This is a genomic window from Pantoea sp. NSTU24 (genome assembly GCF_050157905.1).
In the GTDB taxonomy this organism is placed as follows: Bacteria; Pseudomonadota; Gammaproteobacteria; order Enterobacterales; family Enterobacteriaceae; genus Pantoea.
The window spans coordinates 1,251,539-1,366,881 of sequence record NZ_JBKIWZ010000001.1 but is presented as its reverse complement, the minus strand read 5'-3'; the positions used below and the strand labels follow the sequence as shown (position 1 = coordinate 1,366,881).

Genomic DNA, 115,343 nt, shown 5'->3' with positions numbered 1-115,343 from the left:
GGACTGCTGTCGCATATCGGCCAGAAAGACAGCGATAAGCAGGAGTATACCGGCGCGCGCAACACCCGTTTCGCCATTTTTCCCGGTTCCGGGCTGTTTAAGAAGCCGCCGAAATGGACGATGGTTGCGGAGCTGGTGGAAACCAGCCGCCTGTGGGGCCGCACCGCAGGCCGGATCGAACCGGAGTGGATTGAGCCGCTGGCGCAGCATCTGATCAAACGCAGCTACAGCGAGCCGCACTGGGAGAAATCGCAGGGTGCGGTGATGGCTTCTGAAAAGGTCACGCTCTACGGGCTGCCGATTGTGGCCGCGCGCAAAGTGAACTTTGGCCGTATCGATCCGGTGCTGAGCCGTGAACTGTTTATCCGTCACGCGCTGGTGGAGGGCGACTGGCAGACCCGTCACGCCTTTTTCCGGGCCAATCAGAAGCTGCGCAGCGAAGTGGAGGATCTGGAGCACAAGTCCCGTCGTCGCGACATTCTGGTGGATGATGAAACGCTGTTTGCGTTTTACGATCAGCGCATTGGCAAAGAGGTGGTGTCAGCGAAACATTTCGACAGCTGGTGGAAACAGGCCAGCCGCGAAAATGCGGAGCTGCTGAACTTCGACAGGCAGATGCTGATGAAAGAGGGGGCGAACAGCGTCAGCCAGCTCGACTATCCCAATTTCTGGCATCAGGGCAACCTGAAACTGAAGCTGAGCTATCAGTTTGAGCCAGGTGCCGATGCGGATGGTGTGACGGTCCATATTCCGCTGCCGCTGCTGAATCAGGTAGAGGACGCCGGTTTTGAGTGGCAGATCCCCGGCATTCGCCGTGAGCTGATTATCGCGCTGATCAAGTCGCTACCCAAACCGCTGCGCCGCCATCTGGTGCCGGCACCAAACTATGCAGAGGCGTTCCTGGGCAGGGTCACGGCGATGGAGATGCCGCTGGCCGATGCGCTGGCGCGCGAGTTCCGCCGCATGACCGGCGTCACGCTGGACCGCGAAGACTGGCAGTGGGAACAGGTGCCCGATCATCTGAAAATGACCTTCAGGGTCGTGGATGAGCACAACCGCAAACTGCTGGAAGGCAAAGATCTCACCGCGCTTAAGGCACAGCTGAAAGGCAAAGTGCAGGAAACGCTGTCGAAAGTGGCCGATGATGGCCTGGAGCAGAGCGGACTGCATATCTGGAGCTTTGGCGAGCTGCCCCGCAGCTACGAGCAGAAGCGCGGCAGTTATCAGGTAAAAGCCTGGCCGGCGCTGGTTGATGAGAAAGAGAGCGTGGCGATCCGCCTGTTTGATAGCGAGCAGGAACAGCAGAAAATGATGTGGCGCGGTCAGCGTCGCCTGCTGCTGCTTAATGTGCCGTCGCCGGTGAAATATCTGCACGAAAAGTTGCCTAATAAAGCCAAGCTCGGCCTTTACTTCAACCCCTACGGCAAAGTCCTGGAGCTGATCGACGACTGCATCGCCTGTGGCATTGATAAGCTGATGGCGGATGCGGGCGGCCCGGCCTGGGAACAGGCCAGTTTTGAGCAGCTGCGTGACAAAGTGCGCGGTGAACTCAATGAAACCGTGGTCACCATCGCCAGTCAGGTTGAGCAGATCCTGACGGCCGTCTTCAACATCAACAAGCGTCTCAAAGGGCGGGTCGATATGACGATGGCGCTGGCGCTCTCCGACATCAAGGCGCAGATGAGCGGGCTGGTCTATCGCGGCTTTGTCACCGGAAACGGCTGGCAGCGGCTGGCAGATACGCTGCGTTATCTGCATGGGATTGAGCGCCGTCTGGAAAAACTGCCGGCCGACCCGCACAGCGATCGCGCACGTATGTTAAAAGTGCAGGCGGTGGAGCAGGCTTATCAGGCATGGCGGAATAAACTGCCGCCGCAGCGTCAGGATGATGAAGAGGTGCAGAATATCCGCTGGATGATTGAGGAGCTGCGCATCAGCTATTTTGCTCAGCAGCTGGGCACGCCATACCCCATTTCCGATAAACGGATTCTGCAGACGATGGAGCAGATCGCAAACTGAGGGGAGGCGGGGCGCGCGGTAAACGGCGCGCCCCGGACAAAAGGGTCTGGCCAGCTTACTGCGCCAGCGATTCCAGCTTATCTTTGAACGAAGTGACGGCTATCGCGCGGTTGTCCGCCAGATAGCGATCTTTTGCGGCCGGTGCCGAGCTCTGAACCGCAATTAACTGCCAGCCATTGTCGCTGTTCAGCAGCAGCGGAGAACCGCTGTCGCCCGGCAGCGTATCGCACTGATGCGAGAGCACGGCGCGCTGCGCCCAGCCGGTAATCAGGCAGTTACTGTGGGAGTAAAGCGTATCGAGATGATCGGCCGGATAGCCTGCCTGGGTCACTTTGCGGCCGGTCAGTTTCAGCGCGGCTGTGAGATCGCTGCGTGAACCGTCGAACAGAGGAATCGGTGTAATCGCGGATGGCGGATTCCGCAGGATCACAATGCCGTAATCATAAGGTGCCGCGCTGCTTGGCACGATCCAGCCTTCGCCATCCGCCTTTAACTTTGACGCCAGCGAGGGTTCAACCCGCGCGTCGATATCATGCAGCTCGTAGCGCCAGCCTTTATCACTGGCCATAAAGCGCAGCGCCACAGGCTTATCAAATTTTCCAGGCGGGGCGAGCAGGCAGTGTCCGGCTGTCAGCGCCAGATGGGGCGAGATGAGCGTCGCCGTGCAGAGGTTACCGCTTTCGGTTTCCAGCTGACCAATCGCATCCCAGGGTGCAGCGGTAATATCGGTAATAGCCTGACGATGGTCCTTGCCGAAGAACAGCATTTTAATCTCAGCAGGCGTCGGTGAGTCATCGTTATCATCGGCATGAACAGTAGTGGCAAAGCTGAAAAGTCCAACCATTAACAGGGTAGCCAGGCGCATAGAAATCTCAATGGCGAGAAAAGTAACGTTATTGTTATTCCGCAGATACGGTAACTATAGTCGGTGAGCGTTGAAAAAGGGAGTTTTATTGGTTAATCAGTACGCTACAGCGATCAAATAAAAAAGCTTGCTGCAATAATGCCACACAGAATCATAATCAGCAGAATAATTTCGAAGCGATAGCGACGCACCATTTTTTCCACCTCAGTAAAGAAACACCCGGCAGAACCGGGTGTTTTAATTATTATCGCGTGGCCGTGCGCTGAAGACGACCTTAGTTTTTAGCAGCTGATTTCACAACTTTTTTGTGGTGAACTTTTTTAGCGGCCTGAGCTTTCTGAGCTGGTTTTACCGCTTTTTTGTGGTGCATTTTTTTAGCAGCCTGCGCTTTCTGTGCGGCTACTTTTTTGTGGTGAACTTTTTTAGCAGCCTGGGCTTTCTGAGCGGCTGGCTGAGTGGCTTTCTTGTGGTGTACTTTTTTAGCGGCCTGAGCTTTCTGTGCAGCCGCTTTCTTGTGGTGAACTTTCTTAGCCGCCTGCGCTTTCTGAGCAGCATCTTTCTTCACCGCTTTTTTGTGGTGTTTCTTAGCCGCCTGGGCTTTCTGCGCAGCTTTATGGTGTTTCTTGTGCGCAGTTTTGTGAACGGTTTTAGCCGGTGCAGCCGCGGTAGTGGTCGTGGTTGTTGCGGCTGGCGCAGCAGCAGCTGGCGCAGCAGCAGCTGGCGCAGCTGTGGTGTCAGCAGCGAAAGCAACAGAAGACATACCCATAGCAGCGGCGACAACCAGTGCAAATAATTTTTTCATTGCAAATCCCTCGAAGACTATTTTTTCATGTGTAGCCCACTGCGGGGCCGGTGAAGAGACTATAGGGAAAGCAATGCGCGGTGTCCGTGGGTGTTTGGTATCGGCGTGTAACCGATTGTACAAAGGGGGAAGGGGCGGCCTGCTGGCCGCCCGGACACTCAGTTATGCAGGTAACGCTGCTCAAGATGCTGGCGGAAGAACGCCGGATTAAGCGCTTCGCCGGTGGCATTGACAAGCAGCTGATCGGTAGAGAAACGGCTGCCGTGCTGCCAGATATTCTGTTGCAGCCAGTCGAAGACCGGCTGCAGTTCACCGTGCTGAATCAGCTCACTGAGCTGAGGAATGGCCTGTTTTACCGCCCGGAACAGCTGTGCAGCGTACATCGCGCCCAGCGTGTAGGTCGGGAAGTAGCCAAAAGCGCCGTCGGTCCAGTGAATATCCTGCATGCAACCGTCGCGATAATTACCGCGGGTGTCCAGCCCCAGCGACTGCATCATCTTCTCATCCCAGAGCGCCGGAATATCTTCAACCTCAATGTCGCCCTCAATCAGCGCCTGCTCGATCTCATAGCGCAGAATGACATGGGCCGGGTAGCTCAGCTCATCGGCGTCAACCCGGATCAGGCCAGGCTCAACACGCTGGGTCAGGCGTACAAAGTTATCCGCCTGCAGGGCGGGCTGATCGCCAAAGGTGGCTGTCACCTGTGGCAGAATACGCTGCAGAAATTCACGGCTGCGGCCGAGTTGCATTTCCATAAACAGGCTCTGGGACTCATGGATCGCGGTGGACCGCGCCAGCGCAACCGGCTGACCGCGCCACTGCTGCGGCAGATTCTGCTCGTAGCGGGCGTGACCGGTTTCATGTATTACGCCCATCATGGCGCTGAGGAACTCCGCCTCGTTATAGCGGGTGGTGATGCGCACATCTTCCGGCACGCCTCCGCAGAAGGGGTGCGCACTGATATCCAGCCGGCCATGATTAAAGTCAAAGCCCAGCGTCTTCATGATGCTCAGACCGAGCTGGCGCTGGGCTGGCACGGCGAACGGCCCCTGCGGAACGCTCACAGGCTGCTGCGCCTGTTTTGTCACCACCTTTTGCAGCAGGTCGGGCAACCAGGTTTTCAGTTCGCCAAAGGTCGCATCCAGCCGGGCGCGGGTCATCCCCGGCTCGTAGAGATCCAGCAGCGCATCGTAACGCGAAGCGCCACTGGCGTCGGCACGCCGCTGCGCCTCTTCACGGCTCAGCCGCACGACCGCTTTGAGGTTAGTGGCGAAGCCCTGCCAGTCGTTGGCCGGACGCTGCGTGCGCCAGGCGTGTTCGCAGACCGATCCGGCGATCGACTTCGCTTCAACGAAGTCATCTGGCAGCAGGGTGGCCTGCTGATAAGCACGCTGCATCTCATGGAGGTTGGCGCGCTCGACGTCGTTCAGAGACTGCTGTTCAGCAGCTCGAATCCATTCTCCCACCTGCGGAGCGGTCAGGATCTGATGCTGCAGGACACTCATTTCGGCCAGCGCTTCGCCCCGCGCCTGACTGCCGCCCGGCGGCATGGTGGTCTGCATGTCACAACCGGCAATGGCGGTGACATGGCTGAAACGGGAGAGACGCTGAAAAGTTGCAGTAAGGTGCTGATACGCTGAGGTCACGCAGGACTCCTTGTGTTTTATCGCAGCGGAATATCCCGCAAGGTTAAATCAACCGGCCAGCAAAAGCGAACGCTGGCACCACCCAGCGGGCTGGATTCAATCATGACGCTGCCGCCCAGTGCCTGAGCGATAGAGTGCACGATCGCCAGACCGAGGCCGCAGCCACCAGTGGCCCGGTCACGGCTGGGATCGAGCCGGACAAAGGGTTCAAACACCCGCTCGCGCTCTTCAGGTGGAATGCCCGGCCCATCATCTTCGACCTGCAGACAGCCGGTCTGGCCGTCGAACCATAAACTGACGCGCAGCCGCTGCCGGGCATAGCGCAGGGCGTTGTTGACCAGGTTATCCAGCACCCGCTCCATCAGGCGGGTATCGGAGACGCCGATGTTTTCGCGCTGCGGCAGTTCGAGATCGAGCTGCATCGCCGGATTGATGGTGCGGAAGTCATCAAGCCGTTCACGTAGCCAGCTGGCCAAATCCTGCGATGTCAGATTAAGGTCGACGCGAGGACGATCAAGGCGCGCATAGGTCAGCAGCTCTTCGATCAGACTTTCCAGCTGGCCGATATCACGATTCAGCGCCACCCGTTCGCCCTCTGTCAAGTTGTCGCTCATCTCCAGCCGGTAACGCAGGCGGACCAGTGGGGTACGCAGTTCATGTGCGATGCCATCTATCAGCTGCTTCTTGCTGGCGACCAGGGTGTGAATATTCTCAGCCATCTGGTTAAACGCGATGCCGAGCCGGAACAGGCTGGAGGTACTGTCAAAATGGGTGCGGACATCCAGCTCGCCACGGCCAAAACGCTGCGCGGCTTTTTCCAGTCGCTGCATCTCCTGCCAGTGAGGCCGCAGCCAGATAAACACCGGCAGGGCCAGTGACATGCCGATAAAGAACAGCAGGGCAATGTCCAGCAGACGCATCTGATGCAGATAAAAGAGATAGGGAATCGGTCCGACCGATAAGACATAGTGGCTGCGGGGAATATGCTGCAGGAAGGTATACTGATCGTCGAGCGCCACAATCTCTCCGGCCCGCAACCGGCGCATATTGCCCTCATCAAGCTGGAATTTGCTCATCGGTTCGATGTGCAGGTCGAACGACAGACCGAGGTCGAGACTCTTGATGGTCTTGTTCCAGTCGCGCGGCGGAATCTCACGCAGTTCGCTGCGGATGAGATAGAGCGAGCTGGCCATCAGGTCATTCATCGACTGACGGCCCGCACGTTCCGCGGTGAATTTGTAAACCAGCCCCACCAGCAGCGCCATCACCAGAAAACAGACGAACAGCAGCAGATAGAACTGAATAAAGAGTTTTCTCATCGTGCGCGGGTATCCCAGGCCTGTGGAGCAAACAGATAACCTTTGTTACGGATAGTCTTGATGCGGAACGGTTCAGTGGCGCTATCGTGCAGTTTTTTACGCAGGCGCGAGATGGCGACGTCGATGCTGCGGTCGAGCCCGTCATAGCTGACACCCCGCAGGGTTTTCAGCAGCGCATCGCGGTTAAGTGTCTGTCCCGCATGGCTGGCGAGCACCCATAGCAGATCAAAATCTGCGGTCGACAGCGCAATCTGCTCATCAAACAGCGTGACCTGACGATTCAGGGCATCAATTGTCAGCGAGCCAAAGCGCAGCATCCGGTTGGCTGCCGGTGCGCTAAGCGTCTCCTCGGGCTGGGCCTGAGATGACTGACGCAGATGCAGGCGCAGACGGGCAAGCAGCACCGCAGGTGGGGTCGTTTTCAGGATGTAATCCTGCGCGCCCATCTCCAGTGCCAGGATATGGTTCATGTCACTGTCCAGCGAGGTGAGTAACACGATAGGGCCCTGCCAGTTTGCCCGCAGATCCCGACAGATGGTCATACCATCTTTACCCGGCAGCATGATATCCAGCATTACCAGATCGGGCTGCTGCTCAGCGATCACTGCTTCAGCACGATCTCCGCGGGTTTCAACAATCACTTCAATGTCGTGACGGCCCAGATAGGCGGCAATCAGCGAACCCACTTCGGGTTCATCTTCTACATAAACAATTTTGTTCATAGTTAACAAAGCAAAGACAGGGGTAGGCGAAAGCATATCTTTTCCTGGTCCTGAGCTCTACGTTATCGCACGAAATATCCGTAGCTTACTGGTATATAACCGGCAAAATGTGTAATCATTAGCGCGGCCTTTCCGTGCCAGATTTGGGATAGTGATGATTACCATGAGGAGCGTTAGTGTGTCTGATAAAGAGCTGGCATCAGCCATATACCCTGACCGCATCTGCTTCAATTACAGCGACTTTCTTTCCGCTTCCTGCAAAAAACGCTGGAGCTTCGTTGATGCTATTTATGGTGTGATGCCGATATTTGGCATGGTGACACGGAAATCGGCTCACCGCCTGCAGGGCAGTGACGACCCGTTAAAAGAATTAGCATTACAAATCATTTCTACTCAGGTCAGCGACGAAATCAACATCGCGCGCCTGATTACGCTGGCGGAACAACAGCGCATCAGCCGCTTCGATATTCAGCTGCCATACCCGCTTGCAGCGGAACAGCTGGATGCGATTCATCATGAATATGCGAAACCGCTGAATCTCACACAGCAGGATGACCTGCTGTGCGTCTCAATTCCTCTGCATTCACACTAAGTCGTCAGCTGCCACACAGCGGGCAGCGTTGCCGCAATCAGTAATCCCATCGCAATCCGCTCCAGCGTGGTCAGCGCAATCTCTGCGCGGCCACCACGACGGGCAAACAGAAACAGCAGCAGACCGGGCGTGTAAAGTACCACAGACATCATCAGGTGCAGCGGCCCCGACGCGTAGAGTAGCCAGATACCATACAGACTTGCGCCGATACCCGTTGCCAGCGCCAGTGGTCTGCGCTGCCCGTAGACGACCTTGATCAGGTATAAGCCCACCAGCAGATAAGGCACCAGGATCATTTCAGACGCGATGGTCAGCAGGTTGTTATAGTCGGCCCCGGTCAGCGCGATCAGAATCAGGCAGAACTGGATGCTGCCGTTGGTCAGCCACAGCGAGGCGGCCGGGGCGTTATGGCGGTTCTGGCGGGCAATGCTGCGCGGAAAGGCGCCCTGTTGCGCCGCAATCAGCGGCACTTCAGCAGCCATAATCGTCCAGCTCAGATAGGCACCGCACACCGAAACGATCAGGCCTGCCGCAATTACCGCATCGCCCCAGTTGCCCATCAGTCGGGTCATTAATCCGGCCATCGAAGGGTTGCGCATCCCGGCCAGCTCCGCGCGTGGCACAACGCCCAGCGACAGCAGCGTGACCAGCAGATAGACAAGCAGGGCGGCCAGTACGGCCAGCAGCGTGGCGCGGCCCACGTCCTTTTTCTGCCGTGCGCGGGCAGAAACGACTACCGCACCCTCGACCCCGATAAAGACCCAGAGAGTAATCAGCATGGTCTGCTTGATCTGCTCCCACAGCGGCTGTCCAAGCGTCACGCCGGAAAAATCAAAGCGGAAGCGATCATAGTTGAACGCCATCACCGCCAGTACGATAAACAGCAGCAGCGGTACCAGCTTGCCCAGCGTCGCCATCAGGTTGATGCTGGCCGCGGTCTGTACGCCGCGCAGCACCAGCCAGTGAACCAGCCACAGCAGCACCGAGGCGCCCAGCATGGCCTGCCAGGTATTACCGTCACCGAAGATTACCCTGTCTGGTGTGTCAGTGAAGAAGCTCAGGGCGGAGAAAACGATCACCAGATAGGAGACGTTGGCGATCACGGCGCAGAGCCAGTAACCCCAGGCGGAACAGAAACCCATCAGTTCGCCAAATCCGGCACGGGCATAGGTAAAAATCCCGCCGTCCAGATCGGGCTTCAGGCGGGTCAGCAGCAGCATCGCCAGCGACAGAAAAATAATGCCGACGCCGGTGATTAACCAGCCCAGCAGCAGCGCCGCCGGGCCTGCCACGGCAGCCATATTTTGCGGCAGGCTGAACACGCCCGCGCCCAGCATTGAGCTGAGCACCAGCGCCGTCAGCGCACCGAGACCTAATTTTTTCTCCAAAACAACCTTCCCGCTAGCATATATGGCTGGGTAAATCGGTTTTCGTCACTGGGTTATCGCAGCGCAGCCGCAATTGGCAGAAACAATGTCCGGTAAAACAGGCGGCAGATTTTACGGAGTGTGGCAGGGTATGGCAATGCGTGACTATGCAAATCAGCGCAGGAATTATGCAAACAGCAGGGCGGCCGACGCCGCCCTGAAGGGATTACTTAAACAGGTCCGCCGTCACGGTCAGGTTACCGCCACTCTGGTTCTGCCACTGACGGGTAACGTGGTAGAACTTCGCTCCTCTGTCGGCTGCACGCTTCGCCACTTCTTCCGACACTTCTGTCGGGGTGCCAAAGTGTCCGGTAAAGGTCACGGTATCAAATGGCTGCATCTGCGCAGCCGTAATCGCGTTAACTTCCTGCACGGATTTGCCGTTTGGCAGATTGACCGTGTAGCGCTTGCCAGTAGAACTTTGCGTTTCAAAGAAACGCCCCACTTTATTGCTTGGCGTTTCTGAGGACGCTACGCCCGGGATCTCGACGTTCGCGGCTGCTGCGCCACCGGCTGCCAGCGCAGCTTTACCCGCTTCGGAATTGGCAGGGATGGCGTTAGGGGTCTGCACCACGCGCGCTTTGGCATCGGCTTTGTAGACATAGGCTGTTACGTACTGATTGCCACCGCTGTTGGCATCAATCTGGCGAACGATAAAGAAAGAGGCTGCACCTTTCTGCTTTGCCGCTTTTGAGATCGCGTCGTTAACATCAGGCTGGCTGGCAAAGAAGCCGCTGACCGAAACGGTGTCAAAGGGTTCCAGTCGGTAGGCTTCCGCTTTTGGCAGTTCATTGACGCCATTAAAGCGACGATAAGTCTTGTCATCTGAGGCAGCCGGGGCATCGGCTTTATAGAGGTCGGCAGTGACACGCCAGTTACCGCTGTTACCGTTGCTGTCGTTAATCCCCTGAATGTAGAAAGAGGCAGCGCCCATCTGATCTGCACGCTTCGACACCGCATCAGCAGCGTCGCCAATTGCGTTGAAACGGCCGGTGATATTAATACGTTCGAATGGCTTCAACGCGGCCGCTTTTTCTGGCGTTAACTCCTGCGCAGCGAATGCATTCGCTGCCAGCAGGGACAACAGAGTGGACGCCAGAATAGTGTTCTTCAGCTTCATAAAAATAATCCTTCGCCTTACGCAAATATGAGTACGAAAACGTGCTGGACTCTTGATGTATAACAGATTAGCCGCTGATTATTGCATGTTATAAACGGACTGTCGCAGCGATTTTTTGTCTCACATCGCGTTATTCAATTGCCGGTTTTTCATTTGATTGTCATCTGAGTGCGCTACGGCCAGTTCTGCCGGGATTAACCGGTAAAACCGGTAACGGTTAGCAGCTTTTTATTTAATGCACTGTTAAATAAAGGTTTTTAATAACACCTTGTTCGCCCAAAGGTCATCATCGGTGGCAGGAAATCTGCCCACGACACGATTTTGCAGCGGGATAACGCCGGGTTTTAAGCGCAACACTGAATAATCAGGTGAATATTACGACGCGACCTGACGACGGTAGATCGCCTGTCACATTTTCAGTAGGTTATAAACACTTTGAAACAGAGGCGCTGTATCCGCCTGCCGGATCAGCCGTCCCGCTGCGCGGACGCGGTGCCGGTCCGGGCCATCATCCTTTAACCGATGAAAGGAAACACTATGTTAATTGGAATACCCAAGGAAAGGTTGCCAAACGAGTCGCGCGTGGCCGCCACGCCGAAGACCGTCGAACAACTGATCAGGCTGGGTTTCAGCGTCACGCTTGAGCATGACGCCGGTAAACGCGCCAGCTTTGATAATGAAAGCTATCTCGCTGCGGGTGCCACACTCAGAGACAGAGAGCAGGTCTGGCAGTCCGATATCGTGCTGAAGGTCAATGCGCCGGATGATGAAGAGATTGCACTGACCCGCGCGGGCAGCACGCTGGTAAGCTTTATCTGGCCTGCCCAGAATCCCGATCTGCTGGAGAAACTGGCTGCGCGTCAGGTCACGGTGATGGCGATGGATTCGGTGCCGCGCATCTCGCGGGCGCAGTCGCTGGATGCCCTGAGTTCAATGGCCAACATCGCCGGTTATCGCTGCATCGTTGAGGCGGCCCACGAGTTTGGCCGCTTCTTTACCGGCCAGATCACGGCAGCTGGCAAAGTGCCACCGGCAAAAGTGATGGTCATCGGAGCCGGTGTGGCTGGTCTGGCGGCGATTGGCGCGGCGGGCAGCCTGGGCGCGATTGTCCGGGCATTCGACACCCGTCCGGAGGTCAAAGAGCAGGTGCAGAGCATGGGCGCTGAATTCCTCGAACTCGATTTCGAAGAGGAGGCGGGTAGCGGTGATGGCTATGCCAGAGCCATGTCGGAGGCCTTTATCCGGGCCGAAATGGCGCTGTTTGCCAGCCAGGCGAAAGAGGTGGATATCATCGTCACCACGGCGCTGATCCCCGGTAAACCGGCACCGGAACTGATCACTGCGGAGATGGTGGCCAGCATGAAGCCGGGCAGTGTCATTGTCGATCTGGCCGCGCAGACCGGCGGCAACTGCGCGCTCACCGTCGCCGAACAGGTGACTGTGAGCCCGAACGGCGTGAAGATCATTGGTTACACCGATCTGCCCAGCCGTCTGCCGACCCAGTCTTCCCAGCTCTATGGGACCAACCTGGTCAACCTGCTTAAGCTGCTGTGCAAAGAGACGCCGGGCGAGATTCATATCGATTTCGACGATGTGGTCGTGCGCGGTGTGACAGTGGTTCGCGAAGGCGAAATCACCTGGCCGGCACCGCCGATTCAGGTTTCGGCCGCGCCTCAGGCCAACGCGGCAGCCGCGAAGCCCACTGCGCCGGTTGAAACGAAGCCCGTGTCGCCGTGGCGCAGCTATCTGCTGATAGCGCTGGCTATTGTGCTGTCTGGCTGGATGGCCAGCGTCGCACCCGTGGAATTCCTCTCGCACTTTACCGTGTTCGCACTTGCCTGCGTGGTGGGCTATTACGTGGTCTGGAACGTCAGTCATGCACTTCATACGCCGCTGATGTCGGTAACTAATGCTATCTCCGGCATCATCGTCATCGGGGCGGTTTTACAGATGGGCCACGGTGGCTGGGTCACCTTTATCGCCTTTATTGCCGTGCTGATTGCCAGCATCAATATCTTTGGTGGCTTTACCGTCACCCAGCGCATGCTGAAAATGTTTCGTAAGGGGTAAACCATGTCTGGCGGATTCGTCACTGCAGCCTATATCGCGGCTGCCATTCTTTTCATCTGTAGCCTTGCGGGTCTTTCGCGACATGAGACGGCAAAACGGGGCAATATTTTTGGTATCAGCGGCATGGCGATTGCGCTGGTCGTGACCATCTTCGGCCCGGACAGCGGCCATGTTGCCTGGATCCTGCTGGCGATGGTCATCGGCGGCGCAATCGGTATCCGTCTGGCAAAAAAAGTCGAAATGACGGAAATGCCGGAGCTGGTGGCCATTCTGCACAGCTTCGTCGGCCTGGCCGCCGTACTGGTAGGCATTAACAGCTATATTGAGCACGCCCCTGGTCTGCCCGCCGTGCTGGAAAATATCCACCTCAGCGAGGTCTTTATCGGGATCTTTATCGGTGCGGTGACGTTCACCGGCTCACTGGTCGCCTTTGGCAAGCTGTGCGGCAAGGTCTCCTCCCGGCCACTGGCGCTACCCCATCGTCATAAGCTGAATCTGCTGGCGCTGGTGGTGTCGCTCCTGCTGCTGCTCTGGTTTGTGAATACCGGCAGCCCCGCTGCGCAGGTCTTTGCGCTGCTGCTGATGACGGTGATTGCGCTGGCGTTTGGCTGGCATCTGGTCGCGTCGATTGGCGGTGCTGATATGCCGGTCGTGGTCTCGATGCTGAACTCCTACTCGGGCTGGGCGGCCGCAGCGGCCGGTTTTATGCTAAGCAACGATCTGCTGATTGTGACCGGTGCGCTGGTCGGCTCATCCGGTGCCATCCTCTCCTATATCATGTGTAAAGCGATGAACCGTTCGTTTATCAGCGTGATCGCCGGTGGCTTTGGAACCGAGGTAAGCAGCGGCGATGATGCGCAGGAAGCGGGGGAGTATCGCGAGATTACCGCTGAAGAAACCGCAGAAATGCTCAGGACGTCCGGCTCAGTGATCATCACGCCCGGATACGGCATGGCGGTGGCGCAGGCGCAGTATCCGGTGGCGGAGATCACCGCCCGCCTGCGGGCGCTGGGCATCAATGTGCGTTTCGGTATTCATCCCGTCGCGGGACGTCTGCCGGGCCACATGAATGTATTGCTGGCCGAGGCGAAAGTGCCGTATGACGTGGTGCTGGAGATGGATGAGATCAACGATGACTTCAGCAGCACCGACACCGTGCTGGTCATCGGCGCGAACGACACCGTTAACCCCGCCGCGCAGGACGATCCGCGCAGCCCGATAGCCGGTATGCCGGTGCTGGAAGTGTGGAAAGCGCAGAATGTCGTGGTGTTTAAACGCTCGATGAATACCGGGTATGCCGGGGTACAAAACCCGCTCTTCTTTAATGAGAACAGTCAGATGCTGTTTGGCGATGCCAAAGCCAGCGTGGAAGCGATTCTTAAAGCGCTGTAATAAAAACGGGCGGCCGATGAGCCGCCCGTTTTCTTATAAAGAGGCGTTAATCTTCCTCATCCTCTTCCTCATCCAGGTCAATTGGCGATTTAAAGTCGTCAGGCTTCAACGCCAGCAAATCGCAGCGCAGATGGTCAATCACCTGCTCTGCGGTATTACCAAGGAACGCCGCTGAGAGGCCAGTGCGTCCGATCGTGCCCAGCACGACCACACCTGCACCCAGATGCGCCGCCAGATCGGGGATTACTTCTTCCGGCAGGCCTTTCGCGACGTGGGTGAACTCTTCACTGATTGAGAACTTCTGGCGCAGCGCCTTCATCGCGACCAGATGCTGGCCACGGATGGCGTCGTTGTAAACGCTGGGATCAAAATCGGGCAGTTCAATCGCGATATTGATAGGCGTCACCGGATAGGCGCCTACCAGATGCACCTCGGTCTGATTCACCCTTTCCGCCAGTTTCATCGTTTCCCGGATCAGCTTCTGATTCAGGCCATCGTGATGCGGCTCTTCGCTGGCCAGATTAACGGCAACAATCGCCTTACCGCCTTCCGGCCACGGCTGGTCTTTCACCATCCAGACCGGGCATGGACATTTACGCAGCAGATGCCAGTCGGTCGGGGTAAAAATCACCGATTCCAGACGGTCGTGCTGGTGCGCCATTTTAAGCACCAGATCATGCTGATGGGCGAGGACTTCCTGAATGATGGCTTCATAAGGACGGTTATGCCAGATGACTTTAATGTCGATGTCGACACCGGCATCAAGATAGGCGTGCGCCTGCTCGCGGATCCATTCCGTGCGCTGGCTAATCACACCCTGACGCATTGAGGCGCGTTCATCCGGTGAAAGCAGGGTGGTCATCTCATACGAGAAATCATAAATCGGCAGGAACGCTTTGATTTTTCCGCCAATCCGCTGATTAAGATAGACCGCACGCCGCAGCGCGGGCTGATCGTCTTGCTGGGGATCGATAGCGACCAGAATATTTTGGTACTGAGACATGAGGCATTCTCCTTAAACCCGAGCGTTGGAATAAAGATAGCCTATGTTTCACAGTGGAAGAAGTGAAAAAGTTACTGCCGGATCAACAAAATAAGATTTATTGATCCGGCGGCGGATCAGGCGGCCCGGTGGCTCTGGCCGGCTAACTCTTCCAGCAGCGCGTGGTTTTCAATCGTAATATATTTGCCTTTAACCGCCAGCATGCCGGACTTCTGGAAACGGCCCAGCAGACGGCTGATCGTTTCGACCGTCAGGCCCAGATAATTACCAATGTCTCCGCGTGTCATGGTGAGGCGGAACTCGCGCTGCGAGAAGCCACGCTGACCAAAACGGCGGGAAAGATTCCAGATAAACGCAGCAAGCCGTTCTTCGGCATTTTTCTTCGACAGCAGCAGGATCATATCCTGGTCGCCTTTAATCTCGCCGCTCATCAGGCGCATCATCTGCTGACGCAGAGCCGGCATCCTGCCCGACAGGTCATCCAGAGTCTCAAACGGAATTTCGCAAACCATGGCCGTCTCAAGCGCCTGCGCAAAGCTGGGATGACTGGCCCCCATGATGGCGTCAAAACCCACTAAATCACCCGCCAGGTGAAAACCGGTAATCTGCTCATCTCCCTGTTCGGTGATTGTGTAGCTTTTGATGGTGCCGGAGCGAATCGCATAAAGAGACTTCAGTTCATCCCCGGCCTTGAAGAGCGTTTGCCCTTTCTGAATCGGTTTTTTACGCTCAATGATGTTGTCGAGCTGATCCAGCTCGTGTTCATTTAGCGTGAAGGGGATACAAAGCTGACTGATGCTGCAATCCTGGCAGTGAATGGCACAACCGCCTGACTGAATACGACGAATGCTGCGTTTTTCAGGGATCATAATGGTTTGCTCGACGATTATTGACTGAGGTCAATTTTAACATTTTTTGCGCGCAAGGGAACTCATCCGAGCAGTTTTACACCCACAAAGATCAGGGACGTTATTGCAACTACTAAAGGCTGATGTGGCAGGCTTTGCAGCACGCCCGTCGTGAAACTGTCACGAAAACTTTCCGATTATGTGATCTGTTCCACGCGCCTGGCGCACGATTTCTGAACAGAAAGACAGAGTGGTCTGGTCAAGGCAGATTTTGCTACGCTAATGCGATAAGCCTGATTTTCTGTTTCCTCAATATTAACCAGGTGTGAGAAAACCATGAACCTTGATGATAACGATCTCTTTCGGGATGCCATGGGGGATGTCACGCCGTTAAAAGACACGACGACCACCTTATGGCTCAAGTCACCCTCAACCAAAGCCCCGCGCCATCCGCCCGGTGAGTCAGAACAGGAAAACTTTCTGACCCGGGGCTATCTGGACATCGTGCCGCTCAATACCCCGCTGGAGTACAAGGCCGATGGCATTCAGCAGGGCATTCTGGATAAGCTGCGCAGAGGCGAATATGCGCTGGATGCGAGCCTGAACCTGCTGCGCCAGCCCGTGGAAACCTGCCGTCAGGCGCTGTTCAGTTTTATGATGCAGGCGCATAAACAGGGGCTGAGGAATCTGCTGATCATCCACGGCAAAGGCCGCGATGATGAGTCGCACGCTAACATCGTGCGCAGCTATCTGGCGCGCTGGTTACCGCAGTTTGAGGACGTTCAGACGTTCTGCGTCGCCCAGACTCAGCACGGCGGCGGCGGCGCGCTTTATGTGGGTTTACGTAAAACGGATAAAGCGCGGCTTGAAAACCGCGAGCGGCATGCAAAACGCAGCCGCTAGCTGTGAAACTTGCGGATGGTGGACATTAACACCTCGGCGCTCAGGCTCAGCTCTGCGCCGGTACGGGTAATAATGCCGACCGGTTCACCCGGGCCGGAAGAGTTAATGGGCAGGGCACAGACGGCATTGTGGCTGAGATCTTCTTTAATCGCGCCGGAAGGGACAAACCAGATATAGTCGTAGCGGAGCGCGAGCTGACGTGCCAGTGAGGTCGATGACGTTTCGATGCAGTGGGGAGGCAGGGAGCAACCCTGTTCATCCAGCATCTGCTGCGCGATACGGCGCGGCGCGGTGCCCTCGGGGGAAATCACCACTGGCCACTGCATGGCGCGGGAGAGGGTGACGTTGTCACTTAGTAGCGGGTGCTCCGGCCTGACGACCAGTTTCAGGGATTCCAGAAACAGCAGTTCATAGGTCAGCCCGGTCATCATGTCGCTGTCCGCCATCCGGCCAATGCCGATGTCAAACTCGCCCGCCCGCAGGCCCGCCAGCAACACGTTGTTATGCAGCGTTGCCACCTGAATAGTGGTATTGGGCTGCAGCTGATGAAACCGGTCAAGGATGGGCGGCAGCATGCCCATCGCTGCCGTGGTCAGGGCGCCCAGCCGGATAATGACCGGAGCATCACCTGGCTGTTCATTGAAACTCTGTCCGGCATGATTCAGGGCATCCAGGACCCGGACAGCATGAGTCAGAAACTGCTCACCCATGGTGGTAAGCTGCGCGCCCAGCCGGCCGCGCTCAAACAGCCGTGCCCCCGTCAGCTCCTCCAGTTCGTTCAGTGTCTTAGAGAGCGCGGGCTGACTCAGGTTTAGCGTCTCTGCCGCCCGGCCAAGGGTACCCTGCTGCGCGACGGCAACAAAGGTATGTAGATGGCGCAAGCGAATGCGCTGATTGAAAAGGATATTTTTTTCCATAGCCTCAACTTAATGAGAATCACTGTCTTCAGGCAATAGTGTAAAATGAATTTTGTTAACTTTGCTGCAAAATTATTTTAACAAACGTAGTGAAAAAAGGTCCTTTTAACGTTAACCCGCTGAAAAAAAACTGTTCGTTTTAAAAATGCCTGAACGAAAGCACTGCTGCGCAATGAAATATCAATGGCTTAGCGAGCCCGGATAGCATCATTCTCTCCTTTTGCAAAAAAACTGACCGCTTAAGGTTAACGATGGGCTATCATTAGCGCCGTTTTTTTTACTTAAACTGATGTCGGATTCGTTACTCCCGGGGAGTGTTCATTGACCAGCGTCGAGGCGGTAGATGTCCGCCAGCTTATCAATCAGCAGGGGCTCAGCCGCTGGCAAAAACGACTTATCGCACTCTGTTTTATCGTGGTGGCACTCGATGGTATGGATATTGCGATTATGGGCTTCATTGCTCCCACCCTGAAAGCGGCGTGGGGCGTGACTAACCATCAGCTCGGGCTGGTGATCAGCGCGGCGTTGATCGGGCTGGCGCTGGGAGCGATGGTGGCAGGGCCGCTGGCCGACCGCTATGGCCGCCGCCTGATGATCCTGTTGAGCGTCCTGTTTTTTGGTCTCTGGACCCTGGCTACCGCACTGTCGCAGAACATTGAGCAGATGATGCTGTTCCGTTTTCTGACCGGACTGGGACTGGGTGCTGCAATGCCTAACGTTGGCACGCTGGTGGCGGAGTATGCGCCTGAACGCCGACGTGCCTTTATCATCACGGTGGTGTTCTGCGGATTTACCTTCGGCGCCGCCAGCGGGGGCTTTGCCGCCTCCTGGCTGCTGCCGCGCTATGACTGGCACTCGGTGCTGCTGCTCGGCGGCATCCTGCCGCTGCTGGTGTTGCCGCTGCTGCTCCGGGGTCTGCCGGAGTCGGTGCGGTTTCTTATCAGCCGTGGCGCCTCTGCCGCCCGTATTCACGCCATCCTCGACCGGATGATGCCGGGCAAAACGCCCCCTGACTGCGCGTTTCACGCCCCGGAAGCAACCTTACCGGTGACCGGCGCGGTGGGCACCGTGCTATCACGTCGCTACCTGTTTGGCAGCATCATGCTCTGGGGCGGCTACTTTATGGGCCTGTTCCTGGTCTATCTGATTGGCAGCTGGCTACCCTCACTGGTCAACACGCTGGGGATGTCAGTCACCGAGGCCGCCTTTATCACCGCGATGTATCAGGCTGGTGGCACGTTAGGCTCCCTGTTTGCGGGCTGGCTGATGGACCGGTTTAACGCTAACCTGGCGCTGGCCGTGATCTATGGCTGCGGCGGGGTGTTTATCGTGGCGCTCGGCTTTTCACCAGCGGAAGCCGGCATAATGAGCGCCATCGCCTTCTGCAGCGGGTTCTGCTTCAACGGAGCAAATACCGGCATGAACGCCTTATCTGCCAGCTACTATCCGACACATGCCCGTGCCACCGGCTCAAGCTGGATGCATGGTGTAGGACGCATTGGCGCCATCCTCAGTGCCTTCGTCGGCGCTGAGATGCTCACACTCGGCTGGTCGTTCAGCGTTATCTTTCTGCTGCTGGCGATACCGGCTGTGATCACCAGCCTGATGCTGCTGTTAAAAAATCGCTTCGGCTTTAAGCCGATCACAGATTCGTGATTTTTTCCGCTGCTGCCAGCGCGTTGCATTACAGTAGCAGCAACGCTCACGGTGTCAGGTGGATAAGATGGACAAGTTTCTCTGTGCGGATGCGATCCGCACCCGTTTTCTCAGGCGATGTCCGCGATGTATCAGCAGGAGGTGCCGCAGTACGGCACGCTGATGCAGCTGGTGGCAACAGTTAACGATCGTACGCTGGAAGCCAACAGCGCACTGAAAGATCGTCTCACGGCGGCGGATGAAATTGACCGGCTCAGCATTGAGCGTCACGGTGCCATTCGCGTGGGCACGGCGGCGGAATTAGCCACGCTGCGGCAGCTGTTTGCGGTGATGGGCATGTACCCGGTTGGCTATTACGATCTTTCGCAGGCAGGCGTGCCGGTTCACTCTACCGCATTCCGGCCGATCGACGATGCGGCGCTGCGGCGCAATCCCTTCCGCGTGTTTACCTCACTGCTGCGTCCTGAACTGATCGACGACGAGACGCTGCGTGAACAGGCGGCTGAAATCCTTGCGGCTCGTGACATCTTTACTCCCCGCTGCCGGGCGCTGCTGGACCTTCATGCGCAGCAGGGCGGCCTGACCGAAGCGCAGGCCGGCGAGTTTGTTACCGAAGCGCTGGAAACCTTCCGCTGGCATTCACACAGTAGCGTCGACAGTCAGACTTATCAGGCGCTGAACCAGCAGCACCGGCTGATTGCCGATGTGGTCTGCTTCCCGGGCTGCCACATCAACCATCTGACGCCACGCACGCTGGACATTGACCGCGTCCAGCAGCTGATGCCGTCACGCGGTATCGATCCCAAAACCCTGATTGAGGGCCCGCCACGTCGCAAAGTTCCCATTCTGCTGCGACAGACCAGCTTCAAGGCGCTGGAGGAGCCTATTGTCTTCCGCGATGGTCATCAGGGCACCCACACGGCACGTTTCGGTGAGATAGAGCAGCGTGGCGTGGCGCTGACACCTCAGGGGCGGGCCCTCTACGATCGTCTGCTCAGTGAGGCGGGCAGCGGTCAGGATAACCAGCAGCATCAGCAGCATCTGGCCGACATTTTCCGTGATTTCCCTGACGATGAGACCCTGCTACGGCAGCAGGGGCTGGCCTGGTTCCGCTATCGCCTGAGCGAAAAGGGGATGGCGACGCCGCCTGCGCAGGGTGAATCGCTGGAGACGCTGATTGCGACGGGGCGCATAGTGGCCGAGCCGCAGACTTACGAAGATTTTCTGCCCGTCAGCGCGGCGGGCATTTTTCAGTCCAACCTGGGCGACCGGGCCCGGATCCGTTCTGCGGGGCAGGCGAGCCGCCAGACGTTTGAGGCGGCGCTGGGGTGTGCCGTGCTGGATGAGATGACGTTGTATGAAGAGCGCCAGCAGCGCTCACTGGCGCAGTGCGGGCTAGCCTCTGCCTGAACGGCCTGCCGGGCAATGACGCTGTTGCCCGGCATCGTTCCCCTGGCCGGCTGGCCCTGAAGCCGGAAAAAACGGGACAACGCTGCTGACTGCCGTATGCAGGCAGACCTGTTAACCGCGCACGCAGATTTCTCTGCGTAAGTATTCTGAATAGTTAAAAAGATAACGTTGCAGCGGCGGCAACCCGCACCGCTCAGACGGCCAGCGGGGCGCATCCGTACGCTTTCTGCAAACGGCCCGGCCTGGAAATGATAAACCGTGCTTAACACATCGCCTTAACGCATGCACCTGACCGGCTGGCGATCGTGTTCATGCCTGACCCTTACGCTTCGGTATATTCTGCAAATCCCCTCTGCGCATGGACAACGCGGGCGGGCCTGCAAATAATGGAGGAACGTCTGAACAGGGAAACGGGAATGAAAAACGAAACAGGTCTGAGGATCATGACGGCTGAAGGTGAGTTACGTGGATGCATGGACGATGACCTTTTCGTATTCAGAGGCATACCTTATGCAGCGCCCCCGGAGGGTGCCTTGCGCTGGCGTCCGCCACAGCCGGTCACGCCCTGGCAGGGTGTGCGCGATGCCACCGCGTTCAGCGCCTCCGGCTGGCAGAATCGGGCTTACTGTCAGGCCGTTGGCGGAGGCGATCCCGGAGCATTAAGCGAAGATGCACTCTACCTGAATGTCTGGACGCCCGATATCGAGCCGTCCAGGCCGCTACCGGTAATCGTGTGGCTGCACGGCGGTGGTTTTACCCTCGGTGCCGGCGGACTGGCAGCCTACAGCGGCAAGCCGCTGGCGTCACAGGGCGCGGTTGTGGTGACGCTTAATTACCGGCTTGGCCACCTGGGGTTCTTCTCACATCCCGCGCTGGATGCAGAGTACCCCGCAGGCGGCACAGTGAACAATTTTGGTCTGCTGGATCAGATTGCCGCGCTGCAATGGGTTCAGCGCAATATTCCGGCTTTTGGCGGTGACCGCCGCAACGTCACGCTGTCTGGCGAATCGTCCGGCGCACGGAGTGTGTTGTCACTCTGCTGTTCTCCGCTGGCGGAGGGGCTGTTCCATAAAGGCATTGTGCAGAGTGCCTATAGCCTGCCAGACACGCCGCTGAAAAAAGCGCGTCAGCAGGGCGTGGCGGTGGCCCGACATCTTGGCCTGCCACCAGACGCCAGCGCGGCTGACCTGCGCGCGCTGCCTGCCGATGCTTTCTGGCCGCTGGAGGGGGCATTGTCGATCCCGCCGGTGCCCATCGCTGGCGATGCCGTGCTGCCCGAACCGATGCTGCGTACCTTTCTGACGGCAAAACAGCATCGTCTGCCGCTGATGGCGGGCAGTAACAGCGACGAGGCCAGCGTGCTGGACTATTTCGGCGTGGATGCCGCTGCCGTGCTGCAGCAGCTGCGCGACAAAAACCGTCTGATTTACCGGACGCTGAAGTGGATGTATGACATCCATGATGATCGGTTACTGGGCCGCGCCGTCGCGCGCGATATGGCGTTCAGCCTGATGCCGTGGCTGGTGATGCGGGCGCAGCACAACGCAGGTATGCCGGGCTGGCGCTACTGGTTTGATTACGTATCCGAGCAGGCCCGCGACCTTTATCCGCACGGTACCTGGCACGGCAATGAAGTGCCCTATACGCTGAATACGCTGGGCCAGATACCCGATCCTGACAACGGTCGACCTTTCAGCGAGGGCGATCACGCCTTTGCAAAACGGGTCAGCGAATACTGGTTTAATTTTGCCCGCGATGCGACGGAATATAAGCATCAGCTTGAAGGTGAAGTCATCTGGCCAGCCTGGCATCCCGGCGAGGACGTGACGATGTCACTGGGAGAGGGCGGGCAGAACCGCATTTCGCTCAGGAAAAACTTCATGCGCGCCCGGATGCGGCTGTTCCGCCTGCTGATGAGTCGGATGGTGAAACTCTGAGCTGAACCGGATGGTTAGCCTGCTAATCATGAAAATTCTCGAATGAAAATTTTTGCTTCAAAAAGCCTAAAACTATGAATAAAAGGACTTTTTAACCAGGATGAGGCTGCCGACCCTGTAAAATTTCAGGTAATAAAATAGTTACATTTTGACATGCCTTTGCCGATAAATCGTTATGCCCGACGATTACGGGTCAACATGCATAGGATTTTGGTATGGGAATGCTCAAAAATTTTACCATTCGCGCAGTGATGCTCTCTATTCTGGGACTGTTTTGTTTACTGTGGAGCGGCGTCGGGCTTTACAGCATCCACTCGCTAGGCGCGCTCAGCGAAGGCAACGATGTTGACCGCCATCTGGTTGAACAAATGACGGTGCTGAGCAAAGGCAACGATCAATATTTTCGCGTGATTACCCGGTTGTCCCGCGTGATGGAAAGCAAAGCCGCAGGCAAAGCGCTGACGGATGAGGCGTATGCGCCGGTGCAGCAGGCGCTGGACAGCATGACGCAGCAACTGGCGCGCTTTAAGCAGCTGGCACCCGGCCCGATGAATCCGGACGTGGTGGATGGGGTGATTCAGAGCTGGCAGAAACTGCTGGATGATGGTGTAACGCCGCAGCTGCAGCTGGCCCGCCAGGCGTCGGCCGACGCCTACCGTGAGCAGGCGAACAACGGCACGCCGCCGCTGAGCCGGGCTTTTGGCGTCAGCGCCGAGAAATTTAACCAGGCCGCAGCCGAAAAGCTGGACACCACCCGGGTGGAAGTGGATCGCCTGACCGCGATGACCAAAACCATTATCACCATCACGGTGATTATCGGCCTGCTGATCCTGCTGTTTACCGACCGTTATCTGGTGGCCATGCTGGTGCGTCCGCTTGACAGCATCCGTAATCATTTCGCCGTGATCGCTACGGGCGACCTCAGCCAGCCAGTCAATGAGTTCGGTCGTAACTGCGTCGGCAAACTGGTGCCGCTGCTGAGTGCGATGCAGGACAGCCTGCGGGAAGCGGTCAGCGCCATTCGCAGCGGCACCGAGAACATTTCGCGCGGTGCGGCGGAGATCTCGGCCGGTAACAATGACCTCTCATCACGCACCGAAGAGCAGGCTGCTGCGCTGGAGCAGACGGCGGCGAGCATGGAGCAGTTAACCGCCACGGTAAAATTTAACGCCGATAACGCCCGGCAGGCCAGCCTGCTGGCGGAAACCGCTACCACCACCGCCCAGCGCGGCGGTCAGCTGGTCAGCGAAGTCGTCAGCACGATGGATGGCATCTCCGGCAGCTCGAAGAAGATCGCCGAGATCACCAATGTCATCAACGGCATCGCGTTTCAGACCAACATCCTGGCGCTAAACGCCGCCGTCGAAGCGGCCCGTGCCGGTGAACAGGGGCGTGGTTTTGCGGTGGTTGCGTCCGAAGTACGTAATCTGGCGCAGCGCAGCGCCAATGCGGCCAAAGAGATTGCGACCCTGATCGAAGAGTCCGTTCAGCGCGTGGATAAAGGCGCCGAACTGGTCAGCACGACCGGCGGCACGATGAACAATATTCTGAAGTCGGTGCAGGATGTGGATGCAATCATGAAGCAGATCGCCTCCGCGTCAGAAGAGCAGAGCAAGGGGATCTCTCAGGTCGGCACGGCGGTGACCGAAATGGACAGCGTGACCCAGCAGAACGCCTCGCTGGTCGAAGAGGTTTCAGCTGCCGCGAGTGCCCTGGCACTGCAGACGGAAGCGTTGCAGGCGTCGGTGGCGAAGTTTCGTCTCTCAACCACCCCGCACAGCGCGCCAGTGGTCAGCGGTAAACCGGCCGGGCCGAAAGCGCCTGTGCTGAGTGCGGCTCAGGCTAAACCTGCCGATAACGGCGACTGGGTCACCTTCTGATCCCGGCATAGCCACGCCACCAGCTCTGCCAGGAACGGTGGCGCATCGTGGCCGGGCCGCTGCAGCAGACTGTAAACGGCCCCCGTCATCACCTCGCCAGCGAACGGCTTAATCAGCCTGCCGCTGGCAATATCACTCTCCACCAGATTGCTGTCCGCAATCGCCACGCCAAATCCCTGAATTGCTGCGCTGATCGCCAGGTCCATCGTGGAAAAATGCTGGTTCCGCTTCATTAACGGCATCACCTGCTGCTGCGCCTGCAGCCAGCACAGCCAGTCGCGCGTGTCTGCGGTCGGGTGCAGAAAGGTCAGCGCCTCCAGCGCGGCGGGTGAGGCGGGCAAGGGCAGATTCGCTGCCATCACCGGCGTCAGCGACTCCCGGAACAGGGTGATCCCTTCGGGATGCGGCTGGCCATAAACGATCGCCACATCAAAATTCTCCCGCTGCGAGGCATGATCCAGGGTCGTGGTCAGCGCCACATGCAGTTCCGGGCGCTGATGCTCCAGCGCAATCAGCCGGGGCACCAGCCAGCGCATCGCGCAGGTCGGCGCTTTCAGGCGGATGCTGCTCTGGGTGCGCCGGACCTTTTCGCTAGCCTGAACCATCCGTTCAAAGCCCTCTTGCAGGTCAGGCAGCAGGGCGGCGCCCTGCGGGGTCAGCCGTAGCCCGCGCGCATGGCGGTCAAACAGCGTTACCCCGAGCCACTGCTCCAGCGAGGTAATCTTGCGGCTCACTGCGCCCTGCGTGAGGCAGAGTTCGCGGGCGGCATGCGTCAGATTGAGATGCCGGGCGGTCACCAGAAACGCGTGGATGGCATTCAGCGGCAGCGATGTACGGGACACGATAGACCTCAGCTATGCATTTATGTCATAGCTATTATGACGACATTTCGCTTGCCGACTCAAGCCACACCTCGTTGAATAGCGGTTCAGCCCACCTGAGCGGTTTTTTTTGACGGAGAGTGTATGTCCCTGAAAACGCCTGTTGCGATCCACCCGAAACTGCCGGACGTCGGCACCACCATTTTCAGCGTCATCGGCCAGCTGTCGGCACAGCATCAGGCAATCAACCTGTCGCAGGGTGCGCCCAATTTTCCCTGCGATCCGGTGCTGGTCGACGCCGTCAGCCAGGCGATGGCGGCGGGGCACAACCAGTATGCCGCCATGATGGGGCTGCCTGCCTTACGCGAGGCACTTGCCCACAAAGTCCAGACGCTCTACGGGCAGCGCTATGACGCGGCCAGTGAAGTGCTGATCACCGGCAGCGCCAGCCAGGGGCTCTATATGGCGATTACCGCCCTGGTGCATCAGGGCGATGAGGTGATCTTCTTTGAACCGGCGTTTGACAGCTATGCGCCGATAGTGCGATTACAGGGCGGTAAGCCGATTGGCCTCAAGCTGCAGGTGCCTTCCTTTGCCATCGACTGGGATCAACTGCGGGCGGCGATCACGCCGCGCACCCGGATGATCATCATCAATACGCCGCATAACCCCAGCGCGCAGGTGTTGACGCCGGAAGACCTGAATCAGCTGGCCGCGCTGATCCGCAACACTGACATCGTGGTGCTCTCGGATGAGGTGTATGAGCATATTCTGTTTGATGGCCGTCCGCATTGCGGCATGGCGACGCATCCGGAGCTGGCCGCGCGCAGCGTGATCGTCTCCTCATTCGGCAAAACTTTTCACGTTACCGGCTGGCGGGTCGGCTACTGCCTGGCCCCGGCGGAACTGATGACCGAACTGGTCAAGGTACATCAGTTCATGATGTACGCCGCCGATACGCCGATGCAGGTGGGTTTTGCTCATTATCTGCAGAACCCGCAGAACTATCTGTCGCTTAGCGCCTTCTATCAGCAGAAGCGCGATCGGCTGACGGCGCTGATGCAGCATTCACCGTTCCGGCTGCTGCCAGTCGCCGGTTCGTTCTTTATGCTCGCCAGTTATGGACATTTCAGTGACGAACCGGACAGCGAAATGGTAAAACGTCTTATCGTCGATCACGGCGTGGCGACCATTCCGCTGTCGGCGTTTTATATGGATGGCACAGACAATAAACTGATTCGCCTCTCTTTTGCCAAAGACGAGGCGACACTTGAGGCGGGCGCGGCTGCGCTTAGTGCTTTTTCCCACTGAACCGGGCCACGGCGCGGGGCAGACCGGGAAACAGATAACCAGGACTTACCGGGGTAAACAGAGAATGAAGAAACTGAATGCGCTTTTTCTCGCACTGGGGATGATGAGCTCCATGCAGGCACTGGCACAGGATTTACGATACGGTGTGGAGTCGCAATATCCGCCGTTTGAGAGCCGCAACGCCAAAGGCGAGCTGGAAGGCTTTGATATCGAGCTGGGCAATGCCATCTGTAAGGCGGGCAACTTCTCCTGCCACTGGGTGGAAAGCAGTTTTGATGCGCTGATCCCGGCGCTGCAGGCGAAAAAGTTTGACGCGATCAACTCGGCGATGAACATCACTGAAGCGCGCGCAAAAAGCATCGCCTTTACGCAGCCGATCTACCGCATTCCGACCATGCTGGTGGCGAAAAACGGTGAAAATCTGGCGCCAATGGCAGAGAGCCTGCGCGGCAAAAACATCGGCGTGTTGCAGGGGTCGATTCAGGAAACCTATGCGAAGAAGCACTGGGAGAGCCAGGGCGTGACGGTCATCTCCTATCAGGATCAGAATCAGGTCTACAACGACATGGTCGCGGGCCGCCTCGACGGAACGCTGGTCATGTCCGCGGCCGGTCAGTCCGGCTTTCTGGACAAACCGCAGGGCAAAGGCTTTGGCTTTGCTGGCAAACCGGTTGAGGATGACGCAATTCTGGGTTCAGGCATCGGCTATGGCCTGCGCAAGGATGATGCGCAGCTGAAGCAGTCGCTGGATGTGGCCATCGCCAAAGTGCAGAGCGACGGCACCCTTAAAAAACTGGCGGAAAAATATTTCCCTGGTATCGACGTCAGCGCGAAGCCCTGATGCTCACCGGGCGCGTTCTGCGCCCGGTTTTCTCCTCAGCCCGCTGCCAGGTGGCAGAGCTTTTCTGCCACCTGGTAGGACTTCACGAACGATGTCAGCGGCAGAAACTCGAAACGTGAATGGAAATTGTGCGCGCCGGTAAAGAAGTTCGGCGTCAGCAGACCCTTTGCAGAGAGCGCGGCACCATCTGTGCCACCGCGCATCGGGATCACTTTGGGTTCAATCTCCAGCGCGGCAAAGGCGCTGAAGATCAGATCAATGGCCCGACGATCCTCACCCAGCGCATTGCTGATGTTGCTGTAAATATCGCTGATCGTGATGCTGACGTCGCCGGTGGGATAGCGCGCCGAAATAGTCTCTGCGGCCTGCCGGAGCTGCTGCTTGCGTGCCGCAAAACAGCTCAGGTCGAAATCGCGGATTGAGGCTTTAAGCGTGGCCTGACTGGCGTTGGCCTGAATCTCATTGAACCAGATATACCCCTCGCGACCCTCAGTGTGCTCCGGCGTCTCCTGCCGATCAAACAGGCTGATGTAGTCGTGAGCCATCAGCAGCGGATTGACCAGTACCCCTTTGCCCGACATCGGATGCGCTGGCACGCCGGTAAAGACGATTTCTGCGGCGGCTCCATTAAAGTTTTCATACACCACCTCGCCCAGTTCACAGCAGTCGATGGTCCAGGCAAAATCAACGTTAAAGCGCGTCTCCAGATCCAGCGCTTTCGCGCCGCGCAAGCCAATCTCCTCGTCCGGCACAAAAGCAACCACGATGTCGCCATGATCACCCTGCAGGTTCTCCATCAGCGTCATCACTACCGTGACGGCGGCTTTGTTGTCCGCGCCCAGTACGCTGGTCCCGTCGCTGAAGATCACCTGCTGGCCGACGTAGGACGCGATCTCCGGATGTTCATCACGGCGCAGCCAGATGTCCTGCTCTGCATTCAGACAGAGGTCTTCGCCCTGCCAGGTGAGGATCTGCGGATGGATGTCGGGCGACAGGCCGACATCGACGGTGTCGATATGGGTGATAAAGCCGATGCGCGGGGCGTCGGGACGGTTGCCGCGTTTCACCGCCGTCACCGTGGCGTATTCATCGATGATCACTTCATCCAGCCCCAGCGCACGCAATTCATCCGCCAGCAGGGCCGCCATCGTGTGCTGGCTCGGCGTACTCGGCAGTGAGGTCGATTTCGCATCGCTCTGACTGCTGACGGCGAGGTAACGGAAAAAGCGTGTGGTGAGTTGCGACTCAAGTTTGTCTGTCATCACTATTCCTTATTAGTCAGCCACACGCGGGGTTCGCTATGGTGCCGAATCGTGCTATCAATGAAGCATCTGAATGATTCATTTAGGTATTGTGATCACCGGAAGTCAATACAAAGCGAGGATAATAATGAAAATCAGGATAGCAACCTTAGCGCTTGTTACGGCTGGGATCGCGCTGGCAGGCAGCGTCAACGCTAAAACGCTGGTCTACTGTTCGGAGGGGTCGCCAGAGAACTTCAACCCTCAGCTTTATACCTCGGGAACCAGCGTCGACGCCAGCGCCGTGCCGGTGTTCAACCGTCTGGTCGACTTTACACCCGGCACGACTAATCTGGTGCCGGGTCTGGCGGAAAGCTGGGAGATCAGCCCGGATGGCACTGTCTACACTTTCCATCTGCGTAAAAACGTAAAGTTTCAGAGCAACAAACAGTTCCGCCCCAGCCGCGACTTTAACGCCGACGATGTGATCTTCTCGTTTATGCGCCAGATGGACCCGAAAAATCCCTATCATAATGTCTCCGGCGGCACCTATTCCAATTTCGAGAGTCTGGAACTCTCCACCCTGATCAAACGTATCGATCGGGTGGATGATCATACGGTGCGCTTTACGCTCTCCCATCCGGAAGCGCCGTTCCTGGCTGACCTGGCCTGGTATTTCGCCTCCATACACTCAGCAGAGTATGCTGACGCCATGCTGAAAGCGGGGACGCCGGAAAAGGTCGATATGAACCCGATCGGCACCGGCCCGTTCGAGCTGGTGCAGTATCAGAAAGATTCACGCATCCTTTACAAAGCTTTCCCGGACTACTGGCAGGGTAAGGCAAAGATTGACCGGCTGGTGTTCAGCATTACGCCCGACGCCTCTGTGCGCTATGCCAAGCTGGAGAAGAACGAGTGTCAGGTGATGCCATTCCCCAACCCCGCCGATCTCGAAAAAATGCGCGCCAACCCGGCGATCAGTCTGGAGCAGAAAGCCGGGCTGAACACCGGCTTCCTGGCGTTTAACACCACCAAAGCGCCAACCGACAACGTCAAAGTGCGTCAGGCGCTGGCGATGGCCATTAACAAACCGGCGATCATAGAAGCGATCTTCAAAGGCACCGGCACGGTGGCGAAAAATATCCTGCCGCCGGGCGTCTGGAGCGCCGACAAAGATCTCAAAGATTACGACTATGACCCGGAACAGGCAAAAGCCCTGTTGCAGCAGGCTGGCGTAAAACCTGGCACCGAAATCGCGCTCTGGGCGATGCCGGTTCAGCGGCCTTACAACCCGAATGCCCGTCGTATGGCGGAGATGATCCAGGCCGACTGGGCTAAGGTCGGCATTAAAGCCAGCATCGTTAGCTATGAGTGGGGCGAATACCTGAAACGGGTGCGCAGCGGTGAGCATCAGGCGGCGCTGATGGGCTGGACGACCGCCACCGGCGACCCGGATAACTTTTTTGGCCCGCTCTACAGCTGCACCTCCGCGCAGGGCGGGTCAAATTCCTCGAAATGGTGTTATCAGCCGTTTGAGAAGTTAATCACCGAGGCGCGCGCCGAGCCGGATCAGGGCAAGCGCACCGCGCTCTACCTGCAGGCGCAGCAGATCATGCATGACCAGATGCCCGCCGTCATGATCGCGCACTCTACCATCTTCGAACCGGTGCGTAAGTCGGTCAGCGGCTATCAGGTCGATCCGTTCGGCAAGCACATCTTCTATCAGGTTGACATTAAGCAATAAAGCAGTGAAACCCACTGCCGGGTAGGTCTCTGCTGATGCGCGAATCGCAGGGACGCGCTGGCTGCAATCAATCCGCGCAGGGCAGAGGAAGCAGCGTTACAACAGGCAATCCAGACCATAGCGCCCGGCGTGACGGAACAACGCTTCGCGCTGTCCCGTTTGCTGGCGTTTGTCAGGGTAACAGGTGTTGTTGCGCGGGACGGATCTGCCAGGGATGGCGATTTCAGTAACGTTCTGACAGGGGCAGTTTCCGTCGCCGGGCGCGGCTCGCCGCAATACATGGCAGACCCTGATTATGTTGCCTTATTTCCCTAATCCCTCACCATTCCGGACAGGGGCGGTTTATTCACGCCGCCTTATCCCAGCCTGACCTGTTGATCCAGTTCCGTTAGCCGCTGCTGCAGAAACTGCAGGAACAGCGTCAGCGCCGCGTTGCGCTGGCGGCCCGACACCGTCTGCAGCTGCAGCGTGCGCTGGCTCAGCTGATCCACACCCATCGACCGCAGCACCAGATTCTGCGTTTCGCCGGCAAACAGCAGGGTGAATGCGCTGCAGATGGTAACGGCCTGCGGCGTGTGCAGCAGAAAGTGGTAAAGGGCGGCGAAATAGTCGCAGGTCAGCACCGGTTCGACCACGCAGTCATTCATCTGACAGGAGAGGTCAAACAGCTGCCGCACCGTGGTGTGCTGGCCCGGCAGCGCCAGCGGCCAGCGATGGAGATCGGCCAGCGTCACCTGACGGGACGCCAGCGGATGTGACTGATGCATCGCCAGCAACACTGGCGCAGGCCATGAGCCGAGCACCTCGACGCTGCGCTCCGGTTGCAGGCTGAACTGCAGTGCCACATCGCACTCACCCGCCCGGACGCACGCCGCCACGCCCTGGGCATGCGTAACGTTCAGCGCGAACAGCACACCCGGATGGTGCTGCCGGAATTCGGCCAGCAGGCCGGGCAGCAGGCTGAACGCCATGCCATCGGTGCAGGCAATACGGATCAGGCTGCGCCGGACCGCGTTCAGCCCTTTAATTTCCGCCAGCGTATATGCCATATCGCGCTGACTTTTACGCACGTGATGTGCAAACAACTCTCCGGCCTCGGTCAGCACCATGCCGCGCGCATGGCGCCGGAACAGCGGGGCACCCACCTGGTCTTCGAGGCGCTGAATCTGACGGCTGATGGCCGATACCGCGACAAAGAGTTGCTCGCTGGCGGCGCTCAGGGAGCCGTACTCGGCGACCGCCAGGAAGTAGCGGATTTCACTGCTTAACATCGTGCCTCCGGTAACACGCCTCATTACAGGGCAATGATGCTTTGCTTAAAAAGCAAAGCACTCTCGATAAATTGATAATTGTGGCAAAGGATGAAGTTTGTCAAAGATAAAGCACGAAAATAACAGGAAGCGCAAACATGACAGAGCAACAGGCCGTCGATCAGGCCATGCACTACTTCGATACCGGCGCATTCCGGACGCTGCTGGCACGCCGGGTCGCCTGCGTTACTGAAAGCCAGCACGCCAGCCGAAAGGCGGAACTGACGCACTATCTGGAGCAGGAGATAGGGCCGCAGCTGGCGGCGATGGGCTTTACGCTGCATCCGTTTGAGAACCCGCAGCCCGGCAGCCCGCCGTTTCTGATTGCCACCCGCATTGAAGATCCCGCTAAGCCCACGCTGCTCTGCTACGGCCACGGCGACGTGGTATTCGGTGACGATGAAAACTGGCGCGAAGGATTATCCCCCTGGCAGCTCACCGAAGAGGGCGATCGGCTCTACGGTCGTGGCAGCGCAGATAATAAAGGCCAGCACTGCATCAATTTTGCTGCGCTGGAGCAGGTGTGGCAGGCGCGCGGCGGCACGCTGGGCTTCAACTGCAAAATTCTGTTTGAGATGGGCGAGGAGATCAGTTCGCCAGGGCTGGCGGCCATCTGTCAGCAGCAGCAGGCGCTGCTGAAAGCCGATCTCTTTATCGCCTCTGACGGCCCGCGACTCAATGCGCTGCGGCCGACGCTGTTCCTGGGGTCCCGCGGCGCGGCCAACTTCCGGCTGACCATTCGTGCGCGCGACAACGCCTATCACTCCGGCAACTGGGGCGGCCTGCTGAGCAACCCAGGCACCCAGCTGGCGAATGCCCTGGCCTGCCTGGTGAACGCGCAGGGCGTGCTGCAGGTTGCCGCACTGAAGCCAGACTCCCTGACCGACGCGGTTCGCGCCATCCTGCGCGATATCGAACCTGGCGGCATGCCGGGCGATCCGGCGCTGGCCAGAGGCTGGGGCGAGCCGGGGCTGACGGCGGCCGAGCGTCTCTATGGCTGGAACACTCTGGAGGTGCTGGCGTTCGAAACCGGTAATCCGGCCCGTCCGATGAATGCGATTCCCGGCAGCGCCACGGCAGTGTGTCAGTTACGGTTTGTGGTCGGTACTGACTGGCAGAATCTGGTCCGGCACGTCGACCAGCATCTGCGACAGCATGGGTTCGACAACGTCAGCGTGGAGTTTATGCGCGGCTCACCGGCCACGCGACTCGATCCGCAGGATCCGCTGGTGACCTGGGCGCTGGATACCCTGGCCCGCAGCAGCGGCAGGAAACCGGCACTGTTGCCGAATCTGGGCGGCTCACTCCCTAACGAGGTCTTTGCCGATATTCTCGGTCTGCCGACGCTCTGGATACCGCACTCCTATCCCGCCTGCGGTCAGCACGGGGTAAACGAACATCTGCTCACCGGAGTCGCACGTGAGGGGCTGGCGATCATGACCCGGCTATTCTGGCAGCTGGGTGAAGAGGGCGAACCGCTGATGGCGCGCCACCACCAGTGGCGGAGGCGTGAACGATGAGTAGTCAGATGCAAGACGCTTCGCCGGTCAAGCCGGATCTGCACAAAACCCTGTTCGCGACCTGCGTTGGCAACGCGCTGGAGTGGTTTGATATCGCGGTCTACGGTTTTTTCGCCAGCTACATCGCGCACGTCTTCTTTCCGGTCAGCGATCCCTCCGTGTCACTGCTGCTGACCTTTGGCAGCTTCGGCATCTCGTTTTTAATCCGTCCGCTGGGCGCGGTTGTGCTGGGCAACTATGCCGACCGGCACGGCCGCAAAAAGGCGCTGCTGCTGTCAATTAACCTGATGATGCTCGGCGGGGCCATCATTACCTTTATGCCGGGTTACGCCACGCTGGGCCTGGCGGCACCGCTGCTGATTCTGCTGGCGCGGCTGATTCAGGGCTTTTCGGCCGGTGGCGAGTTTGGCAGTTCAACCGCTTTTCTGGTGGAGCACTTTCCGGAGCGCAAAGCCTTTATCGCCAGCTGGCAGTTTGCGACCCAGGGGGCCAGCACCCTGATGGCATCGGCTTTCGGACTGGGGCTGACCCACTGGCTGAGCGACAGCGAGATTCAGGCGTGGGGGTGGCGCATTCCGTTTGCTTTCGGCCTGCTGATCGGGCCACTGGGGATCTACATCCGTCGTCATGTGCAGGAACCGGCCAGCTTCGCCACCCAGGAGAAAGAGGCCGCGCCGCTGAAGACCCTGTTCGGCCAGCAGAAGACGCTGATTACGCTGGCGATAGGCGTGATGGTTATCTCAACGGCCGTGAACTATATGCTCAACTACATTCCGACTTACGCCACCCGAACGCTGCATCTGCCGGGGTCGGTAGCGTTCACCGCGACGCTGGTGGCGGGCATTATCCTGACCGTGGTGACACCGCTGATGGGATTATGGGCGGAGCGGATTGGCCGGCTGCCGCTGATGTGGGGATCGCTGCTGTTACTGATGATTACCATCTATCCCGCCTTCCGGGGCATGGTTAGTCACACTACGCCTGCCACGCTCATCCTGCTGGTGGCATGGATGGCGCTGCTGAAGTCGGTCTACTTCTCCACAGTGCCTTCGGTGATGGCCGATCTCTTTCCGGCAACCACCCGCGCCAGCGGCATGGCAATCAGCTATAACGTAGCCGTGACGGTTTTTGGCGGATTTGCGCCGCTGATCTGCAGCATGCTGATTGCTGCGACCGGCAGCAGCCTGGCACCAGGCTACTACCTGATGGCGGTGGCGGTACTGAGCGGCGTTGCGCTGTTGCGCTGCCGTCAGCGGGTAGCCTGACGGCATCCGGGCCTCCTGTTGCGTCGCCGCATATATGCTCAGACCGGTAAGCCGCCATTCCTGGCGGCGATGACGCCCCTGTTTCAGACGGGCCGTCATCGCGCTTTGCGCGGAAGCAGATGGCTGAGCATGCCTGCGGTTCCATTGCACGCTAAGCCTTCAGGCGGCTGACGGGTACAGTGCGGAGAGTCGCAAGTGCCTATCTGAACTGCAGATAGGCGACATGGGTCTGCAGAAACTCCTCCAGTCCATGTTTTCCGTCGGCCCCGCCGACACCCGATTTGCGCCATCCGGCATGAAAGCCCTGCATCGCCTCAAAGTTTTCGCGGTTAACGTATGTTTCTCCGAATTTCAGCTTTTGCAGCGCCGTCATCGTGGTATTGAGATCCCGCGTATAGAGTGAGGAGGTCAGCCCATATTCGCAGTCATTAGCCAGGGCGATTGCCTCATCCAGCGTGCTGAACTTCATGACCGGCAGAACCGGGCCAAAGATCTCCTCCTGCATGATGGCCATGTCCTGGCGCACGTCGGTCAGCAGCGTAGGTTCAAAGAAGAAGCCTTTCTCGCCGGCACGCTTTCCGCCCAGCACCACGCGGGCACCGTCCGCGACGGCCTCCGCGACTTTCTGCTCCACCCGATCACGGGCGGCGGCGGTAATCAGCGGCCCCATGGCGATGTCGCAGCGTTCGGCAGGATCGCCAAAGGTCACTTGCTGAAATGCTGTGGCCAGTGCAGAGATAAAGCGATCATAAATGCCTGCCTGCACATAGACGCGCTCCGCGCAGTTACAGACCTGTCCACTGTTGATCATCCGCGAATCGGTGATGGCACGCACCGCCAGGTCGATATCGGCATCATCCATGACGATGGCGGGAGCCTTGCCGCCCAGCTCCAGTGAGACTTTAGTGACATTTGTCGCGGCGGCCTGCATGGTCGCAATACCCGCGCCGACGCTACCCGTCAGGCTTACCAGCCCGACGTCTGGGTTAGCCGCCAGCTCCTGGCCCACTTCCGGCCCCAGCCCATAAACGATATTGATGACCCCTGCAGGCAGACCCAGCCTGTGGATAATCCCGGCAAACAGTGCGGCGTTGTTAGGCGTCAGTTCGCTGGGCTTGATCACGATCGTATTGCCGGTGATCAGGGCCGGTGCCACTTTGCGGGCGATCAGGAAGAAAGGAAAGTTCCACGGCAGGATGCCGGTGGTGACGCCGATGGCCTTTTTAAACAGGAAGATGTTCTCATTGGGGCGATCGCTGTTGATGATCTCCCCCTCGTAGCGTCGCGCCCACTCCGCCATATAGTCCAGATAGTCGGCGGTAAACAGCACTTCGGTCTTTGCGAGGCCCTGCGTCTTCCCCTTCCGCGACGAGGGTAGCGGTGAGCTCTGGCTCAGTCTGGCGAATCGCGCTGGCGATCTTATGCAGCCAGACGCCACGCCCGACCGCAGGCAGCGCTTCCCACTCCGGCTGCGCGGCGGCGGCGGCACGGATGGCGCGGCTCGCATCCTCACGGCTGCCCTGAGGGATGCGTGACAGCAGCGCCTCCGTAGCCGGATTTGTCACGGCGATCCACTGATCACCCTGATGGGTGACAAATTCGCCATTGATGTAATGTTGATGATGAGTTGTCATTCGCTGGCCTCTTCGCTATCGATACGTTGCAGTAATGTGATAGCAGGGTGCAGCAGATCGTCCGGCGCAACCTTTGGCTGGTTGCCAGCTACCGGCCCCGGCTGGCAGCCAGTGACAAAATCTGGTGAGTTCTGCGGCAAAATCGCCAGTCTGTTGTAGATTTAAAGAGGTGAAACAAGCAGAAAAGGGGGCATCATGGCTAACGGATGGGCATCAGAAGGGGCGGTACAGGAGCAGATTGACAGCACCGTCAACGACGGCATTGAACGCGTCAGACAGGCGATCGGCCAGGGTGAAAGCGCAACCGAATGTGAACTCTGTGGCGAGCCGATTCCGGAAGCACGTCGTCAGGCGCTGAAAGGGGTGCATTACTGCGTATCCTGTCAGGAGAAGATCGATAAACAGCAGCAGACCAGCAGCTTATATAATCGTCGCGGCAGTAAAGACAGTCAGCTGCGCTGACGCCTAGGAGCCTGGCATTGCCAGACCGCTGCCGATAAACCACGCCAGAAAGCTCACGCCTGCCACGATGATGGCGATGGGAAACAGAATGCCAATTCGCATTTTACACCTGCGGAGAACCGCGATTTAAAGGGCTGTGATCTTATCATGAGATCTGCAGAAGTGCGCGGTGGGTTTTCAGCAGGGTAAAGAGCTGGAACTGCGTGGCGTCGTGCTCCTCGCGCAGCACGTCGCCCTTTCTGTAAAGAATATGCTGGATGTGACCGAGCTGCCGCCAGACCACAATTGCCGCGGCAATCAGCGCGCAGTGCTGTTCAGCCTGCCGGCACTCAAGGGTGACGTAGTGGGTTTCATCCAGCTGATTAACGAATACCTTTATCGCCTCTGCGGGCAGGATCGCCCGCAGATCATCCAGCATGACCTGGCTCACCGACTGCGAAAGAATCACTGTTAACCATTTCGTTGTCATCTCAATCTTTGATCCCGCTAAGTTTGTTCCCGTTTATACGGCCTTACCTGCCCGAAATAAAGGCTTCTTTACGCCTTTGCCACCTGGTACGTGAAGCTGGCAGTCAGCACGAAATTGTGCTGCGCCACACAGCAGAATCGTTAAAAACGCTAAATAATAAGCGACTTACCTGTTTACTCCTCCAATCAACTGACAACGGCGAAACTGTGATCCCTGACGTTCATAACGGGTAAATATTGCCACTGCACGGCGGCTTCCGGCACTTATCTAAAGGCTGAGGAATTCCTGCTGAACGTAGACTGCCTGCAGAGCGGAAGCAGCAGCTTTCCGACAGGCCTTAACCTAACCGGGGATTAACAATGAACAGTGCCATTATCGCGGGTATCTTCTGGCATTTCGTCGGAGCCGCCAGCGCCGCATGCTTCTACGCGCCTTTTAAGCAGGTAAAAAGATGGTCATGGGAAACCATGTGGTCGGTAGGTGGCCTGATGTCGTGGCTGATCCTGCCGTGGGCGGTCAGTGCCGTGTTACTGCCCGATTTCTTGGCTTACTACCGCAGTTTCACGCTGTCACAGCTGATGCCGGTGTTTCTCTTTGGCGCCATGTGGGGCATTGGCAATATTAACTACGGCCTGACCATGCGCTATCTCGGTATGTCGATGGGGATTGGCATCGCCATCGGGATTACCCTGGTGGTTGGCACACTGATGACACCGCTGTTGCAGGGGCGCTTTGGGGCGCTTTTCGCTTCGTCGGGTGGCCGCTTAACCCTGCTGGGCGTGCTGGTGGCACTGATGGGTGTCGCGATTGTCTCACGCGCCGGTCTTTTAAAGGAGCGGGCGCTGGGGATCAACGCCGAAGAGTTCAATCTCAGGAAAGGTCTGTTGCTGGCGGTGATGTGCGGCATCTTCTCCGCCGGCATGTCCTTTGCCATGGATGCGGCAAAACCGATGCATCAGGCTGCCGCCGGTCTGGGGATCGATCCGCTCTATGTCGCCTTACCCAGCTATGTGGTCATCATGGGGGGCGGCGCGCTGGTCAATCTGGGCTTCTGCTTCTGGCGGCTGGCGACACGGCGAGAGCTGTCGCTGCGCAGCGATCTTTCGGTCGCGAAGCCCCTGCTAATCGCTAACATCGCCTTTGCCGTACTCGGTGGAACCATGTGGTATCTGCAGTTCTTCTTCTACGCCTGGGGGCATGCCAGAATCCCTGAGCAGTACGATTATGTGAGCTGGATGCTGCACATGAGCCTTTACGTGCTGTGTGGCGGGCTGGTGGGGCTGGTCATGAAAGAGTGGAAATCGGCAGGACGTCGGCCGGTGAGCGTACTCTCGATAGGCTGCGTGGTGATTATCATCGCGGCGAATATTGTGGGGCTGGGCATGGCGGCCTGACCGGGAACGATGTTGTATTTACGGGTATCGGACGGGCCTGCTCAGCAGGCCCTTTTTTAATCTGACTCACTGTGTTTCAGCGTCTGGCGCGGCGCGATAAAACGCTGACGCCAGGCGCTGGGCGTCAGACCGGTGTCGCGGGTAAAGACGACTGAAAAGTAGTTACTGTCATCAAAGCCGCAGCGGGCGGCAATCTCACCGATCAGGCAGTCCTGCGTGCGCAGAAGATACTTCGCCTGGCAGAGCTGCAGCTGACGCCGGTAGTGGCCAATGGTCATGCCGGTCTGTTGACGGAAGAGCTGCTTCAGCGCCCGTTCGCTGAGCTGGTTATGCTGACAGAACGCCGCGAGATCAAAGGGACGGGCAATCGCGCCTTGTAGCGCGGACATCAGCAGATCGAGCTGCTCGCCCTCCGGCAATGCCCAGGGGCGGTCGGCAGCATAGCCGTGGCGACGCAGAATCAGTGCCAGCTGTAAAAACAGCGCTTCAGTCAGCTGCACTGAAAGCGGATCGCTTTTACGGCTCTCACGCTCCAGCTGGCCGATTACGCCACGCGCCAGCGACATGCCCCGGGTGGTCAGACGCCAGCTGCCGGGTGCATCCGGCCCCGGCTGTGGCAGCAGCTGATGCCAGTCGAGTGCAAGACCAAAGCGATCCCGGCAGTAAAGGATATTATCCAGCACCAGATCGTTAACGCTGTCGTAGCTGTGGCAGTCGCTGTCGCGGATATAGAAGACGTCACCGCAGGTGATCAGCCACGGGCGATCGTTGAGAACGTGCAGGCCGTTGCCGCGCCAGACAATAACGATCTCACTGAACTCGTGCTGGTGCGGCGGGAAAGAGGGCTGAGGCATTCTTTCGGCAACCGCTACCGGCAGGCTGGGCGCGGGAAAATAGTCTTCACGACTGAGGATCAAAGCCATTCCGGATTCCTTATACCCTCTGCTGACGCTCCGTTCGCGGTGCGCAACCAAATTCGCGCCTGAACAGGGTAGAGAAGTGGTTGCTGTCGCCAAATCCACACTGGAAGGCGATATCGGTAATGCGCATATCGCTGTGACGCAGCAGATGACGGGCCTCTGACAGCCGCAGACGGTTCAGGTAACGCTGCGGCGTGCTGCCGGTCAGCTGCTTCATCTGACGGTGCAAAGTACGCAGCGACAGGGAGAAACGATCGGCCACCTCATCCCAGACGATCTCATCACTGTAGTGATCGCCCAGCCAGTCGAGCAGGTGATGCAGTCGTGCCTCGTGATCCTGACGCTGGCCGTCGATACAGGTCTCACGCAGCAGCAGGAGCAACTGCAAAAAGAGCTGCTCCTGGCGCGCCTGTTTATCCAGCGACCAGGCATCATCCAGTTGCATCTGCGCGGCCACGTTCAGCGCCTGCGCCATCACTTTATGGCTGAGACGCCAGTGCGGCCGGTAATGTCCATTCTGATCGCCCGGCAGCAGGGCCTGCAGCCCGGAGAGAAAACGAAACGCGCCGGGGCTGCGATAGAGCACGTTGGTCAGGCACAGGTTGTCGGTCTGTTCATAAAGGTGTCGATCATGGTCGCGGACAAAACAGACGCAACCGGCGCAGATCGTCTGCGGCTGACCATTAAAAACATGAATGCCCGACCCCTGCTCAACCAGCACAATCTCATAAAAATCATGATGATGTTCGGGGAAGGCCGTCTGGGGGATACGCGGTTCAATTGCTATCGCGTAATCGCCTTTGGGAAAGAAATCCGCACTGTGCAATAGGGTCATGATCGGCTCCCGCTGATTAACAAAACTTTAACGCAGTGTAATCAGCCGCTGCTTACCTTACCTTGAAATTTCAGCCGCGCTCTGCAGGAAACGCGCTGATTTTTCAAGATATCCCCGGCAGTTGACAGATTTGCGGCAGGGGTCACATCCTCCAGTGTGCGCTCTCTGTGATCTCCCTCACGAAGTTCTTTGCAGGTCTGCCAGTGCGCCTGCACCGCTGGCACTCCGGGGAAGGTCTTTCGACGGAGAGATTTTTACTCTGTGACCACATAATCACAGGGAAACACCGCCATGACCCGGAGAAACATTGTTGCTATCGACCTCGGCGCATCCAGCGGTCGCGTCATGCTCGCCAGATGGGATGCTGCTCAGCGTCAGCTCGTGCTGCGTGAGGTCCGGCGCTTTAAAAATCAGCGTCAGCGTCGTGCCGGTTACGACTGCTGGGATCTGGCGAAGCTGGAGCAGGAAATACGCGCCGGGCTGGCGCAGCTGGATGACGAGGGGATCGTCCCGGACAGTATCGGGATCGACACCTGGGGCGTGGATATGGTGCTGCTGGATGCGGAGGGCGAACGGGTGGGTGAAGCGGTCAGCTATCGCGATGCACGCACCCATGGCCTGATGGAGCAGGCCGAACAGACGCTGAGCCGCAGCACCATCTACGCCCGAACCGGCATTCAGTTTCTGCCGTTTAATACGCTCTATCAGATGCGCGCCCTGCATCAGCAGCAGCCCGACTGGCAGGCGCGCGTGGCCCACGCGCTGATGATCCCTGACTACCTGCATTATCGTCTGACCGGCAATCTGAACTGGGAGTACACCAACGCCACCACCACGCAGATGCTTAACCTTCATACGGGCGAGTGGGATCGTGATTTGCTGGCCTGGGCGGGCGCAGAACCGCACTGGTTCAGGCAGCCGCAGGCACCGGGCAACACCGTCGGCCACTGGCTCAACCGTACCGGAATAGCGGTGCCGGTCATCGCGGTCGCGACGCACGACACCGCCAGCGCCGTGCTGGCGACGCCGCTGACGCAGGAGGATGCGGCCTATCTCAGCTCCGGCACCTGGTCACTGATGGGTTTTGAGAGCCTGCAGCCCTATGCCTGCGAGGCCGCACTGCGCGCCAACATCACTAATGAGGGGGGCGCGGAGGGGTATCGTGTGCTGAAAAACATCATGGGTCTTTGGCTGCTGCAGCGCATCTGCGCCGAACTGCAGATTGAGGACCTGGGCGCGCTGATCGACGAAACGGCCCGCCAGCCCGCCTGTGTTTCGCTTATCAGCCCCAATGCGGCCCGCTTCATCAATCCTGACAGCATGGTCCGGGAGATCCAGAACGCCTGCGCCGGGCAGGGCATGCCGGTGCCGCAATCGGCCGCCGCGCTGGCGCGCTGTATTTTCGACAGCCTGGCGCTGCTCTACCGTGAGGTAATCCAGGAGCTGGCCGCGCTGCGTGGCAAGCCTTTCGCACAGCTGCATGTGGTAGGCGGCGGCAGTCAGAACCGCTTCCTGAATCAGCTTTGCGCCGATGCCTGTCAGATCCCGGTTCTGGCCGGGCCGGTTGAAGCCTCCACACTGGGCAATGTCGGCGGTCAGCTGATTGCGCTGGGTGAACTGACGGACGTGGCCGATTTTCGCCGTAGCGTTATCCGCAACTTCCCGCTTGAAACCTTTGAACCGCAACCACACAGCGTCTTCCGCGCCAGTCAGGCGCGCTTCGCGACGCTGAGTCAACCCGCTAAGGAACCCGCTTATGACTAAGCAGATTGAACAGGCTTTTGAACTGGCTAAACAACGCTACGCCGACAGTGGGGTGGATGCTGAACAGGCCCTCTGCCAGCTGGATAAAATCCCGGTCTCCATGCACTGCTGGCAGGGTGACGATGTCCGGGGATTTGAGGATCCGCAGGCTGCATTAACCGGCGGTATTCAGGCGACCGGCAATTATCCAGGCCGGGCACGGAATGCCGGTGAACTCCGCCACGATATCGACAAGGCGATGTCACTGATCCCGGGCGTTAAGCGTCTGAACCTGCACGCGCTCTATCTGGAAAGCGACAAACCGGTCGCGCGGGATGCGATCGAACCCGCGCATTTCGCTAACTGGGTGGCGTGGGCCAGAGAGCGTGGCCTGGGGCTGGATTTTAACCCCAGCTGCTTTTCGCACCCGCTGAGCGCCGACGGTTTTACGCTGTCGCACCCCGATAAGGCCGTGCGTCAGTTCTGGATCGACCACTGCAAGGCGAGCCGCCGCATCTCCGCTTCCTTTGGTGAGCAGTTGGGTACGCCCTCGGTGATGAACATCTGGGTACCGGACGGCATGAAAGATATCACCGTGGATCGGCTGGCGCCGCGTCAGCGTCTGCTAAGCGCCCTGGATGACGTGATCGCAGAGAAACTCAACCCGCAGCACCATATCGATGCGGTTGAGAGCAAGCTGTTCGGCATCGGCGCAGAGAGCTACACCGTCGGCTCGAATGAGTTTTATCTGGGGTACGCCGCCAGCCGCCAGACGGCGCTCTGTCTGGACGCCGGCCACTTCCATCCCACCGAAGTGATCTCTGACAAAATTTCGGCGGCCCTGCTCTATGTGCCGCGCCTGCTGCTGCACGTCAGCCGTCCGGTGCGCTGGGACAGCGACCATGTCGTGCTGCTGGATGATGAAACTCAGGCGATCGCCAGCGAGATCGTTCGTCATCAGCTGTTCGACAAGGTGCATATCGGGCTCGACTTCTTCGACGCCTCCATCAACCGAATCGCCGCCTGGGTGATCGGCACCCGCAACACACAGAAAGCGCTGCTGCGCGCCCTGCTGGAGCCAACCAGTCGCCTGCGCCAGGCCGAGAACAGCGGCGATTACACCGCCCGGCTGGCCCTGCTGGAAGAGCAGAAGTCGCTGCCGTGGCAGGCGGTGTGGGAAGCGTGGTGCCTGCGGCATGATGTCCCGGCGGATGCCAGCTGGTTAGGCGATGTCCGTCACTATGAACAACAGATCTTGAGCCAACGTTAAGGATTTCACTATGCAAAGCATTCTTTCTTCAGGGTTTGTTAGAGGGATGGTCAAAGCGACCAGCGATATGTGGCTGAAGGGCTGGGATGAACGAAACGGCGGCAACGTCAGCCTGCGTCTGCGAGAGGAGGAGGTCAGCCCCTTTGCCGCCGACTTTTATCCCTCGCCGCGCTGCGTGGAGTTAAGCCAGCCCGCACCCGCGCTGGCGAACGACTGGTTTCTGGTCACCGGCTCAGGAAAATTCATGCGCAACGTCCAGCTCGATCCGGCGGATTGCCTGGCGCTGCTGCAGGTCGATGACAAAGGGCTTTCGTTTAAAATTCACTGGGGGCTGTCGAATGGCGGTCTGCCGACCTCGGAGCTGGCGTCGCACTTTCAGTCTCACGCGGTGCGCAAAGCGGTCAGTGGGGGCGAGGACAGGGTGATCATGCACTGCCACGCCACCCACTTTATGGCCCTGAGCTATGTCACAGAGCTGGACTCTGCCCGACTGACCCGCCTGCTCTGGGAGGGCAGTACCGAATGTCTGGTCGTCTTCCCGGATGGTGTCGGCGTGCTGCCATGGATGGTGCCGGGCACCGATGAAATCGGCAGCGCCACCGCCGCGCAGATGCAGTCACATACCCTGGTGATGTGGCCGTTTCACGGTATCTTCGGCACCGGCCCGACGCTGGATGAGGCCTTTGGCCTGATCGATACGGCGGAAAAATCATCTGAAGTGATCGTGAAGGTGCTGTCGATGGGCGGTATCCGGCAGAGTATTACCACCGAACAGCTGGTCGCGCTGGGCGAACGCTTCGGCGTCACCCCGTGGCAACCGGCCCTGGACGCGGGGCCGGCCAATGCTGCGTAAAGCCTTTGTGATGCAGGTGAATCCTGACTGTCACGCGGAGTATGCACGTCGCCACGCGCCGATCTGGCCTGAACTGGCAGAGACCCTGAAAGCGCATGGGGCGCACAACTATGCGATCTGGCTGGACGTCGGACGAAACCTGCTGTTTGCCAGCGTGGAGATTGCCTCGGAAGAGCGCTGGAATGCGGTGGCGCAGACGGAGGTCTGCCAGCGCTGGTGGGCCTCAATGAAAGATCTGATGCCATCGAATGCCGACAACAGTCCGATCAACCAGCCGCTGCAACCGGTGTTCTTTCTGCGCTGAGAAATGAAAAGGGCGGCCACGCCGCCCTGATACCTTATACCCTAGCGCCTGGCGCGACAAAGCCCGGTCAGGATCGGCCACATCGCCATCAGCGTATCGATAATACTCTCCAGATCGTCACGATCCGCGCCCTCGCGCGCCCGCACCGACATTCCCTGCAGCATACAGCCCAGATAGCGGGAGAGCGCCGGAATGTTAACCGCCTCGCCCAGTTCACCGCGCTGCTGACGCGCCAGCAGGAAATCTCTCAGCACATGCTCCTGCAGCTGATGCTGCTGTTGCAGCATGGCGGCGATCTCGGTAGATGCTGCCGACAGCGCAGAGGAGGTACAAATAAAGAAGCAGCCGCCGGGAGAGTCGCGCTCGGTAAAACAGGCGGCGGTAGCGCGGAAATAGGCGTCGATAGCCCGATCCACGGCCAGCCGATCGTCGGCTAACGCTGCATCTCGCTCCGCGCTGAACCTCTCGATGTAGCGTTCCATCGCCGCACGAAACAGGCCCTCTTTATTCACAAACTCGGCGTAGAGCGTAGGCGCTTTCGCGCCGGTCGCCGCGACCAGGTCAGCCAGAGAGGTACCTTCATAGCCGTGCGTCCAGAACAGGGTCAGTGCTTTATCGAGAGCGGCATCGCGGTCAAACACTTTGGGCCGGCCACGGCATTTCTTTACATCGCAATCCTGAACCTGATGCATACATCCTCACTTGCTATGAAACAGAGTATTAAATTACCGATCATTATAAAAATGTGCAAGGCCCGCAGGCATCCGCCGCAGCGCCGGTTGCCATTTTGTGCGTTCGCCTCCCATTTTCGCCCCGGATGTTAAGTCAGAAAGTGGGCTGAAGCCCATAATCACGCCACTTCGCGATTAAAATAACGCTCATTAAATAAATATTGACGACGGCCACCTCCGGGATCTATCATTTGTTTAACGGTCGTTAATTAAATAACGACACCCCGTTTCAGACCCACTGAACTTCATTACTGAATAGAGAGATTATTATGAACACAATCAAAACCACGCTGGCAGCACTGGCACTGACTACCCTGACATTTGGCGCTTCAGCCGCTGACCTCGTGACAAGCGAACCGGCGAATCAGCAGCCTGTCGGCACTATCGCCGTTCAGGGCGGCAGCAATCTGACCTCGGTTGAAGCGCAGCTGAATGCGAAAGCGGATGAAGCCGGTGCGAAATCGTTCCGCATCACCTCAACCAGCGGCCAGAACAAGCTGCACGGCACCGCGGTGATCTACCAGTAACGGAAATGTTTCAGCTAAGAGAAGTGCGTTGGAACCCGGAGGCAGATAAGATGAAAAGAGTCACGATGATGATGGCGGCGGCGCTGCTGAGCAGCTTTTCATTTGCCAGCGTCGCGGCACAGCAGGTCAGTACGACTCCGCTGGACCAGCAGAAAACAGGCGTAATCAGCGCAACAGGCAGCACCAGCCTGACGTCGCTGGAGCAGCAGCTGTCAGAAAAGGCCAGCGATGCCGGCGCAAAGTCTTTCCGCATCACTTCGACCTCTGGCAACAACAACCTGCATGGCACCGCCATTCTTTATAAGTAATGCCCGTCACGAAGTATGGCGAACAGGCTTCAGATAACCTGCGTATCTGAAGCCTTTTTTATGCGCGCAGCGGGCGTCTAGCCGTTACTGCGCAGCTGCGGATAACGGCGGAAGATATAGACACACCAGAGCAGGGCGATCAGACCGATCATCCCGCCGACGTTGCCGACTTCTGCCATGCCCAGATGCAGACTCACCTGATTCCCCAGCAGCGCGCCCGCGCCGATACCGATGTTATAGATGCCGGACATCAGCGACATCGCCACATCTGTGGCATCCGGTGCCAGCGACAGAACCCGCACCTGCATCGCCAGACCGATCATCATCATCGCCATTCCCCAGACAATGCAGAGCGTAGAGATGGCAGCAGGGCGGATGGCCGCAAAAATCAGCAGTCCCATGCAGAGGGTAATCAGTGCAATCGCGGCAATCAGCAGTGCTGAGGGAAATTTATTGCCCAGCGTGCTGAACAGAATGCTGCCGACAATGCCCGCAGAGCCAAACAGCAGCAGCAGCAGGGTGGTGAAATTGCCGCTGGATTGCGCCACGTTCTGCATAAAGGGTTCGATATAGCTGTAGGCGGTGTAGTGCGCGGTTACCACCAGCGTCACCAGCAGATACATGCTGACCAGCGCCGGACGCCGAAACAGCATCGGCACGCTGCTGAGAGAACCGGTGTGTTCGCTGGGCAGGCGTGGCAGGATCCGCACCAGCATAATCATCAGCACCAGCGCCGACAGACCAATCGCGCCAAAGGTGGTGCGCCAGCCCAGATACTGCCCCACCACACGGCCAATCGGCACACCCAGCACCATCGCCAGGGCCGTACCGGTCGCCAGCATGCTGAGCGCCTGGGTCTTTTTACCGGCCGGTGCCACCCTGATCGCCAGCGAGGCGGTGATCGACCAGAACACGGCGTGCGACAGGGCGATGCCAACCCGGGATACCATCAGCGACCAGAAATCCCACGCGACGGTTGAGAGCGCATGGCTGATCACAAAGACGGCGAAAAGCACGCCCAGCAGCAGCCGTCGCTCGACGTTGCGGGTCAGCAGCATCAGCGGCAGGGAGAGCAGAGCCACGACCCAGGCGTAGATGGTCAGCATAATCCCGACATCCGCCGTCTGCATGGAGAAGTCCGCCGCGATATCGGACAACAGGCCAACCGGAACAAATTCGGTGGTATTAAAAACAAAGGCGGCGATGGCCAGCAGGACGACGCGAAGCCAGGCCGTTTTACGTGAAACAGTTGTTGGTTGCATTGAGGTGTCAAATCAGTCAGTACAGCGGGTCAGGATGGAGCAGACCATCCCATGAAAGTGACCTGCGTCACAAATTACTGAACATTGTAGTGAATAACACGGGAAGAGAAACCTGATAACGCGTTTTTCGTGCGGAAATTTTCGAATCCGTTTCAGCGGAAGGGATGGCGGCCGGGTGCGATATAGCCGTCGCGGGCCGCCTGTCTGACTAGCGTGAGAAGGGCGTGTGCTTCAGGGCCACGCTTTGCTGACCGTCCAGCTCGTCAGGGTGGCTAACCGGGCAGCAGTTCTCACAGCCAATGGCACCCGCATAATATTTTTTAGCCTGCAGGATAGCGGCGTTCACGTGGTAAAAACTGCCCAGAAACAATCTGTTATCCATGTCAGGCAGCCAGGGGCAGCCTGCCGCATGTACCACATGATTATCGTTATATCCCGATTGTTTATTGACGTAATAGTAGAGGGCCACAGGCGTTCCTTGTTGCCGTGAAAAGGCAAAGCAGACGAATTATTTCAATACAAACGATTATAGCGGGAAACGCAGGCGTTGTGGTGAGCTGATTGGCGGGATAAGGTCAGAAGCAGGCCGCGCCAGACCCGGCGCGAAGCCGGATCAGGCGGGACTCGTCAGAGTTTTTTGCTATGCAGCCGCCAGGCAACCAGCAGCGCCAGAATCAGCAGGCTACTGATAAAGAGCGTAATACCGTTCCAGCCGTAGTCATGCCAGAAGAAGCCGCCCAGGGTGCCCGCCACGCTGGAACCTGCGTAGTAGCTGAACAGATAGAGCGACGAAGCCTGCCCCCGCGCCCGGCGCGCGCGCGGGCCAATCCAGCCGCTGGCTACGGCATGCGCGGCAAAAAAGCCCGCAGTGAATAGCATCATGCCGGGCAGAATCAGCCAGAGCGCGTTAAAGGCGGTCATCAGCAGGCCCAGCAGCATCATCGCGGTGGCACCCAGCATCACCGGCCCGCGCCCCAGACGGCTGGTCAGCGCACCTGCCTTGGGCGAACTCCATGATCCGGTCAGGTAAACCACCGACAACAGCCCTACCACCGCCTGACTGAGGTGCCAGGGCGCATCCAGCAGACGGTAGCCGATATAGTTAAACAGCGTGACGAAGGCGCCCATCAGCAGAAATCCTTCGGCAAACAGCCACGGCAGACCCGGATCGCGCCAGTGCAGCCGGAAGTTAATCATCAGGTTACGCGGGCGCAGTGGAATGGGACGGAAATGGCGCGAGGCAGGCAGGATCTTCCAGAACATCAGCGCCGACGTTAGCGAGAAGCAGCCGATGACTGCCACAGCAATCCGCCAGGTGAACAGGTCGGTCAGCACCCCGCTCAGCAGACGTCCGCTCATTCCGCCAATTGAGTTACCGCTGATATAGAGCCCCATCGAAAAGGCGACAACCCGTACATCCATCTCTTCGCTCAGATAGGTCATCCCGACAGCCGCCACGCCACTGAGCGACAACCCCATCAGCGCCCGCATCAGCAGGATGCCATGCCAGCTGGTCATCATGGCCGAGAGCAGGGTACAGAGCGCCGCCAGCATCAGGGCGGTGACCATCACCGATTTACGTCCAATCGCATCCGAGAGCGGCCCGGTAATCAGCAACCCCAGAGCCATCAGACCCGTAGAGATAGAGAGCGACAGGCTGCTGGCCGCGGGCGACACGCCGAACTGCCTGGAGAGAACAGGCAGGATCGGCTGAACACAATAGAGCAGGGCAAAGGTGGCCAGCCCGGCAGAGAACAGTGCCAGCGTCACGCGCATAAACTGCGGCGTCCCCCGGCGGATATAACCTGAAGCCACAGCGGATGCTGGCGCATCTGGCGCCGCATTTTCATCCACGGTGGCCTGTATTGAGCGACTCACGCCGTTTTCCTTAGTCAGAATACCTGTGGTCAGCTTAGGAAAGCGCAATTATGATGTCTAATATATTAATAATCTCAAATAAGACGTTTAAGCTATGAATATTGAGCTGCGACATTTGCGCTACTTTGTGGCGGTGGCAGAAGAGCTTCATTTCGGGCGGGCGGCACAGCGGCTCAATATCTCCCAGCCGCCGCTCAGTCAGCAAATCATCCAGCTGGAAGCGGAAACCGGGGCAAAACTTTTTCATCGCACCAACCGCAGCGTGCAGCTCACGGCGGCAGGTGCGCAGCTGCTGAGTGATGCCCGGACGATTCTGTTGCAGGTTGAGCAGGCTGCCGAACGCGCCGCCCGCCTGCATCGGGGGGAAGAGGGAGAGTTGCGTATTGGCTTTACCTCCTCCGCGCCCTTTACCGCGGTGGTTTCTGATGCTCTTTACCGTTTCCGGCAGCGCTGGCCGCAGGTGCATATTCAGATGCAGGAGATCAACACCCGCCAGCAGCTGGCGCCGCTACTCGATGGACGGCTCGACCTGGGCGTGATGCGCAATACCTCACTGCCTGCCGGACTCCAGCATCAGTTACTGCTGAGTGAGCCGCTGTTTGCCGTAGTGCACAAGGCACACCCGCTGGCTGGCGCAAAAAGCATTTCGGTGTCCGCGCTGGCAACTGAACCCTTTGTTTTTTTCGATCCGCAGGGGGGCACCGCCCTCTACAGCGATATTCTGGCACTGCTTCACCGTTATCACATCAAACCCTATATCACTCAGGAAGTAGGTGAGGCGATGACCATCTTGGGGCTGGTGGCGACCGGTCTGGGCGTCTCTATTCTGCCCGCCTCCTTTCACCGGGCGCGACTGAGCGATCTTGTCTGGCTGCCTTTAACGGAAGAAGATGCCATTTCTGAACTGTGGCTGGTCTGGTCAGCCACCCGGGAAAAGCGTGCGCAGATGGAAAACATGATGACGCTGTTGCAGACAAACCGGCGGTGACGCTGCCGCCAGGTCCTGTCAATCTGTGCGATAAATCACATTTCTAATCAAATATTTGACGCTGTCGCCTGATCTGCATCACCATGGCGCATGTTTATTTAGAAGCGCGAAAATAACCGGGAGCAGGGTTGTGAATCCGGACAGTCAACCTGGCCACATTGACCAGATCAAGCAGACCAATGCAGGCGTCGTATATCGATTAATTGACCGTCATGGTCCCATTTCGCGTATCGAACTCTCCCGTCGTGCCCAGCTCGCCCCGGCCAGCATTACCAAAATTGTCCGGGAAATGCTGGACGCTCACCTGGTGCAGGAAACCGAATTTCAGGAGCCCGGCAGCCGTGGTCGCCCGGCGATAGGCCTGATACTGGACACCGATGCCTGGCACTACCTGGCGATCCGCCTGCATCGCGGTGCCATGACCTTTACGCTGCGCGACCTCAGCAGCCGCGCGCTGGCAGAAGAGAGCCTGCCGCTGCCGGATGAGACCGCGCAGCCGCTGCTGAACGCGCTGATTGAACAGGTCGATGCCTTTTTTATCCGCCACCAGAGGAAGCTGGAGCGTCTGACGGCTATCGCTATCACGCTGCCCGGACTGATCAACGCCGCATCCGGCGTGGTGCATCGGCTGCCGGGTTATCAGGTGCGCGATATGCCGCTGGGCGATGCACTGGCGTCGCGCACGGGTCTGCCGGTGTTTGTACAGCACGACATTTCAGCCTGGACGCTGGCGGAATCGCTATTTGGCGCATCACGCGGCGCGCAGGATGTCATTCAGATCGTGATTGATGAAACCGTGGGGGCGGGCGTGATCAGCGGCGGTCAGCTACTGCACAAGAGCGGCAGGGCGCTGGTCGAGATTGGGCACACGCAGATAGATCCTTATGGTCAGCAGTGCTACTGCGGCAATCATGGTTGCCTGGAAACCGTGGCCAGTACCGGCAGCCTGCTGACGCTGGCGGCACAGCGTCTGCCTGCGCAGCCCGACAGCCTGCTCCATGCGCAGCCGCTGACGCTTCAGTCACTGTGTGCAGCCGCCCAGTCGGGCGACAGGCTGGCGCGTGACACCATCGCGAGCGTAGGGCATCACGTTGGCCGGATTCTGGCGATGATGGTCAATATCTTCAATCCACAACATATTCTTATCGGTTCTCCTCTCAATGCCGCAGCCGATGTGCTGTTTCCGGCAGTGAGTAATACCATTTTGCAGCAGTCACTTCCTGCTTACAGCGCGACTATTCAGCTGGCACCTACTGAATTCAGCGAGCCAGGCACGCTGGGCGCAGCGGCGCTGATCAAAGATGCACTTTACAATGGCCATTTGTTAGTGAAGCTGTTGCAAGGTTAAGCAGGCTTAATCTTGCGCTAACGCAATCTGTTCTTCTTCTCCGTTCTTTACAATGCCGGTTCGCAGCAAGGTTGATCACCGATTAACCCTAACGGTTCGAGAGGAGAACGTGCGTGAACAGACTGTTTATTACCGGCACCGACACCGCAACAGGTAAAACGGTAGTGTCGCGGGCCCTGTTACAGAGTTTTATTCGCCACAGGCTGAGCGCCGTGGGTTACAAGCCTGTCGCACGAAATGCGGTCAGCACTGCTGATGGCCTGCGTAATAACGATGCACAGGTACTGCAGAGTGCCTCATCCATCGATTTACCCTATCAGGCCATTAATCCGCTGGTTTTTCAGGAGGAGGAGATCTGCACCCATCCTGGCCAGCACATTGATTATGGTCTGCTTACCCGGGGCTTATTCAGCCTGTCGCAGCAGGCCGATCGGGTGGTGATAGAAGGCACCGGCGGCTGGCGCTGCCTGATGAATGACGGCCAGCCGCTTTCAGGCTGGGTGGTGGCGCAGCAACTGCCTGTGGTGATGGTGGTTGGCATTCAGTCGGGCTGTATCAGTCACGCCCTGTTAACGGCAGAGGCGATAGCTCAGGATGGGCTGCCCCTGGTGGGCTGGGTCGCAAACCGCATTAATCCGGGCCTGGCGCACTACAGCGACATTATTGCGGTATTGCGGGAAAAAATCGCCGCGCCGCTGCTGGGCGAACTGCCTTATCTGCCACGCGCTGAACAGCGCGATCTGGCCTCTTATCTTGATATTTCTCTGCTGGAGCAGCGCGATCTGCACGCTGCGAGTGCAAAAATCGCCTGATTATGAAACAAATCTCTTCATAGGGTTCAGTGGTGAGCCTAAAGTTTCAGGCTTGCTGCTGACACTTCTCAGCTAATTCTGTTGGTAATTCAATGGCCTGATTTGAATTGCGTACAAAGATTACCTTATGGCGCAGAAAATGCATTACCTCCGCTTATCATCCAGAGGTGGAGCACCATTATGTCGCACGCACAGGATCAAGGTTTGTTATACGGGCTGGATGCCCGCATTGGCCCCGTTCCCGCATTTATCGCCGCTTTGCAACATCTGCTGGCCAGCGTGGTCGGAATTATCACGCCGCCCCTGATTATCGGCTCGGTACTGGGATTACAGACTTATATTCCCTATCTGATCAGCATGTCGCTGTTCGTTTCCGGCCTGGGCACCTTCCTGCAGTCCAGACGTATTGGTGGCGTGGGCGCCGGGATGATCTGTCTGCAGGGCACCAGTTTCGCCTTTCTCGGGGTCATTCTGTCGGGCGGGCTGATGGTGAAAGGCCGTGGCGGTTCACCGGAAGAGATCATGGCGATGCTGTTTGGCTGCAATCTGGTGGCGGCGCTAATCCCGATTCTGATCAGTCGCTGCGTCGGCTCGCTGCGTAAAGTGCTGACGCCGGTTGTCACCGGTACGGTGATCACCCTGATTGGCATCAGCCTGATCAAGGTCAGCATTACTGACTGGGCAGGCGGGCACAACGCCGCCGATTTTGGATCGCCCGGCAATCTGGCACTGGGAGCCCTGACGCTGCTGGTAATCGTGGCGCTGAACCGTGCGCGTAACCGCTGGGCGCGACTGGTGGCGGTGGTGGCTGGTATCGCAGCGGGATGCGTGGCGGCGGCGTTAACCGGGCATCTGCCGCTGAAAATGACGGCGCCAGCGCACTGGATCGTGCTGCCGACCCTGTTCCGGTTTGGTTTTGCCTTTGACTGGACGATTTTCCTGCCGATAGCCCTGGTCGCCGTTATTGCCGTGATCGAGGCCGTGGGCGACCTCACCGCCAACTGCCTGATCTCGCAACAGCCGATTACCGGCAAGCCGTTTCAGCAGCGATTGCAGGGCGGCATCGTCGCCGACGGCCTGAGCTGCGTGCTGGCGGCGATGTTCTCCGCCTTTCCTAACACGACCTTTGCCCAGAACAATGGTGTTATCCAGATGACCGGTGTCGCCAGTCGTTATGTTGGTATGCTGCTGGGCATCATGCTGGCGCTGCTGGGGCTCTTTCCCTGGATAGGCTCGCTGCTGCAGCAGATTCCGCCACCGGTGCTGGGTGGGGCGACTATCGTGATGTTTGGCAGCGTCGTGGCCGCCGGTATCCGGGTTATGACCCAGACGCCGCTGGGCCGTCGCGAAATGCTGATAGTGGCTATTTCGTTTGGCATTGGTCTGGGCGTGGAAGCGGTGCCGGAGGTGCTGAAGCAGTTCCCGCCGCTGATTAACAGCCTGTTTGGTCATGCGGTAACGACCGGCGGCCTTCTGGCGATCGTGCTGAATCTGGTGCTGCCTGACGAAGGGCAGGCGGCAGACGCAGTCGAGGCGGAGACGCTGACCGAGAGCTGAGCCTGACGCGCCACAGAACTGAAGCAGAAACATCGGTTTGACAACTGACGCAGAAATTAACGCGAAGGAGGCCTGTGTCGGTCGAAAACCCTTGGTGGGCCAGGGATGGCGTAGAAAAAAAGGGCCAGCATGGCCCTTTTTGTATCATGGACAGAAGGGAATTACGGATTGAGACGACGACGGGTACGACCCGAACTGAGGTAGTCCGCGATGTAATCCTGCGAAATCTCCCCGCTGTAACGTCCCTCTTCGTCGACGATCGGCATCCAGACGGTGTTGTGCTCATAGAGTTTAGAGAGCACAACGCGCAGGTTCTCTTCCGCTTTGCCGGTGACTCTGAAGGTGTGCAGCTTCTCTTCGCAGCGGCCGCTGACGTTTCGCGCCTCACGACGTTTTACAAAGCCCAGCGGTTTGCCATCCTCGTCCACCACGGTAATCGAGCGCATATCATTCTCGTCCATGGTGCCAAAGGCTTCTTCCAGTGGTGTAGAGCGACGCACGGTGATGGTCGGCTGCTGGTCGGTCACGTCGCCCGCCTGCACCAGTAACAGACGCTTCAGCGTGCGGTCCTGGCCGACGAAGGAGCCGACAAACTCATTGGCCGGGGTCGCCAGCAGCTCATCCGGGCTGGCGCACTGCACGATTTTGCCCTGACCAAATACCGCGATGCGGTCGCCCAGTTTCAGCGCCTCGTCGATATCGTGGCTCACCAGCATGACGGTTTTCTTCAGCTGGCGCTGCATGTCCAGGAACTCATTCTGGATCACTTCACGGTTAATCGGGTCAACCGCGCCAAAGGGCTCATCCATCAGCAGCACCGGTGGATCCGCCGCCAGTGCACGAATCACGCCGATACGCTGCTGCTGACCACCGGACATCTCACGCGGATAACGATGCAGAAACTTTTTAGGGTCAAGTGCGACCATGCTCATCAGCTCGGTGGCTCGCTCGTGACACTGCTTTTTGTTCCAGCCGAGCATGCGCGGCACCACGGTGATGTTCTCCTCAATGGTCATGTTGGGAAACAGACCAATCTGCTGGATCACATAGCCGATGTTGCGACGCAGGGTGGTGGTGTCCTGAGTACTGGTGTCTTCACCGTTGATGAGTATCCGGCCACTGGTGGCGGGGATCAGACGGTTTATCATCTTCAGCGTGGTGGTTTTACCGCAGCCGGACGGGCCCAGCAGCACGCACATTTCCCCGGCTGGCACATGGAGACTGACGTTATCGACGGCTTTATTGATAGTGCCGTTTTTCTGGGTAAAGGTTTTCGTCAGGTTTTCCAGCGTTATCATTATCGAATCCCCTTTGGAGTCAGCGCCTGCTGCAGACGGTGCAGCAGCCAGTCAAGAAATATAGCCAGCAGACAAATCATCAGTGCCCCGGCAATCAGCATACGAATATCACTGCCGCTGATGCCATCCAGCAGTAACTGGCCAAGACCGCCTGCGCCAATCACCGCCGCGATCGCCATCACGCCAACGTTCATCACTACGGCGGTACGAATACCACCGAAAATCACCGGCAGCGCCATGGGAATCTCTACCCAGCGCAGACGCTGCCAGAAGGTCATGCCGATACCGCGACCCGCTTCACGCAGGCCATCCGGCAGATTTTCCAGTGCCGTATGCGTGTTGCGCACGATAGGCAGCAGCGAGTAGAGGAACACGGCAGTAATCGCCGGTAGCGCACCGATTCCCTGACCGATCAGCGAAAACAGCGGGATCATCAGTCCAAATAGTGCAATGGTCGGAATGGTCAGTACCACGGTGGCGATACCCAGAATCGGCGTCGCCAGCCATCTGACGCGGACAATCAGAATGCCCAGCGGTACGCCGATGACGATCGCCAGGCCAACAGCCACCAGAACCAGCCAGCTGTGCTGCCAGCTCAGGGTCAGCAGGGTGTTCCAGTTATCCATGATGTAGTGAAGGGTATCCACAATGCCTCCTTACAGCATGTTTCTGGATTGAAGAAAATCACGCGCCACCTTTTCCGGTGACTGATGATCGATATCGACCCGCTTATTCAGTTCCGTGATCGCCTCATCGGTGATCTGTGCAGAGAGCTGGTTAAGCGCGGTATCGAGCCCCGGGTGGCTCGCCAGCACATCCTGGCGCACCACTGGCGTCACGTTGTAGCTGGGAAAGAAGTGCTTATCATCTTCCAGCACTTTCAGATCGAAGCCCTTAACCCGGCCATCGGTGGTGTAAATCAGACCGGCGTTTACGAAGCCGTCGCGGATGGCGTTATAGACCAGACCGGGGTCCATCTGGCGGATTTGCGGGCGATCCAGCGCCAGATTGTAAGTCTTCTGTAACGGCTTCATGCCATCAGAGCGACCTGCAAACTCCAGGTCGAGACCCAGCCGCCAGTTTTTGTCCGGGTCGGTTTTGCGGATCTGCTCAATCTTCGCCACCAGTTGTGACATGGTGCTGATTCCCTCTTTTTCCGCCGCTTTCCGGGTCATGGCAAACGCATAGGTGTTGTTCATCGGCGCCGGGTTCAGCCAGATCAGCCCCAGTTTTCCATCCAGCTTCTTCACCGTTTCATACGCTTGCTCTGAGGACATCGGCTGGCTGATGTGGTTAAAGATGATCAGTGAAGTGCCGGTATATTCCCAGACCATATCGATCTGCTTATTCAGCATCGCATTACGGCCAATCGTTGTAGCGATATTGCGTTTTGGCACCACCGCAAAACCTTTCTTCTGCAGCCAGAGCACGGTCATGGCGGAAAGGATATGCTGCTCGGTAAAACTCTTGGTGGCCATCACCAGCGGTGCTGCGGCCTGTGCCGTCTGGCTTATCAGCAGGGTTGCCGTCAGCGCGACAGCGCTTTTCTTTATCCAGCGCGTTAGCATTGCAAAATTCCTTATGGTCAGGCCGCGGCGTGCGGACTCAGAAAGCGGCCCAGCGCGGCCAGCAACATATCCAGAACCAGCGCCACCAGGGCCGTCGCGACGGCGCCCAGAATCAGCGTCGGGAAGTCGTTAAGGTAGATGCCCGGGAAGATCAGCTCACCAAAACTGCTGGCACCGATCAGGAAGGCCAGCGGCGCGGTGCCGACGTTGATGGCAGTGGCGATACGCACGCCGGAGAGGATTACCGGCAGGGCATTTGGCAGTTCGACCTGACGCAGACGCTGCCATTTGGTCATGCCGATACCGTTTGCGGCTTCGAGCAGCGACGGCGGCACCGCGCTCAGACCTGAGAAGGTGTTGCGGACGATCGGCAGCAGCGAGGCCAGGAACAGCGCAATCAGAGCCGGACGATCGCCGATCCCGATGATAACCATTGCCAGCGCCAGCACCGCCAGCGGCGGCAGGGTATTACCGATGTTGAAAATCTGCATGACAGTTTCGGCCCAGCGGCGGGCAAAAGGGCGGCTGAGCAGGATGCCGCTGGGAATACCGACCAGCAGCGCGAACAGCATGGACCAGAACACCAGGAAGAGGTGTTGTTGTCCCAGGTAAAGCAAATCGACTTTGCGGGCCACTAGCTGATCCCAGCCGAGGCCGCCGATCAGAACGGCGATTACTGCGACCACTGCAAGCAGCGCCAGACCGGCGCGTTTCGCCAGTGAAGCATTTTGCATAGAAGATTCTCCCTGATAACAATCTCATTTGTTATAACGGCCATAAACAGTCCGACAGATGCGGCAAAAACGGCTACCGCGCCCAAAACCGAAACTGCGATAAAATGCGGATGAAATGCCTGTTTATCCACGCTTTTTCAGCAGGTGCTGAATAAGTTGCTTTATTGCTATAGCAGCCCTTTGTCTGACAGGCCAGCTTTTCAGGCTTTCATCAGCAGGCTAAAAACCGGTTAAAATGGTGTTAAAGCCACGTAGCGGCTGGGCTGATGCGACAATAAAAAAATTTCATCGACTTTTGGTGACACCGTCACAAAGAGTGCAGAAAATGCGCACTGGCGGGAAACTCATCAGGCCGCTTTTCGGCTAGCCTTGCTGTTAAAAAAGGAACCTTATGACTGACAGCGCACAACTTCAGACCGGACACCGCCACTGGATTCTAATCGCCTGCATGCTGGCGATGTTTATGGCGGCCATCGAAGTCACCATCGTCGCCACCGCCATGCCTACCATTATCGCCGACCTGGGTGGGTTTTCGCAGTTTGGCTGGGTGTTCTCTATCTATCTGCTGACTCAGGCAGTCAGCGTGCCGCTCTATGGCCGACTGGCGGACAGAGTGGGCCGTAAGACGATGTTTTTTGTCGGCACCACGATCTTCCTGCTGGGGTCGGTACTGTGCGGGTTTGCACACAGCATGTTCTGGCTCATCCTGTTCCGGGCGTTTCAGGGGCTGGGCGCAGGGGCCATCATGCCGCTCAGCTCCACCATCGTGGCCGATATCTACTCGCCGCGCGAACGCGCCAGCGTTCAGGGCTGGCTGTCCAGCGTCTGGGGGGTAGCGGCTATCGTCGGGCCGCTGACCGGAGCCTGGCTGGTGCAGCACTTCAGCTGGCCGGTGATTTTCTGGGTTAATCTGCCGATAGGCCTCATCAGTATGCTGATGCTGGCGCGCTGGCTGCCGTCGCCTCCCGAGGAAGAGAAGGCACAGCCGCTGAACGTGGCAGGCAGCGGCTGGCTGATGCTTTGCGTAACCGCCTTGCTGATTGCGCTGCTGCAGGCGGAACAGCTGGGTTTCTGGCTGGTACCGTTTTTGTTTGTATCGCTACTGGCGGGCTGGCAGCTCAAACGACATGAGCAGCGTGCCGCGGCACCGCTGTTTCCGCTGGTCATCTGGCGCAGCCGACTGATTCTGGCCGGAAATGCGGGCAACCTGATCATCGGCGCGGCCATGATGGGCATCAGCGCCTTTCTGCCCACCTGGATTCAGGGCATTCGCGGCGGTTCACCGCTGCAGGCAGGCAGTGTGCTGGCGATGATGTCGATTGGCTGGCCGCTGGCCAGTACACTCAGCGGCAGACTGATGCTGCACACCTCCTATCGCTTCACCGCCCAGCTGGGCGTACTGCTACTGGTGACCGGCAGCGCCCTGCTATTGCTTTTGCAGCCTGCAAGCTCCTTGTTTCAGGCGGGCTTTACCGCTTTCCTGATTGGTACCGGTATGGGCATGACCAGCACGACCTTTCTGGTGTCGGTACAGAATCAGGCGGATTATCAGATTCGCGGCATCTGTACCGCCTCAATTATGTTCAGCCGGATGATCGGCTCAGCGGTGGGGACGGCTATTATGGGGGCGGTGCTGAATCTGAATCTTCAGTGGCGTCTGCCCGGGATTCAGGATCCGGTACAGCAGATTATGTCCGCCCAGAGCCGTCAGCAGTTATCGCCGGAGATACTGCAACAGATGGTGACAGCGATTGCCGCATCCCTGCACTGGGTCTTTGTGGTGGCGCTGGTGACGGCGCTGCTGGCGCCAGGGGTGGCGTGGATGATGCCGCGTCAGCGGCCGGGACATCCGGACTAGCAGGCAGGGCGGCAGAGGCCGCCCTGATCTGAGACGGACTACTGGGCGGGGGCGTCCTGTGAACTGCCGGCACTGGCGGGTACACTGGCCTCGCTGTCGCTACCTGAGCGTTTGTAAACGATCTTTTGTGTGTCGTTATCACAATGCCCGACGACCTGACCGCCCGCCTGATCAACCTGATCATTAGCAACGATGTCGAGACTGAAACCCGATTCGGGTACGCCGTTCTGAATAATTTTCTGGCTGATATCGGCTTTTACTGACTCACAGGATGCCTGCGCCATCAGCGGCAGGGTACACAACGCCGCAGTGAACAACACTCTCTGTAGTTTCATTACGTCTTCCTTATGTTAGTCGTCCGTCATTACTATAGCGCAAATTCAGGGTGTGACCGGGCGGCCTGAGCGGCGATCCAGACAGCGCAGGGTGTTGGGTTCCCAGTACGCGTTAAGATTGAGGCTCTGCTCGCACTTGTCACGGGTATCAAACGCCCGGTCGGCTTTGTCGAACTCTTTTTCGACACGGTTGTTCACCTTGTTGCGCAGCATCCGCGTGTCATTCCATTGCTCTTTGTCCTGACGCGCCGCTTCATTGCTCAGCGCAGAGCTGCCATCTTCAATGATCAGACGATTGGTAGTGGCTGTCGCCGTCAGGGTCGCGGTGGAAAGCAGCACCATCAGCACGGCAGGGATCATTTTTTTCATTACATTATCCTTTAGTTAACGCAAATATTACGCTCTGTGACGGCGGTAGCAGCGGGCATGCCTGGAACCTGGCGCCTCAGAGTGATCAACAGTGATGCTGAACCCGTACAGTGCGCGCGATGCGCGCGGAGGCCGTCTGCATCTGCCCGCTCAGCAACAATTCAGCCCGATGGCAGAGGCTTTTAGTATATCATCGCCGTTTCTTTGCTCACCAGCGGCGAGTCATTTGTTTACGTTCGGGAGAGGTGCCAGTGCTGATTAAGACTGCCTTACTGTTTTTCATCACCGCGCTGGCGGAAATTACCGGCTGTTTTCTGCCGTGGCTGTGGCTGAAAAAAGAGGGCTCTGCCTGGCTGTTACTGCCTGCGGTCGCCAGCCTGGCGCTGTTTGTCTGGCTGCTGACCCTGCATCCGGCAGCGAGTGGCCGGGTATATGCCGCTTACGGTGGTGTCTATGTTCTGACGGCGCTGCTCTGGCTGCGGGTTGTAGACGGCGTGAAGTTAAGCGCGTGGGACTGGAGCGGGGCAGTAATTGCGTTCAGCGGGATGCTGATTATTGTGCTGGGATGGGGACGAGGATAACGCCAGCCGGTGCTGGCGTTGCTGAAGCTTATGGTTTGTGGACTTTCAGGCCTGCCAGGGTCTGACTGACCGGCATCATCTCCAGGGTGTTGATGTTGACGTGCTTTGGCAGCGTCGCCACCCACCAGACGGCCTCCGTCACATCTTCCGGCGTCAGGGCGGTGGCACCTTCATAGACCTGATCCGCTTTGTCATCGTCGCCCTTAAAACGTACGTTAGAGAACTCGGTACCGCCGACCAGGCCTGGTTCAATGTCGGTTACACGCAGCGCGGTGCCGTGCAGGTCGGTGCGCAGGTTCAGGCTGAACTGGCGTACAAAGGCTTTCGTCGCACCATACACGTTGCCACCGGCATACGGCCAGCTACCGGCAATCGAACCGATATTAATGATATGACCCACATTCCGCTCCACCATCTGCGGCAGCAGGGCGCGGGTCATATAAACCAGCCCTTTGGTGTTGGTGTCGATCATGTTTTCCCAGTCTTCAACACTGGCCTTGTGTGCAGGCTCAATGCCCAGCGCCAGACCCGCATTATTGACCAGCACGTCGATATTGCGCCAGTCGGCAGGAAGCTGACTCACCGCCTCTTCGATCGCGGCGCGGTTGCGTACATCAAGCTGCACCGTATAGAGGTTGTCACCCAGTTCTTCTTTCAGTGCTTTGAGACGTTCAGCACGGCGTCCGGTGGCAATCACTTTATGACCATTTTCGATAAAGCGGCGGGTGATGCTTTGACCAAAACCGGCAGTTGCACCGGTGACAAAAATAATCATCTCACTGTTCCTTATGCCATTTTCACAATCGATGGCTTCACCATAGCATTTCATTTCCGCTTCTGCGCGCAGAAAAGCAGTCAGGCCTGTAAACGGTTTTCATCGGGCATCTGGCTGCGCTTTTTCAGGGCAGGCTGCACCGTTAAGGGGCAGGTTATCTATTGATTAGCCATACTTAAATCGTGCTGTTCAAATAAAACCGAATCGCAACCGTTTGCATCCGTTTCGCAAACGGTTGCTTAGCTGCATCCGGTGGTTTTTGTTGCGCAACGCCGGAATTTCATTGCATTTAGCTGATTATTAAGGATTTTATTTATATTCAGAACTGGCACGCAGGTTGCAATGATTAACAGAGATATTTAATCGCGCATTCAGAAGGGACAAACCATGCTCTCAGCAACCGACACGGCGATACGCGCCAGCTTTTTCGATTTCACTGGCACAGTGACGCATCCTGATGATCTCATCAGCAAAGCCCGCTATCTGGACGATGGCGTACTGCTGCTGCGCGAAGGGCATGTGGTGGGGCTGGATAGCTGGGAGAACTGCGCGACACAACTTGCCGGCCAGCCTGTTACCGATCTGCGCGGTAAGCTGATTGTGCCAGGCTTTGTTGATACGCATATTCACTATCCACAGACCGAGATGATCGGCGCCTTTGGCGAGCAGTTGCTGGAGTGGCTCAATCACTACACGTTTCCGGTAGAGGCGCAGTATCACTGCCCCGATCACGCGGCGCGGATGTCCGCCTTCTTTCTGCATCAGCTGCTCGCAAACGGCACCACCAGCGCGCTGGTGTTTGGCACCGTCCATCCGCAGTCGGTTGAGGCCCTGTTCAGCGCGGCTGAAGCCCTGAACATGCGGCTGATTGCCGGTAAGGTGATGATGGACCGCAATGCGCCCGACAACCTGACCGAGACGCCGGAGCAGAGCTACCAGCAGACGCGGACGCTGATTGAGCGCTGGCATCAGCGCGGACGACTCAGCTATGCGCTGACGCCGCGCTTTGCGCCGACCTCATCCCCGGCGCTGCTGGAAAAGGTTCAGCAGCTGCGTCAGGAGTTCCCGGATACCTGGGTGCATACCCATCTCAGCGAGAACCCGCAGGAGGTGGCCTGGGTGAAAGCGCTGTTCCCGGAGCGGGAAAATTATCTGGATGTTTACCATCATCATCAGCTGACCGGCCGTCGTAGCGTCTTTGCGCACTGTCTGCATCTGGACGAGTGTGAATGGCAGTGTCTGCACGACACCGATTCCGCTATTGCGTTTTGTCCCACCTCCAATCTGTTTCTTGGCAGCGGACTGTTCAACCTGAAACGCAGCTGGGATGAGGGGGTCAGCGTCGGTGTCGGAACCGATGTCGGCGCAGGCACGACCTTTAACATGCTGCAGACGCTGGGCGAAGCCTATAAGGTCGGGCAGTTACAGCACTACCGCCTCAGCGCCGCCGAAGCCTTTTATCACGCCACGCTGGGCGGTGCCCGCGCGCTGGACCTCGACCAGGCCATCGGCAATTTCAACGTGGGTAAAGAGGCCGATTTCGTCGTGCTCGACCCGGCCGTCTCGGCGCTGCAGCAGCTGCGCATCGGTAACAGCAAAGATATCTGGGAAAAACTCTTCGTGCTGATGACGCTGGGCGACGACCGCAATATTGCCCAGACCTGGGTGGCGGGTCGTCCGGTCTGGCAACGCGAATCACAGGAGCAAGCCGCATGATCCAGTTTCTGTTAAACAATCAGCTCGTCACCGAAGAGACGCTCGATCCCAATCTCACGCTGCTCAGCTATCTGCGTACCCGACAACAGCGCACCGGAACCAAAGAGGGCTGCGCCTCGGGGGATTGTGGCGCCTGCAGCGTTACTCTGGGCAAAGCGGTGGACGGAAAGATGCAGTATGAAACCGTCAACAGTTGCCTGACGCTGGTTTCCGCCTTACAGGGCAGGCAGCTGATCACGGTAGAAGATCTGCGTCACGGCCGCGCCCTCCATCCGGCGCAGCAGGCAATGGTTGACTGCCACGGTTCACAGTGCGGATTCTGCACGCCAGGTTTTGTGATGTCGCTGTTCAGCCTGCAGAAACGGGCGGAAAGCTGGGATCGCCACGAGGCGGAAACGGCGCTGGCCGGAAATCTCTGCCGCTGCACCGGCTACCGGCCGATTATGGCGGCCGCCGAACAGCTCTGTTCGCAGCCAGTGTCCGATGTGTTTGAGCAGCAGGCCGCGACGACCGTGCAGCGGCTTGAGGCGCTGGCCAGTCCGGAGGTGCAGGAGTTAGCCGGTGAAGGTCGCCGCTGCTTCCTGCCGAAAACGCCCGCTCAGCTGGCGGCGCTCTGTCAGGCGCATCCCGACGCGCAGCTGATTGCTGGTGGCACCGACCTGAGCCTGCAAATCACTCAGCAGCATAAAAAAATTGGCGTGCTGATTGCCCTGGAGCAGGTCGCCGCGCTGAAAGTCTGCAGCGAATTTGACGACCACTATTTGCTGGGGGCGGGCGCGTCGCTACAGCAGGTCAGCGATTTTCTTGCCAGCCGTATTCCCGGCGTCAGCGAGATGCTGCAGCGTTTCGCCTCACTGCAGATCCGTCTGCAGGGCACACTCGGCGGCAACATTGCCAATGCTTCTCCGATTGGCGACGCCTCACCGGTATTGCTGGCCCTGAATGCCAGCCTGCTGCTGCAGGAGGGTGAACAGCAGCGCAGCCTTCCGCTCGACCAGTTTTTTACGGGCTACCGGCAAACGCAGCTGAAAAAAGGGGAGTTTATCCGCGCTATCCGCATCGATAAAGTGACCGTGTCACCTGATTTTGTCGCCTGGAAAGTCTCTAAACGACTGGATGATGATATTTCGGCGGTGTTCGCGGCCTTTAATCTGCAGTTTGATCAGGGCGTTGTCAGTGACGTCCGCATCGCCTTTGGCGGCATGGCCGCGACACCGCGACGCGCGTACCACTGCGAACAGGCGCTGCTCGGTCAGCCGCTGGATGCAGTGACAGTGTCACGCGCAGCGGCTGCGCTGGCTGATGATTTCCAGCCGCTTTCCGATTTTCGCGCCAGCAGCGACTACCGCCTGAAGGTGGCGCAGAACCTGCTTCGCCGCTTCTGGCATCGTCATAATGGCGAAATAACCTGCATTGAGGTCTCACGCTATGTCTCATAACCGTCCTGAACTGACTGAAGAGGTCATCAAGGCGCAATACGCCGCCGACCTTCAAAGCGGCGTGGGCCGCAGTAACCGCCATGAGAGCGCGGAAAAGCATGTCTCAGGTGAAGCGCGTTTTATCGACGACAAGCCGGAGCTGCCCGGACTGCTGCATCTCTGTCCCCGCCTGAGTGAACATGCTCACGCCCGTATCCTGCATATTGACGTACAACCCTGCTATGCCGTGCCGGGTGTCGTCAGCGTCCTGACCTGGCAGGATGTGCCGGGCATCAACGATGTCGGGCCACTGGAACCAGGCGACCCGCTGCTGGCGCACGAAAAAGTGGAATATCTGGGTCAGATCGTTATCGCAGTCGCGGCGGAGACGCCCGACGCCGCCCGCCAGGGCGCGGCCGCGGCGGTGATTGAGTATGAGGTGCTGGAGCCGCTGCTGGATGTAGAGCAGGCCCTGGCACAGGGCAGTTTTGTTCAGGAGCCGCATGTCCACCAGCGCGGTGATGTGGACGCGGCGCTGGCGCGTGCGCCGCATCGGGTCAGCGGATCGTTTCATATCGGCGGTCAGGAGCACTTTTATCTCGAAACCCAGACTGCGATGGTGATCCCGGGTGAAGACCAGCAGCTGCAGGTTTTCTCCTCAACCCAGAACCCGACCGAAGTTCAGAAGCTGGTGGCGGAGGTCATGGGTATCAGCCTGAATCAGGTCACGATTGACATGCGGCGCATGGGCGGCGGCTTTGGCGGCAAAGAGACCCAGGCGGCCGGCGTCGCCTGTCTCTGCGCTATTGTAGCGCGTCAGACCGGACGGGCCGCAAAAATGCGGCTTTCACGGCGTGACGATATGCGCGTGACCGGTAAACGCCATCCCTTTTTCGTGCGCTATGAGGCGGGCGTTGAGGCGGATGGGCGGCTCTGCGGCATCCGTATCGATCTTGCCGGAAACTGCGGTTATTCACTGGATCTGAGCGGATCGATCGTCGATCGTGCGATGTTCCACGCCGATAACGCCTATTACCTGGGGGATGCACTGATTACCGGCTATCGCTGCCGCACCAATACGGCCTCCAACACCGCCTACCGGGGATTTGGCGGGCCGCAGGGCATGGTGGCGATTGAGCAAATCATGGACCACATTGCCCGCGAACGCGGTCTGGATCCGCTGACGCTGCGGAAGCGTAACTACTACGGCAAGCAGGAGCGCAACATCACTCATTACCACCAGCAGGTAGAGGATAACCTGCTGGATGAGATCACGGACCAGCTCGAGAAGAGCAGCGACTATCAGGCCCGTCGTGCAGAGATTACGGCCTTTAACGCCCGCAGCCCCCTGCTGAAACGGGGACTGGCACTGACGCCGGTGAAGTTTGGTATCTCCTTTACCTCCAGCTTTCTCAACCAGGCGGGCGCGCTGATCCTGATCTACACCGACGGCACCGTGCAGCTCAACCACGGCGGAACCGAAATGGGCCAGGGTCTGAACACCAAGGTAACGCAGATTGTCGCCGAAGTGCTGCAGATTGAGGTGGATAAGATCCAGATCACCGCCACCGATACCGGAAAAGTGCCGAATACCTCACCCACCGCCGCCTCCAGTGGCGCAGACCTTAATGGCAAAGCGGCGCAGAATGCGGCGGAAATCCTGCGTGATCGGATGACTGCAATGCTCTGCGAGCTGCATCAGTGTGACGCCAGCGCGGTAAGTTTCCGTAACGGTGTGGTGCGTGCCGGGGAAAAACATTACAGCTTCGCCGAGGTCGCAAAGCTGGCGTGGCTGAATCAGGTGCCGCTCTCGGCCACCGGCTACTATCGTGTGCCGGGGATCCACTACGACCGGCAGGCGGGACGGGGCACTCCCTTTTATTACTACGCCTTTGGGGCGGCCTGCTGCGAGGTCATCATTGATACGCTGACCGGCGAATCCCGCCTGCTGCGGGCTGACATCCTGCATGACGTCGGCGCCTCGCTGAACCCGGCCATCGATATTGGTCAGGTGGAAGGGGGCTTTGTACAGGGGCTGGGCTGGCTCACCTGTGAAGAGCTGGTATGGAATGATAAGGGGCAGTTGCTGACTGACGGCCCGGCGAGCTACAAAATTCCGGCCATCAGCGACGTTCCGGCCGATCTGCGGGTCACGCTGGTGGAGAACCGCAAAAATCCAAAGGACACGGTGTTTCACTCCAAGGCCGTCGGGGAGCCGCCGTTTATGCTGGGCATTGCGGCCTGGTGCGCCCTGCAGGATGCAGTGGCCAGCGTCGCGGACTACCGCCAGCACCCGCTGCTGGATGCGCCCGCCACGCCTGAACGGATCTTCCAGGGCGTACAGCGCCTGACAGGAGCCGCAGATGATCTACCATGACTGGATTGGCGTGCTGCACCAGCTGCGGGAGAAACGTCAGAGCTGCGTGCTGATTACCGTGCTCAGCGATCAGGGGTCCGTGCCGCGCGACAGCGGCAGCAAGATGATCGTCTCGCAACAGGAGACGTGGCTCACCATCGGTGGCGGGCATCTGGAGTTTCAGTGCATCGCCCAGGCCCGGGCGATGTTACATAGCGGAACCCGTGCGCCTCTTACTGAAGAGTTCAGCCTCGGTGCACGGCTTGGCCAGTGCTGCGGCGGCAGAACCACGCTGCTGTTTGAGCCGTTGCTGCAGGCGCAGCCGGAAATCTGGCTGTTCGGCGCCGGTCACGTTGGTCAGGCGCTGGTAAACCTGCTGGCAACGTTACCCTGTCACATAAACTGGGTCGACAGTCGCGCGGCGCAGTTCTGTCATGTACCGCCCGGCGTCGTGACACACCAGCCGGAAGACCCGCTCGACTGCGTCGCGCAGGCCCCGGCAGGCAGCTACTTCATCATTATGACTCACCATCATCCGCTTGATTTTGCTCTGAGCGAGGCGGTGCTTCGGCGCGGCGATTTTCGTTATGCCGGGCTGATCGGTTCACAAACCAAAAACCAGCGTTTCCGCTACCGGCTATCAGGCCGGGGGGTCGACAGCGATACGCTGGCGCGTCTGCGCTGTCCGATTGGCCTGCCGGATGTCAAAGGCAAGCTGCCCGCCGAGATTGCGGTGGCGATTGCCGGTGAAATTATCAGCGTTTATCAGCAGCAAATCAGCTGAGTTGTCGCGCTGGCGGCAACCTGTCAGGATAAGACTTTGTGATGCCCATCAGGAGCGAACCATGAACGCCCGTCAGAATCCCTTCTTTAGCGTTAGCACACTGCCTTATCAGGCACCGCCTTTTGATCTGATTGAGGAGCAGGATTTCCTGCCCGCACTTCAGGCGGGTATTGAAGAAAAGCGTCAGGAAATCGCCGCAATTGCGCAGAACAGCGACGTGCCCACCTTTCTCAACACCTTCGAGGCGCTGGAGAAGAGCGGACAGCTGCTGAACCGGGTTAATCTGGTTTTCAGCGCCATGACCTCCGCACACACCAGCCCTTATCTGCAGCAGGTCGATGAGGAGATTGCGCCTCAGCTCACCGCGCTCAATGATGAGATTATGCTCAACCGGCCGCTGTTCTCACGACTTGATGCCGTCTATCTGGATCGGGCAAAGCTGGATGGAGAATCGAAACGACTGGTCGAGGTGATCTGGCAGCGCTTCCAGCTGGCGGGGGCAAATCTGCCGGAAACGCAGAAACAGGCACTTAAGGCGCTGAATCAGGAGGCCGCACGTCTCAGCACCCGCTTTACCAACCGGCTGCTGGCGGCCAGCAAAGCGGGCGGGCTGGTGGTCAGCGATCTTCAGCAGCTGGCGGGGCTGTCACCTGCCGATCTTGCGGTCGCTCAGGCGGAAGCGCGTGCGCGCGGGCTGGAGGATCGGTGGCTGCTGGTACTGCAGAACACCACACAGCAACCGGCACTGCAGAGCCTCAGTGACCGTGCCACCCGTGAAGCGCTGTTTACGGCTGGTGTTACACGCACAGAAAAAGGGGATGAAAACGACACCCGCGAACTGGTTCTGCGGCTGGCACAGGTCAGGGCGGAGCAGGCCCGGCTGCTGGGATTTGCCAGCTACGCGGAGTGGAAGCTGCAGGATCAGATGGCGAAGACGCCCGATGCGGCGCTGGCCTTTATGCACAACATCGTGCCCGCTGCCCGCGCGCGCGCCGGACGGGAAGCGGCGGCTATCCAGCAGACGATTGATCAGCAGCAGGGCGGTTTCACCCTGCAGGCCTGGGACTGGCGCTTTTATGCTGAACAGGTGCGTCGCGCCCGCTATGACCTGGATGAGAGTCAGATCAAACCTTACTTCGAGCTTAATTCGGTCCTGCACAACGGCGTCTTCTGGGCGGCCACACAGCTCTACGGCATCCGTTTTGCACCGCGTCAGGATCTGCCGGTTTATCATCCCGACGTGCAGGTTTATGAGATCTTCGACGCAGACGATACTCCGCTGGCGCTGTTCTACACCGATTTCTTCAAGCGTGACAGCAAAGGCGGCGGGGCCTGGATGAGTAACTTCGTCAATCAGTCAACCCTGCTGGATAGCAGGCCGGTGATCTATAACGTCTGCAACTTCACGCAGCCGCCAGTCGGTGAGCCTGCGCTGCTGAGCTGGGACGATGTGATTACGCTGTTCCATGAATTCGGTCATACGCTCCACGGCCTGTTCGCCAGCCAGCGCTATCCCAGCCTCTCCGGCACAGAAACCCCGCGCGACTTTGTTGAGTTTCCGTCGCAGATCAACGAACACTGGGCCAGCGAACCGGAGGTGTTCCGGCACTACGCCCGCCACTATCAGACGCAGGAACCGATGCCTGCCGCGCTGCACGAGAAGATGTTACAGGCCGCGCTGTTTAACAAAGGCTATGAAATGAGTGAGCTGCTGGCGGCTGCGCTGCTGGATCTGCACTGGCACAGCCTCAGGGCTGATGCTGCGCCGCAAAGCGTGGGCGATTTCGAGCAGCAGGCGCTGGAGCGCGACAATCTGGCGCTGACGGCGGTGCCACCGCGCTATCGCTCAAGCTATTTTCAGCACATCTGGGGCGGCGGCTACGCGGCAGGCTACTACGCCTATATCTGGACACAGATGCTGGCTGACGATGGCTATCAGTGGTTTGCGGAACGTGGCGGACTGACGCGGGAAAATGGCGACCTTTTCCGGCAGAAGATTCTGTCACGGGGCAACAGCAGCGATCTCAAAACGCTGTATGAAAGCTGGCGGGGCGCGCCGCCTCAGCTGGAGCCGATGCTGGAAAATCGCGGCCTGACGGACGCCTGACCGCTGCTGCGGGCCTTCATACTGACGGCCCGCCTCTCCGGCTAGCCCAGCGGGCCGCCCTCAATGGTTTCACACATACCGGCCAGCACGCGCTCGCCGGTTTCGCTTTTCAGGGAGTCATACCACGCTGCCGTCACGGCCGGGTCGCGCGCATGGGTGACATCACAGCGCTTACGGGCTTTCAGCACCAGATCTTTAACCCGTTCAACCCGCCGGGTCTGATAGCGCAGCAGCGCATCCTCTATGCCCAGCGAATGGGACGCCAGAGCCGAGGCCAGTACCACCGCGTCCTCCATCGCCGCGCAGCCGCCCTGACCGATATCGGGCGTGGTACTGTGGGCGGCATCACCCAGCAGAGCGATACGCCCCTTAACGAACCGGCTGAAGGGTTCGATATCGTGGATCTCCACCCTGTTGGTGGTCTCTGGATTAATAGCCGCAATTAACCGCTGCACCGGTGCCGCCCAGCCCTGGAAATAGCCGGTCAAATCCGCTTTTACCGTGGATCGATCCTGTGGCAACCCTTTTGGCAGTGGCACATCAAAGAAGAAGTAGAAGCGATTGCCGCTGACCGGCATCAGCGACACCCGCTTGCCCTCGCCGACAAAGGTGGTCCACTGGTCGGCGGGCGCGATCGCTTCGTCGATGGTGACGAGGCCATTCCAGTTAACGTAACCGGCATAGCGGCGCTCCAGCTTCTCTTCAAGCACATATTCGCGGATCACTGAATGGGTGCCGTCTGCGGCAATCAGAAAATCGCCGTGAGCCTGGCTGTTATCCGAGAAGGTGGCGATCACGCCCTGTGCAGTCTGCTCGACCTGAATCACCCGCTTGCCAAACTGCACCCGTTCGCGTCCGAAGGTGTCAATCAGCATCGCCTGCAGCTCCGCACGTGCGACCGGGCAGGGATATTCGCCGACCTGCTGCACCAGCGGCGCCATGCTGAAGCGGGTCAGGGCGGCTCCGCTGGTCCCGTCGTGATAGGCCATATAAGCCATGTTTCCGCCCAGCTTTCGCAGCGCATCCTTCATGCCCAGCGCATTCAGGCATTTGACGCCGTTGGGCCAGATTGAAATCGCCGCGCCGACCGGCTTCATCTCTTTTACGGCTTCAAAAACGTCGACGTCAAACCCGGCTTTCTCCAGCGCAATGGCGCTGCTCATGCCGCCAATTCCGCCACCAATCACGATTGCTTTCATAATGCTCTCCTTATGCCTGTCACTGCTGTTGCAACTTTTGTACCAGACAGGCGCGCGACAGGAATTGATGGGTATAAGCCAATTAAATCATTATGTTAAAGGGTTGCTGAACGAGGGGTTTCAGTGTGGCAGGCGACGCTGTTGCACTGTTATAAAGCAGGCTGACGTGTCATAAGTGTGCAAGTGCAGCGAGGCTGTATCAATCGTTTCATAATCCGGGGCAGGTACGAGTATGATCGGCGTAATGATCATGCAGACAGCCGCATTAACGCCAGTTTACCGGAACGCTGAAGTCAGTTAAGAAATAATTAACGATGAGATGGACGAAGAATGTTAAACAGTCCGAAAAATATTTAAACAATTAATTAACAACTGGCCCGGCCAATGACATCTCTGTCGCGTCTTAATGCTTTGAAAAAGGCTCGGAATACAACCGGATAGTCATATAAATAGCGGCCCGAAATTCACAAACAGAAACAACTGTGACGATTTTGTTGCCAGATAAAAGTATAAAGCTAATCGGATAAACCGCGCCAGAACAGGCTTTTAGGATATTGCCTGGACGCAGTTTTCAGCCTGACATGATATATATCACGCCAATGACAAGGACTCCGGAGGGCAATCATGAAAATTGGAATCACAAATAACCAGTATCCCGAGCAGCGCAATATTTTAGTCAATCCGGATAATGAATATATCAATCTGAAAACGCGTAACCTGTTCTATTTTATTAACCCGTTACGCACGCGTTTACTTAAAAAAAATAAAATCTTTGTTTTCCAGCCGGTGCCGTTTTCAGGCGCATCGCGGGCAGATATCCTGCATCTGTTTAATGAAGTTGCCATCACCCGCCAGAAGTGGGTGGCGAGCTTTGAAACCGAACTCCCGCGCGTCTTACCGGTAGCGGGTGTCGCCAAACAGGATAATCCGGAGCTGCAGCGCCTGATCCCTCATCTGCTAAAAGATAACTGCCTGGGGTTGATTGCAATCTCCGATGCCACGCTTAATATCCAGATGAAGCTGTTCAGTCCGGAGGTTGCGCAGCAGATTCGCCGGAAAACGCTGGTGATGCATCCCCCTCAGAAGCTGTTTGTGCAGCAGAAAACCCCGCGTAAGCCCGGCATCCTTAAGCTGACGTTTGCCGGTAATGAGTTTTATCGTAAAGGCGGCGCGGAAGTGGTACTGGCCATCAGTGAGCTGCTTGAAGAGCGTCGGCTGGAAGAGTCGCAGCTGGATGTGCAGCTGATTGGCGATCTCGCCAAACGCCACAACGTGGCGCATCGCCAGTTCCAGGATGATGAGGCGTTCTGCCGCGGCATCGAAAACCGCATTAAACGTTATCGCTGCTTTACCCATCACACCCGGATGGAGAATGGCGCATTGATGCAGCTGTTCCGTCAGAGTGATGCGGGATTATTACCGACCTGGCAGGAAACCTATGGTTTCTCGGTGCTGGAGATGCAGGCCAGCGGCTGCCCGGTGATTACCAGTAACGTTCGTGCGCTGCCGGAGATCAATCCCGCCAGTGCAGGCTGGGTGCTGACCAGTCCACTGAATGCTGACCGCGAATACAGTATCACGTCGCCAGAACAGAAAGCCGCGCTGCGCCGGTCGCTGGTGGACGGGCTGAAATCGACGCTGCTCGCGATTATTGAACGTCCTGAAATGCTTCAGGAGAAGGGCGAGGCAGCCATTCTGCGCATCAGAGAGCAACATGACACCCAGCGTTATATTGCCCGGCTCAACGATATTTACAGCCGTGGCGTGATGCATGTCACTGAACATCCGCCTGTTGTCTCAATTTAGTGAGATTTCTCTGACGGAACGCGCCAGAGTAGTCATACTCAGGGTACGTCCTGCAGGAGAATGCTTATGAAACTCATCGTCACGCTGCTGTTGTCCGGATTACTGGGCAGCAGCGCCTTTGCTCAGCCCGCGCCCCTTTTCCCGGCCCGCGCCCCTGTACCGCAACTGACGCCCGTTGCGGCTCGCTGCGACCTCTCCGCCTGCCAGTCAAACTGCTACGTTGAACAGTCTCACTGCAATACCCGTGATAACGGATCCTGCAGCTCTGAGGCGCAGATGTGTGTGCAGGCCTGTGCCAGCCAATGTAAGTAATTTCTGTCAGTAAAGAACCGCTGGTTGCTAATGAAAAAGTCTGTGTTTTATGGTGTCTTGCTCTTGCTTTCCGCCCGCTGTGTTGCCGCCGATCTTTCCTCACAGCAGGTCACTTCTCTGGTGAAAGCCACGATCGAACCGCTGATGGCGCAGCAGTCGATCCCCGGCATGTCGGTGGCGGTGCTCTATAAAGGCCGATCGCAGTTTGTAAACTTCGGCGTGGCCGATCTCGATTCGCGCCGCCGGGTCACGGAAAACACGCTGTTTGAACTTGGTTCCGTCAGCAAAACGTTTACCGGCACGCTGGCCGGGGTGCAGATCCGCAATGGCGATATCGGTCTCAGCGATCCGGTGCAGAAGCACTGGCCGCAGCTCACTGGCGCACAGTGGCGGCCGGTTCGGATGCTTCATCTGGCCACATACACGGCGGGCGGCCTGCCGCTGCAGCTGCCGGATGAGGTAACCGACCAGGCGTCACTGTTGCGCTTCTATCAGGACTGGCAGCCGCAGGCGGCGCCCGGTTCACTGCGTCAGTACTCCAACGCCAGCATCGGCCTGTTTGGTGCGCTGATGGTGAAGGGCGACTATGAGCAGGCGATGGAGCGGAATGTTTTTCAGCCCTTACACCTGACGCGCACCTATATCACCGTGCCGCCCGCCATGATGATTAACTACGCCTGGGGCTATAAAGACGGTCAGCCCGTGCGCGTGTCGTCCGGGATGCTGGATGCAGAAGCCTACGGCATCAAATCTACGGCACGTGACATGCTCACGTTTATGCAGGCAAACGTGGACCCAAACGGGCTTTCTGCTGGTAATGCGGTGCTGCGGAACGCCATGCGCACTGCGCAGTCGCACTATTTCAGCGTCGGCAAGCTTTATCAGGGGTTGGGCTGGGAGATGTATGACTGGCCTGTTTCTGCCGACACCCTGATCGGCGACAGCGATAACAGCGTGGCGCTGAAGGCCCGACCGGCGACCCCGCTGACGCCAGCCGGGCCGTCGCAGCGCGCCAGCTGGGTGCATAAAACCGGCGCGACTAACGGATTCGGAGCCTATATTGCCTTCATCCCCGCTGAAAACTGCGGTATCGTGATGCTCGCAAATAAAAACTATCCGAATCCGCTGCGCGTCAGGGCGGCATGGCAGATCATGCAGGCTTTGCAACAGGGCAATCCGGAGTAACCCGCAACGGCTATTGCCAGCCAGCGATCCCTCAGGCCACTCTTCTTCGACCGCGCTTCGGGCTGCAGCCGGACCACTGAAGCGCCACGCTTCAGGCCGGCGCTTCTGCTTCTGACAACGCCTGTGCCGCGCCGATCAGGGCCAGATGACTCAGTCCCTGTGGCATATTGCCGCGCTAGCGCTGTGTGCGTACATCAAACATCGCATTAAAAATATCGACGTTGCCCTGACCGTCCAGCGTCGCCAGGATTTCATGCATCGCCTGGTTTGCCTGCGCCGTTTCGCCCAGTTCCGCCGAGGCTTCCACCAGCCAGAAGGCGCAGGCGAGAAACGCACTCTCTTCCTTCCGGACACCGCTGACGCCTTCGATGCGGCGGGCCAGTTCGCACCAGGGCAGACGGCCCGCCAGCGTACTGCTTATCGATTCGGTCAGCAGCACCGTGCCGCTTTCGGTTTCGAAGCGGGTTTCCAGCACGTTGCTGTTGTCCCGGTAGCAGCGTGACACCGGATAAGACGAGGTCGGCACGATTTGAAAGTAGCCGCCCAGCCCGGCGTCCAGCAGGGGGTCAAACAGCGGTTTTGCGTCAAGGTTGGGTGCACACCACCAGTCGATCGATCCATCCGGTCAATTAGCGCGACCGAGCGGCCTTCGCCAACTGCGGCATAGTCGCCCAGCCCCGCAAAGCCATCCTCTCTGACTGGCGAATGAAAGATCGGGTTCTGCATGCGCGTTTTCCTCTGTTCTCTGTAGCGGGGAAGACAGGTGTGACAAAAGCAGAACAAAAAAAGGCCGCACCAGGCGGCCATTTCACAGAATTACAGCGTGCCGGTGCCGCCATCAGAGCACCAGACCTGACCGGAAGCGTAGCTGCTCTCGGTTGAGGCCAGGGTCACATAGAGCGGGGCAATTTCAACCGGCTGACCTGGACGGCCCAGCGGCGCATCAGCACCAAACTGTTTTACTTTCTCCATGGGCTGACCGCCACTGGACTGCAGCGGGGTCCAGTACGGGCCCGGCGCGACCGCGTTAACGCGGATGCCATCGCCACCCAGTTGCTTAGCCAGCGATTTGGTAAAGGCGACGATACACGCCTTGGTCTGCGCATAATCGAGCAGAATATCGCTGGGTTTAAATGCCTGAACGGACGACGTATTAATAATGGACGCGCCGCGAGGCAGATATTCCAGCGCTGCTTTCGTGATCCAGAACATGGCGTAAACATTCGTTTTAAATGTCGCGTCGAAATCTTCTGTACTCAATGTCCGGATGGACTCGTTAAATTGCTGACGGCCGGCGTTATTAACCAGAATATCCAGACCATCTAATTTTTCCGCCGCCTCTTTAACCAGTTGCTGACAGAATTCTTCAGAACGAATGTCGCCGGGAATAGCGAAAACTTTACGGCCTTCCGCTTCGATTAATTTCACGACTTCGTCGGCGTCCGGTTGTTCTTCTGGCAGGTAGTTGATCACCACATCTGCGCCTTCACGGGCGTAGGCAATCGCCACAGCGCGACCGATGCCGGAGTCACCACCGGTGATCAGCGCTTTGCGGCCGTTCAGTCGGGCCGTCCCGCGATAGCTGGTTTCACCGTGATCCGGAACCGGGATCATTTTGCTGGCCAGACCTGGCGCCTGCTGCGGCTGGTCCTCAAAAGGAGGTTTTGGGAAATGATTCATCTCGAGCGAATTATTCGTTGGTGTTGTCATTGTTTGCTCCTTGAACAGAGTGATCTGAGACAGTAAGCCTGGCACAAATGTGATGTTTGTCACATCTGACTGCTGATTCATTGAGCAGATAAAACCAGAGTGAATGAATAATGCAGATAAAGCGTAGACAGGAAATGGGGATTGTGTATCGGGGCGGCCCACTATTTTTTAGCGCAGGCCGGAATTATTTAAAGCGAAGCGTAAGAGCGGCAGGAAATTATTTCAGCCAGTAAACGTGCCATTAAAAAATAAAAAGAAGGGCGATTAGCCGCCACGGACAGAACCCCGCCAGACAACATCGACCGGATATATTCTGCGCTCCTGCTGCTGTTCGGTTTTCGGTATCAGTTCGTCCGGCTGCGCTTCCGTTTCCACCAGCCAGCGGATAGCGTCGCGGGCGAACTGTTCCACCGGCTGCGCAAAGGTAGTGAGGTTGTAAGATGCCCAGCCCGACTGAGCAATATTGTCATGCCCGATGATGCAGAGATCGTCCGGGATACGTAGCGCGAAGCGGTGCCGTGCCTCATCCATAAACCCGCAGGCGAGCAGGTCGGTGGCACAGTAGACCGCATCGGGGCGCACATTACGCGTCAGCAGGCGCTGCGCCAGTATCTGGCCGCTTTCATAGGAGGTTGAGCCGAACCGTTCCACCTGAACGGCCACGTCTGCACGCTGCGCAGCCGCCAGAAAATCGGTTTCGCGTTTCTGCAGGCTTGGCGTGCCCGCCAGCGAATTAACGAAGGCGATGCGGCTGCATCCGGCTCGCACAAAGGCATTGACGGCCATCTCCGCAGCCGGGCGGGAGTCGAGATTGATATTCAGCGTACCGGGCAGGGACTCGTCGCGGTTGATCAGCACCAGGTGCTGACCATGCTTATAACAGAGTCGGGTAATACCCCTGTCCGGCATTCCGGAGAGAATAATGGAGGCGTCGGCGCGAAAATTAATCGCCTGCTGCAGCGCTGCCGAAACCCGCGCATCTGAGCGGTCGGTGTTGATCAGCATCGCCACCTTTCCCGCCTCCTGCAGATACTGTGTCATCCAGCGCACCAGGCTGGCGCGGTAGGGGGTATCTACCTCAGAGGCAATTAAGCAGACAATGCCGCTGCGATGACTGACCAGGCCACGTGCCAGGTGATTAACGTGATAACCCAGCTCTTCCGCCGCCTTGATTACCCGCTGACGGGTGGTTTCCGAAACGCTGGCACCGGGCGTAAAGGTGCGTGACACCGCAGAGCGGGAGACGCCGGCCCGTTCCGCCACATCCTGTGCGCTGACGACTGCTTTTAACTGCTGCATTTTCTTTCTCTCCGCCCGTGAGTGCCCGCAGTGAGTCTGCCTGAAATTGCAAAGCTGTGCAAAAGATAACAGCACAGCAAATGTTTCAAATTTGTGATATGGCCTGTGAATTGCGGACTGGTTCAATTGACAGCATGCCGGGCGGGTCGTACTAATGATTGCACACATGTGCAAATAGTGGCGCTTCCGCGTCATCCGGCCTTTCAGGAGAACATCATGCGTTATTCCTCTCTGCTTGCTGCTGTAATTGCCAGTTGCCCGGCGGTGCCTTTTGCGGCTGCGGCTGCGGGTAATCTCAATATGATCTGTTCTGCGGATGTGGTGGTGTGCGAACAGATGACGACGCTATTCAGTCAGTCCCATCCCGACATCAGACTCAGTATGGTGCGACTCTCTGCCGGAGAGGCCTATGCCCGTATCCGCAGTGAGGCACGGAATCCCCGCACTGATATCTGGTGGGCAGGCACGGGCGACCCGCATCTGCAGGCTGCGGAAGAGGGCCTGACCCAGGCTTACCACTCGCCACTGCTTGACCAGCAGCAACCCTGGTCACAAAAGGTGGCAGAGATTTCCGGCTATCGCACCGTCGGTGTCTATGCCGGTGCGCTGGGCTGGGGCTATAACACCCGACTTCTGGCGGAGAAAAAGCTGAAGGTTCCGGCCTGCTGGGCTGACCTGCTCGATCCGGCTTTCAAGGGTGAAATCCAGATTGCTAATCCGAACTCTTCCGGCACGGCTTACAACACTCTGGCGACACTGGTTCAGATCATGGGTGAAGACAAGGCGTTTGATTATCTGAAGAAGCTGAATGCCAACATCTCCCAGTACACGAAGTCCGGCTCAGCGCCCGTTAAAGCGGCCGCGCGCGGCGAAACGACTGTCGGCATCGTCTTTATGCACGATGCTGTTGCCATGGAAGTGGATGGCTTCCCAATCAAGCCCGTCGCGCCCTGTGAAGGCACCGGCTATGAGATTGGCTCCATGTCGATCATCAAAGGGGCGCGTAACCTGACCAGTGCTAAAAGCTGGTATGACTGGGCGCTCAGTGCAGAGGCGCAGTCGCACATGAAAGAGGCGAAATCGTTTCAGCTTCCCTCCAATCGCAACGCGGCGATCTCCGAGTACGCGCCGCGCTTTGAGAGCATCAGGCTGATCGATTATGACTTCAAAACGTACGGTGACTCGGCAAAACGCAAAGCGCTGCTGAGCCGCTGGGATAAGGAGATTGGTGCCAGCGCGCAGTAATGAGGTGTGCGCCCGGCAGCCTGAGTCGGGTCTGTACCAGACCGCGGTGGCACGAGCCTGATGTCCGCTTCCTGATCGAGGTGATTTATGAATGCGCACAATCGTCGCTTAACCGGCGTGCTGCTGGCAGGTATCGTCGCGTTAACGCTCCTGCCCTGGTACAGCCTGGAGCAGGGCTTTTTCAGTGGTGACTGGATCTTCAGTTTATGGCGCGATGAGAACAGCGCCCCTGCGCTGGGCCAGCTGGCATTACGTCCCTGGCTCGCCATTGCGGTGGGGCTCTGGCTTTTCCCGGCAGTCTGTATCTTTCTGCCGTCAGGCCGCATCCGCAGCTCGCTGCTTCTTTTATCCAGCCTCGCGGGCATCGTGTTTCTGGTGATTGAAGGGCATGCCATTGGCTTCAGTGGCTGGAACTGGCTGTGGCTGGAGCAGCTGACGGGGCCACTGGCGCAGGGGCAACCGGCGATGGGGGCCGGTGCACTGCTGCTGCTGACGCTGTTTTTGCTGACCTTTGCCTTCGCGCTGGCCGAACGCGGTGTGCTGAAGGGCGATGCTTTTGTGGTGGCGTCAATTGTGCTGCTGGTGGCGCTGGTCATCACCTTTGTGATCTATCCGGTCCTGAGTCTGTTTGTTGCATCGGTGCAGGATATCGATGGCAGCTTTAAGCCGGACGGGCTGATCGCAAATCTGCAGGATCCGGCCATCTGGAGCCTCGGCTGTTTCACCGGCAGCAGTTGCGGCACCGCCTGGCGTACGCTGGGACTGGCGCTGATGACGGCCAGCGGTGCCACACTGCTGGGGCTGGCGTTTGCGCTGGCGGCCACCCGCACGCCGCTGCCGTGTAAAAAAGCACTGCGGATGCTGACCATCCTGCCGATTATTACACCGCCGTTTGTCATCGGTCTGGCGCTTATTCTGCTATTCGGCCGTTCCGGCGTCGTCACGGAATCGCTGGCGACGCTATTCGGCATTGAACCGGGCCGCTGGCTCTATGGCATGACCGGCATCTGGATCGCCCAGGTGCTCTCTTTTACGCCTGTGGCTTTTCTGGTGCTGATTGGAGTAGTTGAGGGCATTAGTCCCTCGCTGGAGGAGGCCTCGCAGACGCTACGCGGCAGCCGCTGGCGGACCTTTACCCGCATCTCGCTGCCGCTGATGGCACCCGGGCTGGCCAACGCTTTCCTGATCAGCTTTATTGAAAGCATGGCCGATTTTGGTAACCCGATGGTGCTGGGCGGCAGTCACGGCGTGCTGTCGACAGAGATCTTCTTTTCGGTGGTTGGCGCACAGAACGATCCCAGCCGCGCCGCGGTGCTGGCGATGATTCTGCTGGGATTCACCCTGATCGCGTTCCTGATGCAGCGCGTATGGCTGTCGGGCAAGAGTTTTGCCACCGTGACCGGGAAAGGTGACGGCGGCCGTCACGCTCAGCTGCCGCGCCCGGTGCGCTACGGCGTGTATGGCATGGTTATCCCCTGGGGCCTCTTTACCCTGGTGATCTACGGCATGATTATGGTCGGCGGCTTTGTACAGTCCTGGGGACTGAACAATGCGCTGACGCTGGATCATTACATCCGTGCCTTCAGCGTCACTCTTGAACAGGGCACGCTGGTCTGGCGCGGGGTCGCCTGGAATTCATTCTGGACTACGCTGGAGATTGCGCTGATCGCCGCGCCGCTCACGGCCATCGTGGGCCTGCTGACCGCCTGGCTGATTGTGCGGCAGACCTTTGCCGGCCGTCAGACCTTCGAATTCATGCTGATGCTGAGCTTTGCCATCCCCGGCACGGTGATTGGGGTGAGCTACGTCATGGCATATAACCTGCCACCGCTGGAAATCACCGGTACAGCGACGATCCTGATCGCCTGCTTTGTCTTCCGCAATATGCCCGTGGGCGTCCGTGGCGGCATTGCGGCGATGAGTCAGCTCGATAAAAGCCTTGATGAAGCCTCGCTGACGCTGGGCGCAACCAGTTTTCGTACCCTGCGTAAAGTTGTACTGCCACTGCTGAAACCGGCCATCAGCGCGGCGCTGGTTTACGCCTTTGTGCGGGCAATTACCTCGATCAGCGCGGTTATCTTTCTGGTCAGCGCGCAGTACAACATGGCGACCTCCTATATCGTCGGCCTGGTGGAGAATGGAGAATATGGCGTCGCGATTGCCTACTCCTCCGTGCTGATCGTCGTCATGCTTCTGATCATTGGTCTCTTCCAGCTGCTGGTGGGCGAACGCCGCCTGCGCCGTGCGACCCGACCTGCGGCTATCGCTGCCGCACCCTCTGCATCCCCCCTGACTCAGGAGAGCGCCGTATGACAACCATTCATGCCGGATCGGTAGTTTTTGAACATGTGACCAAGCATTTTGACGGGTTTACGGCGCTGCCGGATCTGTCGCTCAGCGTGGATCCCGGTACGCTGGTAACGCTGCTCGGCCCCTCAGGCTGCGGCAAAACCACGACGCTGCGGTTGCTGGCCGGGCTGGAGCATCCCACGTCGGGCCGGATCCTGATAGGCGGCAAGGATGTCACCCATCTGCCCGCCAATCAGCGTGACGTGGCGATGGTCTTCCAGTCTTATGCGCTGTTTCCGCACATGAGCGCCCTCGACAATATTCTCTACGGGTTGCTTTCATCGGGTATGAATAAGCGTGAAGCACAGGAAAGGGCGCATGAGGGCCTGAAACTGGTCGGACTCGACAATCAGGGACAGCGACTGCCGTCAGAACTCTCTGGCGGACAACAGCAGCGTATTGCGGTTGCCCGTGCGTTGGTGCTGGAACCGCAGGTGCTGCTGCTTGATGAGCCGCTCTCTAACCTGGATGAACGTCTGCGCCGTCGGGTGCGTACTGATATTCGTGACCTGCAACAGCGGCTGGGCTTTACCGCCGTCTATGTCACTCACGATCAGGAGGAGGCGCTGGCCGTCTCCGATAAGATAATTGTCATGAAAGAGGGGGATATTGCCCAGCAGGGCGCGCCGGAAACGCTTTACCACTCGCCCAACTCGGTGTTTATTGCGGACTTTATGGGGGAAGCCAACATTCTGCCCTGTGAGGTGGAGCAGGCCGGAGCTGAGGAGGCGCTGATCCGCCTTGGCACTCAGCGTTTCCGGATCCGGAGCCCGGCTGCCTGCACCGGACTTGCGCAGCTGGCCGTGCGGCCGCAGTTTATCACGCTGTCGGATAGCGGCCCCGGCGCGTTACAGGGAGAAGTGATCCACAGCACCTGGCTGGGCGACCATATCGAATATGAAGTTGCGACTGAACTGGGCGCACTGTTCATTATTGATCCGCACATGGAGCAGCGTCTGCCGCTGGCGGCCAGGGTCGGCATCAACTTTAAGCCTCAGGGCCTGGCCCTTATTGCCCGTTAATCTGATGAATTCTGGGAGTTCGCATGCAAACGCACGAAATCATGACGCGACTGGCCTTAGCTGAAGCTGTCGCGCGCGAAGGGGGCGCGACCGCCTTATCCTGGTTTCATCGCCGGGAGACGCTGGTGGTGGAGACGAAGTATGATCTGCAGGATGTGGTCTCAATTGCTGACCGTGACGTGGAGCAGCTGATCGCCAGCCGCATCCGTAATGCTTTTCCTGAGGATGGCTTTCTGGGCGAGGAGTCAGGTCTGCAGCCTGGGCAATCTGACTATACCTGGGTGGTCGATCCCATTGATGGCACCAGCCCGTTTCTCAACGGAATGCCGAGCTGGTGTGTGTCGGTAGCGGTGCTGCGCGGCGGGGAGCCGGTCATTGGCGTGATCTTCGCGCCCACCTATCAGGAGTGCTACGTGGCGGCGCAGGGGCAGGGTGCCACGCTGAACGGTCGATTGCTGACCGTCGATCCGTTGCGGACGCTGCAGAATCACGTTACCGGTTTTGGTGCCAACAGCCATGTGACGCCGCAGCAGGTGGGCGAGATTGTAGCGGCCCTGCTTGCAGCGGGCGGTAACTTTATCCGTATCGGATCGGGGGCTCTGATGCTCGCCTGGGTCGCGGCGGGTCGGGTGGTCGGCTATTACGAACCTTACATGCACGCCTGGGATTGCCTGGCGGGATACTGTCTGGTGAAAGAGGCGGGCGGCTGGGTCCACCCGTTTAATACTGAGGGCGACCGCCTCACCCGGGGGGCACAGGTGCTGGCCGTGGCACCGGGTGCCGAAGCTGACCTGCGCCGTATTGCAGGCCTCTGACTTACGGTGACACTGTCACGCTGGCGGCCTGCCCGTCAGTGTGAACCAGCGTTTTCGTCAGGTAGTGGCGCTGCATACCCGCATGGGGAAAGTCGGGCAGGGACATCTGTAACGCATAGCCCTGTTTCTGATAAAACGGCAGGGCCTGAAAGCTGAAAGTATCGACCAGCGCAAACCGTGATCCCATTCTTACTGCTTCCTGCTCCGCCGCATTGATTAGCGCGCTGCCCATGCCATGACCCCGTTGCGTCTCATCGACCCAGAGATAATCGATACAGAGCCAGTTGCCTTTTCGTGAGGCAATCAGACCACCGCGCAGCGTTCTCTGTGCGTCATGGCAGGCGACCGACAGCGGGCCCCAATTATCACGCTGGATAAACGACTGGTTATAACCGCCCAGTCCGGTCAGCAGCGCTTCCCGGTCGCTGTCATTCATCTGATGGGTAAAGGTAAGTGCCTGCATCCTGTTCCTCTTAATCCGTTTATAAAACTCGCTGCCTTATCCGCTACAAGGGATAAACAGTGCATTATCCCTGATAGGGTATAATTTTGCATTTATCCTTTATCGGGGATAAAATACTATTTATACCCTTTCAGGGATAATCCATTACACTATTCGCGATGCTTATCGCCTGCTTTCCGGAGGAGCGTCCCATGATATACAGCCCGCTTCAGCTGGCAAACCGGCTGAAACTGATCCGCCAGCGTAATGGCTGGACCCAGAGTGAACTGGCAAAGAAGGTCGGTCTGAAACAGGCCACTATCTCTCACTTTGAAAATGCACCTGACAACACCTCACTGGCCACGCTGTTTAAGCTGCTACAGTCGCTGGAACTGAGTCTGGACGTGCAGGAGAAAGAGGCGGCGGCGACGCCACAGATTGATGAGGATACGTGGTAATGCAGCGGCTGATAGCGTGGATGAACGGCGAGCGGGTAGGCGTGCTGACCCGACAGCGCAACGGTGCGCATGAGTTTCAGTATGACACCGGCTGGCTGAGTAACCCGCTCTCAAGGCCGCTGTCACTCTCGATGCCGCTGCAGGTAAGGGCGATCACCTCCCACGCAGTCATCAATTTCTTCGACAACCTGCTGCCAGACAGCCCGCTGATCCGCGACAGAATTGTGGCGCGTTACCAGATCAAATCGCGCCAGCCGTTCGATCTGCTGCAGGAAATAGGCCGGGACAGCGTCGGCGCGACCATGCTGCTGCCGCCCGATATGCCGCTGCCCGCGCTGCACGCCCGCTATGAGGTGCTGGATGAAGCCCGCCTCGAAAGCGTGCTGTCAGCCTATCAGTCAGATATCCCGCTGGGAATGTTGCGTGAAGAGACCGATTTCCGTATCTCAGTGGCCGGTGCGCAGGAAAAGACGGCGCTGCTGCTGACCGACGCGGGCTGGAGTATTCCGGCAGGTGCGACACCCACGTCGCACATCATTAAGCTGCCGATTGGGGAGATAAAGCAGCCTGCCGCGACGCTTGATATGCGCGAAAGCGTGGAAAATGAGTATCTCTGCCTGGCACTGGCCCGCGCACTCGGTATCGATGTGCCGCAGGCCACCATAATCCGCGCCGGCAAGATGCGCGCTCTGGCCGTCGAACGTTTCGATCGCCGCTGGTCACGCGATAAAACCCGTCTGATCCGTCTGCCGCAGGAGGATTTCTGTCAGGCGCTGGGGCTGCCATCTTCGGCCAAATATGAGTCGGACGGCGGCCCGGGGATTGCGGAGATCATGCAGATACTGATGGGGTCGAGTCATGCCATTGAGGATCGCTACCGGTTTATGCAGTTTCAGGTATTTCAGTGGCTGATAGGCGCAACCGATGGCCACGCAAAAAATTTCTCCCTGTTTATTGAGCGCGGCGGCAGCTATCGCCTGACGCCCTTTTATGATCTGATTTCCGCCTATCCGGTGCTGGGTGGCACGGGTCTGAATAAGCGCGCCCTGAAGCTGGCGATGGGGCTGCGCGCCAGCCGGGGAAAGAAAACGGAGATCGACAAAATCTTTCCGCGTCACTTTATGGCCACGGCCAGAAGTGTCAGTTTCGATACTGACGCGCTGCAACAGATTTTCGACTTCTTTGTACGCGCCTTTCCTCAGGCGGTGGTGGCGGTACGCGATGCGCTGCCATCCGGTTTCCCGCAGCACATCGCCGACGCTATTTTCAGCCACTCCCTGATTATGCTGGAGCGGTTACGGCATCAGACGTAGTGTCAGGGCAAGGGGATATGGGCCCATTCTGAAATCGTCGTCCGCTGCCCGTGGTTCAGCTGCCGTCGTCTATGCTTAGCGGACAGGTTCAACAAGGGAGTCCGCTATGAAATGTCCAGGATGTGAAGGCGAGGCGTTCGTTTACACCACGCGCGATGTCAGCCTGAATACGGGTAACCCGGCGGATGTCGTGCCGGATGTGAAGGGCGACCACTGCATCCGCTGCGGGGCGGTTATTATGACCGCCGGAGCGGCTGAGCAGTATCCCGAAAAGGCTGAAGCGCTGGAAAATGGTGGCGTTCCCGTCAGATAAGCGAGCTCACCGTCGGCGGCCTTTTTTACGCGGACGTCAGGCGTTACCGGCCTGTCCGGTTCTGCGGTAACGTTCCGGCAAAAAAAAGCCTGCACGAGGCAGGCAAAATCGTATCGCAGGTAAGTCATCTTTTGAGCACATTGCGCAGTAGCCTTGTGCGGGTGGCAGCATACGCAACCAACCTTAAGATTAGCCTGGGAACTTCTGGCATGATCAGGCCGGCCCGGGAGCTGAAAAGAAAGAAGAACACAGGCGCCCTTTTTTGTACGCCATGCCCGGCACTCTCGGCAGCAGAATCACCCAGCCCGGCTGGTAATAATTTGTAAAATTTAACTGAGAGTAAAACAGGGGCACATCTGTCAGGATACGCGCCTCAGAAAGCTCCTGGCTGCCCTCATTCGATGAAATGGTTTACCAAAAACGCGCTTTTGTTTGCCTGCAAAACCTCGCTTGCCGCCTTTATCGCACTCTCTGTCGCACTGATTCTTAACTTTGAAAAACCAGCCTGGGCGCTGACTACCGTCTTCGTCACCTCGCAGCTTTATGCCGCCTCGACCGTCTCGAAATCTGTGTTTCGCCTGATGGGTACGCTGCTGGGCGGCATCTTTATTCTGCTGATCTATCCTGAAACGGTGCAGTCGCCGATATTCTTCAGCCTGTGCGTGTCGCTGTGGGTCACCGTTTGCCTCTGGCTTTCTCTGCACGACCGCACGCCTAAAAGCTATATCTTTATGCTGGCGGGTTACAGTGCGGCCATTATGGGCTTTCCTGACGTCGATACGCCGTCAGCCATCATCAATACGGTGATTTCACGGATCGAAGAGATCACGCTGGGGATCCTCTGCAGTACGCTGGTTCACCGGCTGGTGTTTCCGGTTTCAATGCACCATCTGCTGGGGCAGAGCGTTAATCTCTGGTTCATGAATGCCCGCAGATTGTGCGATGAACTGATTAGCGGAATGGCCAGGAACAAATCGCTGGAGCGGGAAGATATCCTGATTCAGATGGCTGGTTATCCGCTGAACGTTGAAACGCTGCTGACTCACTGTGTCTATGAGGGGGAGGCCGCCCGAAACATCATCCGTCTGGTCAGCGTGCAGTATCAGCATCTGACCTATCTGCTGCCCACCCTGACCGCCATTGAGTCGCGGCTAGGCGTGCTGGCCGAGCTGAACATTCGTTTTCCGCCGTGCGTCACCGATCTCTTTCAGCAGTTTCTGCTGTGGCTGCATCACGATCGGGTTAATGATATTCACGGACTGCGCGAAGCGATTGCGGACGGTCAGGCGACGCTGGAGCAGGCGTGGCGGGCAGGGCAGCTGGCGACGGAAGAGAGTCTGCTGCTGATTGGTCTGCTGGAACGAATGGCAAACTTTGTGCGTATTGCCGATGCCTATGAGAATGTCAGCGCACGCGCCGGGGATCTCTACAGTCACGGCGACGGCTCCGCGATTCGTCATATCCGTGAGCACCGGCATATCGACAAAGGGCTGCTGCGGCTGTCGGCGCTGACGGCATTTCTAGCGACCTTTCTTTCCAGCCTGTTCTGGATTGGCAGCGGCTGGGCCGACGGCGCAAATGCTCCCCTGATGGCGGCAATTATCAGCTCCTTTTTCGCGGGTGTCGATTCCCCGGTGACGCCGATGAAGCTGTTTGTGAAAGGGGTGATGATTGCGCTGGTGGTCAGTCTGTTTTATATCGCGTTCCTGATCCCGCAGGCTAATACGCTCCAGGCGCTGATGATCTGTCTGCTGCCAGGGTTAATGCTGCTGAGTCTGCTCATCGCCAATCCGGCCACCAACCTGATTGGGCTGAGCGTCGCGATTCAGATCCCCGGCTTTATCGGGCTGAGTCATCACTATGTACCGAACCTTATCGTGACGCTCAATGCAGCCATCTCCTCGATGACAGGGATCCTGTTTGCGGTGGTACTGACGGCGCTGATCCGCAACAAGCGGCCTTCATGGATTGCCCGACGCGCGGTGCAGCAGGGGCTGCGTGATCTGCTGAGCTTTACCAAAATGGTGGAGCGCAATGCCGCAACCTTGCTGTCCCGTCAGCAATTTATTGCGCGGATGCTCGACAGGATAAACATCATCCTGCCGCGTAAACGGCTCGATCCGGTGCCCGATATCGTCGTGGGAGGGTATCTGATTACCGAAACCTGGCTGGGTGCCAACTGCTATGACTACTATGCGCGCTATCGTGAGGTGCTGGAGAGTCACGCTATCGATAGCGGACAGATGTTTCATGAGCTGGCGCTTTATCTGAAGCGCAAAATGAAGACGCTGCAGCTGGCACCGCATCAGGATCTGCTGGTGGAGCTGGACCTGCTGTTACTCCGGCTGGAAAAGATTGCCCGGCAGGATAGCGCAGTGCTGGCACCGCTGATCCATCTGTTTAACATTCGTGTGTCACTGTTTCCACATCAGCGCTGGCCTGACCAGGCGCAGGTGCCGGTTCAGTAAGCCTGTAACGAGCAGGAAAGCCTATTTAGTTACATCATACATAATAACTGCTTTAAAAACATGGCTGACATTGTGCCTGTCTGAACGAGTCCTGCAGAAAAAAGGGCTGATAGCCTGGGAAGACAAGGGCATAATTATACCTGTTATGCCTTTATAATCAGTGTGTTGAATTATAAAGGCCGCCGCTGGTTCTTATCAATGACATGGCGGCCAGCGTAAAAAATTTAAGAGCAGGGCGCGCGCACCGCAGAGCAAGGACATCGGTCAGGCACTGGCCGGTGGCTGAAGCTGATAAACCCAGGCGGTCAGCTGCCGGTTTTCCTCAGTCACCACGCGAACCTGTACACGGTCATAGCCATCTTCAAAGGCATCCAGCATTGGCCAGTGCGCTTCCAGCTGATCGGAGATAAACAGATAACCCGGCACGTCGGGGCCGTTTTCGTCCAGGATGATACCGGGGAAATCGGCCGCTGCGCCCCAGCCACGCGGGTAATAAGTGCCTCTCACCGAGCCGGCCAGCCATTCGCCGCCAATATCCTCCAGAATATGGGCATTCTCACGGCCCGGACAGAGCGTGCCATAGACAAATAAGCGTTTCATTTTCCCTCATTAAACAAACCGTCAAAGCCAGCAACTTTAACGTGCCTGAAACCGGATGTCATTCAGCTGCCGGCATTTTCGGTTTCGGCCTGAAAACGGGGTCTGAAATGGCGCGTTCTGATGAATTCCGGGGCCAGTGGGCCACACAACTGCGTCAGAATTCACGTAGCGTTGCCATTTTTTGTGTTTATGCTGCGACATCCGGAGCAGGATCAGGGGCTGGCATGGTTGGGCGGCGAGCGGAACCCTAACTGGCGGTCATAATAATTCGCAGCCGCAATGTATTTAAATCGGACGTGCGCGCATGTCAGCGCCTCAGATTCCGCGCGGGAACGCCTGCAAGTCTGCATAGCAGCAGACATCGGCAGAGACACGTAAGCGGGAAGAGATCTGCACAGTTTTTTCTTCATCCGCAGAACTCACGGCAATCGAAAATGTGAATGCAGGCTCAGCGCGTTCAGCAGCGAAGGCCGTAACAGAATGCGCATCGTTAAAAGTGGGCCAGTATCAGTGCATTCTACAAAAGAGATCGTCACAAAACAGCGAATTAGCGCGCTCAGCAACGGAAGTCGTAACAGAATAAGTGCCGTTGAAAGCGCGAGTCAGTTGAATCAGTACCTTCGACACAGCAGACGTATCAGCGGGCAGGAGAGCATGACGAATCGATCAGAACAGTGACGGTGGACTGGCGCGTCGCGTAAAACAGAAAATCAGAAGCCCAACGGGATCATGGGATAAACTGCGAGGCTATCGTCGAAGCCAGGCCGAACTGAGGACCGGATTAGCAGTCAGGGGCAAAAGGCCGTTTTCAGTGAAATTCAGCAGTTCAGCGATGTCCGGCCATCATAACCTTTAAGAGCGCATAATGTATATTATGTTAAATAAGCTATCAGGATACGTCATGGGGTTACCGGTTTATCCTGTTCTTCTGTTCCCTGCCGTGTTGTCTGCTTCTTTGTCTTTTGTTTGTCTTTCGTCATTATCACATCGATAACGGCGTCGGTAACCATACGCTGAATCCGCCATTGCTATAATCAGGCGGCAATTAACGAACGCTGCCCGGCCGATAAGTAAATCCCCGCGACAACCGTCTGCGGGGATTTACACTCAGACTTTTGCTGCGCGTCTCTTCCGGAACCAGAACGCGATCAATATCAGCGCGACCACCGCCGCACCCATGCCGATGCGTGCCATGAGTTTCAGCGGCGACGTTTCGCCGCCAGCGCGCAGTGCTTTCACTCTCTCCGGCGTGATTTGTACCTGACTGTGCCCCATATCCTGCATCACGTAATTGGTCACGGCGGCGATCTGTTCGTCGTTCAGTGAACCGGCAAATCCGATCATGCCCTGACCTTTTTCGGGCCAGATGCCATCCAGAATGGCCATTGCGACATTATCCGCCACGGGCTTATTCAGCACGGGATGATTCTGCAGTGCCGGTAGCCCGTTCTGACCCTGGCCCGCTAAGTTATGGCAGGACGCGCAATTATCCCGGTAGATCCGTTCACCCTGGCTAAGCGTCGCCAGCGTCTGCGGCAGATCGTCACCGGTGACCGGCCGTAATCCACTGATGTCGGGGGTTTTGGTGGCGGCAGCGTCGGCGGGCAGCAGATAAGTGGCGATCGCCTGACGATCGTCCTCTGTCATACGCGAGAAACTTTTGTCAATCGCTTCCCGCATCGGACCGCCTGCCGTGGCGCCGTTGGCCGCATGACCAGTCAACAGATACTCAGCCAGCATCTGCTGTGTCCAGTGCGGTTTCGTCTTCAGTGCCAGTGCCGTAATATCCGGCGCATACCAGGTACCGAGCGAAGCGCCCTCTAACCATTTATTCTGTTGCTCCGCCATCAGCAGGTTGCGCGGCGTATGACAGGTGCTGCAGTGCGCCAGTCCCTGAACCAGATAGCCGCCGCGGTTCCAGGCCGCACTCTGTGTGGGATCGGGCTGGTAAACCTTGCCGTCGGCGAACAGCAGATCCCAGAACGCCATACTGATGCGCAGATTGAACGGGAATGGCAGCGCCGTCTGCGGCGGCGACTCATCCACCGGTTTTACGCCCTGCATAAAGTAGGCATAGAGCGCCGAGACATCCTCATCGGTGAGCCTGGCGTAGGCGGTGTAAGGCATTGCAGGATAAAGACGGCTGCCGTCGGCACGAATTCCTTTTCGCAGCGCCGCCGCGAACTCTGCTTCCGTGTAGTCGCCAATACCGGCCTGTTTCGACGGCGTAATATTGGTGCTGAAGATGGTGCCGAGCGGACTGACGATGGCGTGGCCGCCGCTGAAAGGCGCTTTGCCCTCCTCCGTATGGCAGGCGCCGCAGTCGCCCGCTATCGCCAGATATTCGCCGCGCCGGATCAGCTCATTCTGATCGGCCGACTGTGCCTGGGCTGAGGCTGCCAGTAAAGTGCCCGCAGTTACTAAAGCGTACCAGAACTTAACCATGTTGCGTCTCCTGCAGAATCCTGTCTGCCGTGCGCAGCGCCAGTGCCATCGCCGTTAGCGTGACATTGCAGGTGCCGACCGTTGGCATAACGCCTGTTCCAACCATAAACAGGTTCTGGTGGTCGTGCGCCCGCCCCCATTCATCGGTCACGCTGGTCACCGGATCGCGGCCCATCGAGAGCGTGCCGGTAATATGCTGACGGTTGGAGAATTTACCGGTCTTGCTATGCCGGATGTTGGTCGCACCCAGCCGTTTCGCGATGGCGTCGTAACACTCCCGCGTTCTGGCCGTGCCTCTGACTACGTAATCATCAATATTCCAGTAAAGCGACGGCGTCGGCAGGCCCAGCGCATCTTTGTTGCTGCTCAGGGTCACGCGGTTATCGGGATCGGGTAACTGCTCCAGCGCATTTTTAATACTGAGGCGGCGGGCCGCGCGGAAGCGGATTTCGTCCTGCAGTTTTTTGCCGAAGTAGCCCTCTGCCAGCACCTCTTTAGTTACCGCCGCGACCTGCGACGCGTTAGAGATATCAATGCGGAACGGCGAGTGCTCGCGCCGGAAATCGCCATCGCGGAACTGGCCTATCGAGCACGGGCTGACTGGCCCGCGCCCCGGCCAGATCTCCTCATCCACATCGAAAGTGACGCTTATCGCCGGATGATCGCACAGGTTGCGGCCCACGTTGTCACGGGCGTTGGCGATGCCCTGCGGGAAGGTATCGCTGGCGGACATCAGCAGCAGCTTAGGGGTTTCGATCGCGTTGGCGGCCAGCACAAAGGTCTCTGCCGTTACCCGATGGCTGATTTTGTTCCAGTCATAATAGCGCGCCGCCGTGATCCGCCCCTGCGTATCATGCTCCAGCTGATAAACCACGGCTTCGGTGATGACCTGCACCCCGCTATCTTCTGCCTGCTGCGCCGCGAGTCCGCCGTGATACTGGGCGTCGATCGGGCAGACAGGCATACAGTTATTGTTGCCACAGCAGGCAGGACGGCCGTCGAAGCTTCGGCTGTTTCGCCCGGTGCAGTCATCCAGTACCGTAAAATCTGGCGCCAGCCGCGCCGTCACCCGCTGCTGCAGCCAGGAAGCCGGAACGCGCGCCATCGGGAAGGGTTTGTTGCGGGGCGAACCGTTGTCCGGTGAGCCGCCGACACCCGCAATCGCCTCGGCCTGGTAATAGTACTCTTCCAGATCCTGATAGCCAATCGGCCAGTCTTTGCCGACGCCATACAGGCTGTGCTGCCGGAAGTCGTTGGGCATGAAGCGCCAGAGCTGTGCCGCCCAGTGCCAGCTCGTGCCGCCGAAAATGCGAATATATTGTGCGGCAAACGGATGCGGCCCCGTCTGATGCAGATAATCATTCGGCTCCGGCGTGTAACGTGGCTGCGGAGCCAGCGGAGAAAATGGATAAGGTGACATAAAGTCCGACTTGAATGCGGAGGCGCGAAACCGGTCGACCAGCTCGTCGCGGCCGACTCTGGGGCCAGACTCCAGTAACAGTACACGCTTGCCAGCTTTGGCCAGTCGCGTGGCCAGCAGCGAACCGTTGACGCCCGCACCAATCACGACCACGTCGGGGGAAGTTTGTTTATTCATGGATAGCAGAACTCTCTTCGTCAGGGCTGTTTCGCCCAGCTTCCTACAGGACCGTATGCAAAACCGGGCGGCACGACTTTGTCTCTGACCAGCTGATTTGAAAGCGTATTCACGTAGGTGACATACAGGGCAGCTTTACCTTTGCCGACAACGCCGGTATACCAGCCGCCGAGAATGGCTTTCGCCAGCGCCTCGCTGGCGGATTCTTCAGACGCAAAGGTCAGACGATCCTGCAACAGCAGTCCGGGCTGATTCTGCAGCAGCGCGCTCAGCGTCGTGAGGTCACGGGCAAATGCAGTGTGGGTCTGGGTCAGCGCCAGCATCAGCGCGTGTGCCAGCGCCGGGCTGAGATCGTCCTGCTGGGTCAGTAGTCGTGAAACATGGAGAAAATCATCCAGTCCGGTTAGCGGTGCCTGGGGCTGTGCGGCACTGAGCCGTGGCAGTGGAAGCAGATGACCGGAAGCCGTAGCGACAGCGACCAGCCCGATCATCTTCAGCGCGCGGCGGCGGGAATAGTGATTCATAGTGTTGTCCAGTCAATCGTCGCTCGCGAGTCTGCGAGCAACAAAGTCAATCGAATGCGCCTGTGGTTGCCAGCAATAATAGAGAAGCGCCCTGTCGGTTAAATAAAGCCGCGACCAGGAGACAATGCTGGCTGATTATTTAATTGCGCACCGTTATTTAATTTAAACGATCGTCATTCTGCGCGCGGCGAGTATATTAAATCGTTCTTAAACATCAGCTATACCGTCCCGATGCGTTGACAGCCGCCCTCTTCTTTTCGCCGTCAGCCGGGGTTCGGGACGTCCGTTCAGCGCCGCGCGGCGTTATTCAGATTATCAGGAGATTATTGATCCGCTTCGATGCGTGGCGTAAAAACAGGCACGGAAATAAGGTCGCACCAGCCAGTAACATTATGGCCAGCGCCAGTTTATTCATTCTCATGCTTGTCGTCCTGAAGAGGTTATCTTTCGCGTAATGTCGGCCCGCCGCGCCTGCCTGTCTGCCTCAGCGATCCTGTCGCCTCAGCAGGCAATAACCCGCTGTGCTGTACCGGCAGAGAGTAATCACGCAGCGCACTGCGCTGGCGTGGCCGCGCCGGTTGACTATATTCATCACGCCAGCGGGTAACTTATTGACTCAAATCATATAAATCAGTGTTAACATCTCACCGCCCCGCTTTTTCTGACAGGATTGAGCGGTCGTTTACGTTGCTGACTTGCTTTAACCGCAGCGTGCCGGACTGAGGTAACAGAAGGTCATTTGTATGATGTAACTAAAGCCCAGGGAGCCTCCGGCTCTCAGAAATTTCACATTTTCCGCCGATAAATACCCCTTTGCCGTCAGAGACCTTACCCTTTCCTCACTGTCACCCAACGAGTCAATATAAGGAAACATTGATGAAAACGTCACATGCTCTGATTGCCACTTTACTGATGACCTCTGGCGCATCCGCTATCGCCGCGCAGCCTGCCGCCGCTAAAAACCCCCTGAGCGTCCACGTCCTGAACCTGCAGACCGGCCAGCCTACGGCGGGAATCGAGGTTGAGCTGGATCAAAAGCAGCAGGATAACTGGGTGAAGCTGGCTTCCGGCGTCACGGATAACAACGGTCGCATCAGTGCCCTCTTCCCGCAGGATAAAATGGCCAGCGCAGGCAGCTACCGCGTCGTGTTCAAAACCGGTGACTTCTACAAAAAGAGCAATCAGAAAACCTTCTTCCCGGAAATTCCGGTGGAGTTCAACATGGACGCCAACGGCGAGCACTACCACATTCCGTTACTGCTGAGCCCTTTCGGCTACTCGACCTATCGCGGTAACTGATCCCGGTTCATCCGGCACTCAGGTGCCGGATGAGTCCTCTCCCGCGACCTTCGCCGGAAAACAGGCCACCAGCCAGTCGATGAATATCCGCAGCCGCTGAGTGACATGCCGGTTTTGCGGACAGACCAGATGAAAAGGCTACCACGCAGGACGCCACTCCCGCAGAATCTCTGCCATACGGCCCCTGCTGCAGAAACGGCGAAAGGCAGTAACTGAACGTCTGAGTAATCCCCAGTCCGGTCGTCAGATGGCCCTTGCGCTCATTCACCCCGATGCGATGCGGCGGGACGATCTTCTTTTTCATCCTGCCGTTCAAACCGAAACGGAAACGGCCTGCCCGTCTGCGGCAAGCGATAACTTACCAGCCGGTGCCCGTTGCACAGTGCGTCTGGTTTGATGCGCTGTCTGCGCTGTCAGCCCAAATCCCGCCTGGCCGCCTGGGAGAAGCGCAGGAGGTCGCCAGAACCGTGGCGTTTCTTGCCTCTGACGCCGCCAGCTTTATCAATGCAGCAGAACGGTTTGTCGACGGTGGCATGGCGCAGGTCTGACGGCCATTTCTCTCTGCCCGCCTCCTCTGGCGGGCAGGTTGACTCGTTCTCAATGACGCCCGCCAAAACGCCGCTGCCATGACCGCAGGAAAGCACGTCGTCATAAAATGTCACGTTGCATTCCCCCCGACCCTGCCAATCCCCCGCTATAGTTATTGCCTGTCACGTCATTCATAACACCATGGAGATAACATGAGCCAACTTTTTTCCACTGTCTCGCTGGGCGAACTTGAGCTGGATAACCGTATCGTCATTGCGCCGATGTGCCAGTACTCTGCTGAAGCGGGCAATGCGACCGCCTGGCACCGGATCCATCTTGGCCAGCTCTCCTTTTCCGGCGCGGGCCTGATGATTATTGAAGCCACAGCCGTCGAGGATATTGGCCGCATCTCTCCCGGTGATCTCGGTCTGTGGAATGATGACAATGAGGCTGCGCTGAAGACGGTGCTGGAAGATGTCCGCCGCTACTCCTCGATTCCGATCGGTATTCAGCTGGGTCATGCAGGACGCAAAGCGTCATGTGCGGTGCCGTGGGAAGGCGGTAAGCAGATAGCCCCGGATGCGGGTGGCTGGCAGACCATCGCGCCGTCTGATCTGAGTTACAGTGCGGATGAGATCAAACCGGTTGCCATGAGTCGTGACGACCTGGCACGGGTCACTCAGGCCTTTGTCGACAGCGCCCTGCGCGCCGTGCGTCTGGGTTTCCAGCTTATCGAGGTTCACGCCGCACACGGCTATCTGCTGCATCAGTTCCTGTCGCCGCTGTCCAATCAGCGCAGTGATGAATATGGCGGTTCACTGGAGAACCGTATGCGCTTCCCGCTGGAGGTCTTTAAAGCCGTCCGTGATGCCGTTCCCGCTTCGGTGCCGGTGGGCGTGCGCATCTCTGCCACGGACTGGGTGGAAGGCGGCTGGGAGATTAAGCAGTCCATCGCCTTCTCGCGTGAGCTGGAAGCGCTGCAGTGTGCCTATATCCATGTCTCCAGTGGCGGCCTGTCGGAAGATCAGAAAATTGATGTCGGCCCGAATTATCAGGTGCCATTTGCCCGGGATATCCGTGAGCAGGTTTCAATTCCGGTGATCGCGGTTGGCCTGATCACTGAGCCACAGCAGGCTGAAGATGTGCTGCAACAGGGTGAAGCGGATCTGGTCGCTCTGGCGCGCGGTATTCTTTACGATCCGCGCTGGCCGTGGCACGCCGCTGCCGCGCTGGATGGCAAAGTTCAGGTGCCGCCGCAGTATCTGCGCTCTGAACCGCACGATGTAAAAGGCATCCTGACGCAGGATCAGTAAGCCTTAATGGGCGGACCGCCTGCACAGCGGTCTGCCCGGTTAAGCGAGCTTATAAAATGCCTTTCAGACGCAGATGCTGCAGCAGCATGATAGTTTTGGCATCCACAATCTCCCCCTGATCGATCGCCCGTAACGCCTGATCGAAATCCAGCTCCAGCACGTCGATATCTTCGCCCTCCTCCTCGATACCGCCACCCTCACCGCTGCGCTGTCTGTCATCATATTAGGCGATAAAGAAGTAAAGCTTTTCGGTGACGGAGCCTGGGCTCATAAAGGCCTCAAACACTTTCTCTACCCGGGTGACGCGAAAACCGGTCTCCTCTTCCGCCTCGGCCACGATGCGGGCTTCCGGTGAAGCGTTATCCAGCAGGCCTGCAGCCGCTTCAATCAGAAAACCGTCATGGCCGTTCAGGAACACGGGAAAACGAAACTGGCGGGTATCCGGGTTGTAAAGCAGGATACCCGCGCCGTTACCCCGATGGCAGGCCGCGCCGCAGAAACCGTGGTGCTGGCGTCAGCAGAGAAGCTGAACGCCGCCTCCGCCTTTGCCATTGGCGATCTGTCGCTGGCGAGCACGCTGGTCACAGAGTGCGCGCCGGACGCGGCGCTGAGCCGGGCGCTGCATCAGCAGGGCGTGACGATTATCTGAGATCGTAACAGGCCTGCAGCGCCAGAAACGGCGCGGTGAGCGGACGCTGCGCGGCAGGAAACTGCTGTGCGACCGGCGTCATCGAGCTTTGCGCCAGCGCCACCGCCACAGCGCCCTGCTGATAAGCCTGCTCCGCCGCCGTGGCAAGCAGCGCGAAATAGCGGCTGTTCTCTCCTGCTTTAAACGCGGCCCAGGCATTCTCCACCAGCACGACCTCAACCTGACTGCCAGGCGAACAGAAGAGCGTCCGTGTCGCCGCCAGGGTGGATTCTGCGGCACAGAGCGCCACCGTGGGTCCTGCATGACGTTGCAGCGCGCTGGCCAGCATCGCGTCCGTGCGCATGACGCGATCCTGCAGGCGGAACTCATCGGCAACCGGGCCCAGCGTCGAGCAGGTAATAAGGATGGCATCGAACGACGGCAGCAGCGAGGCGATCAGCTGTGCGAGACGCTGGCGTAACGGTGTTGTCATCCCGCCGCTGCGCTCCGCTTCCGCCAGCAGTTCAGGCATCACCAGATGGCTCAGGGGCGTTGAGTTCTGCGCCAGAGCCGTTGCGGCGGCATCAAATATCGCAATGTTACTGGCCGCCGTATGTAAGCAAAGAATGTTCAGGGTCTGCTCCGGTTTATCAGGAAGGTTGAGGGGGCCAGACTGCATGCTGGATCACCACACGATAACCGTCGCGGTCACTGAATGTCACGCCCTGTCGATCCCAGTACGGGTTAAACGCAGGCACCCGCAGGAAACCCGCCTCATCCATGCGGGCACACCGTTCGCGCCACTCCGCGTGACAGGGAAGATAGAGCACCAGCAGATCGTCTGCGGTGGGCGCAGGCAGAAGCGGGTGTTCCGGACAGTGGGTAAATTCCAGATGCCAGCCCAGCCCGTCCGCCCCCAGCACAACGCCGCTGAAACCCTGATGGCCGGTAAAGCCGCCGATATTCTGCAGTCCCAGCCCGTGACACCAGACCCGGCTGCTCCGCGCCAGGTCAGTCACCGGCCGGGCAATACGCAGATGCTGAATCGTCATAACGCGCCTCCGTGAAAAAAAGCAATCTTTATCACACGTCGTCCCCTGTGCCGTGTCACCGGGTGCGGTAGCCGCTGCCCGGTGCTTTTTTGCAAGCGGATGTGAATGTTATCTGTGGGGTTATCCGCGCCTTCCTCCCCCTGCAGAGGCGCTGCCACTGCGCCCTGCGCGCCCTGCCCGCACAGCAGCTCAGGTGGCTTACCGCTCGTCACGCTAAACGCATTTCCGTCGGGGTCATCTACACTTTCCGGTATTCAAACGGCGATGCCCCGTGCATGGCCCGGCTATAAAAGGAAGAAACGATGACTGAACAAGCAACTCAGAACCACGCCTGGTTACTCGCTTCACGCCCTGAGGGTGAACCGACTAAAGAGAATTTCCGCCATGTGGCGCAGCCCGTGCCGGAAATTAAAGAGGGTGAGGTGCTGCTGAAGACCATTTATCTGTCGCTGGACCCCTATATGCGTGGCCGGATGGATGAGGGTAAATCCTACGCGGCACCCGCTGAGCTGGATCAGCCGATGGTCGGCGGTACTGTCTGTCAGGTCGCAGCCTCTAAACACAGTGACTTTAAAACGGGTGACTGGGTGCTGTCACAGAGTGGCTGGCAGGAGTATGCCGTCTCAGATGGCAAAGAAATTGCAAAACTGGGCAACGATCTGCCGCATCCCTCCTGGGCGCTGGGCATTCTAGGTATGCCGGGCTTCACCGCCTACATGGGCCTGATGGATATCGGCCAGCCCAAAGCCGGGGAAACCCTGGTGGTGGCCGCCGCAACCGGCCCGGTCGGTGCCACGGTTGGTCAGCTGGGTAAACAGAAAGGCTGTCGCGTGGTCGGTGTGGCCGGCGGTGAAGAAAAATGTCGTTATGCGGTCGATACGCTGGGCTTTGATGCCTGCATCGATCACCACAGCGCCGATTTCGAAGAGCAGCTGAAAAATGCCTGCCCGGACGGAATTGATATCTATTTTGAAAACGTGGGCGGCAAAGTGTTTGATGCGGTGTTCCCACTGCTGAATACCGCCGCGCGCGTGCCGGTCTGCGGGCTGGTCTCCGCGTACAGCCAGCGTGAGCTGCCGGAAGGCCCGGACAGAACCTCACTGATCATGGCGGGTATTCTGAAGCGCCGTATCCGTATGCAGGGCTTTATCATCTTCCAGGATTATGGCGACCGCTATCCGGAGTTCCTGAAGGCGATGACCCCGCTGGTGGAAAACAAAAAAATCCACTATCGCGAGCACATGATCGAAGGCTTAGAGAATGCGCCGCAGGCATTTATCGATATGCTGAACGGCAAAAACTTTGGTAAGACCGTGGTCAACGTCGGCGCCTGATCACAGAAGCGTGCCGCGTCGGTGACGTGGCACGCCTGAGATCGTTACTGCGGCGGCCGGGAGACATGTTCGGCGGCCGCACGGTTCGCCTCACTGACCGCCTCCGCCAGCGTCGCGCCACCGCTCAGGCGCTGACACAGCACCCCGACAAAACAGTCCCCCGCGCCGTGGGTACTCACCAGCGTCACCTTCTCTGCCGGCAACGTCCGGGTCTCTCCTGATTCACTGTACGCTACCCCGTGTTCACCGGCGGTGACTACCACGCGGGCAAACCGGCTGGCCAGCGCATCGGCTGCTGCCCGCGCCGAGGTCAGATCCTGCACACTTATCCCGCACATATCGCGCGCCTCAATGGCATTCACCACCAGCAGGTCGATACAGGCTTCAAAGTCCGCCGATAAATCACGGGCGGGCGCGGCATTGACGCAGACCCTAATCCCCCGCTGCCGTGCAGCACGGGCGGCGCTGAGATTGACCGCCTCCGGCACCTCATTCTGCAGCACCAGCAGCGAGACCTCCTGCCAGAAGTCGGGCTCTGCAAACGTCGTCAGCGGGATCTGCTGATTGGCATTGGAGACCACCACCGCGCCGTAATCGCCTTCGGCGTCGGTAATGGCGACGCTCATCCCGGAGGGCGACGCGGGGATTACGCTGACCGCCGTGATCTCCACGCCCGCCTGCTGCAGATGATCCCGCAGGAACTGTCCCTGCGCGTCGTCACCCACGGCACCGGCGAAACGGACCGAAGCCCCCGCGAGCGCAGCCGCGACCGCCTGATTACCGCCCTTGCCGCCAAACTTATAGCGACAGGCGCTGCCCATGACCGTTTCGCCTTTTTCAGGGCGATGAGGCGCATCCAGCATAATGTCGTAATGAAGACTGCCGGTGACTGCAATTTTGCTCATAGTTAGAATTCCCGCAGATCCTGAACCGCATGCTGGGTTTTCATCAGGTTTTTCTCCGCCCGCTTCAGATCTTTTTTAGCGATAGCGACAAACAACGCATCCAGGATGTTCAGCTGGGCGATGCGTGACGCGGCGTTTTCACCCAGCAGATGCGATCCCTGAGAGGTTGAATTGAGGACCACATGGGCGTTCTGCGCGATCGGGGATTCGGCGTAGTTGGTGATGGCGATAACCTTCGCGCCATTCTTTCCCGCCAGCCTGACCGGATCGTTCACCGCACGTGTGGCGCCCGAATGACTGATGGCGATAACCACATCGTCGTCAGATAACACAGCGGCGGACATCAGCATGATATGGGCGTCGTCATAGACGGTCGTTTTGATGCCGATCTTCAGCATCTTGTGCGACAGATCCCGCGCCACGGCGGCGGAGCCGCCTACGGCGTAAAGATCGATATGACGCGCTTTAAAGATGATGTCTGCCGCACGATTGAATTCAGAGACGTCCAGAATCGATAGGGTCTCTTCGATCGCCTGGATAGAAGTTCTGAACACTTTGGTCAGCAACTGCTCCGACGAATCATCCGGCTCAATTTCCGCATGCAGGCCCGCCACTTCAGACTGGTTGTAGTAGATCAGACCACTTCTGAAATGCCTGAAGCCGGTGAAGTTAAGCTTTTTGGTTATCTTCACGATCATCGCTTCAGAGACATTATTCTCCTGCGCAATCTCCTTTAACGAAGACTGCTCGGTAATGTCGGTACGGGCCATGATCGCCTCAGCGACCCGCCGTTCTAACGGCGTCAGCTGGGGCAAACGCATGCGAATCTGAGCGCCAATGGCTCGCGGATCTTGCTTCATTACTTGCCTCGGGTCGCCCGGTCAATCAACATCGCTATGATAATAATAAGGCCGGTAGCGAGCAATTGGTAAAAGGCCTGAATGTTCAGCAAGGTCAGACCGTTACGTAATACACCCAGGATGACCACACCGATCAGCGTACCGAAGATGCTGCCCTTGCCGCCCATCAGCGAGGCCCCGCCGATGGCCGCCGCCGCGATAGCGTCCAGCTCCCAGAGGTTACCGATGGTCGGCTCCGCCGCGCCGAGACGACCGATCAGGATCAGCGAGGCGAGCGACGCCAGCAGGCCGGAGAGAACATAGACGGTGACCTTGGTGCGCTTCACCGGCACCCCGGCAACCCGCGCCGCCTCTTCGTTGCCGCCGATGGCCAGAATATACTCTCCCAGCGGGGTCTTATTCATCACCGTCCAGAGCAGCAGCGCAATTACCGCCACAATCACAATGGGTGTCGGGATCCCCAAAAGGTCGCTGTTAATCAGGTTACGAAACGTCAGCGGGATCCCAAAGATGGGATTGCCGCCGGTGTAAATCAGCGCAATGGCCCGGAACAGCGAGAGGCCGCCCAGCGTCACGATAAACGGCTGCAGTCCGGCATAGGCAATCAGCGTGCCGCTGAAGAGTCCGCACAACGCGCCGACCCCCAGCGTCGCGAGAATCGCCAGCGGCACCGGCACGCCCGACGCCATCAGCGTTGCACCCAGCACCGCCGAGAGCGCCGCCGCCGGACCGACCGAGAGGTCAATCCCGCCTGAGATGATGACCATCGTCATCCCCAGCGCAATCAGGGCGTTAATGGAGGACTGCTGCAGGATGTTGAGCAGATTGGGCACGGTAAAAAAGACCGGCGACAGAAACGAAAATGTCACCATGATAATGAACAGGCCAATCAGGGTGCCCGCATCACGCAGATTAAATTTAAGCCGCAGTGCAGGTCGGGTGCCTGGCCCGGTGGAGGTCTGGGTCGTCATAATTATCACCTTAATAAGTGTCAGGACAGCGGTCAGGCGCCTGGATCGATATCTTTAATGGCATAACGGGCGATGTTCTCTTCGGTGATCGCGCTGCCGGTTAACTCTTTGGTTATTCGTCCCTCGCGCATCACCAGCACCCGGTCCGAAATGCGAATAATCTCCGTCATCTCCGACGACACCACCACAATCGCTTTGCCCGCCTGGGCCAGTTTTTCAATCAGGTGATAGATCTCCGACTTGGCCCCGATGTCGATGCCGCGCGTCGGCTCATCAAACAGGAACACCTCCGCATCCGCGGCTACCCAGCGGCCGATGATCACCTTCTGCTGGTTGCCCCCGCTCAGCGTGCCGATGGGCTTTTCGATGTCGAGCGGCCGCAGGCGCAAGTCGCCCATCACCCGCAGCGCCTCTCGGCCCAGCCGGGACTGACTGATCAGGCCCGCTGCCGTGAAGCGATGCATTGACGGCAGTGCCATGTTCATCTTCACCGCCCGCTCTTTGATGATGCCCTCTTTTTTACGATCTTCGGGCACCAGGCCGATGCCGGCCTGAATCGCGGCGCGCACGCTGTGATTCCTGACCGCCCTGCCGTTAACGCTTACGGTGCCGCGGGTTCGCCTGTCGATACCGGCGATCAGTTTCAGCAGTTCGGTGCGGCCCGCGCCGACCAGTCCGGCCACGCCCAGCACCTCTCCTGCCCGCACGCTGAAGCTGGCGGAGACCACCTCGCTGCCACGCGTCAGATCCTCGACCCGCAGTACTTCGCGATCGCTGACGAACGCCTGATGGTCGAGCTTGTCGATCTTCCGTCCGACCATTCTGGCGACGATGCTCTCCTCATCCTCATCGCGGATGTTGACCACGCCGACCTGTCTGCCGTCACGCATGATGGTAGCGCGGTCACAGACCCGGAAAATCTCATTCATCTTGTGCGACACGTAGATTAGCGACACCCCGGTCGCCTTGAGATCGCCGATCAGCTCCGCCAGGCGATCAAACTCGCGCGGCGTCAGGCTGGAGGTCGGTTCGTCCATAGCGATAATGCGAGCGTTATCCAGCAGCGCCCGGGCAATCTCCACGATCTGCTGCTGCGACACTTTGAGATTTCTGATTGGCGTGTCGGGATCGATGGTCGGATCCAGCGTCTTCAGAATCAGGGTGGCGCGCGCCAGCTGCGCTTTTTTATCGACCCACATCCCCCCGGCACGGGTCAGCGGTCGGCCCAGAAACATGTTCTGCGCCACAGAAAGCTCAGGCACGTGCTGCAGCTCCTGGTGGATCATTGCGATCCCGGCCTGACGGGCGCTGAGCGGCGAGCGGATCTGAACCGGACTGCCGTTGACGCTGATCTCACCGCTGTCCGCACCGCGCACGCCGGAGAGAATATTCAGCAGGGTGGATTTCCCCGCGCCGTTTTCCCCAATCAGCGCATGCACCTCACCAGGCCGCACCGAGAAATCGACATCCTGCAGCGCGGCGGCATTACCGTAACTTTTGCTGATGCCGCGCATCGTTAAGCGAAACTCTTCCATACCCGCTCCCGCTGACTTACTGCTGCGCCAGCAACTGACGCAGCCGATTGTTGTCTTTGGTGGAGAACGCATCGACGTTCTCTTTGGTGATCAGCGCCTGCGGTGTGGATACCACGCGCGACAGCTTCTGACCGTTGACCAGACGGATCATCACATCCATCGCCACTTCGCCGGTCAGCACCGGGAAACTGTCCACCGTGCCGGTGAGTTCACCGCGCTTGATGGAGGCGTAGGCATCGGAGATGCCGTCAGTGCCGAAGATGGCAACCTGTGACGCTTTGTTCTGTGCGCGCACCGCTTCCACCACGCCCAGCGCCATAGTGTCGTTGTTGGCGTAGAAGCCGATCAGGTCAGGATGCTGCTGAAGAATGGTCGAGGCGGCGTTAAAGGCCTGCTCGCGGCTCCAGTTGGCTGGCACGCTGGCAACAATCGTGAACTTACCGGCCGTCGCCAGCGTCTCTTTAAAGCCGCGGGTACGCTGTCCGGCGGCATAGACGCCCGGCTGCCCTTCGATCACCGCCACCTTGCCTCCCTGCGGATGGTGCTGGATAAACCACTTCGCCACCCGCACACCGTTATCTTTCTGGACGTTACCCACGTAGTAACGCGCATTCGGCATCACCGCATCATTCACGTTGACTACCGGGATCTTTTTGCTGCTGGCACTCTCCAGCGCAGGTTCCAGGTTGATGTCGGTCTGAGGCGACACCAGCAGGCCGTTGAAGCCCTGCGAGATCAGCGTTTCGGCGATCGACAGCTGGCCAAGCTGGTCATCTTCATTGGCCGCCGCCTGATAGGCCACGGTGAAGCCATACTTCTTCGCCACGTTCTGGTAGCCCTCGCCGAGCGAACGCCAGTATTCATTGGTCAGGGTCTTAGAGACGCCGCCAATCTTCAGCGATTTATCGACTTTCGGCAGTGCCCCATATTTGCTGTCGAGCTGGGTCCAGTCGGTGCGATCCGGTTCGGTGTCGGACTGCAGCGGTGCCAGCTCTGCCGCATAGACGGAGCTGCAGAGCAGTGAGGAGGCGATAACAGCGAGCAGACGTTTTTTCATTTTTATATTCTCAGCATGTTGGGTAGGGTTTTTATGTTATCGGCTGGATCAGCCGTTATCGCGCCAGCAGAATGTCGTTGACGATCTGCTGGGAGGCGACTGCATCCTGACGCTCAATCGCCGCCAGTAATGCCGTGTTGCCATGCAGCTGATCGCACAGCCGCAGCAGCCGGGTCACGGTTGCGATATTGCTTTCCGCTTCACGGATGGGGTCCAGCCCGCTGGCATCCGGGAAGGTGTCGAAGTAGTAAGCGCCGCGATAGCCGTCACGCTGCATCTGCCAGAGAAACTCCAGCGTGGCGCGCGGATTGACGGAGCCGACCATCAGGCCGTCGTCGCGCTTGCCCCAGCCGTCGTTCAGGTCGAGCCCCAGCAGCCGTGAGCGCCGCGCCACCATTGCGGCGGCGTAGGCCGGCACCTCGTTGGCAAACAGCACGTGCGCAAAGTCGAGCGTGATCCCCAGATTGGGGCAGCCCGCCTCTTCCACCGCCAGCAGGCAGGTGGTGGCGTTGGGGAAGATGCTGTAGGCGCGCGGCTCGTTGGGTTTGTATTCAATACTGATATCGACGTCCGGCGCATACTCCGCCACTTCCCGCACGGCGCTGACCGCATCCTCCCAGATCTTTTTATAGTCCGCCTGGAAGCAGTAATCGAAACCATCCTGCCCCATCCACAGCGTCATCAGCCGTGAGCCGAACTCCCGACCCGCATCGATGCCGCGCTTGGTCAGTTCGATCGCCTCGCGACGCACTTTCGCGTCCGGATGGGTGAAAGCACCGATTTTGAACTGTGGGGCGTCCCAGCGCATCTGCATGCCGTTGACCGCAAGGCCTGCATCCTCAATCGCCTGACGCAGCGTGGGAATGTCGCTGGTAAGGTGCTGCGGAAAGTTGAGATCGAGGTGTGTCAGACCCTTTACCTTACCGGCACGGGCCACCATCTGCAGGACAGAGGGCTTGCCCTGCTGATCGGGCCAGTAGAGGTGCGCGCCCGAGGCGAATGAGTTGAGACGGGTTGCAAATTTTAGTTCCGACATAAGGGGCAATCCTTCAGAGAGCGTATTGTGAAGTACTTTTCATGTTCACGATTAATTGTGAAGTTATGTATTAATCTACGCCTCGCGCCTGAATGTGCAAGCCTGCCGGGCGGAGCAAATCACCAAACTGGGAGAGCTGTCACGAAATAGTTTCAGGGTGTAATTAAGCTACCCACGCGGCAAAATGGCGGGTTTGGCTGTGAAAACAGCGGGTTGCTGCGGACGTTACGGAGGGAAGAAAGGCTGACAATGGCGACGAAAAAAGCTGAGCGCCAGGCGGCGCTCAGCAGATCGGGATTACTTCAGCCGGAAAGCAACGACGCTGTCACCTGCCGTGGTGCCCAGTGAGCCGTGACCGCCCGCGGCAATCACCACATACTGTTTACCATCTTTACCCATAAAGGTGGACGGCGTAGCCTGCGCCCCGGCGCTCAGCTCGGTCTGCCACAGCAGTTCGCCAGTGGTGCTGTCATAGGCACGGAAGTAGTTATCTGCCGTGGCCCCGTGGAACACCAGATCACCGGCCGTCAGCAGCGGTCCGCCGTGCGCAACCATCCCCATCGGGAAGCCGAGCGGGAAACGGCCAGGCAGGAAGCTGGTCTTCAGGTTGCGGGTCGTCCCTACGCGGCGCAGCCATCTGGTTTTACCGGTGGTCAGATCCACACCGACCATCCGGCCCCACGGTGGCGCAATGCAGGGGATCCCCAGGCCCGACGCCATCTGCTGGATATGGATCGCATACTCACCGTGGAAGTTTTCGTTCCAGTACGGCGTGCCATCTTTGGTAAAGGTACGCTGAGTTTCAGTTTCCGGGGTGCGTTTGATCAAGTTGTACCTGTAAGCCAGGCGCACCGGCGCGGCAATCAGCATCTGACGTTGCGGATCGACCGCCACGGAACCCCAGTTAAAGACGCCGATATTGCCCGGGAAGATTAGCGAGCCGGCTTCCGTTGGCGGCGTCCACGGGTTGCCGTCATAACGCAGCTTGCGGAAGGTGGTGCGGCAGGCCATCTGATCAAATGGCGTGATGCCCCACATAGATTTTTCCGTCAGCGGCGCCGGGATAAAGTTCAGGCTGGAGACCGGCTGAGTCGATGCATACTGCTCGCCTTTAATGCCATCCACAGAGACGTTAACCTGCTCGACCGGATAGACCGGCTGGCCGGTCAGGCGGTTCAGCACGAACAGGTTGCCGGTTTTGGTCGGCAGGATCACCACCGGTTGCGGCGTGCCCTGATAGCTGATATCCACCAGCAACGGCTGCGACGGGTTGTCACGGTCCCAGAGATCGTGGTTTGAGCTCTGATAACGCCATTTAAAGGCCCCGGTTTTCAGATCCAGCGCCACCAGCGCATCCCGGAATTTTTCGGTATTGCTGGCGGGATCGCGGTCAAAACCGACCTCATCCGGCGAGGCATTACCAAAAGGCACGTAGACCAGACCATTCTTCAGGTCGGCGCTCAGCGTTGCCCAGGCGACCGGGGTATCCTGCGGATAGGTCGCGCCCTGGGCGATCGGCGCGGTGTTCTCCGGATTTGCCGGATCGAAGTTCCAGACCAGACGACCGCTGACGGCATCATAGGCGCGGATCACACCCGACGGGTTGCCGCTGTGGAAGCCGTTATCCATCACCGAGCCGCCGACAATGACCAGATTGCCCGCCACCAGCGGCGCGGCGGTCTGCATCAGCGCATGCGGGCGCACCTCACCCATGCCGGCACGCAGGTTGACCACCCCGTTGTCACCGAAGTCCGCACAGGGTTTACCGGTGTCTGCATCCAGCGCCAGCAGGCGGGCATCGGTCGTGGCGTTAAAGATGCGCCTGCGGCAGAGCGCCGGCGCGGTATCTGTCTGCCCCTGGGCCTCTGCTGCATCGTAGTAGCTCACGCCACGACAGGTCTGATGCTGCTGCAGATAGGAGCGGTTTTTATCCGGCGTGGTTTTCCACTTCACCGCCCCGGTTTCCGGATCCAGCGCGTGGACTTCGTTGTGTGGCGTACAGAAGTAGAGCATGCCGTTGGCTTTCAGCGGTGTCGCTTCGAAAGTGTATTCGGTCGCATCATCATCCTGACGCAGGTCGCCGGTGTGGTAAGTCCAGGCCACTTCCAGATCGTTTACGTTGTCCCGGGTGATCTGCTTCAGCGTCGAAAAACGCTGACCATCGGCGGTTCCGCCATACGCACTCCACGCGTCAGCGGCGCCGCCGGTGGCGGCACTCTGGCGCGGTGTCGTGATCGTACCCTGCTGCGGCAGCGGATCATAAAAACAGAGGCCGATAACCAGCAGCACCATCAGCCCGACCGTTCCGCCGAGCAAAGGATGAAAGCGGCGCTGACCCTGATAGAGCGGGCGCACCACCCACGGCAGAGCAAGCCAGAGGCCCAGCAGACCGAACAGATCGCCACGCGGGATCCACTGCCATTTATCAAAGCCCACTTCCTGGATAATCCAGAGCAGCGTTATCCACATCAGCAGCGCATAGAGCGTCAGCGCACTGCGTCTGTTCATCATCAGCAATATTGCGCTGACCAGAATCCCCACACCTATCGCAATGTAAAATGCACTGCCTCCTGCTGACAGGAGTTCTCCTCCCATGTAAATCAGGGCAATAGCAAATATCACCATGATTATACTGGTTAATTTATTTATCATGAGCCATCCTCGGTTCATTAGCGGCAATCAGAAAATTAATTTGCATACATATTCTCAACGAGATATTAACTTATGTATCAAATATGTAAAAACATGCCGACGTGTAAATGGTTAGAAATATTTATTATAAATCCGACCCTTCTGCGGGCTGCGGCGGCTTTTTTTCGTGCCTGAACGGCTGATATCGCGACATTCATCACAATAAATTAACCATAAGCGGTCAGTTACCGCATCTTTTGTTCAAAGGCGATCAAATATCAGACAAGCATTGCTTCAGTAATGACAGCTTAAGTGAGGTCACAGCGCGGCAATAAGCATCAAATAATTATAATGATTCGTTCATTCTCCTGCGCAGAACCTCTTATTGCTAAAACCGGCAATGCAACGAAAAAGCGAGGAGTAATGATCAGAATTTCAGCACCTGCGCCGTGTCAATGCTTTTTTATTTATTAAAAATGGCAGTTGACGTCGATATTCTATTATTTTTTCAATTCTGCTAACTGCCCTGAATAGATTAACAACGCGTGAGTTTCTTTTGCAGATTTGGATTTAAGATATTCCGCAGCGGGACGCGGCATTTATTTGTGTTATCTTCCATTATTATTCTCATTATTTATCCGGCCGTCAGGCGGGATTTTCTCTGGCAGCAATACACCAGGCAGGTTAACTATGTCCGCACTTCACGCCATATATCGCAAGTTTCGTTTTCCTTTTAAGTTTATCAACGCCGCTATTCGCTATCCTGCCGCGCAGGCCCGGGTCAGACGTTATTCCGTGATGTCAATTGAGGAAACTATCGATCTGCTGCTACGTGAACCCACGTTATCGCTGGCCCGTTATGGCGACGGTGAACTGGAAATGACGCGCTATAAAAATATCGGTTTTCAGCCATTCGATCCGAAGCTGTCAGCGCGACTGAAAGCCGTGCTGCAGCAGGGTTCTTCAGCGAATCCGAATTGCCTGATCTGTCTGCCGGATGCGTTTCGCACCACCCGCAACATGCGAAGTGGATCGGCCCTGTTCTGGTTCTTTCACAAATCTTTTTATTTTAAATATTATGAATCCCTGCTGAATAAACAGTACCGCTATGGAAATACATCGGTCACCCGCCCTTATCATGATTATAAAGGCAAACAACTCTCCGGCAGGATATTTGACAAGTTTAAACAACTTTATCGGAACCGCCGGGTCTTAATTGTTGAAGGCAGTGGGACCCGTCTGGGATTAGGCAATGATTTACTGGACGGCGCCAGTGAAGTGAAAAGAATTACCACCCTGAACCGTAACGCCTTTTCCGTTTATGATGCACTATTTGACACCGTGCTTGCCCATGCCGTTAATTTCGATTTGGTCCTGATTTCCTTAGGGCCGACCGCCACAGTACTGGCACATGATTTAAGTCAGCATGGCATCCGCTGTATCGACAGTGGTCATGTCGATATTGAATATGAGTGGATGCTGGCCAGTGCCACCCACAAAATAAAGGTAGAGGGGAAAAACGTTAATGAGGCAGGCGTGCTGTTAGGCGAACAGACCTGCGTGGCGGACGTGACCTACCAGCAACAGATCCTGCAGCACGTGGACGAAACTACTGCACACACAGAGCCGAAGCCTGATCTCTCTGCGGACGCAGTGATTGTTCCGCAGCCGCATTCCAGCAGCACTCAGCATCACGCCGCCTGAGCATCCCCATCAGCAGGCAGGACCTGCACCGCATTGATGCGCAGGCAAATAATGAGCGGGCTCAGCGCCCGCCGCCTGTGTAATGCATGCGACCCGCAGCGCCCGCCGGCCGTGAGCTGGCTCACAACATTACGTTTCCGGCATTAAACTTGCTTGTGCTCTCCTGACACCACTCATCAGGAGATGTGAAATGAAACCAAGCCGTTACCGTTATACCCTGTTTTCACTGCTGTTCCTGATCGCGCTGATCAATTACATCGATCGCGGTGCCCTCTCCTTTGCCGCGAACGCGATTGCGGCGGAGTATCACTTCAGTAAAGTCCAGCTTGGCGCCGTTCTGGGTTATTTTGGCTTTGGTTATCTGCTGGGGTCGCTGTGCGGCGGCTTTCTTGCTGACCGCATCGGCACTAAAAAGGTCTGGCTGCTGGCAGGCGTGCTCTGGTCGCTGCTGGAAATTGCCACCGCCTGGGCCGGTGAGCTGGGGATGGCGCTGTTTGGCGGCTCAGCCATTATGGGATTTGCTGCGCTGCGCATTCTGTTCGGTTTTGCCGAGGGTCCCGCTTATGCGCTGATGAATAAAACCATTGCGCACTGGGCACCCGATAACGAGCGCGGGTTTGCACTGGGGATCGGCCTGCTTTCGACCCAGGTCGGCGCACTGCTGACCGCCCCAATCGCGGTCGGGTTGCTGCTGCTGACTCACGACTGGCGCATGATGTTTATTCTGCTGGGGGTCATCTCCCTGCTGGCGATGCTGCTGTTTGCCCGCACCTTCAGCGACAGCCCGGAGAAGAGCCGTTTTACCAACGCCGCTGAGTGCGCGCTGATTCAGAACGGTCAGCGCCGCAGCACGGGCGACAGCGTGCCTCTGCCCTGGTGGCGCTTCTTCACCAGCCGGACGCTGGTCTGCAACGCGCTGGGTTACTTCTCCTTCCTCTACATCACCTTTACCCTGGTGACCTGGATGCCAAAGTACCTGCAGGATAATTTCCATTACGACCTGCACTCGCTGTGGTATGTGGCGATGATCCCCTGGAGCGGGGCCTGCATCACGGTGCTGCTGGGCGGCCGCATCGCCGACGCTCTGCTGGCCCGATTCCGTAATCTGCGACTGGCGCGCAATCTGTTTGCGGCCGTCACGCTGTGCGGCACCGCCTGCTGCTTTATGGCCATTCCCTATATGGGATCGGCCGCCGGAATTATTGCCCTGATGACGCTGGGCAATGCGCTGAATGCGCTGGTGAACAATGTTTACTGGTCGGTGGTGATCGACGTGACCCCCAAAGCCTCAGTCGGCACCTACAGCGGCATGACGCTGGCGATTGCCAACCTGGCCGCAATCATCTCGCCGATGCTCTGCGGCTGGCTGGCGGAATATCACGGCTATAACGCCATGTTTACGGTGACGGCACTGATCGCGTTTGGCAGTATGCTGGCGATGACGCTGCTGCAGCCGGAAAAACCGCTGGTGGCTGAAGCACAGCCTGCCACGGTGGAGGTGACAACTGCCTGAAACAGGCTGGCCTGAATGGCTTTGCCTGGCGTTATTCTCACAAACTTAAGCCGCCCTCTGGGCGGCTTATTGCGTTACCGGGGGCTGCTGGTCTGTCCGGCTCTTTCCCGGCGATCCCAGCGGCTGGCACCCAGCCATAACACTGCCGTCACCAGCCAGCCCACAATCCATGAAACATCATTTCCGGCAAAAATCCAGGTCAGCGAGCCATGATGCAGCGGGTTATCGATGAAGGGTAACTGCGCCAGCACCCCCAGAGAGTACACCGCGATGCCCGCGACGTTCCAGCGGCCGTAGCGGCCGTCCGGATCGGCCAGCGCGGGGACGTCCACCCGACCGCGGGTGATCAGATAGAAATCGGTCAGGCTGATGGCGCTCCACGGCACAAAAAAGGCCAGCAGAAACAGCAGAAAGTGAGTAAAGGATTTCAGGAAGGCGGGTTCACTAAGCAGGGCAATCAGGCAGGCCAGGGAAACCATGAGGATGACAAACAGAATGCGCCCGCCCTGGCTCAGCGTCGTCTGCCGGCGAAAACCGGACACGATGGTGGTCAGGGACATAAAACTGCCGTAAGCGTTGAGCGTGGTAAAGGTAATCTTCCCGAAGCAGATGGCGAAATAGATCACCATGGCCATGCCCGGCGTACTGCCCAGACTCACGATGTAACCGACCTCATTACCGGCGAAGGCGCTTCCGGCCAGCGCGGCGGCAATGACCCCCAGCGTCATAGAGGCCTGGGTGCCGAGTACGGTACCGGCAAACACCGAACCGAACAGTTTTCTCGCAGAAACCTCTGCGGGCAGATAGCGCGAGTAGTCAGAAACATAGGGCAAAAGGCGATCTGCCAGGATGACGAGAGTGACACTGCCAGCAGGAAATTAGCCGCGGTGAAATGGCGATTCTGCCAGACGGCCGCCAGGTCATGCGTGGCAAAGAGCGTGATAAAGAGATAAGCGAAGGCCAGCACGCCAATAACGCTCGCCAGCTTACCCAGCTGATGGATCACGCGATATCCCATCACCGCAATCACGACGATCAGGGCGCTGAAAACAATCATCCCGGTGGCATTGCTGACAGAGATAAGCTTCGCCAGCGCCTGTCCGGCCAGTACTGTGCCGCTGGCGGAGAATCCCACATACATGATGCAGACCAGCACCAGGGGAATGACGGCGCCGTGAACGCCAAACTGCATGCGGCTGGTAATCATCTGGGGTAAGCCCAGGCGCGGACCCTGTAGCGCATGCAAAGACATGATCGCGGCACCGATAATCTGTCCCACCAGTAAGCCGACAAGCGACCAGATAACATCGCCACCCAGCACGACGGCCAGCGCCCCGGTGACAATGGCCGTAATCTGCAGGTTGCCGCCAAACCAGAGCGTGAACTGACTGAAGGGATGCCCGTGGCGTTCGCGCAACGGAATGTAATCGATGGAGCGGGTTTCTGACAGGCGCGGTTGCGGCGCGTCCGGATACGCTGTAGCAGATGATTTGACCGACATAGATCCCTCGCTGATGCAGTGAGTCAGAGAAAACGAACAGGGCCGGGTAACCGGTTGAGCTGACATGTCTATACAATCAGGAAGAGTGTCACGCACGGCAGGAAGATACAAGACAGGCGGTCATTGGAAAATGTGATGATACCGACAGACCGGCACGTCCGGGCGGCAACACGCGCGGTCGGGCCTCTCCGGGGAGGTTCGTCATCGGCATCCTGCTGGCGCGGTTTGTGTCGGGGGCGATTGCGGATCTGGCGGGCTGGCGCGCGGTCTATTTCAAGGCCGCCTGTCTGCTACTGCTGAATGCCGGGGTACTCGCGAAGGTGCTGCCTGCCTCAGCCAGTCAGGCGCGGCGACCGGCCTGGCCGCAGCTCATGCTGTCGGTTGTCCTGCTTTTCCGCACAGTGCCCCGCCTGCGCAGCCGGGGCATCCTCGCCCTGCTGATCTTTGCCGCTTTCAGCATGCTCTGGTCTTCCATGGTGCTGCCGCTGACGAAGATGGCGTTGTCCCACACGTAAATCGGCCTGTTTGGTCTGGCTGGCCTGGCCGGTGCGCTGGCGGCCGTCAGCGCGGGCGCCTGGGCTGACCAGGGACAGGGTCAGCCCGCTACCGGCTTCGCACTGGCGTTGCTGACGCTCTCCTGGCTGCCCGTTGCCGTGCTGCAGCATTCGCTGCTGCTGATGATGGTCGGGGTGATCCTGCTCGACTTCGCCATCCAGACGGTGCATGTCATAAACCAGAGTCTGATCGTAGCGGCCCGGCCCGACGCCGCGAGTCGTCTGGTCGGTGCCTGTATGTGCTTTTACTCCCTCGGCAGTGCGCTGGGCGCCCTTGCCGCTACTCAGCTGTATGCACACTGGGGATGGTATGCCGTCTGCGCTGGCGGAGCCACCGTCAGTGCCGCCGCCTTTCTTTACTGGTCAGGAACCCGTCAGGCATGAAACTCTCTCATCTGCTGCTCGCCGTGCTCATCACGGCCATGTGGGGCGTGAACTTCTCAGTGATTAAACTGGGGCTGCACACGGTCGATCCCTTTCTGCTGGCTGGCATCCGCTTCACGCTCTGCGCGCTGCGCGCTGCCCGCGATACTTTTTGTTAAAAAACCGGACGTGCCGTGGCGCGACCTGATCAGCTATGGGCTGGTGTTTGGCATCGGCCTCTGGGGGCTGGTGAACCTGGGGATTCAGGCCGGACTGTCGGCGGGCATCGCCTCACTGCTGTTGCAGTTGAGTGCCTTCTTTACCCTGCTGCTCGGCAGTCTGGTCTTTCGCGAGCGCCTGAGCCGCTATCAGATCGCCGGTGGGATCATCGCCAGCGCCGGACTGATGACTCTGTTTTTCATCACCGATGGCTCGGTGACGATCTCCGGCGTGCTGCTGGTGCTGGCGGGAGCGATAGCCTGGAGTTTGGCTAACATCATCAGCAAAAGCGCGGGCACCCGGCAGGTGTTCGCGTTTCTGGTCTGGTCAGCTGCCTTTGCGCCCCTGCCGCTCTTTGTGCTGGATGGGCTGGTCAACGGCATGGCGGGCTATCGGGCGCTGTTCAGCCATGCTGACAGCCTTACCCTGCTCTCTGTTCTGTTCCAGGCCTATCCTGATACCCTGCTGAGCTACTGGGTGTGGAACGGCTTGCTGAAGCGCTACCCGGTCTCCACGATTGCGCCCCTGTCGCTGCGGGTGCCCGTTTTGGCCTTCTGGGTTCGCTGGCGATCTTTGGCGAAACGCTTTCCACGCAGAAAATCGCTGCGCTGGTGCTGATCGTGACCGGACTGGCCGTGGGGCTCTATGGGCCGCGACTGGCGCGCCGCATCGGCCTGCGCGCCTGATGCCCTTCAGGGGCTTACCGCGTGCCGCTGGCAGAACGCCTCAATGTCGCCATGCTGAAAGTCGGCCAGATTCGCCATCAGCTTCTCCAGCGGCCAGTTCCACCAGGCGATACGCTGCAGACGGGCGGCAATGGCGGGCGAAAATCGCATCCGCAAGGGCCGGGCTGGCACGCCGCCCACCACGCTGTAGGGCGCGACGTCGCGGGTCACCACCGCGCCCGCGGCCAGCACGGCGCCATCACCGACGGTGACGCCGGGCATCACGATCACGCCATGCCCGATCCAGACGTCGTGTCCGATGATCACCCGGTCGGCCCGGCGGGCCGCAAAGAAGTGCCGATCGCGGCGGGCGTCGGGATGGTAATACTCCGGGCAGTAGGTGAAGCGATGCTGAGAGGCGCGATCCATCGGATGGTTCGGCGCGCCGATGCGCACCTGGTTGGCAATCGCGCAGAAGCGCCCTATCCGGGTGTCGGCCAGGCAGCAGTGCTCGCCGACATAGGAGAAGTCGCCCAGCTCACTGTATTCCAGCAGGCTGTGCGCCAGGATTTCACACTGCTGACCCACGGTGGTTTCCCGCATCCGCACACTCTCATCGATTCGGGTGTGAGCTAAGGGGGCAGGCATAACGGCAACAAAGGACATAGCATTCTCCATCCGGATAAGCACATCCCCGGCGGCGTGCTTTTGCCGCACCACACTATCCGCTTCTGATGACAGAGAATTGACAAAGAAAAAAGGCGGAGTGGTTAGCTCCGCCTTGTTTCAAGTTCCGGT

Annotated in this window: 95 protein-coding genes and 9 pseudogenes (1 of these 104 cut by a window edge); 53 read left to right on the top strand and 51 right to left on the bottom strand. The window is 58.2% G+C overall.

Annotated elements, in window-relative coordinates; genetic code table 11:
- Positions 1–2,019 carry the 3' portion of an ATP-dependent RNA helicase HrpA gene (gene hrpA, locus ACLHDD_RS06665; RefSeq protein WP_427103466.1) on the top strand. The gene continues 1,884 nt to the left of window position 1, outside the view, so the window shows 2,019 of its 3,903 coding nt (coding positions 1,885–3,903); its start codon lies off the left edge, out of view; the stop codon is at positions 2,017–2,019.
- 55 nt (positions 2,020–2,074) lie between these two features.
- Here hrpA and ACLHDD_RS06660 read toward each other — a convergent pair whose 3' ends face one another.
- The 5 genes from ACLHDD_RS06660 to rstA form a co-directional block, all read right to left on the bottom strand.
- Positions 2,075–2,884, bottom strand: coding sequence for a trypsin-like serine peptidase (locus ACLHDD_RS06660; protein WP_427103465.1), 810 nt, complete (start codon positions 2,882–2,884; stop codon positions 2,075–2,077).
- A 274-nt stretch (positions 2,885–3,158) separates the two neighbouring features.
- Positions 3,159–3,686 (bottom strand): acid resistance repetitive basic protein Asr, encoded by a 528-nt coding sequence (gene asr / locus ACLHDD_RS06655; protein WP_427103464.1) that lies wholly within the window; start codon positions 3,684–3,686, stop codon positions 3,159–3,161.
- 158 nt (positions 3,687–3,844) lie between these two features.
- Positions 3,845–5,332 carry a carboxypeptidase M32 gene (locus ACLHDD_RS06650; protein WP_427103463.1) on the bottom strand — a complete coding sequence of 496 codons (1,488 nt, stop codon included), beginning with the start codon at positions 5,330–5,332 and terminating at the stop codon, positions 3,845–3,847.
- 17 nt (positions 5,333–5,349) lie between these two features.
- Entirely contained in the window at positions 5,350–6,651 is a 1,302-nt protein-coding gene (gene rstB, locus ACLHDD_RS06645; protein WP_427103462.1) for a two-component system sensor histidine kinase RstB, read from the bottom strand.
- Positions 6,648–7,373 carry a two-component system response regulator RstA gene (gene rstA, locus ACLHDD_RS06640; RefSeq protein ID WP_427105180.1) on the bottom strand — a complete coding sequence of 242 codons (726 nt, stop codon included), beginning with the start codon at positions 7,371–7,373 and terminating at the stop codon, positions 6,648–6,650. The genes rstB and rstA overlap by 4 nt, the downstream gene beginning before the upstream one ends.
- Before the next feature lie 178 nt (positions 7,374–7,551).
- On the opposite strand from rstA, the gene ACLHDD_RS06635 reads away from it, so the two are divergent.
- Complete coding sequence (locus tag ACLHDD_RS06635; RefSeq protein WP_427103461.1) at positions 7,552–7,965, top strand: hypothetical protein; 414 nt, start codon at positions 7,552–7,554, stop codon at positions 7,963–7,965.
- Here ACLHDD_RS06635 and ACLHDD_RS06630 read toward each other — a convergent pair.
- Positions 7,962–9,353 carry a basic amino acid/polyamine antiporter gene (locus ACLHDD_RS06630; RefSeq protein WP_427103460.1) on the bottom strand — a complete coding sequence of 464 codons (1,392 nt, stop codon included), beginning with the start codon at positions 9,351–9,353 and terminating at the stop codon, positions 7,962–7,964. The genes ACLHDD_RS06635 and ACLHDD_RS06630 overlap by 4 nt on opposite strands.
- Before the next feature lie 205 nt (positions 9,354–9,558).
- On the bottom strand, positions 9,559–10,512 hold the full coding sequence (gene ydgH / locus ACLHDD_RS06625) for a DUF1471 family protein YdgH (protein ID WP_427103459.1): 954 nt from the start codon (positions 10,510–10,512) through the stop codon (positions 9,559–9,561).
- A 537-nt stretch (positions 10,513–11,049) separates the two neighbouring features.
- On the opposite strand from ydgH, the gene pntA reads away from it, so the two are divergent.
- Together pntA and pntB are read left to right on the top strand one after the other, a co-directional pair.
- Positions 11,050–12,582 (top strand): Re/Si-specific NAD(P)(+) transhydrogenase subunit alpha, encoded by a 1,533-nt coding sequence (gene pntA, locus ACLHDD_RS06620; RefSeq protein ID WP_427103458.1) that lies wholly within the window; start codon positions 11,050–11,052, stop codon positions 12,580–12,582.
- A 3-nt stretch (positions 12,583–12,585) separates the two neighbouring features.
- Positions 12,586–13,974, top strand: coding sequence for a Re/Si-specific NAD(P)(+) transhydrogenase subunit beta (gene pntB, locus ACLHDD_RS06615; RefSeq protein WP_427103457.1), 1,389 nt, complete (start codon positions 12,586–12,588; stop codon positions 13,972–13,974).
- A gap of 46 nt (positions 13,975–14,020) precedes the next feature.
- Here pntB and uspE read toward each other — a convergent pair whose 3' ends face one another.
- Together uspE and ACLHDD_RS06605 are read right to left on the bottom strand one after the other, a co-directional pair.
- A complete protein-coding gene (gene uspE / locus ACLHDD_RS06610; protein ID WP_427103456.1) occupies positions 14,021–14,977 on the bottom strand; it encodes a universal stress protein UspE in 957 nt (318 codons plus the stop codon).
- 116 nt (positions 14,978–15,093) lie between these two features.
- Positions 15,094–15,846, bottom strand: a complete 753-nt coding sequence (locus ACLHDD_RS06605; protein WP_427103455.1) for an FNR family transcription factor — start codon at positions 15,844–15,846, stop codon at positions 15,094–15,096.
- 315 nt (positions 15,847–16,161) lie between these two features.
- Here ACLHDD_RS06605 and smrA point away from each other — a divergent pair, with 315 nt between their 5' ends.
- Positions 16,162–16,728 (top strand): DNA endonuclease SmrA, encoded by a 567-nt coding sequence (smrA, locus tag ACLHDD_RS06600; RefSeq protein ID WP_427103454.1) that lies wholly within the window; start codon positions 16,162–16,164, stop codon positions 16,726–16,728.
- On the opposite strand, the gene ACLHDD_RS06595 is transcribed toward smrA, so the two are convergent.
- On the bottom strand, positions 16,725–17,645 hold the full coding sequence (locus ACLHDD_RS06595) for a LysR substrate-binding domain-containing protein (protein WP_427103453.1): 921 nt from the start codon (positions 17,643–17,645) through the stop codon (positions 16,725–16,727). The two genes, smrA and ACLHDD_RS06595, sit on opposite strands and share 4 nt — an antisense overlap.
- 321 nt (positions 17,646–17,966) lie before the next feature.
- Here ACLHDD_RS06595 and ACLHDD_RS06590 point away from each other — a divergent pair, with 321 nt between their 5' ends.
- The 4 genes and pseudogenes from ACLHDD_RS06590 (at position 17,967) to ACLHDD_RS06575 (ending at position 24,528) form a co-directional block, all read left to right on the top strand.
- The gene (locus ACLHDD_RS06590) at positions 17,967–19,301 is read left to right on the top strand and encodes an MFS transporter (RefSeq protein WP_427103452.1); all 1,335 of its coding nucleotides are present in this window, start codon (positions 17,967–17,969) and stop codon (positions 19,299–19,301) included.
- A gap of 67 nt (positions 19,302–19,368) precedes the next feature.
- Positions 19,369–20,711, top strand: a pseudogene (gene hglS / locus ACLHDD_RS06585) (2-oxoadipate dioxygenase/decarboxylase HglS).
- A 416-nt stretch (positions 20,712–21,127) separates the two neighbouring features.
- On the top strand, positions 21,128–22,648 hold the full coding sequence (locus tag ACLHDD_RS06580; protein WP_427103451.1) for a carboxylesterase/lipase family protein: 1,521 nt from the start codon (positions 21,128–21,130) through the stop codon (positions 22,646–22,648).
- Between the two features lie 215 nt (positions 22,649–22,863).
- The gene (locus ACLHDD_RS06575) at positions 22,864–24,528 is read left to right on the top strand and encodes a methyl-accepting chemotaxis protein (protein WP_427103450.1); all 1,665 of its coding nucleotides are present in this window, start codon (positions 22,864–22,866) and stop codon (positions 24,526–24,528) included.
- On the opposite strand, the gene ACLHDD_RS06570 is transcribed toward ACLHDD_RS06575, so the two are convergent.
- On the bottom strand, positions 24,486–25,370 hold the full coding sequence (locus ACLHDD_RS06570) for a LysR substrate-binding domain-containing protein (RefSeq protein WP_427103449.1): 885 nt from the start codon (positions 25,368–25,370) through the stop codon (positions 24,486–24,488). The genes ACLHDD_RS06575 and ACLHDD_RS06570 overlap by 43 nt on opposite strands.
- A gap of 123 nt (positions 25,371–25,493) precedes the next feature.
- Between ACLHDD_RS06570 and ACLHDD_RS06565 the strand changes: the two genes are divergently transcribed.
- Together ACLHDD_RS06565 and ACLHDD_RS06560 are read left to right on the top strand one after the other, a co-directional pair.
- Positions 25,494–26,660, top strand: coding sequence for a methionine aminotransferase (locus tag ACLHDD_RS06565; protein ID WP_427103448.1), 1,167 nt, complete (start codon positions 25,494–25,496; stop codon positions 26,658–26,660).
- A 64-nt stretch (positions 26,661–26,724) separates the two neighbouring features.
- Positions 26,725–27,501, top strand: coding sequence for a transporter substrate-binding domain-containing protein (locus ACLHDD_RS06560; protein WP_427103447.1), 777 nt, complete (start codon positions 26,725–26,727; stop codon positions 27,499–27,501).
- Between the two features lie 35 nt (positions 27,502–27,536).
- On the opposite strand, the gene pepT is transcribed toward ACLHDD_RS06560, so the two are convergent.
- Positions 27,537–28,763: a peptidase T gene (pepT, locus tag ACLHDD_RS06555; RefSeq protein ID WP_427103446.1), complete on the bottom strand. Its 1,227-nt coding sequence runs from the start codon at positions 28,761–28,763 to the stop codon at positions 27,537–27,539.
- A gap of 127 nt (positions 28,764–28,890) precedes the next feature.
- Between pepT and ACLHDD_RS06550 the strand changes: the two genes are divergently transcribed.
- Positions 28,891–30,486, top strand: a complete 1,596-nt coding sequence (locus ACLHDD_RS06550) for an ABC transporter substrate-binding protein (protein ID WP_427103445.1) — start codon at positions 28,891–28,893, stop codon at positions 30,484–30,486.
- A 356-nt stretch (positions 30,487–30,842) separates the two neighbouring features.
- Here the strand turns inward: ACLHDD_RS06550 and ACLHDD_RS06545 are convergent, their stop codons facing one another.
- Complete coding sequence (locus ACLHDD_RS06545; protein WP_427103444.1) at positions 30,843–31,757, bottom strand: LysR family transcriptional regulator; 915 nt, start codon at positions 31,755–31,757, stop codon at positions 30,843–30,845.
- 137 nt (positions 31,758–31,894) lie between these two features.
- On the opposite strand from ACLHDD_RS06545, the gene ACLHDD_RS06540 reads away from it, so the two are divergent.
- Positions 31,895–33,316 carry a M20 family metallopeptidase gene (locus ACLHDD_RS06540; RefSeq protein ID WP_427103443.1) on the top strand — a complete coding sequence of 474 codons (1,422 nt, stop codon included), beginning with the start codon at positions 31,895–31,897 and terminating at the stop codon, positions 33,314–33,316.
- A gap of 8 nt (positions 33,317–33,324) precedes the next feature.
- On the top strand, positions 33,325–34,581 hold the full coding sequence (locus ACLHDD_RS06535) for an MFS transporter (protein ID WP_427103442.1): 1,257 nt from the start codon (positions 33,325–33,327) through the stop codon (positions 34,579–34,581).
- A 199-nt stretch (positions 34,582–34,780) separates the two neighbouring features.
- On the opposite strand, the pseudogene aldA reads toward ACLHDD_RS06535, so the two are convergent.
- A pseudogene (gene aldA / locus ACLHDD_RS06530) lies at positions 34,781–36,215 on the bottom strand (aldehyde dehydrogenase).
- The gene (locus ACLHDD_RS06525) at positions 36,212–36,355 is read right to left on the bottom strand and encodes a hypothetical protein (protein WP_427103441.1); all 144 of its coding nucleotides are present in this window, start codon (positions 36,353–36,355) and stop codon (positions 36,212–36,214) included. The pseudogene aldA and the gene ACLHDD_RS06525 overlap by 4 nt, the downstream one beginning before the upstream one ends.
- 55 nt (positions 36,356–36,410) lie before the next feature.
- Here ACLHDD_RS06525 and ACLHDD_RS06520 point away from each other — a divergent pair, with 55 nt between their 5' ends.
- On the top strand, positions 36,411–36,677 hold the full coding sequence (locus ACLHDD_RS06520; RefSeq protein ID WP_427103440.1) for a DksA/TraR family C4-type zinc finger protein: 267 nt from the start codon (positions 36,411–36,413) through the stop codon (positions 36,675–36,677).
- 3 nt (positions 36,678–36,680) lie between these two features.
- Here the strand turns inward: ACLHDD_RS06520 and ACLHDD_RS06515 are convergent, their stop codons facing one another.
- Both ACLHDD_RS06515 and ACLHDD_RS06510 read right to left on the bottom strand, forming a co-directional pair.
- Complete coding sequence (locus ACLHDD_RS06515) at positions 36,681–36,779, bottom strand: YoaK family small membrane protein (protein WP_139805882.1); 99 nt, start codon at positions 36,777–36,779, stop codon at positions 36,681–36,683.
- Positions 36,780–36,822: 43 nt separating this feature from the next.
- Entirely contained in the window at positions 36,823–37,146 is a 324-nt protein-coding gene (locus ACLHDD_RS06510) for a hypothetical protein (protein WP_427103439.1), read from the bottom strand.
- Between the two features lie 359 nt (positions 37,147–37,505).
- On the opposite strand from ACLHDD_RS06510, the gene rhaT reads away from it, so the two are divergent.
- The gene (gene rhaT / locus ACLHDD_RS06505; protein ID WP_427103438.1) at positions 37,506–38,540 is read left to right on the top strand and encodes an L-rhamnose/proton symporter RhaT; all 1,035 of its coding nucleotides are present in this window, start codon (positions 37,506–37,508) and stop codon (positions 38,538–38,540) included.
- A gap of 56 nt (positions 38,541–38,596) precedes the next feature.
- On the opposite strand, the gene rhaR is transcribed toward rhaT, so the two are convergent.
- Together rhaR and rhaS are read right to left on the bottom strand one after the other, a co-directional pair.
- Entirely contained in the window at positions 38,597–39,463 is an 867-nt protein-coding gene (gene rhaR / locus ACLHDD_RS06500; RefSeq protein WP_427103437.1) for an HTH-type transcriptional activator RhaR, read from the bottom strand.
- 10 nt (positions 39,464–39,473) lie between these two features.
- Positions 39,474–40,295 carry an HTH-type transcriptional activator RhaS gene (gene rhaS / locus ACLHDD_RS06495; protein ID WP_427103436.1) on the bottom strand — a complete coding sequence of 274 codons (822 nt, stop codon included), beginning with the start codon at positions 40,293–40,295 and terminating at the stop codon, positions 39,474–39,476.
- Between the two features lie 291 nt (positions 40,296–40,586).
- Between rhaS and rhaB the strand changes: the two genes are divergently transcribed.
- The 4 genes from rhaB to rhaM are packed head-to-tail and all read left to right on the top strand — an operon-like array spanning position 40,587 to position 44,465.
- Positions 40,587–42,059 carry a rhamnulokinase gene (rhaB, locus tag ACLHDD_RS06490; RefSeq protein WP_427103435.1) on the top strand — a complete coding sequence of 491 codons (1,473 nt, stop codon included), beginning with the start codon at positions 40,587–40,589 and terminating at the stop codon, positions 42,057–42,059.
- Positions 42,052–43,308: an L-rhamnose isomerase gene (locus tag ACLHDD_RS06485; protein WP_427103434.1), complete on the top strand. Its 1,257-nt coding sequence runs from the start codon at positions 42,052–42,054 to the stop codon at positions 43,306–43,308. Before rhaB ends, ACLHDD_RS06485 begins: the two co-directional genes overlap by 8 nt.
- A 10-nt stretch (positions 43,309–43,318) precedes the next feature.
- Positions 43,319–44,161 (top strand): rhamnulose-1-phosphate aldolase, encoded by an 843-nt coding sequence (gene rhaD / locus ACLHDD_RS06480; protein WP_427103433.1) that lies wholly within the window; start codon positions 43,319–43,321, stop codon positions 44,159–44,161.
- The gene (gene rhaM / locus ACLHDD_RS06475) at positions 44,151–44,465 is read left to right on the top strand and encodes an L-rhamnose mutarotase (RefSeq protein WP_427103432.1); all 315 of its coding nucleotides are present in this window, start codon (positions 44,151–44,153) and stop codon (positions 44,463–44,465) included. The genes rhaD and rhaM overlap by 11 nt, the downstream gene beginning before the upstream one ends.
- Before the next feature lie 41 nt (positions 44,466–44,506).
- On the opposite strand, the gene ACLHDD_RS06470 is transcribed toward rhaM, so the two are convergent.
- Entirely contained in the window at positions 44,507–45,157 is a 651-nt protein-coding gene (locus ACLHDD_RS06470) for a TetR/AcrR family transcriptional regulator (RefSeq protein WP_427103431.1), read from the bottom strand.
- Positions 45,158–45,465: 308 nt separating this feature from the next.
- On the opposite strand from ACLHDD_RS06470, the gene bhsA (ACLHDD_RS06465) reads away from it, so the two are divergent.
- Both bhsA (ACLHDD_RS06465) and bhsA (ACLHDD_RS06460) read left to right on the top strand, forming a co-directional pair.
- Positions 45,466–45,723: a multiple stress resistance protein BhsA gene (bhsA, locus tag ACLHDD_RS06465; protein ID WP_427103430.1), complete on the top strand. Its 258-nt coding sequence runs from the start codon at positions 45,466–45,468 to the stop codon at positions 45,721–45,723.
- Positions 45,724–45,773: 50 nt separating this feature from the next.
- Positions 45,774–46,031 carry a multiple stress resistance protein BhsA gene (gene bhsA / locus ACLHDD_RS06460; RefSeq protein ID WP_427103429.1) on the top strand — a complete coding sequence of 86 codons (258 nt, stop codon included), beginning with the start codon at positions 45,774–45,776 and terminating at the stop codon, positions 46,029–46,031.
- Between the two features lie 77 nt (positions 46,032–46,108).
- Here the strand turns inward: bhsA (ACLHDD_RS06460) and ACLHDD_RS06455 are convergent, their stop codons facing one another.
- The 3 genes from ACLHDD_RS06455 to ACLHDD_RS06445 form a co-directional block, all read right to left on the bottom strand.
- Complete coding sequence (locus tag ACLHDD_RS06455; RefSeq protein WP_427103428.1) at positions 46,109–47,293, bottom strand: sugar transporter; 1,185 nt, start codon at positions 47,291–47,293, stop codon at positions 46,109–46,111.
- 208 nt (positions 47,294–47,501) lie between these two features.
- Positions 47,502–47,762: a hypothetical protein gene (locus ACLHDD_RS06450; protein ID WP_427103427.1), complete on the bottom strand. Its 261-nt coding sequence runs from the start codon at positions 47,760–47,762 to the stop codon at positions 47,502–47,504.
- Between the two features lie 158 nt (positions 47,763–47,920).
- Positions 47,921–49,171 carry an MFS transporter gene (locus ACLHDD_RS06445; RefSeq protein ID WP_427103426.1) on the bottom strand — a complete coding sequence of 417 codons (1,251 nt, stop codon included), beginning with the start codon at positions 49,169–49,171 and terminating at the stop codon, positions 47,921–47,923.
- Between the two features lie 94 nt (positions 49,172–49,265).
- Between ACLHDD_RS06445 and ACLHDD_RS06440 the strand changes: the two genes are divergently transcribed.
- The 4 genes from ACLHDD_RS06440 (at position 49,266) to ACLHDD_RS06425 (ending at position 53,876) form a co-directional block, all read left to right on the top strand.
- Positions 49,266–50,159 carry a LysR family transcriptional regulator gene (locus ACLHDD_RS06440; RefSeq protein ID WP_427103425.1) on the top strand — a complete coding sequence of 298 codons (894 nt, stop codon included), beginning with the start codon at positions 49,266–49,268 and terminating at the stop codon, positions 50,157–50,159.
- Positions 50,160–50,289: 130 nt separating this feature from the next.
- The gene (gene mlc / locus ACLHDD_RS06435; protein ID WP_427103424.1) at positions 50,290–51,507 is read left to right on the top strand and encodes a sugar metabolism global transcriptional regulator Mlc; all 1,218 of its coding nucleotides are present in this window, start codon (positions 50,290–50,292) and stop codon (positions 51,505–51,507) included.
- A gap of 113 nt (positions 51,508–51,620) precedes the next feature.
- Entirely contained in the window at positions 51,621–52,319 is a 699-nt protein-coding gene (gene bioD / locus ACLHDD_RS06430) for a dethiobiotin synthase (protein ID WP_427103423.1), read from the top strand.
- A 180-nt stretch (positions 52,320–52,499) separates the two neighbouring features.
- Positions 52,500–53,876 carry a nucleobase:cation symporter-2 family protein gene (locus tag ACLHDD_RS06425; protein WP_427103422.1) on the top strand — a complete coding sequence of 459 codons (1,377 nt, stop codon included), beginning with the start codon at positions 52,500–52,502 and terminating at the stop codon, positions 53,874–53,876.
- 161 nt (positions 53,877–54,037) lie between these two features.
- On the opposite strand, the gene osmV is transcribed toward ACLHDD_RS06425, so the two are convergent.
- Genes osmV through ACLHDD_RS06405 form a run of 4 tightly spaced genes read right to left on the bottom strand, consistent with a single transcriptional unit; the run spans position 54,038 to position 57,476 of the window.
- The gene (gene osmV / locus ACLHDD_RS06420) at positions 54,038–55,174 is read right to left on the bottom strand and encodes an osmoprotectant ABC transporter ATP-binding protein OsmV (RefSeq protein ID WP_427103421.1); all 1,137 of its coding nucleotides are present in this window, start codon (positions 55,172–55,174) and stop codon (positions 54,038–54,040) included.
- Entirely contained in the window at positions 55,174–55,821 is a 648-nt protein-coding gene (osmW, locus tag ACLHDD_RS06415; RefSeq protein WP_427103420.1) for an osmoprotectant ABC transporter permease OsmW, read from the bottom strand. The genes osmV and osmW overlap by 1 nt, the downstream gene beginning before the upstream one ends.
- A 9-nt stretch (positions 55,822–55,830) precedes the next feature.
- Positions 55,831–56,742, bottom strand: a complete 912-nt coding sequence (locus ACLHDD_RS06410) for a glycine betaine ABC transporter substrate-binding protein (RefSeq protein ID WP_427103419.1) — start codon at positions 56,740–56,742, stop codon at positions 55,831–55,833.
- 17 nt (positions 56,743–56,759) lie between these two features.
- Positions 56,760–57,476: an ABC transporter permease gene (locus ACLHDD_RS06405; protein WP_427103418.1), complete on the bottom strand. Its 717-nt coding sequence runs from the start codon at positions 57,474–57,476 to the stop codon at positions 56,760–56,762.
- A 391-nt stretch (positions 57,477–57,867) separates the two neighbouring features.
- On the opposite strand from ACLHDD_RS06405, the gene ACLHDD_RS06400 reads away from it, so the two are divergent.
- Positions 57,868–59,334, top strand: coding sequence for an MDR family MFS transporter (locus tag ACLHDD_RS06400; RefSeq protein WP_427103417.1), 1,467 nt, complete (start codon positions 57,868–57,870; stop codon positions 59,332–59,334).
- A gap of 38 nt (positions 59,335–59,372) precedes the next feature.
- On the opposite strand, the gene ACLHDD_RS06395 is transcribed toward ACLHDD_RS06400, so the two are convergent.
- Both ACLHDD_RS06395 and ACLHDD_RS06390 read right to left on the bottom strand, forming a co-directional pair.
- Positions 59,373–59,669: a DUF1161 domain-containing protein gene (locus ACLHDD_RS06395; RefSeq protein WP_427103416.1), complete on the bottom strand. Its 297-nt coding sequence runs from the start codon at positions 59,667–59,669 to the stop codon at positions 59,373–59,375.
- 45 nt (positions 59,670–59,714) lie between these two features.
- Positions 59,715–60,038: a DUF1283 family protein gene (locus tag ACLHDD_RS06390; RefSeq protein ID WP_427103415.1), complete on the bottom strand. Its 324-nt coding sequence runs from the start codon at positions 60,036–60,038 to the stop codon at positions 59,715–59,717.
- 251 nt (positions 60,039–60,289) lie between these two features.
- Here ACLHDD_RS06390 and ACLHDD_RS06385 point away from each other — a divergent pair, with 251 nt between their 5' ends.
- On the top strand, positions 60,290–60,619 hold the full coding sequence (locus tag ACLHDD_RS06385) for a YnfA family protein (protein ID WP_427103414.1): 330 nt from the start codon (positions 60,290–60,292) through the stop codon (positions 60,617–60,619).
- A gap of 28 nt (positions 60,620–60,647) precedes the next feature.
- Here the strand turns inward: ACLHDD_RS06385 and ydfG are convergent, their stop codons facing one another.
- Positions 60,648–61,394, bottom strand: coding sequence for a bifunctional NADP-dependent 3-hydroxy acid dehydrogenase/3-hydroxypropionate dehydrogenase YdfG (ydfG, locus tag ACLHDD_RS06380; RefSeq protein WP_427103413.1), 747 nt, complete (start codon positions 61,392–61,394; stop codon positions 60,648–60,650).
- Positions 61,395–61,781: 387 nt separating this feature from the next.
- Here ydfG and guaD point away from each other — a divergent pair, with 387 nt between their 5' ends.
- From guaD to dcp, 5 genes are all read left to right on the top strand, one after another.
- Positions 61,782–63,110, top strand: a complete 1,329-nt coding sequence (gene guaD / locus ACLHDD_RS06375) for a guanine deaminase (protein WP_427103412.1) — start codon at positions 61,782–61,784, stop codon at positions 63,108–63,110.
- Positions 63,107–64,549 (top strand): xanthine dehydrogenase small subunit, encoded by a 1,443-nt coding sequence (gene xdhA / locus ACLHDD_RS06370; RefSeq protein ID WP_427103411.1) that lies wholly within the window; start codon positions 63,107–63,109, stop codon positions 64,547–64,549. The genes guaD and xdhA overlap by 4 nt, the downstream gene beginning before the upstream one ends.
- Complete coding sequence (xdhB, locus tag ACLHDD_RS06365) at positions 64,539–66,905, top strand: xanthine dehydrogenase molybdopterin binding subunit (protein ID WP_427103410.1); 2,367 nt, start codon at positions 64,539–64,541, stop codon at positions 66,903–66,905. Before xdhA ends, xdhB begins: the two co-directional genes overlap by 11 nt.
- Complete coding sequence (xdhC, locus tag ACLHDD_RS06360) at positions 66,892–67,668, top strand: xanthine dehydrogenase accessory protein XdhC (protein ID WP_427103409.1); 777 nt, start codon at positions 66,892–66,894, stop codon at positions 67,666–67,668. The genes xdhB and xdhC overlap by 14 nt, the downstream gene beginning before the upstream one ends.
- A 61-nt stretch (positions 67,669–67,729) precedes the next feature.
- Entirely contained in the window at positions 67,730–69,775 is a 2,046-nt protein-coding gene (dcp, locus tag ACLHDD_RS06355) for a peptidyl-dipeptidase Dcp (RefSeq protein WP_427103408.1), read from the top strand.
- 41 nt (positions 69,776–69,816) lie between these two features.
- Here the strand turns inward: dcp and hpxO are convergent, their stop codons facing one another.
- Complete coding sequence (gene hpxO / locus ACLHDD_RS06350) at positions 69,817–70,974, bottom strand: FAD-dependent urate hydroxylase HpxO (protein WP_427103407.1); 1,158 nt, start codon at positions 70,972–70,974, stop codon at positions 69,817–69,819.
- Between the two features lie 624 nt (positions 70,975–71,598).
- On the opposite strand from hpxO, the gene ACLHDD_RS06345 reads away from it, so the two are divergent.
- The 3 genes from ACLHDD_RS06345 (at position 71,599) to ampC (ending at position 74,277) form a co-directional block, all read left to right on the top strand.
- Positions 71,599–72,780, top strand: coding sequence for a glycosyltransferase (locus ACLHDD_RS06345; RefSeq protein WP_427103406.1), 1,182 nt, complete (start codon positions 71,599–71,601; stop codon positions 72,778–72,780).
- Positions 72,781–72,846: 66 nt separating this feature from the next.
- A complete protein-coding gene (locus tag ACLHDD_RS06340) occupies positions 72,847–73,092 on the top strand; it encodes a hypothetical protein (protein WP_427103405.1) in 246 nt (81 codons plus the stop codon).
- A gap of 30 nt (positions 73,093–73,122) precedes the next feature.
- Complete coding sequence (ampC, locus tag ACLHDD_RS06335; protein WP_427103404.1) at positions 73,123–74,277, top strand: class C beta-lactamase; 1,155 nt, start codon at positions 73,123–73,125, stop codon at positions 74,275–74,277.
- Between the two features lie 352 nt (positions 74,278–74,629).
- Here ampC and ACLHDD_RS06330 read toward each other — a convergent pair.
- The 3 genes and pseudogenes from ACLHDD_RS06330 to ACLHDD_RS06320 all read right to left on the bottom strand — a co-directional run.
- Positions 74,630–75,003 (bottom strand): annotated as a pseudogene (locus ACLHDD_RS06330) (trehalase-like domain-containing protein); the annotation flags it as partial.
- A gap of 90 nt (positions 75,004–75,093) precedes the next feature.
- Positions 75,094–75,987 (bottom strand): SDR family oxidoreductase, encoded by an 894-nt coding sequence (locus tag ACLHDD_RS06325; protein ID WP_427103403.1) that lies wholly within the window; start codon positions 75,985–75,987, stop codon positions 75,094–75,096.
- 264 nt (positions 75,988–76,251) lie between these two features.
- Positions 76,252–77,286: a substrate-binding domain-containing protein gene (locus tag ACLHDD_RS06320; RefSeq protein WP_427103402.1), complete on the bottom strand. Its 1,035-nt coding sequence runs from the start codon at positions 77,284–77,286 to the stop codon at positions 76,252–76,254.
- A gap of 216 nt (positions 77,287–77,502) precedes the next feature.
- On the opposite strand from ACLHDD_RS06320, the gene ACLHDD_RS06315 reads away from it, so the two are divergent.
- The 4 genes from ACLHDD_RS06315 (at position 77,503) to ACLHDD_RS06300 (ending at position 82,717) form a co-directional block, all read left to right on the top strand.
- Complete coding sequence (locus ACLHDD_RS06315) at positions 77,503–78,531, top strand: ABC transporter substrate-binding protein (RefSeq protein ID WP_427103401.1); 1,029 nt, start codon at positions 77,503–77,505, stop codon at positions 78,529–78,531.
- Between the two features lie 87 nt (positions 78,532–78,618).
- Positions 78,619–80,844, top strand: a complete 2,226-nt coding sequence (locus tag ACLHDD_RS06310; RefSeq protein ID WP_427103400.1) for an ABC transporter permease — start codon at positions 78,619–78,621, stop codon at positions 80,842–80,844.
- Positions 80,841–81,902, top strand: coding sequence for an ABC transporter ATP-binding protein (locus ACLHDD_RS06305; RefSeq protein ID WP_427103399.1), 1,062 nt, complete (start codon positions 80,841–80,843; stop codon positions 81,900–81,902). The genes ACLHDD_RS06310 and ACLHDD_RS06305 overlap by 4 nt, the downstream gene beginning before the upstream one ends.
- Positions 81,903–81,925: 23 nt before the next feature.
- Positions 81,926–82,717, top strand: coding sequence for an inositol monophosphatase family protein (locus ACLHDD_RS06300; protein ID WP_427103398.1), 792 nt, complete (start codon positions 81,926–81,928; stop codon positions 82,715–82,717).
- 1 nt (position 82,718) lies between these two features.
- Here the strand turns inward: ACLHDD_RS06300 and ACLHDD_RS06295 are convergent, their stop codons facing one another.
- Positions 82,719–83,180, bottom strand: coding sequence for a GNAT family N-acetyltransferase (locus ACLHDD_RS06295; RefSeq protein ID WP_427103397.1), 462 nt, complete (start codon positions 83,178–83,180; stop codon positions 82,719–82,721).
- Positions 83,181–83,371: 191 nt separating this feature from the next.
- Between ACLHDD_RS06295 and hipB the strand changes: the two genes are divergently transcribed.
- From hipB to ACLHDD_RS06275, 4 genes are all read left to right on the top strand, one after another.
- Positions 83,372–83,617, top strand: a complete 246-nt coding sequence (gene hipB, locus ACLHDD_RS06290; RefSeq protein WP_427103396.1) for a type II toxin-antitoxin system antitoxin HipB — start codon at positions 83,372–83,374, stop codon at positions 83,615–83,617.
- Positions 83,617–84,930, top strand: coding sequence for a type II toxin-antitoxin system HipA family toxin (locus ACLHDD_RS06285; protein WP_427103395.1), 1,314 nt, complete (start codon positions 83,617–83,619; stop codon positions 84,928–84,930). Before hipB ends, ACLHDD_RS06285 begins: the two co-directional genes overlap by 1 nt.
- 106 nt (positions 84,931–85,036) lie before the next feature.
- Positions 85,037–85,243, top strand: coding sequence for a type II toxin-antitoxin system MqsA family antitoxin (locus ACLHDD_RS06280; protein ID WP_427103394.1), 207 nt, complete (start codon positions 85,037–85,039; stop codon positions 85,241–85,243).
- 401 nt (positions 85,244–85,644) lie between these two features.
- Positions 85,645–87,711: an FUSC family protein gene (locus tag ACLHDD_RS06275; protein WP_427103393.1), complete on the top strand. Its 2,067-nt coding sequence runs from the start codon at positions 85,645–85,647 to the stop codon at positions 87,709–87,711.
- A gap of 264 nt (positions 87,712–87,975) precedes the next feature.
- Here ACLHDD_RS06275 and ACLHDD_RS06270 read toward each other — a convergent pair whose 3' ends face one another.
- The 4 genes from ACLHDD_RS06270 to ACLHDD_RS06255 all read right to left on the bottom strand — a co-directional run bounded on the left by ACLHDD_RS06270 (position 87,976) and on the right by ACLHDD_RS06255 (position 92,877).
- On the bottom strand, positions 87,976–88,311 hold the full coding sequence (locus ACLHDD_RS06270; protein WP_427103392.1) for a gamma-glutamylcyclotransferase family protein: 336 nt from the start codon (positions 88,309–88,311) through the stop codon (positions 87,976–87,978).
- Positions 88,312–89,418: 1,107 nt separating this feature from the next.
- Positions 89,419–90,756 carry a cytochrome c gene (locus ACLHDD_RS06265; RefSeq protein WP_427103391.1) on the bottom strand — a complete coding sequence of 446 codons (1,338 nt, stop codon included), beginning with the start codon at positions 90,754–90,756 and terminating at the stop codon, positions 89,419–89,421.
- Positions 90,749–92,353, bottom strand: a complete 1,605-nt coding sequence (locus ACLHDD_RS06260; protein WP_427103390.1) for a GMC family oxidoreductase — start codon at positions 92,351–92,353, stop codon at positions 90,749–90,751. The genes ACLHDD_RS06265 and ACLHDD_RS06260 overlap by 8 nt, the downstream gene beginning before the upstream one ends.
- Before the next feature lie 20 nt (positions 92,354–92,373).
- Positions 92,374–92,877: a sugar dehydrogenase complex small subunit gene (locus ACLHDD_RS06255; RefSeq protein ID WP_427103389.1), complete on the bottom strand. Its 504-nt coding sequence runs from the start codon at positions 92,875–92,877 to the stop codon at positions 92,374–92,376.
- 876 nt (positions 92,878–93,753) lie between these two features.
- Here ACLHDD_RS06255 and uraH point away from each other — a divergent pair.
- The 3 genes and pseudogenes from uraH (at position 93,754) to ACLHDD_RS06240 (ending at position 96,017) form a co-directional block, all read left to right on the top strand.
- A complete protein-coding gene (uraH, locus tag ACLHDD_RS06250) occupies positions 93,754–94,176 on the top strand; it encodes a hydroxyisourate hydrolase (RefSeq protein WP_288475994.1) in 423 nt (140 codons plus the stop codon).
- A 407-nt stretch (positions 94,177–94,583) separates the two neighbouring features.
- A pseudogene (locus ACLHDD_RS06245) lies at positions 94,584–94,724 on the top strand (SDR family oxidoreductase); the annotation flags it as partial.
- 192 nt (positions 94,725–94,916) lie between these two features.
- Positions 94,917–96,017 carry an NADH:flavin oxidoreductase/NADH oxidase gene (locus ACLHDD_RS06240; protein WP_427103388.1) on the top strand — a complete coding sequence of 367 codons (1,101 nt, stop codon included), beginning with the start codon at positions 94,917–94,919 and terminating at the stop codon, positions 96,015–96,017.
- A 49-nt stretch (positions 96,018–96,066) separates the two neighbouring features.
- Here the strand turns inward: ACLHDD_RS06240 and ACLHDD_RS06235 are convergent.
- Positions 96,067–96,504: pseudogene (locus ACLHDD_RS06235) on the bottom strand (GDP-mannose pyrophosphatase); the annotation flags it as partial.
- Between ACLHDD_RS06235 and ACLHDD_RS06230 the strand changes: the two are divergent.
- Positions 96,496–96,666: pseudogene (locus ACLHDD_RS06230) on the top strand (DeoR family transcriptional regulator); the annotation flags it as partial. The pseudogenes ACLHDD_RS06235 and ACLHDD_RS06230 overlap by 9 nt on opposite strands.
- Here the strand turns inward: ACLHDD_RS06230 and ACLHDD_RS06225 are convergent.
- A complete protein-coding gene (locus ACLHDD_RS06225) occupies positions 96,659–97,324 on the bottom strand; it encodes a glutamate racemase (RefSeq protein WP_427103387.1) in 666 nt (221 codons plus the stop codon). The pseudogene ACLHDD_RS06230 and the gene ACLHDD_RS06225 sit on opposite strands and share 8 nt — an antisense overlap.
- Positions 97,296–97,697 (bottom strand): VOC family protein, encoded by a 402-nt coding sequence (locus tag ACLHDD_RS06220; protein WP_427103386.1) that lies wholly within the window; start codon positions 97,695–97,697, stop codon positions 97,296–97,298. The genes ACLHDD_RS06225 and ACLHDD_RS06220 overlap by 29 nt, the downstream gene beginning before the upstream one ends.
- A 302-nt stretch (positions 97,698–97,999) precedes the next feature.
- On the opposite strand from ACLHDD_RS06220, the gene ACLHDD_RS06215 reads away from it, so the two are divergent.
- Positions 98,000–99,031 carry an NADP-dependent oxidoreductase gene (locus ACLHDD_RS06215; RefSeq protein ID WP_427103385.1) on the top strand — a complete coding sequence of 344 codons (1,032 nt, stop codon included), beginning with the start codon at positions 98,000–98,002 and terminating at the stop codon, positions 99,029–99,031.
- 44 nt (positions 99,032–99,075) lie between these two features.
- On the opposite strand, the gene ACLHDD_RS06210 is transcribed toward ACLHDD_RS06215, so the two are convergent.
- The 7 genes from ACLHDD_RS06210 to ACLHDD_RS06180 form a co-directional block, all read right to left on the bottom strand.
- Positions 99,076–99,936, bottom strand: a complete 861-nt coding sequence (locus ACLHDD_RS06210; RefSeq protein WP_427103384.1) for a PfkB family carbohydrate kinase — start codon at positions 99,934–99,936, stop codon at positions 99,076–99,078.
- A gap of 2 nt (positions 99,937–99,938) precedes the next feature.
- On the bottom strand, positions 99,939–100,796 hold the full coding sequence (locus ACLHDD_RS06205; RefSeq protein WP_111140371.1) for a MurR/RpiR family transcriptional regulator: 858 nt from the start codon (positions 100,794–100,796) through the stop codon (positions 99,939–99,941).
- Positions 100,796–101,767, bottom strand: coding sequence for an ABC transporter permease (locus ACLHDD_RS06200; protein WP_427103383.1), 972 nt, complete (start codon positions 101,765–101,767; stop codon positions 100,796–100,798). The genes ACLHDD_RS06205 and ACLHDD_RS06200 overlap by 1 nt, the downstream gene beginning before the upstream one ends.
- 32 nt (positions 101,768–101,799) lie before the next feature.
- Positions 101,800–103,302: a sugar ABC transporter ATP-binding protein gene (locus ACLHDD_RS06195; RefSeq protein ID WP_427103382.1), complete on the bottom strand. Its 1,503-nt coding sequence runs from the start codon at positions 103,300–103,302 to the stop codon at positions 101,800–101,802.
- Positions 103,303–103,318: 16 nt separating this feature from the next.
- Entirely contained in the window at positions 103,319–104,359 is a 1,041-nt protein-coding gene (locus ACLHDD_RS06190; RefSeq protein WP_427103381.1) for a substrate-binding domain-containing protein, read from the bottom strand.
- A gap of 55 nt (positions 104,360–104,414) precedes the next feature.
- A complete protein-coding gene (locus ACLHDD_RS06185; protein WP_427103380.1) occupies positions 104,415–105,395 on the bottom strand; it encodes a TIM barrel protein in 981 nt (326 codons plus the stop codon).
- A 297-nt stretch (positions 105,396–105,692) separates the two neighbouring features.
- Positions 105,693–108,047, bottom strand: coding sequence for a membrane-bound PQQ-dependent dehydrogenase, glucose/quinate/shikimate family (locus ACLHDD_RS06180; protein ID WP_427103379.1), 2,355 nt, complete (start codon positions 108,045–108,047; stop codon positions 105,693–105,695).
- Between the two features lie 669 nt (positions 108,048–108,716).
- On the opposite strand from ACLHDD_RS06180, the gene ACLHDD_RS06175 reads away from it, so the two are divergent.
- Positions 108,717–109,730: a GT-D fold domain-containing glycosyltransferase gene (locus ACLHDD_RS06175; RefSeq protein ID WP_427103378.1), complete on the top strand. Its 1,014-nt coding sequence runs from the start codon at positions 108,717–108,719 to the stop codon at positions 109,728–109,730.
- A 190-nt stretch (positions 109,731–109,920) separates the two neighbouring features.
- Positions 109,921–111,243 carry an MFS transporter gene (locus tag ACLHDD_RS06170; RefSeq protein ID WP_427103377.1) on the top strand — a complete coding sequence of 441 codons (1,323 nt, stop codon included), beginning with the start codon at positions 109,921–109,923 and terminating at the stop codon, positions 111,241–111,243.
- A 74-nt stretch (positions 111,244–111,317) separates the two neighbouring features.
- Here the strand turns inward: ACLHDD_RS06170 and ACLHDD_RS06165 are convergent.
- A pseudogene (locus ACLHDD_RS06165) lies at positions 111,318–112,744 on the bottom strand (purine-cytosine permease family protein).
- 197 nt (positions 112,745–112,941) lie between these two features.
- Between ACLHDD_RS06165 and ACLHDD_RS06160 the strand changes: the two are divergent.
- Together ACLHDD_RS06160 and ACLHDD_RS06155 are read left to right on the top strand one after the other, a co-directional pair.
- Positions 112,942–113,682: pseudogene (locus ACLHDD_RS06160) on the top strand (MFS transporter); the annotation flags it as partial.
- A pseudogene (locus ACLHDD_RS06155) lies at positions 113,679–114,566 on the top strand (EamA family transporter). The pseudogenes ACLHDD_RS06160 and ACLHDD_RS06155, both read left to right, overlap by 4 nt.
- Before the next feature lie 6 nt (positions 114,567–114,572).
- Here ACLHDD_RS06155 and ACLHDD_RS06150 read toward each other — a convergent pair.
- Positions 114,573–115,211, bottom strand: a complete 639-nt coding sequence (locus tag ACLHDD_RS06150) for a DapH/DapD/GlmU-related protein (protein WP_427103376.1) — start codon at positions 115,209–115,211, stop codon at positions 114,573–114,575.
- Positions 115,212–115,343 lie beyond the last annotated feature (132 nt).

Bases quoted from the DNA above. Each gene is read 5' to 3' on its own strand.
- ACLHDD_RS06660 (WP_427103465.1), bottom strand. From the start codon at position 2,884: ATGCGCCTGGCTACCCTGTTAATGGTTGGACTTTTCAGCTTTGCCACT.
- asr (WP_427103464.1), bottom strand. From the start codon at position 3,686: ATGAAAAAATTATTTGCACTGGTTGTCGCCGCTGCTATGGGTATGTCT.
- rstB (WP_427103462.1), bottom strand. From the start codon at position 6,651: ATGAGAAAACTCTTTATTCAGTTCTATCTGCTGCTGTTCGTCTGTTTT.
- rstA (WP_427105180.1), bottom strand. From the start codon at position 7,373: ATGAACAAAATTGTTTATGTAGAAGATGAACCCGAAGTGGGTTCGCTG.
- ydgH (WP_427103459.1), bottom strand. From the start codon at position 10,512: ATGAAGCTGAAGAACACTATTCTGGCGTCCACTCTGTTGTCCCTGCTG.
- pntA (WP_427103458.1), top strand. From the start codon at position 11,050: ATGTTAATTGGAATACCCAAGGAAAGGTTGCCAAACGAGTCGCGCGTG.
- pntB (WP_427103457.1), top strand. From the start codon at position 12,586: ATGTCTGGCGGATTCGTCACTGCAGCCTATATCGCGGCTGCCATTCTT.
- uspE (WP_427103456.1), bottom strand. From the start codon at position 14,977: ATGTCTCAGTACCAAAATATTCTGGTCGCTATCGATCCCCAGCAAGAC.
- ACLHDD_RS06605 (WP_427103455.1), bottom strand. From the start codon at position 15,846: ATGATCCCTGAAAAACGCAGCATTCGTCGTATTCAGTCAGGCGGTTGT.
- smrA (WP_427103454.1), top strand. From the start codon at position 16,162: ATGAACCTTGATGATAACGATCTCTTTCGGGATGCCATGGGGGATGTC.
- ACLHDD_RS06595 (WP_427103453.1), bottom strand. From the start codon at position 17,645: ATGGAAAAAAATATCCTTTTCAATCAGCGCATTCGCTTGCGCCATCTA.
- ACLHDD_RS06580 (WP_427103451.1), top strand. From the start codon at position 21,128: ATGAAAAACGAAACAGGTCTGAGGATCATGACGGCTGAAGGTGAGTTA.
- ACLHDD_RS06575 (WP_427103450.1), top strand. From the start codon at position 22,864: ATGGGAATGCTCAAAAATTTTACCATTCGCGCAGTGATGCTCTCTATT.
- ACLHDD_RS06565 (WP_427103448.1), top strand. From the start codon at position 25,494: ATGTCCCTGAAAACGCCTGTTGCGATCCACCCGAAACTGCCGGACGTC.
- ACLHDD_RS06560 (WP_427103447.1), top strand. From the start codon at position 26,725: ATGAAGAAACTGAATGCGCTTTTTCTCGCACTGGGGATGATGAGCTCC.
- pepT (WP_427103446.1), bottom strand. From the start codon at position 28,763: ATGACAGACAAACTTGAGTCGCAACTCACCACACGCTTTTTCCGTTAC.
- ACLHDD_RS06550 (WP_427103445.1), top strand. From the start codon at position 28,891: ATGAAAATCAGGATAGCAACCTTAGCGCTTGTTACGGCTGGGATCGCG.
- ACLHDD_RS06545 (WP_427103444.1), bottom strand. From the start codon at position 31,757: ATGTTAAGCAGTGAAATCCGCTACTTCCTGGCGGTCGCCGAGTACGGC.
- ACLHDD_RS06540 (WP_427103443.1), top strand. From the start codon at position 31,895: ATGACAGAGCAACAGGCCGTCGATCAGGCCATGCACTACTTCGATACC.
- ACLHDD_RS06535 (WP_427103442.1), top strand. From the start codon at position 33,325: ATGCAAGACGCTTCGCCGGTCAAGCCGGATCTGCACAAAACCCTGTTC.
- ACLHDD_RS06520 (WP_427103440.1), top strand. From the start codon at position 36,411: ATGGCTAACGGATGGGCATCAGAAGGGGCGGTACAGGAGCAGATTGAC.
- ACLHDD_RS06515 (WP_139805882.1), bottom strand. From the start codon at position 36,779: ATGCGAATTGGCATTCTGTTTCCCATCGCCATCATCGTGGCAGGCGTG.
- ACLHDD_RS06510 (WP_427103439.1), bottom strand. From the start codon at position 37,146: ATGACAACGAAATGGTTAACAGTGATTCTTTCGCAGTCGGTGAGCCAG.
- rhaT (WP_427103438.1), top strand. From the start codon at position 37,506: ATGAACAGTGCCATTATCGCGGGTATCTTCTGGCATTTCGTCGGAGCC.
- rhaR (WP_427103437.1), bottom strand. From the start codon at position 39,463: ATGGCTTTGATCCTCAGTCGTGAAGACTATTTTCCCGCGCCCAGCCTG.
- rhaS (WP_427103436.1), bottom strand. From the start codon at position 40,295: ATGACCCTATTGCACAGTGCGGATTTCTTTCCCAAAGGCGATTACGCG.
- rhaB (WP_427103435.1), top strand. From the start codon at position 40,587: ATGACCCGGAGAAACATTGTTGCTATCGACCTCGGCGCATCCAGCGGT.
- ACLHDD_RS06485 (WP_427103434.1), top strand. From the start codon at position 42,052: ATGACTAAGCAGATTGAACAGGCTTTTGAACTGGCTAAACAACGCTAC.
- rhaD (WP_427103433.1), top strand. From the start codon at position 43,319: ATGCAAAGCATTCTTTCTTCAGGGTTTGTTAGAGGGATGGTCAAAGCG.
- rhaM (WP_427103432.1), top strand. From the start codon at position 44,151: ATGCTGCGTAAAGCCTTTGTGATGCAGGTGAATCCTGACTGTCACGCG.
- ACLHDD_RS06470 (WP_427103431.1), bottom strand. From the start codon at position 45,157: ATGCATCAGGTTCAGGATTGCGATGTAAAGAAATGCCGTGGCCGGCCC.
- bhsA (WP_427103430.1), top strand. From the start codon at position 45,466: ATGAACACAATCAAAACCACGCTGGCAGCACTGGCACTGACTACCCTG.
- bhsA (WP_427103429.1), top strand. From the start codon at position 45,774: ATGAAAAGAGTCACGATGATGATGGCGGCGGCGCTGCTGAGCAGCTTT.
- ACLHDD_RS06455 (WP_427103428.1), bottom strand. From the start codon at position 47,293: ATGCAACCAACAACTGTTTCACGTAAAACGGCCTGGCTTCGCGTCGTC.
- ACLHDD_RS06440 (WP_427103425.1), top strand. From the start codon at position 49,266: ATGAATATTGAGCTGCGACATTTGCGCTACTTTGTGGCGGTGGCAGAA.
- ACLHDD_RS06425 (WP_427103422.1), top strand. From the start codon at position 52,500: ATGTCGCACGCACAGGATCAAGGTTTGTTATACGGGCTGGATGCCCGC.
- osmV (WP_427103421.1), bottom strand. From the start codon at position 55,174: ATGATAACGCTGGAAAACCTGACGAAAACCTTTACCCAGAAAAACGGC.
- ACLHDD_RS06410 (WP_427103419.1), bottom strand. From the start codon at position 56,742: ATGCTAACGCGCTGGATAAAGAAAAGCGCTGTCGCGCTGACGGCAACC.
- ACLHDD_RS06405 (WP_427103418.1), bottom strand. From the start codon at position 57,476: ATGCAAAATGCTTCACTGGCGAAACGCGCCGGTCTGGCGCTGCTTGCA.
- ACLHDD_RS06400 (WP_427103417.1), top strand. From the start codon at position 57,868: ATGACTGACAGCGCACAACTTCAGACCGGACACCGCCACTGGATTCTA.
- ACLHDD_RS06395 (WP_427103416.1), bottom strand. From the start codon at position 59,669: ATGAAACTACAGAGAGTGTTGTTCACTGCGGCGTTGTGTACCCTGCCG.
- ACLHDD_RS06390 (WP_427103415.1), bottom strand. From the start codon at position 60,038: ATGAAAAAAATGATCCCTGCCGTGCTGATGGTGCTGCTTTCCACCGCG.
- ydfG (WP_427103413.1), bottom strand. From the start codon at position 61,394: ATGATTATTTTTGTCACCGGTGCAACTGCCGGTTTTGGTCAAAGCATC.
- guaD (WP_427103412.1), top strand. From the start codon at position 61,782: ATGCTCTCAGCAACCGACACGGCGATACGCGCCAGCTTTTTCGATTTC.
- xdhA (WP_427103411.1), top strand. From the start codon at position 63,107: ATGATCCAGTTTCTGTTAAACAATCAGCTCGTCACCGAAGAGACGCTC.
- xdhB (WP_427103410.1), top strand. From the start codon at position 64,539: ATGTCTCATAACCGTCCTGAACTGACTGAAGAGGTCATCAAGGCGCAA.
- xdhC (WP_427103409.1), top strand. From the start codon at position 66,892: ATGATCTACCATGACTGGATTGGCGTGCTGCACCAGCTGCGGGAGAAA.
- dcp (WP_427103408.1), top strand. From the start codon at position 67,730: ATGAACGCCCGTCAGAATCCCTTCTTTAGCGTTAGCACACTGCCTTAT.
- hpxO (WP_427103407.1), bottom strand. From the start codon at position 70,974: ATGAAAGCAATCGTGATTGGTGGCGGAATTGGCGGCATGAGCAGCGCC.
- ACLHDD_RS06345 (WP_427103406.1), top strand. From the start codon at position 71,599: ATGAAAATTGGAATCACAAATAACCAGTATCCCGAGCAGCGCAATATT.
- ACLHDD_RS06340 (WP_427103405.1), top strand. From the start codon at position 72,847: ATGAAACTCATCGTCACGCTGCTGTTGTCCGGATTACTGGGCAGCAGC.
- ampC (WP_427103404.1), top strand. From the start codon at position 73,123: ATGAAAAAGTCTGTGTTTTATGGTGTCTTGCTCTTGCTTTCCGCCCGC.
- ACLHDD_RS06325 (WP_427103403.1), bottom strand. From the start codon at position 75,987: ATGACAACACCAACGAATAATTCGCTCGAGATGAATCATTTCCCAAAA.
- ACLHDD_RS06320 (WP_427103402.1), bottom strand. From the start codon at position 77,286: ATGCAGCAGTTAAAAGCAGTCGTCAGCGCACAGGATGTGGCGGAACGG.
- ACLHDD_RS06315 (WP_427103401.1), top strand. From the start codon at position 77,503: ATGCGTTATTCCTCTCTGCTTGCTGCTGTAATTGCCAGTTGCCCGGCG.
- ACLHDD_RS06310 (WP_427103400.1), top strand. From the start codon at position 78,619: ATGAATGCGCACAATCGTCGCTTAACCGGCGTGCTGCTGGCAGGTATC.
- ACLHDD_RS06305 (WP_427103399.1), top strand. From the start codon at position 80,841: ATGACAACCATTCATGCCGGATCGGTAGTTTTTGAACATGTGACCAAG.
- ACLHDD_RS06300 (WP_427103398.1), top strand. From the start codon at position 81,926: ATGCAAACGCACGAAATCATGACGCGACTGGCCTTAGCTGAAGCTGTC.
- ACLHDD_RS06295 (WP_427103397.1), bottom strand. From the start codon at position 83,180: ATGCAGGCACTTACCTTTACCCATCAGATGAATGACAGCGACCGGGAA.
- hipB (WP_427103396.1), top strand. From the start codon at position 83,372: ATGATATACAGCCCGCTTCAGCTGGCAAACCGGCTGAAACTGATCCGC.
- ACLHDD_RS06285 (WP_427103395.1), top strand. From the start codon at position 83,617: ATGCAGCGGCTGATAGCGTGGATGAACGGCGAGCGGGTAGGCGTGCTG.
- ACLHDD_RS06280 (WP_427103394.1), top strand. From the start codon at position 85,037: ATGAAATGTCCAGGATGTGAAGGCGAGGCGTTCGTTTACACCACGCGC.
- ACLHDD_RS06275 (WP_427103393.1), top strand. From the start codon at position 85,645: ATGAAATGGTTTACCAAAAACGCGCTTTTGTTTGCCTGCAAAACCTCG.
- ACLHDD_RS06270 (WP_427103392.1), bottom strand. From the start codon at position 88,311: ATGAAACGCTTATTTGTCTATGGCACGCTCTGTCCGGGCCGTGAGAAT.
- ACLHDD_RS06265 (WP_427103391.1), bottom strand. From the start codon at position 90,756: ATGGTTAAGTTCTGGTACGCTTTAGTAACTGCGGGCACTTTACTGGCA.
- ACLHDD_RS06260 (WP_427103390.1), bottom strand. From the start codon at position 92,353: ATGAATAAACAAACTTCCCCCGACGTGGTCGTGATTGGTGCGGGCGTC.
- ACLHDD_RS06255 (WP_427103389.1), bottom strand. From the start codon at position 92,877: ATGAATCACTATTCCCGCCGCCGCGCGCTGAAGATGATCGGGCTGGTC.
- uraH (WP_288475994.1), top strand. From the start codon at position 93,754: ATGAAAACGTCACATGCTCTGATTGCCACTTTACTGATGACCTCTGGC.
- ACLHDD_RS06240 (WP_427103388.1), top strand. From the start codon at position 94,917: ATGAGCCAACTTTTTTCCACTGTCTCGCTGGGCGAACTTGAGCTGGAT.
- ACLHDD_RS06225 (WP_427103387.1), bottom strand. From the start codon at position 97,324: ATGCAGTCTGGCCCCCTCAACCTTCCTGATAAACCGGAGCAGACCCTG.
- ACLHDD_RS06220 (WP_427103386.1), bottom strand. From the start codon at position 97,697: ATGACGATTCAGCATCTGCGTATTGCCCGGCCGGTGACTGACCTGGCG.
- ACLHDD_RS06215 (WP_427103385.1), top strand. From the start codon at position 98,000: ATGACTGAACAAGCAACTCAGAACCACGCCTGGTTACTCGCTTCACGC.
- ACLHDD_RS06210 (WP_427103384.1), bottom strand. From the start codon at position 99,936: ATGAGCAAAATTGCAGTCACCGGCAGTCTTCATTACGACATTATGCTG.
- ACLHDD_RS06205 (WP_111140371.1), bottom strand. From the start codon at position 100,796: ATGAAGCAAGATCCGCGAGCCATTGGCGCTCAGATTCGCATGCGTTTG.
- ACLHDD_RS06200 (WP_427103383.1), bottom strand. From the start codon at position 101,767: ATGACGACCCAGACCTCCACCGGGCCAGGCACCCGACCTGCACTGCGG.
- ACLHDD_RS06195 (WP_427103382.1), bottom strand. From the start codon at position 103,302: ATGGAAGAGTTTCGCTTAACGATGCGCGGCATCAGCAAAAGTTACGGT.
- ACLHDD_RS06190 (WP_427103381.1), bottom strand. From the start codon at position 104,359: ATGAAAAAACGTCTGCTCGCTGTTATCGCCTCCTCACTGCTCTGCAGC.
- ACLHDD_RS06185 (WP_427103380.1), bottom strand. From the start codon at position 105,395: ATGTCGGAACTAAAATTTGCAACCCGTCTCAACTCATTCGCCTCGGGC.
- ACLHDD_RS06180 (WP_427103379.1), bottom strand. From the start codon at position 108,047: ATGATAAATAAATTAACCAGTATAATCATGGTGATATTTGCTATTGCC.
- ACLHDD_RS06175 (WP_427103378.1), top strand. From the start codon at position 108,717: ATGTCCGCACTTCACGCCATATATCGCAAGTTTCGTTTTCCTTTTAAG.
- ACLHDD_RS06170 (WP_427103377.1), top strand. From the start codon at position 109,921: ATGAAACCAAGCCGTTACCGTTATACCCTGTTTTCACTGCTGTTCCTG.
- ACLHDD_RS06150 (WP_427103376.1), bottom strand. From the start codon at position 115,211: ATGTCCTTTGTTGCCGTTATGCCTGCCCCCTTAGCTCACACCCGAATC.